Origin of the sequence: Halopenitus malekzadehii (assembly GCF_900108505.1) — an archaeon.
Classification (GTDB): Archaea; Halobacteriota; Halobacteria; order Halobacteriales; family Haloferacaceae; genus Halopenitus; species Halopenitus malekzadehii.
In genome coordinates, this window is record NZ_FNWU01000001.1 from 754547 (window position 1) to 869889 (window position 115343).

The window sequence follows — 115343 nt, forward strand, 5'->3', positions numbered from 1 at the left end:
CCACGCCGAGTGCCCACTCGCGTATCCACTGGAGGTCACGCTCGTCGGCGATCCGCAACAACACCAACATCACGAGCCCCCCCACGGCGACGGACCCGGCCTCCGGGGTGCCCGTCGTGACCTCGCCGGTCAGGAAGTAGGCGAAGGCCCCGAGCATCGCGGCGGAGCTGATGATCGGGATGAGCTTCTCCTTGCCGTTCCCCAACTTCTGTCGCGCCTTCTCCATATGCGGCGTTCCGAGCGCCGAAACGAGCAGCCAGCCGGTGCCGCCCAGCGTCATCGACCAGACCGCCGTGGCGTACGCGGTCTCGGTGATCCCCTCGTCACCCAGCCCGTAGCCGAACTGGCTGACGCCCAGCTCGGCCGCCGGAAGCTCGAACGCGACCGACCCGATGACCGACAGGCGCATCCAGGCGACGGGACCGCCGACGGTCGCGATCAGCGCCAACATCCCGACCAGGACGGCGACGGCGGGGCCGATCGCTGAGATGAATCCGGTCTTGAAGCCGGAACGAAGTTGGTCATCGGAGAGTCCCATCTCCTTCCCGTCGTTCCAGGCCCGCCGGAGGAAGATCGCCGCCTGCAGCAACACGACCGAAACGACGGGCAGCGTGGAGAGCCACAACCATCGACTGTTAGCGATATCCATATATGCTGGAACGACTGTTAAGATTTCATACCATACCATGGCTGGTACTGCCTCTCTCATTTCAATATATAAATCCATCGGTGGATGATTGAGACCCCATCGGTGGATGATCGAGGATCAATCGACGATCGTTCGAGACGTGACTCCACGCGAGGCCGTGGCGGGCGGCGTCGACTGGATGACCGGATCGCCGGAATGGCCGGATCGGCGCTCAGTCAACGTCCGATCCGCTCGAACCCCCGAAACCACAGCGTTCAAGGACGTTACCCGCCAAACCGTATTCACAGGTGTACGAGTCGCTTCGAGCCGTCCTGGGTGATCCGTTCGCGATCATGAACTCGATCGGCCTGATCGCGTTCGCCCTCGTCGGGGCCGCGAAGGCGATCCGCGAGGAGTTCGACCTGTTCGGGATCACCGTCGTCGGCCTCACCACGGCGTTCGTCGGCGGCGCGACAAGGGACGTGATCGTCGGCCGGATCCCGCTTGCGCTCAGTTCGATGGGTGAGATCTCGCTCGGGATGGTCGGGGTGAGCCTCGCGGTGGGGTTACACCTCGTGTTGGACTCCCCGGACGACCACCCGATCACCGTCGTCTCGGACGCGGTCGGGTTGGCGGCGTTCACGACCACCGGCGCCATCGTGGCGACCGAAACCGGAGTGTCGAGCTTCGGCGTCGTCGCCATCGCCACGATCAACGCGGTCGGCGGCGGCGCGTTCGCCGACATCCTGCTCGACCGATCGCCGTTCATCCTGGTGACCGACTTCTACGCCAGCTGTGCCGTCCTCGGTGGGACGACCTACTGGCTCCTCGCCGTCGCGCTCGGCGCCGGCAACGTCGCTGCCGCGCTGTGTGCAGTGGTCACCGTCGGAACCCGACTGTATGCCGTCCGGTTCGGGTGGCATCTCCCGACCGCTCAGTCGGTCAATACGGCGGTCGACGATCGGTTTCGCAAGGGCTCGGAGTGACCCACGCTGGCCCGATTGGGAACGTATAAACCACCTCGCGAACCATTGACGATCGGACGATACGGACGATGAGCGTGAGCCCCCACCGAACGGACGGGACTCGCGCGTTCACCTCACGTGGTCGCACCGTCCCTCCCGGAGACGGGTGGGTCGTCGCCGCGATGCCGCGTGATTCACCACCACAATGAGAACCACTGACGCACACATCGACACGGACGTAGCGGTCATCGGCGCCGGACCCGGCGGATACGTCGCCGCGATCCGCGCCGCACAGCACGGTCTCGACGTGACGCTGATCGAGAAGGACGCCTACGGCGGGGTGTGTCTCAACGCGGGCTGTATCCCCTCGAAGGCGTACATCCACGCGGCCAACCTCGCCCACGAGGCGACCCACGCGACCGATCTGGGTCTTCGGGGCGACGTCGAGGTCGATATGCCGACGCTGCAGGAGTGGACGGCCGGCGTCGTCTCCCGGATGAGCCGCTCCGTGGAGAAGCTCTGTAAGGCGAACGGCGTGACCCTCGTCGAGGGCACGGCGACGTTCGCCTCCGAATCCGAACTGGACGTCGACGGCGCGGACGCGGCGCCCGAGACGATCGCCTTCGAGCACGCGATCGTGGCGACGGGGAGCCGGCCGATCGAGGTTCCGAACTTCCCGTTCGCCGACGATGCGGTGTGGTCTTCACGCGACGCGCTGGGTGCGGAGACGGTTCCCGACCGACTCGTCGTCGTCGGCGCCGGCTACATCGGGATGGAGCTCTCGACGACCTTCGCCAAGCTCGGCGCCGACGTCACCGTGGTCGAGATGCTCGACGACATACTCCCGATCTACGACGACGACGTGAAACGCGTCGTCCGATCGCGGGCCGAGGAGCTGGGGATCGAGTTTTCGTTCGGCGAGGGCGCACGCGCTCTGCGCGAGACCGACGACGGGGACGGGGACGGAGACGGGGACGGGATCGAGATCGTCACCGAGACCGAGGACGGCGAGGAGTCGGTCTATGGGGCCGACCGCGTGCTGGTCGCGGTCGGTCGCGAGCCGGTCACGAACACGCTGGAGCTCGAGGCTATCGGCCTCGAGCCCGACGAGAACGGCGTCCTCGAGACGGACGCGGAGGGCCGGACCGACCTCGACCACGTCTTCGCGGTCGGCGATGTCGCCGGCGATCCGATGCTCGCCCACGCCGCCAGCCACGAGGGCATCGTCGCCGCCGAAACCATCGCCGGCGAACCCGCTGGCAACGCCGACGGGCAGGTCGTCCCGAACGCGGTGTTCACCGACCCCGAGATCGCCACGGTCGGACGCACGGAGGCCGAGGCCGCCGAGGAGGGATTCGACCCCGTCGTCGGCGAGATGCCGTTCCGGGCGTCCGGGCGCGCGATGACCGCCGACGCGACGGACGGCTTCGTCCGCATCGTCGCCGACGCCGACGGCCACGCCGTGCTCGGCGGACAGATCGTGGGGCCCGACGCCTCCGAACTGATCGCGGAGATCGGCCTCGCGGTCGAGACGGGTGCGACGCTCGAGGACGTCGCGACGACCGTTCACACCCACCCCACGCTGGCGGAGGCCGTGATGGAGGCCGCCGAGAACGCGATGGGGCAGGCGATTCACACGCTCAACCGGTAGGTCGGTTGGCTACTCGTCGGGTGCCCCGGTCGGAACGACGCGCTTGATCGTGTATCCCGCCGCCTCGATGTCCCCGATGATCCGGTCGATCGCCGCGGTGCCGGGCGTCGTCATCCTGATGACGAGGTCGGCCTTGCCGACGGGGAGCCCCTCCTCGGACCGGTCGTGGCGAACGCTTCGCACGTTGGTGTCGTGATCGCCGATGATCTCGGCAACCTCCCCGAGTACCCCCGGTCGGTCGTCGATCCTGACGGTGAGCGTGACGAACAGTCGTCGATCGACGAGCGCCCGCGTGAGGATGTCCTGGAGGGTCGCGACGTCGATGTTCCCGCCGCCCAACACGGGGACGACGGTCTCGCCGCGGCAGTCGATCGTCCCGCTGAGAAGCGGCGCCACGGCCGCCGCGGCGGCCCCCTCGACGAGCTGTTTCGTCCGCTCGAGCAGGAACAGCGTCGCCTGTGCGATCTCGGTGTCGGTGACCGTCACGACCTCGTCGACGCGCTCGGAGATGATGTCGAAGGTGAGATCCGAGACGCTCCCGGTCGCGATCCCGTCGGCGATCGTGTCTGGCGTCTCGTTCGCGACCGGATACCCCTTATCGAGGCTTTGAGGCACCGTCGCGGCCGACTCGGCCTGGACGCCGACGATCCGAACGGAGTCGTCGATGGCCGTCACCGCGGTCGCGATCCCGCCGATCAACCCCCCGCCGCCGATCGGGACGGTGAGGAGGCTCATCTCGGGCACCTGCTCGAGCAGCTCCAGGCCGATCGTTCCCTGCCCGGCGACGACGTCGGGATCGTCGTAGGCGTGCACGAACTCGGTGTCCGACTCCGTGGCCGCCGAGCGCGCCGCCGCCATCGCCTCGGCGAAGGTGTCGCCCTCGAGCCGGACCGTCGCGCCGTATCCCTCGGTCGCGTCGACTTTCGCCTGCGGTGCCGTCTCGGGCATCACGATGAGCGACTCGAGACCGAGCTCGGTCGCCGCGTACGCAACGCCTTGGGCGTGGTTGCCCGCGCTCGCCGCGACGACTCGATCGGCGTCGCCCCCGGCGATCCGGTGGATGGCGTTGAACGCGCCGCGTGGTTTGAACGATCCCGTCTTCTGGAGGTGCTCGGCCTTGAGCCGGACGTCCGCGCCGAGCCGGTCGCCGAGCGTCGTGCTCGTTTGCACCGGGGTCCGTCTGATGCCCGCTGCCTGGTCGATCCGCTCTTCGGCCGCCGTGATGTCCTCGATGGTGATGGTCATATGAATGGCTGTGTGACGTTGGGAGGTCCGTCGGTCGATGTGGTCGGTGTCCGTGATTTCGCGGATGCCGTCGGTGTGGCCGCTGTGACTGGTTGCCGATGTGACCGGTGTAGCCGATGCCGTCGTGACCGGTGTAGCCGATGCCGTCGTGACCGGTGTGGCCGATGGCGGGGGGACGTCGGTTACTCCGACAGCTGCTGCCAGCTCAGCGTCGGATCCCTCGCGGCCGTCGTCTGGTCGATCCGCTTTGCGGCCGTCGTTTGCGGGGCGTCCGCGATCGTGTCCGCGTCCTCGTCGCTGACCGCGTTGAACGCTGCAGCCAGCTGTTCCAGGGAGCGTTTGCTCTCGGCCTCGGTCGGCTCGGTCATCAGCGCCTCGTCGACGATCTCGGGCCACTTCGTCGTCGGGGGGTGGACCCCGTTGTCGAGCATCGCCTTGGCGAAGTCCGCGGCGTCCGTCTCGCCGGCGCTGGCCACGAACTCGTGGTGGAATGGCTCGAAGGGCACCTCCAGGTCGATCCGCTCGGCCAGGTAGTTCGCGTTCAACACCGCCTTCGCGCTGGTGTCGGTCAGGCCGTCGTCCCCGAGCCGGGAGATGTAGGCGTGCGCCTTGAGCAGGACGAGCCAGTTCCCCATCGACCCGTGCACCTTCCCGATCGATTCGTCGGGCTCGACGAGCGTGTACTCGTCGCCGTCCGTCCGAACCTGGGGTGTGGGCAGGAACTGCTCGAGCCCCTCCCGGACGCCGATCGGTCCGGCACCGGGACCCCCGCCGCCGTGGGGCGTCGCGAACGTCTTGTGGACGTTGAAGTGCATCACGTCGAAGCCCATGTCGCCGGGGCGGGCCCGTCCGAGGAGGGCGTTCAGGTTGGCGCCGTCGTAGTACAGCAGGCCGCCGGCGTCGTGAACGATGTCGGCGATCTCTTCGATGTCACGCTCGAACAGGCCGAGCGTGTTCGGGTTGGTCAACATCAACGCGGCGGTCGTCTCGCCGACCGCCTCCGTGAGGGCGTCGAGATCGACCCGACCGTCGTCGTCGGCCGGCAGCTCGACGATGTCGTAGCCCGCCATCGCGGCGCTGGCGAAGTTGGTTCCGTGGGCGCTTGCGGGCACGAGGATCTCCTCGCGCTCGTCGCCCTCGCCGTTGTGCTCGTGGTAGGCCTTCGCGATCAGGATCCCGGTCAGCTCGCCGGCCGCTCCCGCGGGCGGTTGCAGGGTGACGGCGTCCATCCCGCCGATCCGGGACAGGTAGTCCTGTAGCTCGTGGTAGACCTGCAGCGCACCCTGTGACAGCTCCGGGTCGCGATCGGGGTGGATCGCCGCCGCCGTCGATCCCGCGATGTCCTCGGTGAACTTCGGGTTGTACTTCATCGTACACGACCCGAGCGGATACGGTCCGTCGTCGATCCCGTAATTCATCTGCGAGAGCCGGGTGTAGTGACGCACCAGTTCCGGCTCCGACAGCGAGGGCAGTTCGATGCCGTCACGCGTCAGATCGTCCGGCAGATACGTGTCCTCCGGCTCGTGACGGGTGCTGTCCTTCTCGGACAGCAGCGGTTCGTGACCCTCGGAGGTCGTCTCGTCCCATTTCGTCTGTCGGTGTCGTTGCATCAGGCCATCACCTCCCGAACCTGCTCCAGGAAGTCGTCGACGTGCGCCTCGTTCGCCTCCGTGACACAGACCTGGATCGCGTCCTCGCCACGCTGATGGACCGCGAACCCTCGGTCGGCCAGCTCCGAGACGACTGCCTCGGCGTCGCCGTCGATCTCGGCGGTGAACTCCCGGAAGTGGTAGGCGTCGTTTGCCGGCGCCGACACACCCGGAACCTCGTCGAGTTCGGCGGCGAGCCGCGCGGGCAGGCGCGTACAGCGGTCCGCGAGGTCGGTGAGCCCCTCGGGACCGAGGTACGTCGCGTGGATCGCCGTCCGAAGCGCGACCCACGCCTGGTTGCTGCAGATGTTACTCGTCGCCCGTTCGCGGCGGATGTGCTGTTCGCGCGTCTGGAGCGTGAGCGTGTACGTCCGGTCTCCGTCGGCGTCCTCGCTTGCGCCCACGAGCCGCCCGGGCACCTGTCGGAGGAACTCCTCGCGGCAGGCGAACAGCCCGATGCCCATCCCGAAGGCGTTCGGCAGTCCCAGCACGCCGGCGTTTCCGACCACGACGTCGGCGCCGACCGTGGCCGGGTTTTCGAGCAGCGACAGCGCCAGGAGGTCCGAGCCGAGACAGAACAGCGTCTCCCGGTCCTCGAGGATCGACCCGACCGCCCCGAGGTGCTCCTCGATGACGCCGTCGGTGGTCGGGGTCTCGACGTACACCAGGAGGACGTCCTCGTCCAGAGCCGTCTCCAGCGCGTCGGGATCGACCATCCCGTTCTCGGTCGGGAACTCGCAGATCGACAGCCCGGCGCCGTCGGTGTAGTTCTCGAGGACCGCCCGTCGCTCCGCCCGCAGGTAGTCCGGCACGAGGATCGTCGATCCGTCCGCGGCTCGCACCCGGTCCGCCAGGGTGGCGGCCTCGCCGAGGGCGGTCGCGGCGTCGTACATCGAGCAGTTCGCGACGTCCATCCCCGTCAGCTCGGTCACGAGTGACTGGAACTCGAACAGCACCTGGAGGAATCCCTGTGAGATCTCCGGCTGATACTGCGTGTAGGACGTGATGAACTCCGAGCGCAGCGAGAGGGAGTCGACGACCGACGGCACGTAATGGGCGTAGTGGCCGCGACCGAGGAACTCGGTGACGTCGGCGTTCGCGTCCAACGTTCGTTCGAGGCGTCGTCGGACGCCCTGCTCGGACTCCCCCTCGATCCCGAATGACCCGTCGTAGCGGACTGGGTCCGGGATGTCGAACAGCTCCTCGACGTCGTCCACGTCGATGGCGGCCAGCATCTCCGCCACGTCGTCCGCGTCGTGCGGCGTGAACGGGCTCCCCGATTCGGCCTGCGCCAGGTCGTCTATCTGGGGAATCGGTTCACGCGTGGGGTGGGCTCGTTCCATCGTCATATCTGCTCCTCGTACTCCTCGGCCGTGAGGAGGTGGTCGACGTCGTCATCGGTGCGTATCTCGACGAGCCAGCCGTCGCCGTGTGGGTCCTCGTTGATGAGCTCCGGCTGGTCCGTGATCGCTTCGTTGACCGCCTCGATCGTTCCCGAGACCGGGAGGTAGATGTCCGAGACGGCCTTGATGCTCTCGACGACGGCGAACTGGTCGCCCCGGTCGAACGTCTCACCCTCCCGCGGCAGCTCCGCGAAGACGATATCGCCGAGTTCGTCCTGCGCGAAGTCGCTGATGCCGATCCGGAGGACGCCCTCCGCGTCGGTCTCGTGTACCCATTCGTGCGATTCTGCGTATCGCCGGTCGGTTGGTATCTCGTGGTCCATGGCGTTATTCGTCGGTTTCGTGGGTTGCGTCGTCGGATTCGTCGGCGTCGTCGGTTTCGTCGGCGTCGTCGGTTTCGTCGGTGTCGACAAGGGAGTCGAGGAACCGCTGGCCGACGATCGTCGCCGGCACCTGCCGCCCGCGTACGTCGACCGCGATCGATGTCCCGGTCGAGGCGTAGTCGGCGTCGACGTATCCGAGCCCGATCGGCTCCGAGAGCGTGGGACTCATCGTCCCGCTCGTGACGTGGCCGATCCGTTCGTCGTCGTGGTGGATCCCGTACCCGCTTCGTGGCACTCCGCGTCCGTTCAGGTGGATGCCCACGAGCAGTTCCTCGGGGCCCGTTTCCGCCTGGATCGAGAGCGCCTCCTTGCCGACGAAGTCGTTCTTCGAGTCGTCGACGACGAACCCGAGTTTCGCTTCGAGCGGCGTTCTGGGTTCTGTTTCCGGGTCGAAATCCTGTCCGGACAGCAGGAGGCCGGCTTCCAGCCGCAGCGTGTCCCGGGCGCCGAGGCCGCAGGGCTGGACGTCCTCAAACGTTCCCCAGAGTTCCCGCGATCGGTCGACGTCGACGAACACCTCGACGCCGTCCTCGCCGGTGTATCCCGTCCGTGCGACGAGACACTCGACGCCGTTGATCGTGGTTCGGACCGCGGAGAATCGGCCGACGTCCGCGATCGAGCCGGCCGCGTTCGCGTCGACGGTCTCGATCGCGTCGGGGCCCTGGATCGCGAACAAGCCCAGATCGTCGGTTACGTCCGTGACCGTGGCGTCCGCGTCGATCGACGCGGCGTGCGTCCTCCAGCGATCGGTCATCTGCGCTCCGTGGCCGGCGTTGGGGACGAACAGGTACGCGTCCTCGTCCGGGTCCCGATAGACGACCGTGTCGTCGATGATGTGGCCGTCCTCGTTCAGGATGCACGAGTACTGTGCGTCCCCGGGATCGAGGTCCCGCACGTCGTTGGTCGTGAGGCGATTCATGAGCGCCGTCGCGTCAGGACCGCGAACCTCGAGCTCGCTCATGTGGCTGACGTCGAAGATCCCGACGGACTCCCGAACCGCGGAGTGTTCCGTGCTGATCCCCGCGTATGAAACGGGCATCTCCCACCCTCCGAAGTCGGTGAACTCCGCCCCGGAGTCGCGGTGTACCTGATACAATGGTGGCGTACGTAGCGACACACGTATATCTGGCCAGTAGAGCGACAAAAACCTTTCTGTGCTTGCGACGAGGACGCTCGACGCCGTCGAAGGGATGCCGTCAGGAGTGATGCCGTCAGTGGTCATCCCGCCGCTGAGGTCGTCATCGGTGGGCCGTCATCGTCGACCGAGTACCTTTATCACTCTCCAACAGCTTTTCCCAATATGGGAAACCAATCGCGAAAGACGTCGAAGACGTCTCTGGAGGCCATCGAGGCGATCCGGGACCTCGAGGGCGCGACGCTGTCGGAGATCGCCGACCACACGGACGTGCCGGTGAGCACGCTGCACACGCATCTGCAGACCCTCCGTGAGATGGAGTACGTGATCCGCGACGACGGCACCTATCGGCTCGGGATGAAGCTCTTTCACCTGGGCGAGCGCGCGAGATGGCGCGATGAACGCTATCATATCGTGAAGGAACACGCGTGGAACCTCTCGAATCGGGTCGGCGAGGAGGTGAGCTTCGCGATCCGGGAGAACGACCGAATGGTCATCCTGCTGGACGAAACCACCGTCCCCTCGGAGGACGGCTTCCAGGTCGGTCGGTACTTCGACCTCCACAGTTCGGCATGTGGAAAAGCGACGCTGGCGAAGCTGTCCGAGTCCTGGGTCGACGACTACGTCGATCGACACGGGCTGCCGGCGTACACCGACACGACGATCACCGATCGCGAGGCCCTCCACGACGAGCTCGAGACGATCCGGAACCGTGGCTATGCGGTGAATGAGCAGGAGGAACTGGAGGGATTGCGGGCTGTGGCCCTCGCGATCGAGGAACCGGACGGCGGCGTCTTCGGAACGCTCGACATCTCCGGGCCGCCGTATCGCCTTCCGGAGGCAGACGTCGTCGCCGAACGACTCCGATCGGCAGTGACGGAGATCGAGGCCGCACTCGAGGAGTACACGCGGTCGTGACGGTCGATCGACTTCAGTTTTCCAGTCTGGGAAACTCGGTCGTCGCCGGTCGCGACGGACGGGGGTGGTGCGTTCGCCGTGACCCGATCGCGGCCGATCCGAGATACAACTGACAAATATATGTGTGTAATGGATCGTCAACTTTCCTCGCGGATCGTCGCTGCCCGTCACGGAGCGCCGACTTCCGCGACCGGGGACCGATCGATCGCGGACTGATCGACCGTGGATCGTTTCACGGAATCCGAACCGACACCGTCACCGCCGATCGGCAGTCATTTCGGCATATCGAAAGATAATATAAACTATGTTACTGGTGTTTATTTGTATATCTGAATAGTTTGGTTCGACGTCTCTCCGATCCACCACCGTCGATCGGCGTCGCCGACGTCGTGTCCGAAGACGCCCGTTTTGTGGGACGAACCGATGATCTCGGAGAGACGTTTACCGCTGCCCCTTGATGCTCGGAGCGTCCCCGACCGTGTTTGAGCTGAAACGGCACGATCGGTCGTATGGGTCGACTCGATCGGGCCGTTGTGAAATCACTACTCCATAAATATAAAATAATATATAAATATAATCAATGTATTAATTGTATTTGGTGTTTATTGACCGAGACGGCGTTCGACATCGAGATCTGCCGATGCAGTCTCGCCCGTCCGATGGCGACGACGATACAGGCCCGACGCGCTCCGGTTCCCGTCGTCGTGGTCCCGTTCGACCGATGTACCAGACGGCCTATATCGCCGGGTGGCGTTGTGTCATCCGTGTCGCGGATCGATCCGTACGGCGATGGCTCGCGTACCGTGGTCCGCCTGGCCTGGCTCACGGTCGCGGCGCTCGTCGTCGTCGCCACGGCTGCGTTCGTCGTCGACGTCGGGACGGCAGCGCCCGACCCGGTCGCATACGATCGAACCGCAGAACTCGGCGTCTCGGCCGAAACGGACGCCGTTATGGCCGGTGCGGTCGAGATACCCACCGCACAGGTGTTCTACTCGCAGTTCCAGTACGTCGTCGGCTATGCAGGGATCGAGACGATGGTCGCCGATATCGACGACCCCCGGACGGAGCGACAGCTCGGCTCCCCGATTGCCGCGTACGTCCGGACGTACGACGACGTGGAACCAACCGTCGACGGTCGTGGCCGCCTGACGACGGCTGGATCGCCGGCCTGGACCCCGGCGGCGGAGGCGGTCTACGTCGTCGGGAGCGACGCCCGGACCACCGCCGGGAAGACGGTCGTCCCGTTCGGGACCACGGATGCGGCCGAGTCGTTCGCGTCGGAGGAGAGCGGCACCGTCATCGCGTGGTCGTCGCTTCGTGAGCGCTCGTTCGACGTCGCGACGGCGGACACGGTTCGGGGGTTCGTTCCCGACCGATGGGCCCGTGCGAACGAGCGGATCGATCGGGCCACCGACCGAACGGACCGACCGGTGTCCGTCGTCGTTGAACCGGATATGGATTCGGCTCGGCAGCCGGATACAGCCCGGCAGGAGGATTCGGCCCGGCAGGAGGATTCGGCCCGGCAGGAGGATTCGGCCCGGCAGGAGGATTCGGCCCGACAGTCGGATCCGGTTCGACGAGCGGGCTCGATCCAGGCGGCGATCGACGCCGCGCCACCGAACACGACGGTTCGGGTCCCTGAGGGAACCTATGCGGAGCAGATCACCGTCTCGAAGTCGATCACCATTGCGGGCCAGGATGCCCGTCTTCGGGGGAACGGAACCGGATCGGTGATCACGGTCGAGTCGGCGAACGTTTCGATCACGGGGGTTCGGATCGCGGGCACCGGGAACCGAACGCGGAACGACGAGGCGATCAGCCAGCCGCCGGGAGACGACGGGGAGGAGCCCGATGACGCGAACACGGACTGGGACGAACACATCCGAACCGGCTACGGGTACGGTGACGCCGCCATTCTGGCGGCCGACTCGCCGGGTCTCGTGGTCGCACACACGACGATCGAAACGAACGCCAGCGGCATCCTGCTTCGGGAGGGATCCGACGCGGTCATCCGGAACGTCCGGGTGATCGGAACGGACGGCTGGCAGGACGGATTTATGGGAGTCACCGCGTTGAACTCCCGGATCACGGTCACCGGGAGCACGTTCTCGGGGGGACGGGACGGGATCTATATTCACCGAGGCGACGGATCAGTGGTCCGAAACAGCACGTTCCGGAACAATCGATACGGGATCCACCTGATGTACACGAGCGATACGCTGCTCGCCGACAACGTGATTCGCGACCAGGAGTTCGGCGGAATCACGGTGATGACGCGTCCCGAAGGGAACGCGATCGTCGGCAACGACATCCGTCGGACGCCGACCGCGATCCAGCCCTCCGGAATCCGGAGCTATATCGGCTACAACACGCTCGTCGACAATGAACTCGGGCTGTCGACGACTGCCCGCGAATCCGTCTACGAGTACAACGTGATCGCCGACAACGGGATGGGTGCGCGATCGACGACTGTCATCCCCTCGAGCGAGATCGCGCGAAACGACTTCGTCGGGAACGACCGACACGCCTCCGCGGGATCCGGGCCGTTGCGGATCTGGGCGGATGACGACCACGGGAACTATTGGCAAGGCGCGTACGAATCGCCGTTCGCCGTGGGCACGACGTCGGCGGATTCGGACGTCGCGGACGGTCCGAACGCTACAGACGGCCCGGACGGCTCGCCGCTCACGCGATCGGCGACGTTCGATCGACCCTATCGGCCGAGTTCACCGGTCGACGCCGCGCTCCACCGGGACCCGGCCGCTACGACGCTCGCGGAATCACCGGCGCTCCGCGCGCTCACCGCGTTCCGGGGATCGGTCCCCGGTGCTCGCACCGGAAGCGTGATCGACCCCGAACCGGCGCGGGCACCGTATTCGCCGGCACGGGTCGATCGGGCGACGACGTCCGGCGATCCTGTCCACGCGGACTGGTGGCAGGACCTGCTCAACGGCACGCGCGGTTCCCCCGATTCGGCCGACAGCACACTCCTGGAGACCGAAATGACCAACGACACGGCCGACAACGGCGGCACGGACAGCTCCGCCGACACGAACAGCCACGACACGAACAGCACCGCCGACACGGACGACATCGAGGACGGAACCGGCGCGGGTGCGACGCAATGACCGAGACACGGCCACTCATTCGGGTCGACGGTATCACGCGAACGTACGGCGGCGTCCCGGTACTTGCCGGCATTTCCGCTGACATCCATCCCGGCGTGACGGCCGTGGTGGGCCCGAACGGGTCCGGAAAATCGACTCTGTTGCGCCTCCTCGTCGGCGAGACCTCACCCATCGATGGAACGGTTCAGTACGAGGGACCGAACGCTCCAAAACGGATCGGCTATCTCCCGCAGCGGGCGTCCTTCCGGGAGTCGTTCACCGCTCGGGAAACGCTCGCGTTCTACGCGCGACTGCTCGGCAAGCGCCCGGACGGGCATCTCGAGCGTGTCGGCTTGTCCGATGCAGCCGATCGATCTATCGGGGATCTTTCGGGCGGAATGCGTCGATTGTTGGGCATCGCGCAGGCGACGATCGGCGATCCGCCCGTTCTCGTCCTGGATGAACCGACGAGCGGTCTGGACCCCACAATGCGTGATCGGATATTCCGGTTGGCGGAGGAGTACGCGACCGCCGGCACCGCGGTCGTCGTGAGCACCCACGACCTCGATCTGGTCGACCGCTATGCGGACCGCGTGCTCTGTCTGCGACACGGGTCGGTTGCGGCGTCGGGGTCGCTCTCGGATCTCTACGCCGCTCACGGCGTGGAGACCGCAACCGACCTCTACCGATCGATCGTTCACGACTCGAGCATCGAGACGGACCCATCCGAAGAGCCCACCGGGTCGGTCCACGTTACGGGGGTGTCGGACCGATGACCGCGTCACGGTCGCGCGTCTTCGGCGCCGTCCTCCGTCGCGAGCTCGCGACGGTCGTTCGAACCCCCGGTTACTGGCTCACGGTTTTTGGACTCCTCGTCGTGCTTGGCGGGGTTCTCGCCGTCGGTGGCGGCGGCGAAACGGGATTCATACCCACGATCGTCGACCTGCTGATGCCGACCGAGGTAGTCGTTCCGGTAGTTGCGGTCGTGCTCGGGTACCGCGCCTTGCTCGCCGACGTCGAGGAGCTGGCGATGATCCGGACGTATCCGGTCTCGATGGCTACGTACGTCTGTGGCGTCTTCGTCGCTCGCGTTGCCGCACTCGTGGGATCGATGGTCCCGTTCGCGCTGATCGGCGGGGTCGTCTGGCTTACCGCGAGTCCGGACACGACCATCTACGCCACCCACACCGGCGTCGATTCGCCGTTGCTTTTCGTCCGGTTTCTCGTCCTCGTCGTCCTGCTCGGGATCCCGTACCTGTCGATGTCGATGGTTGCCGGCGTGGTCGCGAGCAGCCGGCGAGGAGCGATCGCGCTCGCCGCGCTCCTTCTCGTCGGCGGCGTGCTGGGCGGCGACCTCGCCGTGGTCGGATCGCTGGGCGGTGGCGCCGGCAGCGGATCGCTTCCGGCCCGCGTCGCGATCCCGCCCAACGGCGCCTTCCGGGGGCTCGTCTTCGAACACGTCGTCGGGGTCGCACTGCCCCCCGATTCCGGATTCGTGTCGTCCCGGGCGGCGATCGGGATCCTCATCGGCTGGACGGTGGTGGGCGTCGGGAGCGCGGTCTGCACCCTGACGGTCGGCGGCGCAGTCGGCGATCGCCTCGAGCGGCTTCGAGTGCGGATCGAGTCCGTCCGTGATCGGTGAGTCAGGGCGGGCGATGGGGTCCGTGAGTCACAGGAGTTCGTCCACGCTTCGGAGGAAGCGGTCGACGAGCCGGTCGGACAGCGAGGGTGACACAGTATCGACGAGCTGCGCGGTTCGTGCCGGGCGCGTGAGCGAAACGGTCATCGGTGACGACGGCGATTTCTCGACGACGTCGTGTTCCGCAAGCGTCGAGAGGTGCCACGAGACGGTGCTCTCGGCGAGATCCAGGTCGGTCGCGAGCGTGCCCGGCCGTCGGTCCCCGTCCGCCGCGAGGCGAACGACGATGCCGCGTGCGGTCTCCCGACGGAGGAACGCGATCGTCCGTCGATCCCACGGATCGAACGACGGCGCGAAGTAGTGGGTCTTTCCGCCGACCGGCTCCTTGACGACCGTTCCCTCACGGGTGAGGCGACGGAGATGGTACTGGACCTGCCCGGTCGCGAGATCGAGGTCGCGACCGATCCGCCGGAAGTGGAGCCCGGGCGTGGCGTGGACGTGCCGACGGATCCGATCCCTGGTGTCGGACATTGCATACTGGTCGCGTCCCGATCGTGGTTAATCGTGTGCCGGTTTTCAGCGCGTGGGAACGGCGATCGGGACGTGGCTCCGCGTCACTGACCGGCCGTTCGATCCGGGCGAACACCGTTCGGCCGTTCGATCCGGGCGATCGCTCGTCGACCGGTGTCCTTCTTATCCCGGCGTCCGTACATCCGTCGTGATTCGGACAGTGCTGGGGCAGGTGACCTGGGGCGTTGACGCCGCGGTCCCGATCCTCGTGGTTATCCTGTTGGCGTCGGTGGGAACCGGCCTGCTCTTCGTGGTGAGCGTGGTCGCGTACCGCCGCCGTCGACGGCCACAGTACGGGCTGATCGCGGTCGCGATCGGGGCACTGTGGCTTCGGTCGGTGGTCGGCGCCGGAACCGTTCTCGGCGTCGTGCCGATGCCCGCACACCACTTCATCAGCCACTCCCTCGATCTGCTGACCGCCGGCACCGTGCTCTATGCGGTCTACATGTACGCACCGGGATCGGTCGCTGCGCCCGACGATCGGTGACGACCTCGCTTCGGTGGTCGGGATCGACGAGCGGTCCCTGCGGCGTGTCGATCCCAGCGGCGTGTCGTCCCGACCGCGTCCCCATCCAGTCTGGTGCGTTCGTCGAACGTGCCAGACCGACTATGGCCGGTGTGGGCGTGGGGATCACTATGCGACGACGAGCGCTGCTGTGTGGGATCGGGGGCGGAACGGCCATCGCGATGGCCGGGTGTCTCTCGGCCGTTCGCGACGAGACGCCCGCGAACGTGGTCCTCGATCCACAGTCGGACCAGCGAGCCGACAGCGCGGACCTGGCGTATCCTGCCTACGGCGAACCGCTTCCGGCCGTCGAACTCCCCGACCCACTGACCGACACCCGGATCGATACCGGCGATCTCGATCGAACCGCGGTCGTCACGGCGTTCTTCGCGACCTGTCCCGCCGAGTGTGGGGTCCTGCTCCGTCGACTGGCCGACGTGCAGACGATGGTCGACGACCGTGGACTGACGCCTTCGGTCGTGTTCCTGCCGATCACCTTCGACCCGGAGCGTGACGATGCCGACGCGCTTCGGGACCACGCCCGAATGGTCGATGCGGATCTGGACGCCGGCAACTGGCACTATCTCCGTCCCGAGTCGCCCGCTGCCGCCGAGCGCGTCGTCGAGGACCGGCTCGGGATCGGGTTCGAGCGGGACACGACGAGCGATCGCGTCTCGGGATACGACTTCACACACGCCGTCGTGACGCTGCTCGTGAACCCGGACGGGATCGTTGAACGGGCCTATCGCGGCGAGGCGATCGATCGCGATCGCGTCGCCGACGACGTCGAGGCGGTCGTGGTCGGCACCGAACGGAGCTAGTGGGCCATCCCGGTTCCCGAGAGGGGGTTCCAGAACGGGAACATCGGATGCGGAACGTGGATGCCGACGGCCATCAGTCCGTGCGCGAGAAGCACGTATCCGAGCACGACGAACACGACGCCGAGTATGCGGTGGAGCTGCCGACGTCGTCGAACGCCCAGTCCCTGAATCACCGTTCCGTACGCGAACACGGCCGGAATCGTTCCGACGCCCAGCGCGGCGAGCGCGATCCCGCCTGCAGTCGGTGACCCACTCGCGAACGCGTAGAGGTACGCCGGATAGAGGATCGGACACGGCAACAGCCCGTGGAGGCCGCCGAGGAGGACGATCCCCGGGCCTCCCGCGAGGCCATCGATCCGGCTCGTCAGGACGCTCGTGACACGGTGCACGCCGGGAAGGTGGATCCCCGCGGAGACGCGGCCCAGCACGTATGACACGCCGATCGCGATGACGAGGGCGCCGATGAGGATGCCGACGATCGCCCGAAGGAGCTGTGCCGCGGCGGTGATCGCGTCGAGGCCGAGAAACACCGTCCCGCCGAGTGCGCCCATCGCGGCGCCGATGAGCGTGTAACTCACGGTTCGCCCGAGGTTGAACAGCGCGTGCTGTCGAACTTCGTACACCGAGAGGTGGTCGCGGCGGGATGCCGGATCGGTCCGTGATCCACGCTCGGCTTGTGGACCGGTTCCCGTGACCGGTTCGCCGCCGTCGGGTTCCGGCGTCGCCGTCATTCGGGTGCCGTAGATTGTAACCAGCGGCCCGCACATTCCGATGCAGTGGGCGCCACCGAGGAGTCCGATCGTGAGAAACAGCGCGACGTCGACGCCGATGACTGCCGGGAGCGCCATCGTGCTATTCGCCCTCGCGGAGCCCCTGGACGAGCGCCCGATCGATGTCGTCAAACCCGATCGGTCGCCCGCCGTGGTCGTCGACGAACGCTGCGGCCTCGTCCGCCTCGGAGAAGGGGTGGAGGCCGGGACCCATCCCGCCCCGAACGTCGCTTTCGACGACGTAGGTGAGCGCCGTCGCATCGGCGAACGTCTCCGGTGCGGTCGGGGAGGGCATCGTCGGGCCGGCATCTCGGTCCTCGATCGTCCAGTCGACGGCCGAGAAATCGGTCACGTAGATGACGTCGGCCTCCCAGCCCCGGTCGAGTCGGTCGAAGTGGAACGGAAACAGGCTGAACACGAGCGTGTGAAACCAGAACGGGCCCTCCTCCCGGTCCGGCGGCGTGTGCTCCGCGTAGTAGATCTGCCCGTTCGCGCCGCCGTGGGGACCGATCTCCATCCCGTGATCGTCGTCGAACGTCCCTCCGGAGAGATCGACCGGTTCCGGATCCGGACCGCCCGACCCGGGAGCGAGCCGATCGAGACACCCGGCCGTCGATCCGATTCCACCGATCGTCGTGGCCGCCGTGAGAAACTGCCGTCGTTCCATCGAATCATCCTACACACCGTCGCTACAAGCCGATTCTGGTGCGATCGTCGAACGTCGCGGCACTCGTCCGACACCGTCGATCGATGGCCTCGCTTTCACCGCCCGTTCACAAACGATCGTGGTCGCATCTGCCGCCACACGATCGGGTTCGGATGCCGACGTCGATGACGTCGCGGTGAGCCAAACTTAAAAGACGTATTCGTCCTCGTGGCCCATCATTCCCTCTTCTTCGAAGCCCGGTCCCTCTTCCTCGTCCATCGGTCCGCTGGTCTTGTACGCCTTGATCCCCGTCGACAGGAGTTCCTCGATCGCCTCCTCCCGGTTGAGGAACTCGCCCTGCTCGACCATTTGAGCGATCTGCATCTCCTGATGTTCCGGGACCGTGATCTCGACTTTCGGCATTCTCTACCCCGTCGTAATTCGAGGGGATATATAAACCTACTGCCAAACTCTCGGGGATACGAAAAGACGATTCCGTTCGAGAGAACGTTTAATTGAGTATTCTGAAAGAATAGTTTAAAAACCACAATGTTTTCGACCCGACACCCATAGGTGGATCCGGCTCCGATCGACGGTATGGTCGAGGACGTTACGGATCTGTACCGCGAGTTCGGGGAGAACCGGCTCCCGCCTGGCCAACGGCAAACCGACCGGTTTCCGGTGCTTTCCAAGAGCGGGACTCCCGATTATAACCCTGCCGATTGGCGGTTCGAGGTGTACGGTGCCGTCGACGAGCAGCTCACCTACGATCTCGAGTCCTTCGCGGCGCTGCCGCACGTCCGCCAGCGCCAGGACTTCCACTGTGTGACCGGCTGGAGCCGGTTGGACTGCGAGTTCGCCGGCGTCCCGTTCGTCGAGATCGCCGACCGGGCTGGCGTCGACGCCGATGCCGAACACGTCCTGTTTCACGCGCTCGACGGGTACACGACCGACCTGCCGCTGTCGGCGTGTCGTCGCGAGGAGGTGCTGTTCGCCGACGGACTCGACGGTGAGGACCTTCCCGCGGATCACGGTGGACCGGTCCGGGTCGTCACGCCACACAAGTACGCGTATAAAGGTGCGAAGTGGGTGACGGGCGTCGAGTTCCGTACCGAACCGCAGCGCGGCTACTGGGAGAAGCGCGGGTATTCGGAGACGGCGAACCCCTGGAACGAGGAGCGGTATAGTTAGCGTAAAGGGTGTCGCTCACCGATCCCGTGTCAATGGACCCGTTCGCGCTGACCGATTCGTCGCGGCTCGTCAGCCGTGCCCGGCGGATCGACGATCCGTCGTTCCGCGCGGCCTTCGAGGCGATCGAGACGCCACGCGTCGTGTGGGGCGCGCCCGAGGAGTCGACGGTGATCGGCGGCGGCGCGGCCGCGACCCTGACGGCCAGCGGCCCCGATCGGTTCGCCACGATCCGTGATGGTGCCGACCGGCTGTTCGCGTCCGGCGACGTTCACGCCGGGACCGAGGCCGCCCGTCCGCGGCTGTTCGGCGGGTTCGCGTTCCACGAGGCGGCGACGGACGGGGAACCCTGGACGTCGTTTCCCGAGGCGTGGTTCGTCTTCCCCCGCGTCCAGGTCACCGCGGCCGACAACGGGACGTGGGTAACGGTCAACGCGGTGGGTCCCGACGTCACGGCGACCGACGTCGAACGCCGCCTCGACGAGGCGGTGACGACGTTTGACGCGCTCGGCGCAGCCGACCGGGAAGCCGACGATCACGGCACCGACGCGTCGGACGGAACTGCCGATCCGGATCGGAATCCGGACCGTCCCGGGATCGTCTCCCGCCACCGAACGACGACACGTGCGGAGTGGCGGACCGGCGTCGAAGCCGCCGTCGATCGCATTCGGCAGGGCGATCTCGAGAAGGTCGTTCTGGCACAGGCGCTTGCGGCTGAACTCCGGGATGATGCGCCACGATGCGCGATGATCGATCGACTGCGGCACCGGTATCCGAACTGTTACCCGTTCCTCATCGAGACCGATGCGGCCGGAACACCGGATGCGGCCGGAACGCCGGATGAGACCGGCACACCGGATGCGGCTGGCGCGGCCTTCGTCGGCGCGACCCCGGAACGGCTCGTCTCGATGCGCGGACGTACGGTCGAGACCGACGCGCTCGCGGGCACCACGGGACGAGGTGAGACGCCCGAGGAGGACGAGTGGCTCGCCTCGGAGCTGGCCGCCGACCGGAAGAACGGACACGAACACGACCTCGTCGTTGAGGCGATCCGCGACCAACTCGAGCCGTTTACCGCCTCGATCTCGACCGGCGATCGGCGCATCAAGCGGCTGGCGGAGGTCCAACACCTCCACACCCCGATCACGGCGGATCTCGCGGCGACCACCCACGTGTTGGAGCTCGTGGAGGCCCTCCATCCGACGCCGGCGGTCGGCGGGCTCCCGCCCGCGGCCGCGCTCGAGACGATCCGCGAGACGGAGCCGTTCGACCGCGGCTGGTACGCCGCCCCGGTCGGCTGGATCGACGCGGCGGGCAACGGAACCTTTACCGTCGGCATCCGGTCCGCCGTCTTTGAGCGGCGCCAGGCGACGCTGTTCGCCGGCGTCGGGATCGTTGCCGATTCGGACGCCGACGAGGAGTGGGACGAGATACAGCTCAAGTACCGGCCGATCCTGAACGAACTCGAGGACTGACGGAGCGGACCGAATCCGGACGCCGTTCGATCACTGATACATACGGAGCGGACGCGCCTCGGTGCTCTCCTCCTCGATGTCCTGCATCCGCATCGCGAGCTGCTCCTTCGCGCGCTGGATCTCGTCGGCCCGATCGACGAGCGTGTCCGTCGGGATGTCGACGTCCGTGATCGGTTCGATCCCGTGTGTGATAAGGGCCCGCGATGCCTCGGGATCCGGGAACTGCGGGTCGGACTCGACGACCAGTCCGACGGCCGTTCGATCGTTCTCCAACGCGTGGGACAGGAGGGCGCCCGTCGGCCCGGTGACGAGCCCCATCTCCGAGGGCGCGTCGATGCCGGCTCGATCGAGATGCGTACCGCCCTCGCCGGTCGCGATCCCGTACAGCGCCGGCGGGGCCGCCTCCTTCTCCGCCGGGCGACCGGAGAGGTATAGCGGGGTGACGGCCTCCTCCTCGAACCAGCCGGCGACGCAGTCGGCGAACTCGGTCGCCGCGGCCGGCGAGACCGGCACGTCGCTTTGCAGAACCAGCAGATCGCGTTCGGCGTCGGCGTAGATCCGCACCGGCGTCGACAGCCGCGAGTCGTCCTCGGGATAGGTCACGACCGGCGGGATCCCCTCACAGTGGACGTTCGCGTAGTGAATCATATCGAACGCCTCCACGATGTGGTCGGCGGCGATCTTCCCCACGAGCCCGACGCCCGGGAGCCCCTCGATCAGGAACGGCGCGTCGAGTTCGACGTCCTCGGCGAGTACGTTTATCCGAGCCATACGCGACGGTTCGGCGGCCAGCCACTTATAACGCCGCGCGGCCCGGAGGCGATGGGTGCCGTCGCCGATCCGTGACCGTCGTCGGTTCCTGACCGGCGGTCATCGATTCCGGACGCCGGATGGGCCGTCGGGATGGAGTCGAAATCGACAAACCGACCCGCCGCGAACCCGGCGTATGAATCCACTCGAGCGGTACCTCCCGCTCGTCGACGACGAGGACGCGTTCCTTGCGGCCTGCGACCGGCCGCTGCCGTCGGTCGTTCGCACGAATCCGATCGCGGCGGCGCCCGAGCGTGTGCGTCGGGCCTTCGACGAGGAGGGGATCGACTACGAACCGGTCGACTGGCACGACGGCCTCTTCCGGCTGCCGGCGGGAAGCCCCGGCACGAACTGGCCGTACGTCCACGGCTGGATCCACGGCCAGGAGGAGGTCTCGACGCTGCCCGGACTCGCCCTCGACGCGCAGCCGGGCGAACGCGTGCTCGATACGTGTGCGGCGCCGGGCAGCAAGACGACCCAGATCGCGGCCGATATGGACGACCGCGGCACCCTCGTCGCGAACGACAACAACCTCGGCCGGCTCTCGGCGCTGCGCCACAACGCCGAACGGCTCGGGGTGACGAACGTGGCCGTCACGAACCAGGACGCACGGAACCTCTCGCTGCGGCCGTTCCCGTTCGACGCGTTCGACCGGGCGCTCGTCGACGTTCCCTGCTCGTGTGAGGGGACCTGCCGGAAGAACCCGGACGTTCTCGACGAGTGGACGCTCGACCACGTCCACGCGATCGCCGGCGTGAGCAAGGGGATCCTGACCCGCGCCATCCAGACGACTCGACCGGGCGGCGTCGTCGTCTTCTCGACGTGCACCTTTGCACCCGAGGAGAACGAGGCCGTCCTCCAGCACGTCCTCGAGTCGGAGCCGTGCGAGCTGACGACCTTCGACCTCCCGCTCCGGACCGAGCCCGGGATCACCGAGTGGGACGGGGAGACGTTCAACGACGCGATGAAGCGGGCACACCGGATCTATCCCCACCACAACGACACGGGCGGGTTCTTCTGCGCGAAGCTTCGCGTGACGGCGGCACAGCAGGACGGGTCCGGAACCGACGGGGTGACCGCACGATGAGCGACGACGGATCGGACCCATCGAACGACGACGGATCGGACTCCCCAAGCAACGACGGCCAGCGCTTCGATCGACTCCCCGAGACCGCCGCGGACCGGGCCGTCCCGGGTCGGCCGACTCGTGAGGAGGTCCTCGCGTGGTGGGAGGACCGCTTCGGCATCGACCGGTCGGTCCTGGAGCCGTACACCTTCCTCGAGAAGGGCGCCGGAAAGGTCTGGATCTATCGCGGGGAGGCGACCGACCCGTGCCGGATCGAGGCGCTTGGAATGGCGTTCCTGCGGACGCGCCAGGAGCACTGGAAGCCGACGACGCGGGCCGTCTCCCGATTCGGCCGGCACGCGACCCGTAACGTGGTCGAGCTCGACCCCGCCGAGGCGGCCCGGTTCGTCGCCGGCGAGGACCAGCCGATCGACCGCTGGGACGGCGACTGGGGGTACCTGATCGCCGCCCACGAACTGTCCGGCGATCGGGAGCCGATCGGCGTCGGGCTCTATCTCCACGGCGAACTCCGATCGCGGGTCCCGAAGGGGAGCCGGACCGACGTCGGACGGCTGGACGGTGAGGAGTAGCGCGGGCGTCGATCGGGGCCGACACTACCGCCGCCACTGCCGCCACCATCGCCACTGCCACCGTCGCCACCGCCACTGCCGAGGCTGACGCCGACGGCCGAGTCCGGCGCTTTATGAGTGATGCCGACCGAGTGCCCGTATGACCGACGAGGGACGGCGGTTCAAGCGCGCGGCCGGGGTGAACGTCCTCGGGAACGCGATCAAGATCCTGGTCGAGGGTGCCGCCGGGATCGCGTTCGGGAGCGTCGCACTCGTGGCCGACGCCGCCCACTCGGTCGCCGATCTCGTCGCCAGCCTCGTGGTCTTTGTCTGGGGCGGCGCCGCCTACACCGACCCGGACGAGACGCATCCACACGGGCACCAGCGCATCGAGCCGCTGACGGCCCTCTTCGTCGGCGCCGTCATCGTCCTGCTCGGCGCGAACCTGCTCCGGGAGTCCGCGCTCGCGCTGATCGAGGGGCCGGAGGTCGTCTTCGATCCGCTGTTGCTCGGCGCGCTCGGGTTCGCGATGGCGGATATGTATCTGCTGTACTGGTACACGATGCGGGTGAACGCCGATCTGGGTTCGACTGCCCTCGACGCGCTCGCGGTCGACTGCCTCAACGACATCTACACGACGATCGCTGCCGCCGTCGGCGTCCTTGGGGTGTTGTTGGGCTATCCCATTCTTGATGCCGTCGCCGGCGGGTTGGTCAGCCTGCTCGTCGTCTACCAGGGCGTCGAGATCGCCCGCGAGAACGTGACCTACCTCGTCGGCGCCGCGCCCCCCGCCGAGAAGTACGACCGCGTCCGGACCACTCTGCGTGACCACCCCGACGTCGAGGGGATCCACGACCTGCGGGTCTTCTACGACGGCACCGACATCGAGGTCGAGGTCCACGTCGAGGTCGACGGTGAGATGACGCTCCGGCAGGCTCACGACCTCGAGACCGAACTCATGGACCGGCTCCGTGGACTTCCCGCGGTCGGCGACGCCCACGTTCACCTGGATCCCTCGGGCGTGGGCGAGTGGAAGGACGCCCTCGAGTGAGTCGACGGCTGTGACCGACTCACACCGGCTCGATCTGCAGTTTTCGAGGCGGAGCCTCCGGCCTCAAGGAGCGAGGGGTTCCGACGCTCAGTTGGAAGCGCGACGCGAGTAGGCCGGAGAGAAAGCCGACACGAGCTTTCGCAACTACTATCTTACACCATATCTTACTGCCAGTTAGTGCTGTGCGTCCACAAGCGGCGCGCAGTACGGGCCGCAGTAGCCCGGCCCTGAATGGTGGGTTTGTCGACCCCGAAGGGCGTCCGGTAGGCGGGGCGCACAAGACGCCCCGTCGCGCCAACCGAGGGCGAAAACCACATCAAAGCCCCACCCTCAACGAGCGAGGCCGCAAGGCCGAGCGAAGTAGGGTGGGGTCGGTTACTGAGTCGTCGTCGTTCGACGGGTCGTTCACGCGCTCGGAAACCGGATACGCGTGCAGTCCGTCGGGATCGATCGGGTCAAGCAGCGACGCCGCCGTTTCGGCGTCTCCGTGGAGATACCGCTCCTCCTCGTCCGGTTCGAGGATCACGGCCATCCGGTGATGAAGGTCGACGATGAGGTCGTTCGGCTCGGTCGTGACGATCGAGAACGTCTCCACCGGTTCCGGACCCGGTACGTCGGGGGAAACGTCGCTTCCGCCCCCGTCCCCGGCACCACCCGCGAACCGATCGAGCCCCGTCTGGGTCGGCCCGTCGGGCTCGGGTGGCGCCCAGCGTTCGTAGACGCCGGCCATCGCGAACGGACGATCGTCGTCGAACGCGACGCGATACGGACGCGTTCCGGACTCCGTCTCGACCCACTCGTAGAAGCCGTCCGCCGGGACCAGACATCGGCGTCGCTCGAACGCCTCCCGAAAGGCGGGTTTCTCCCGAACGGTCTCCGCACGCGCGTTGATCAGGTCCATCCGGTCGTCCGCCCAGGCGGGCGTCAATCCCCATTTTGACGGCCTCGCCTCGTCCGGGGAGCCGGCAGAGATCACTGGGAGATCCTGGCCGGGTGCGCAGTTGTACCGTGGCGTGAAGTCGGGGAACGCGGTGTCGAAACGCGCCTCGAGGTCCTCGCGCGGGGTCGACAACGAGTACCGGCCACACATATGTCCCGATAGAGCGGCCCCCGCAAAAACGCTCGCGGTCAGCGGTCGGACACCGACGCATCGCGAGAGGTTCAAGGGGGCGGAGCGCCCCGGTGGGGACGTGCGCATCGAGAACAGCTTCATCCCGGTTCGGGGCGTCGGCGAACGGACGGAGCGGCGCCTCTGGGAACACGGGATCACTCAGTGGGACGACTTCGACCGGTCCGTCGACGTGCCGGGGGTCGGATCGACGACCGCCGATCGGATCGACGCGTTCATCGACAGAGCCCGTGACCGGCTCCGGGCCGGTGACGCCGCGTTCTTCGACGACGCCTTCCCGAGCGATCAGCGCTGGCGCCTGTACGAGGATTTCCGGGCGGAGACGTGCTTTTTCGACATCGAGACGACCGGCCTCGACGAGCACTCGGACCGTGTGACGACGGTGAGCTTCCACCGCGACGGCGAGACGTCGACGCTCGTCGCCGGCGAGGACCTCACCGCGGAGGCGGTCCGTGACCGGCTGACCGACGCCGCCGTGATCGCCTCGTTCAACGGCGCGCGCTTCGACGTGCCGTTCCTCGAGACCGCCCTCGGGATCGAGATCGGTACCCCTCACCTCGATCTGCTGTATCCCTGTCGACGGCTGGGACTCTCGGGCGGGCTCAAGGCGATCGAGTCCGAGATCGACATCGAGCGTGACCGCCCGGACATCAGCGGACACGATGCGGTCCGGCTCTGGCGGGAGTACGAACGCGGCGACGAGGACGCCCTTGAGACGCTCGTCTCGTACAACCGGGAGGACGCGCGGAACCTCGAGACGCTGGCCGACGTCGTCTGTGACTCCCTCCACCGCGACGTCTTCGGCGACGTCGCCGGATCGACGGGCGTGGATCGCTGATCCGGTCATACCGGCCACTTCGACCGCGCTTGCCGATCCGACTCGCACCGACGTCCAACCACCTCGACCGAACCGAAACGTTCCTACGCCGCCGCCGAGACGCCATCGATATGTCGTCTCGTGCGGACGCTCGTCGTCCCGAACGCCGGTCCCGGAGTCGTGGCTTCGATCCGCGGACCTGGACGCGGTCGGACCGGCGTGTGCGAGCCGTCGTCGCGATCGTCGTCTGCTGTTCGTTGCTCGTTCGGATCGTCGCGCTGGGCGACCGCCCCTTCCACTGGGACGAGGCCCGGGTCGGGTACTGGACGCTTCGGTCGCTCGAGACCGGGCAGTACGAGTATCGGCCTGTCGCCGGCGGACCGGTCGTGTTCCACCTGGCTCGCCTCGCGCTCTCGGTCGCGCCGCCGAGCGACGCTCTCGCCCGGCTCCCGTTCGCGATCGCCGGCGGACTCCTTCCCGCGACGGCGCTCCTCTTTCGCGGCCGGCTGCGTGACGACGAGACGGTCGCCGCCGCAGTCGTGCTCGCGTTTGCGCCCCCGCTCGTCTACTACGGACGGTTCCTCCGCGGCGACGTGATCGCCGCGGGAGCGGCGTTCCTGGCGGTCGGCCTGTGTCTCCGGTGGCTGGATGCCGCGACCGGGCCCGAGTCCGACCCGCGTGATCGGGACCTGTACGGGGGCGTCGTCGCCTGGGCGGTGGCGCTCGGCGCGTCCGGGTTCGCCGTCGCGACGCTCGTCATCGCGATCGTCGCCGCCCTCGTCACGCTCGACCACCCGCGCGTTGCAGGGACTCCCACCCGCCTCGGCAAGTCGGTTCGGCGGGGCTGTCTCCGGGCGATCGGGCAGGCAACCCCGATCGCGCGCGCAGCGTTCGTCTTCCTCGGGACCTGGGGCGTGCTGTTCGCGCCGCGGGGACCGGGCGCCGCCGGCGGGGTGGGGGGGCTCGGTGCGGATCCGGTCGGGATGGCTGTGCGGACGTACGTGGATCCGGTCACGGCCTTCACCGGCGTTCGGGTCGAGGGGCGTGCCGGCACGCAGCTGCTCCCGTTCGTGACCGACGCGGCGTCGACCGTCGTCGCGACCGCGGCGCCGATCCTCGCCATCGCCGTTGCCGGGTTCCTCGCCGACCGGTACGGGCTGCTCCGGACTCGGTCGGGGGATTCCTCCGTGGGCGGACGGCCGTTCGTCCTGTTCGCGTCCGTGTGGGCCGGGGTCGGCCTGGTCGGGTACCCCGTCGTCGCCGAGGTCGTCGCGCCCTGGACGCTCGTGCACGCTCTGGTTCCGCTGGCCGTTCCGGCCGGGGTCGGGATCGCGGCCGTGTACCGATACGGACGGCGAGCTGCCGGGACGATCGCCGGGTTGGAGGCAGCGTCGGACGGTGCTCGCGAGCGCGTCGGCGACGCGGCGCGGGTGGCGGCGGCGGGGCTGGTCCTGTTCGCGATCGTCGTCCACGGGGGGATCGTCGTTCTCGATGGCGTCGCCACCGACCCGTCTCCCGAGTCGGAGTTGGCACAGTACGGCCAACCAGCCGATGACCTCGAGCCGCTCGTCGGGGAGATGGAGGCGGCGCTTTCGGCCGCCGATGGCGGGAACGCGCGCGTCGTCTGGGTCGGCGACCGGTTCCACCTCTCGGCGGAGACGGTCGCTGACCGTCCCCCGATCGCCGCGGAATCCGACCGCGAGGCGTGGGGCGAGCGGCTGCCGCTCCCGTGGTACCTCGAGCGGACCGGCGCCGACGTCGAGAGCGTGACCACACCCAGCGCCCTGGAGGGTGAACCGGCGGTCGTGATCGCCGATCCGGATCACGAGGGGTCGCTCGACGCGCTGCTCCCCGCACACGAGTCGCGAACCCTGCGGCTCGGACTCTGGAACCGGGAGGTCGTGGTGTTCATCGCGGCGTAGCTGGGCCGTGGTGGGCGGATCGATTCGGGGTGGACGGGGTCGTGACTGGCGGGATCGGGACGCCGGTCAGAACGCGTGGCGGGTCGGGACTCGATCGGTCAGCGAAAGCCCATCGCCTCGATCTGCTCCTGGTAGCGGTTGCGGATGGTGACCTCGGTCACCTGTGCCACCTGGGCGACCTCGCGTTGGGTCTTCTTCTCGTTGCACAAAAGCGAGGCCGCGTAGATCGCCGCCGCCGCGAAGCCGGTTGGGGACTTCCCGGAGAGCAGCCCCTGTTCGGCCGAGACGTCGATGATCTCCGTTGCCTTCGTCTGAACCTCCTCGCTGAGGTCGAGCGCGGAGGCGAACCGGGGAACGAACTGCTTTGGATCGACGGGCTTGAGCTCCAGCCCGAGCTCCTGTGAGATGTACCGATAGGTTCGGCCGATCTCCTTTTGCGGGACCCTGGAGACCTCGGCGACCTCGTCGAGCGACCGGGGGATCCCCTCCTGCCGACAGGCGGCGTACAGCGCCGAGGTGGCCACACCCTCGATCGACCGGCCCCGAATGAGGTCCTCGGCGAGCGCGCGCCGATAGATGACCGAGGCGACCTCCCGAACCGATCGAGGGACGCCCAGCGCGGAGGCCATCCGGTCGATCTCCGAGAGCGCGAACTGGAGGTTGCGCTCGCCCGCGTCCTTCGTCCGAATGCGCTCCTGCCACTTGCGCAGCCGGTGCATCTGGGAGCGCTTCTCCGAGGAGAGCGATCGTCCGTATGCGTCCTTGTCCTTCCAGTCGATCGTCGTCGTCAGCCCCTTGTCGTGCATCGTCTCGGTGATCGGCGCACCGACCCGGGACTTCGACTGCCGTTCGGAGTGGTTAAACGCCCGCCACTCCGGCCCGCGATCGAGCTGCTGTTCGTCGAGCACCAGCCCGCAGTCGTCACACACCAACTCGTGGTCCCCGTCCGCCACGACGTCCGCGGAACCACACTCCGGACAGGAGACCGTTTCGCCCGCCTCCTGGTCGGCCTCCCGTTCCTGCTCCCGCTGCCGGCTCGGACGTTCCATATAAGGTTTGTGGCTAGTGGCCTATTTAAAATTTGGTGTCAAAAATTAGATATATACGTCGAGTAGCGTCGAGGATCGTACAGCCCGACCGCGATTTTACTCGAGATCCTCGACGGCGGTCTCGGCGGCGATCCGTCCGTAGACGGCGGCGTTCGTCAGGCCAGTACCGCCGGGATAGTTGTTGTAGAACAGTCCGCCGGTCGCGTTGCCGGCGGCGTAGAGGCCGGGGATCGGATCGTCCCGCGTGTCGAGCACCTCGGCGTCCGGCGTGATGGCGACGCCGCCGAACCCGAACGTCATCCCGCCGGTGACGGGATAGCCGGTGAACGGCGGCTCATCGAGCGGGAGCGCCCAGTTGGATTTCGGAGGGTCGATGCCGGGCGCATCGTTGCCGTCGAGGACGTTCGGGTCGTACGCCTCGATCCCGTCGCCCTCGACTGTACAGGCCTCGTTGAACCGGTCGACAGTCTCGACGGCCGTCTCCGGGTCCTCGATGTCGAGGCGCCGGACGAGCGACTCGATCGAGTCGGCCGTGACCGCCCGTCCGGGGCCCATGTGCGCGACGTCGTCGACGGTCTTGGAGTCGACGATGATGAACGCCTCGTGATAGGGCTGTTCGAAGATCTCCCGGCCGAACTTCGCGTAGGTGTGTGCGCGAGCGTCCTCGCCCTCGTCGACGAACCGTTCGCCATCGTGGTTGAGGATGAGGCCGTACTGATAGCCGTCGATGCGGGTGATCCCGCCCTCGATGTCCGGGGATTGCACGTCGATGATCGCCATATGGGCATCACCCCACTCCCCCTCGGATTTGGCGCCGACGTCCATCGCGGCATCCAGCGCCTCGCCGGTGTTGTATCGGCTGCCGCGAACCTTCATATTCCCGTAGCCGGGTCCGTAATACCGGGTTCGGCGCTCCTTGCTCGAGCCGTAGTCGCCGGCCGCGAGGATCACGGCGTCGCCCGTAAAGAGCGTCCGGCGTCCCTCGTGGCGGGCTTCGACGCCCGAGACGTCCCCGTCGTCGTCGCGCCGAAGGGATCGAGCCTCGGCCTCGTAGAAGATCTCGACGCCGCGGTCCTCGACGATCTCGACCAGCTCGTCCACCATATCCTCGCCGTGGAGCCAGACCCGACCCGCGGTGTACCCCGGATGTGGCGCCTGGTACTCCCAGCTGACCCCGTGGTCGGTCAACCACTCGAACGTGTCCGGCGATTCGGAGACCAGCCGATCGACGAGGTCCTCGTCGGCCCGATAGTTCGTCACCTGCATGATGTCCGAGTAGAAGTCGGCCGTCGAGTAGTCCTCCACGTTGAACGTCGCGTCGCTGTCGATGTCCGCGGTCGGGATCCGGAACGACTCGGTAAAGCGGGTGTGGCCGCCGCGGTGTTCCTTCGGACTCTTCTCCAGGAGGCAGACGGATTGATCGAGTTCGGCCGCGCGAAGTCCCGCGGCGAGACCGGCGATGCCACAGCCGATGACGACGATGTCGAAGGAGTGTCGGTTCATTGGGTGTTGCGTATTGGATCCCGGTTGTATGGGTTGGTACTTAACGATTCTCACGGTGGATGTACCCGCCCCTCACAAAATTACTACTAAGCATTTACAAAGATATTTGTATAACCAGAGAATATGTGGTTGTATGAGCACCACCGAGTCCACGAACGTCGACGGCCCGATTTCGGGGTGTCGACCCGCCGACATCGATCCCGTCGTCGTCGACGGTGCCGACCTCGAAAGCACCGCTCCCGAATACCTGCGTGACCTCAAAGCCGAACTGTCGCAGCGGGGCTACCAGCCCGCGGCGCTGGCGGTGACGGCGTGTTTCGCCGAGGACTGCTCGCTTGCCACCCAGGAGGAGGCCGATCGGCTTCGCGGGTTCGTCCGCGCCGCCGCGTTCCTCGGTGCCGGCCGGATCGAGATCGCGGTCGACGACGTCGCCGAACCGGCGAAGGTTGATCCCGCGCTGTCGGCCCTGTCGGAACGAGCCGCTCGTGAGGGCGTGACCCTCCGGATCACCGGCGACGCCGAGATCGCCGGGTGATCGATGGCGTCGCGGCGTTCCCTGGCGACGAAGCTCGGCGTCGTCGCCGGGTTCGAGCAGCCGACCGCGTCCCTCGAACAGTACCCGACGCCTCCGGGACTGGCCGCCCACGTCGTCCACTTCGCCGACTTGCAGGGCGACGTTGAGGGACGAACGATACTCGATCTCGGGACCGGAACCGGTATGCTCGCGCTTGCGGCCGCGCTCCGCGGCCCCGCCCGCGTGGTCGGTCTCGAGGTCGACCCCGGCCCGCTCGGGACCGCCCGCGAGAACGAACGTCGCGTCGGCACGAACGCGCCGGTTCATTGGCTGCGTGCCGACGCGACCCGCCCGCCGATCCGAACCGCCGAGCCCACGACCGTCCTGATGAATCCCCCGTTCGGCGCACAGGACGGAAACCGCCACGCCGACCGCGGGTTCCTCGCGGCCGCCGGAACCCTCGCCGACGTCTCCTACTCGGTCCACAACGACGGCAGCGAGGCGTTCGTCCGCTCGTTCGCCGCCGACAACGGCGGCACGGTGACCCACGCGTTCGCGGCCGAGTTCGATCTGGAGAACCGGTTCGACCACCACACCGACGACTCGACGGCGATCGATACCGAGGTGTATCGGATCGAGTGGTCGGGTGACGGCTAGGAACTGGCGTCGACCGCACCGAGATCGACCTCCCGTGCTCGTTCCCGGCCCTCGTACCGCTCGGCCTCGAGGACCCGCACCCGTGTCCCGTTCGTCTCGGCGTATATCCGCCGATCCTCGCGAACGAGCCGGATCCCCGAAAGCCGTACCGACTCGTTCGCGGCCGGGAGCGGCGCGGTCGCGGCGCCGGTGCCGTTCGCGACCGTCACCTCGAAGACGCCCTGTCGGGCGGACACGGTGACGTTCCGTCCGTCGATCGTCGGCTCGGCCGTCGCCGAGTCCGAGACGTGGACGGTCCGCCGGTCGCCGTCGTGTTCGAGGTCAACCCGGTAGCTCACCCCCGCGCCGACCGCCCGCCAGCCGGTTCGGTGGGCGGTGACGGTTTCACGCCAGCCGATCCCGCCGAGGGTGACCTCGCGGGAGCCCCAGTAGGCGAGATTCCCACGGGAGACCGCCGTGATCCAGACGTCGCGCTCCGCGTTTTTGACGATCACTCCGGAGGTCGTGACGTTCGTCGCGCCCTCGAACGCCTCGACGTCGATCACGTTCACGAGCTGGTTCGGTACGTCCTCGGCGTAGGTCACCTCGTAGCCCTCGACCTCGACCGGGTCGCCGGGAAGGGATTCCTCCGCGGGAACGGTCACGAGGTTCGGAACGACCGAGGGTCCGACGAGGATCCCGAACGCCGCCACCACCAACACGACCCCGACGATCCGCGGCGTGGCGGACCGGAGGGCCTCACGCATCGTCTCCGGGTTCGGAACGGCGTACTCCGGGCGGAGGGGCCGATCGCTTCCGGCCACCGCGAGCGTCACGATCGCCGCGAGCAGCGCGACGAGCGCGACGCCGACCGCCCGATAGAGGACGTACCGCTCGTTCCCGAGGTACCAGTAGACGGCCCACAGCGACCGCGAGGACGCGAACAGGAGGACGCCGGCGAAGACGACGGCGGCGGAGGGTACGTCCGTCTCACAGCGGCGCAGCAGCACGATCCCGACCAGGACGCCGAGCAGGAACCCAACCGCGTGCCCCTGGATCGAGATGTTTGCCCACCAGGGACCGCCGTAGGAGGGGCTGGCGGCGGCCCGCGTGACGGGGCTCGTGAACGCCGAGTACAGCAGGTTCACGAGCGACGTCCCGGCGAGCGCGACGATAGACCCGAGCGGGTAGTGGACGATCGCGACCCCCCAGAGCGCGAAGACGACGCCGGAGAACCCGATGACGGGACCGACCGCGATCACGCTCGAGAGGACCGCGCCGCCGACGATCGCGGCCGGAACGACGAGGAACGCTCGCACGTAGGGGTTCGATCGCCACGAGGCGAAGGAACTGGCGCCGCGAGCGCGCGGATAGTGGCCGTAGGCGTACTCCGCGAGCGTCCCCGCGACGAGCGTCGCCAGGAGGTTCCCCGTGAGGTGGCCGAGGCTCGCGTGTGACAGCCCCGAGAGGAGCAGTCCGTCGAGCGAGAAGTACGACCAGGCACGAAACGGGATCACGACCGGCGAACTCGGGTCGTCGATCCCCCGCTGGACGAAGAGGTAGACGAGGAGGACGACGCCGACGGCGACGAGCGTCCCCCAGGGAACACCACGGAGCAGCCGGGATCGGACCCGTCGCCCCCACCGGCCACGCGGGCGGTCGATCGCCCACACGATCACGAACGAGAGGAGGAACGCGACCGGGATACTCAGGCGGTGGAACGGGACCCACTCCGGAAGCATACCCCGGATTCGATCGTGATCGGTAAAGAACCCGCGGGTCGGAGATCTCCACGACCTCGATCATTCGTGCTTCCGGTCTCGTCGGCGATCTCGGCCTATTCGACGACCTCGACTGCGCCGCGCATTCCGCTTGCCTGATGGGGGGTACAGATGTACCGATACGTTCCCGCCGTCTCGAAGACGTGGGTGAACGTCGATCCCGCTTCCCGATACAGATCGCTCTCGAACCGGCCATTCTCCTCCACGACGTTGTGTTGGCCTCCCTCGCCGGTCCAGTCCCAGACGACCTCGGTGCCGGCGCTCACCCGGACCGCCGCGGGTCCGAACGCGAGCCCCCCGGCGGCGCCGACGCCGACCGTCACGGTCGACTCGCCGGTGCGATCGACGACGCCGTCGTAGTTGTTCGCGCTCGCGATCCAGTCGTCGGTGCCGGAGGCGGACCCATCGTCGCCACCAGTCCCGTCCTCGCCACCGGTCCCGCTCTGGCCACCGGCTTCATCCGTACCGCCACCCACACAGCCGGATCCGAACACGAGCGCGGTCGATCCCACCGCTGCGAGTACGGCACGCCGAGAGGGTCGGTTGTGGTGTCGCGCCATACTCGCTCTCGGGGAGATCGATCCAAAACGGGATCGATCCGAACCGGTATCGATCCGGGGGGACGGCGGAACAGCACCGAGCACAACGCTCTTTGGAGCGGTCCGCGTAGCCACCGCTATGAGCGATTGGACGGACGCGATCGTCGGCGACAGAATGGCCGTCGATCAGGAGTTCAACGACCGCGTTATGAACTCCCAGTTCAGCAACCAGGAGTGGGGACTGATCATGACCGCAACCGAACTCGAGATCGAGAACCCAGAGGATCCCGACCGGGCGCGGATCGTCGCCGACACCTCCAAGCTCCCGGAGATGATGCCGGAGCTCGACTCGCTGCGCGAGCAGATGCCGGGCGCGGCCGGTGGTGGCGGCGGAAGCGGCGGTGGCGGCAGCGGCGGCTTCCTCGGGTCGGTTCGCAGTGCACTCGGTCTCGACGGCGACGACGGCGAGGCCGACGCGGAACGCCTTGAAGCGGCCGAAACGATGACTCAGGAGTACGCGGAGCGACTCCAGCAACGCCTCGAGGACAACGGGAAGTTCGAACGCGCCCGCACCGCCTACCTTGAGTAGGTCGCCGGACCCGTTCCAGACGGAGTCGGTGTCGAACGTCCGGTTATGAACCGGTAGGGGAACCATTACTATGGGATTTCGAGCCCGTTTCGTCGATTATGTCCCGTTCCTCACACGGTACGGCCGTCGTCGACGCGGAGCTCCCACGGACCGAACAGATCCGGCGTGCCGCCGATCGACTCGGGGGTGTCCTGCAGTCGCTGGATCTCGAGGAGGACGCACGGCTCGCCGACGAACTGATCACGGCGATCCGGGCGGTTGACCGGGCGTACGACCTCGAGATGACGGTTCGAGACGCTGACCGAAAAACGGTTCGAGACGCTGACCGAAAAACGGTTCGAGACCGCGATCGGGGAGCCGACGGATTTCGGTTTCCGTCGTCGCTCGCCGACGAGCGTCTCCCCCGCAATCGGTAGGGACGCCGCCTCAGTGACACCGTCACCGGCGTCGATCGGTGACGCTTTCACTCGGCGTCGCCGCTGTGGAACAGCGTCAGCTCTTCGGCCTCGTAGATGTTGATGAGTTCGTTGATGAGGTCGTCGTACTCTTCATCCTCGATGCGGAGTCCGTCGAGCCGTTCGATCGTCTCCTCGTCAATATGGATCTGTGGCATACTTCCCGGTTTGCCGGCCCGATTCATAAGTTATCGGGAGCGAAACGACGGCTGGGATCCAGTCCGCAGCATCACCAGCCGACGAGCCGACCGGCCAACGCGAAGGTACCGACCGCCATCGCGACGCCGACGACGAGCAGCCCGTAGTTCGCGACGGTGTTGTCCGCCCGCCAGAGTGACAGCGAGTAGGTCCGTCCCGAAAGCGGCCACAGGAGCGGGACGCCGGCCGGCGTCAACGCGTCGGCGAGCAGATGTGCGCCGACCGTTGCGATGCCGAGCACGAGGCCGAAGGCACCCAGCCCGACGGCCGCGGTCACGCCGAGTTCGCTCGCCGCCAGCGATCCCGCACCGCCGAAGACGCCGCCCACGGCCAGCGCGAACAGCAGGCTGTGTGTCGGCCCGCGGTGGGGAACGATCGGCAGTCGATGGTCGATGTCGGGCAGCATCGTGAACCACAGCATCACGGCGCCCGCGAGGACAGCGAGGGAGTCCGCACCGGCCGCGAACAGTCCCACGCCGAAGGGCGCATAGACCGCGATCGACGCCCCGAGATGACCGGTTCGATACACGGTCCGGCGTCCGCGTTCGGGACGTATGAACCGTTGGGTTTCGGACCGGTAGCAGTCGGTGCTCCACAAAACCTATTCGTACGACTGCGGTAGACTGGACCGAGAGATGTTCGACCGCCCATCACGTCGCCGGATCGCGAACGCCGTGGGGCGGTTCGTCCGTGCTCGGGCCGCCGTCGATCGGCGCGCGCTTGCCGCCGTTCGGATCGGGCTCGGGCTCGTGATCCTGATCGACCTCCTCCTCCGTAGCCGTCATCTGCGAGCTCTCTACACTGACTCCGGCGTGTTGACGACCGACGCGCTTGCGAGCGCGTACCCGTCGCTTGCCGGCGTCTCGATGCACGCCGTCGCGGAGTCGGTTGCAGGGCCCGCGGGCGTTGCCGCCCTGTTCGTGATCGCCGGCATCGTCGCGGTCGCGCTCGCCGTCGGGTACCACAGCCGGATCGCCGCGGCCGTCTCGCTCGCGTTCGTGCTCTCGTTGCAGGCGCGCAACCCCTTCGTGCTCAACTCCGGCGATCTGCTGTTGTGGCAGCTGTGTCTGTTCGCCACGCTGCTCCCGGTCGGCTCGCGGTGGTCGATCGACGCGGTGCGTGGGCCTCCGGTATCGGGTGACAGAGCGCACCCAGGGCGGGCCGACGTGCAGGTCGCGTCGGTCGCGACCGCGGCCCTCCTCGTCCACGTCGCCCTCGTCTACGTCACGAACGCGGTGTTCAAGCTCCGGGGCGACCGCTGGATCGCGGGCGACGGCGCCGCGATCGCGTTCAGTATGGACCAGTTCACGGTCCTGTTGGGGCCGTGGGTCGCGGGGTCGCCGACGCTGCTGTGGATCCTGAACTACGCGTGGCTCGGACTGCTCGTCGCATCGCCGCTGCTCGTGGTCGCACGGGGTCGGATCCGAACCGCGATCGCGGCCGGGATCGCCGGCGGCCACGCGGGGATGGTGCTCACGATGGCGATTTCGGTCTTTCCGCTGGTGTCCATCGTCTCACTGCTGCCGTTTCTCGGGTCCGGCGTCTGGGACCGGATCGAGGCGGCGACGGCGGGCATTCGGTATCGCCTCATAGCTGTCGTCGACGGTGACAGTAACGGTGACAGTATGGCGACCGTTGATCCCGGGATCGGACCGTGGCTCCACGCCGCCGTCCGGACGATCGCAGTCGCGTTGCTCGTCGGTACGCTCGTCTGGAACGCGGCCGCGCTCGGCTACGTGGAGGTGGGAGCGGACGACGCCGGGATCGACCCGACCGAGTACGGCTGGGAGATGTTCGCTCCGGACCCCTCCGGGACCGACCACTGGTTCGTGATCAACGCCGAGCTGGCGAGCGGCGAGCACGTCGACGGCCTCGGTCGCGGGTCGGTCACGAGCGAGCCGCCCCCCGACGTGGACGCGACCTACCCCTCCGCACGCTGGCGCAAGTACCTGATATCGATCACCGTCGCCGACGATCCGACGGTCTCGCGCTCGACCGCGGCGTACGTCTGCCGGACCGTCGCCGATCGGACCGGCGAGTCCGTCGAGTCCGTGGAGATAACCTATTACCAACGGATGGCGTGGCCGGAGCCGAGCGAGGAGGTCGGAACCAACCGGCTCGTGACGCACGACTGTCGGGCGTGAGGTTCGGTCCGATCGACGTCCGCCGGAAACGGGGGACAGCCGGGTCGGGCGACGACCGGTGGGCGACAACCAGCCGGGCGAAACGACTTAGTCGATGACGGGAGACTCCCCGGCAGTGAGCGAACGGTGGCTCCTCGCGTGGGGGACGGGCTACGCCGCGGTGGGTGCGGCGTCGCTGTTGCTCCCCCTCTACGCGATCGAACTCGGTGCGGGCGCGTTCCTCGTGGGAGCGATGGCCTCGACCGCCGCCTTCGCCGGCGTCCCGGGGGCGATCCTGTGGGGCCAGCTGGCGGCACGAACGCGGCGGCGACGACCCTTCGTGCTCGTCGCGCTCGCGTCGGTCGCGGGAGTGCTGGGTATCGTCCCGCTTTTGGGATCGCCGTGGTCGCTGCTCGTTGCGAACGCGGCCCTCTGGTTCGTCGTCTCGGCGGCTGCGCCCGTGCTCAACCTGATCGTCGTCGAGGGCGCCGACGCGGCCGAGTGGGACGTGCGGATCGGTCGACTCAACGCCGTTCAGGGATACGGGTGGGTAGCCGGACTCGTCCTCGGGACCGTCTGGACCGCGACCGTCAGCCGGCTGCTCCCCACGGTAGCGGCACAGGAACTCCTGTTCGTCGTGCTCGCCGCCGCGGGCGCGATGGCCACGCTCGCCGCGATCCGGTGGTACCCGGAGCGTCCCACGACGAGTCCCGAACGGTTCGATCGGATCTACCACCGGCTGAACCGCCCCGATTGGGGTGCTGGACGGTACCTCCGTGCGACGCCGTACGGAACCGCCCGGCTCTACTGGGGCATTCGCGAGTGGATCGCCGCCAGACGTCGCGGCCGTCGCCCCGGGGGGTCATTTGACCGGACGCTTCGGAAATATCTGGTCGCCGTCGGGCTGTTCTCGGTCGGATTCGCCGTCTTCTGGGGGCCGATGCCCGTCTATCTGACCGAAACGGGTTCCTCGACCGGGGCGGTCTTCGTGTTGTTCCTGCTCGCGAACGCCGGCAGCGCCGTCTGCTATTCGCCCGTTGGGCGGCTGGTGGGCAAACGCGGGCCATATACGCTACAGGCCGTGGCACTCGGCGGTCGCGCGCTGCTGTTTCCCGGGATTGCAGTCGTCGGGATCGCCGCGCCCACGGTCGCGACGTCCGCGAACGCGGTCGGATTCACCCTGATCGGCGTGACGTGGGCGTTGATCGCGGTGACGGCGACCGGGATCGTCACACGACTGGCCGCCGAGCCGGTCCGCGGCTATGCGCTCGGCGCCTACACGGCGATTGCGGGTATCGGAACCGGCCTCGGGAGCATCGTGGGCGGCGGCGTCGCCGAGGTGGCCGGGTATCCCGCGACGTTCGTCGGGGCCGGGGGCGTCGTGTTGGCGGCACTCGGCCTGTTCGTGTGGTCGGTCGGGTTTGACGGAGGGGGGTCGAGAGCGTCGAGCTGACGCGCCGTGGGACGCGAGCGGAACACACGCCGCGACGCGCACGGTCGTGCCGTTTAACCGCATCCCCGCCGTGTGGTCCCGTATGGAACTGCAGCGACTCGTTCGGGGACGGATCGACTGGCCCCAGATCGAACGAGTCGCGGTCGACCTCGCCGAGCGATACGGCCGCGAGACGGTGCACGTCCGGTTCCTCGACGCGGACAACTGGCTGTCGACCCCGATGGTCCTCGACGACGACCGCTTCGTGAAGGTGATCACGAAACAGAACACGCTGGTCCACGCCCTGTTCACGACCGGACGCAACCTCGGGGCGTTCTCCTCGGGGACGGAGGGGTTCTTCGAGCGGTTCGAGACGCCCTACGAGATGGCCCGCCACGAGCTCGAGGCGACCCGGAAGCTGCGCGAGCTCGGGATCAACGCCCCCGACCCCATCGAGGCGCTCGAGATCGACGGGCTCGGTGTGCTCGTCCTGGAGTATCTTCCGGAGTTTCGATCCCTCGACGAGCTCGACACCGATCGCGAGCGCGAACTCGCTCCCGCCCTCTTCGAGACGCTGCGAACGGTCCACGACGCGGGACTCGCCCACGGCGACCTCCGGGCGGAGAACGTGTTGATCCTCGACGGCGAGATCTACGTCATCGACGCGACGAACGTCGCCGACGACGCCAGGGACGACGCCCGCGCGTACGATCTCGCGAGCGCGATCGCCTCGCTGGAGCCGCTCATCGGTCCGCGGGAGACGATCGCGGCCGCGCTCACCGCCTACACGACTACGGAGCTGCTTGATGCCCGTCGATTCCTGGATTTCGTCGCATTGCGCCCCGATCACGACTTCGACGCAACCGGGCTGAAGGGGGAACTCGAGAAGCGTGCCACCCGGTCGCGGGAGGCCGAAAGGGGGAACGCTGTTGGCGGGGAGACCGAGAGCGGGGGCCCCGCCTCGATCGACGAGGAACGACCCCGGTCCTGAGACTCGACCGCGCTCGACTACTCCTTCGGGTCCACGATCTCGGCGTCGTCCGCTGCGGGATCGAACTCGGTGCCGTCGTTTTCCGCCGTGCCGTCCCCGCTCGCCTTCCCCGCTTCGTCGGGTGTGGAGAGCACCTCTGCGTCCTCGTCGCGATCCGAGCCGGCAGCGTCGTCTACGTCTCCATCCGCGTCTCCGTCCGCATCTCCGTCCGTCTCCGCAGTCGCTTCTGCCCTGGTCCCTCCCACACCGGTTCCTCCCGCCTCGGTCTCTCCCACACCGGCCTCTCCCGCCTCGGCAGCGATCGATCTGGCGGTGTCGGTTAACCCAGGTGTGGCAACCGGAGAGTCGACCGGGGTCCCTGAAGCCGGCTCGTTTTCGGCCGACGCGTCGACGTCCATCGGAGGTGCCGCGTCCTCGAGTGCCGCGTCGATCCGAGAGGCGTCGATCCCCGTTTCGGGATCGGTGGCGGGTGCTCCACCGGTGTCTCCGTCCTCGTCCGCGAAATCGTGTTCTTGGGACCCGAGGAAGGCGTCCTCGACGGCGGCAACCATCTCGTCGACGGCGTCCCCATCGAGACGGTCGGCGTACGCGTCACGGACGAGCCAGGGGATCCCGTACTCATATCTGCTCCCTGCCACGTGACGGACGAGCCCCGACCGCCGAAGCGGCCGATGTCGGGCGTAGGCGTGTTCGGTGTCGCCGCCGCCGCCGGCGGCGATGTGGGCGGTGACGGGATCGCTGGTCCCCTCACGGCGGTAGTGTCGCAGCATCTCCGTCGACATCTCCGTGAGCGCCTCGACCCGGTCTCGAAGGTTCTCGACCACGGCCTCACGGGTTCCCAGATCGATCGCCTCGTCGAACCGGAGCGCGCTCTCAGCGACGTCCGCAGCGGAGATCGGGTCGACCGCGTCGATCCCGAACGCACCGTCATCGGCGACGCCGTCAGTTGCCACACCGGCGGCGTCACCGGTCGCGTCGGCGGCGTCGAGCGCGTCGGCGAGGTCACCGGCGTCCGCGACCGCCTCCGGGTCCTCGATCCACTCGATCGAGTCCTCCGTGGTTTCGGTATCCTCGCCGTCGTATTCGTTCCCCGCCCTGCGTTCGTCGTCCGCCCCGCGTTCGTCGTTCGTCCCGCGTTCGTCGTCCACCTCATCGGTGTCCGACCCACGTTCGTCGTTCGCCTCGCGCTCGTCGTCTCCCTTGGATTCGTCAGCCGCGCCGCGCTCGTGGTCTTCGAGGGTCGACTGGCTCTCACCCGAGCCGCTGCGGTGGGGGGCCTCGGCTCGTCCGAGCAGCGCCTGCGAGAACCGGTCGGCCATCCGGGAGAGGTCCTTCGCCTCCTCGAGTTCCTGTTCGAGCTGGGTGATCCGCGCGCGCTTCTTCTCGAGTTCCTGGCGGAGGTCGGCCAGCTCGGACTCCCGCCGTTCCTGTTCGTCGGAGATGGTTTCGAGCTCGGAGACGAGGTCCCCGGAGACGGACTTCAACTCCGGCCGTTCGAAGTCCTCGAGGCCGGGGGTCGCGCCGGCGTCGAAGGTTTGCTTGCGGTGGAACTGGATGCGGCGGATCGACTCGTCCCAGTCGGTCATCAGGAACGCCTCGCCGTCACCCATGTCCTCGATCGCGTCGGCGTACTCGGACCCGAGGATCCGGCTCACGACGTTGGTGTCGTTGTCCCACGTCAGGCGGTGCCAGACGAGCCAGTCACACTGGGTGATGAAGTCCTTCTTGACGTCGGCCGGCCGCTGGCTGATGCCGACGATCCCCAGCCCGTGCTTGCGGCCGCGCTTGCCGACCTTGATCAGCATCTTGCCGGTCTCGTCCATTCCGCCGCCCTCCGGGATATACTCGTGACACTCCTCGATCACGAGCAGGAAGGGTCGTTTGAGCTTCTTCTCCTTCGCGAAGAGGTGTTTGACCACGTTGAGGATGAGTTCGGAGGCGACCGACTCCTCGAGATACCCCGAGACGTCGAGGATGATCGGCACGTTCTGGTCGAGCGCGAGCGTGGCGATCTTCTCCGCGTGCTCCGGCGAGACAACGATGTCGCACTCGTCGTCGGCTCCGACGTGGAGGATCTCGTACTCCTCCTTGAGCCCGTAGTACTCCCCGTCGCTGTCGATGATCAGTACCGGATAGTTGTCCGCAAGCAGGTTCTCGATCAACACCGAGGCGGTGTTCGACTTGCCGGACCCGCTTTTGCCCGTGATGAACGACCGCCCGGTCAGCACGTCGACGACGGGCAGTTCGACCGGGTCGCCCGGCTCCGACTCCGCATCCCCCCCGACCCCATCGCTCACGTCCGCGACGTGGATCGTCTCGGCGTTGTCCTCGCTCATACCCGTAACGACGCCGGCCGGTCCTCAAAGACCTTCGCCCGCGTCCGACGGACGTCTGACGACGATCGGCGTCGATCGGCTCACGTCGTTTCCGGCGGCGGGATCACTCGAACTCGGGGAGCGATGCCTGTCCCGTCCGCTGCCGGCGTCCACCGGTCCGATCGCCGTCACCGCGGTTTCGGCCGTCATCACGGCCATGATCGTCGGATCTCTCACCGCCGCGATCGCCGCTGGTTCCGTTCTCCGCCTGCGTGTTCTCGAACCCCGACAGGGTCGCCTGGTCGCTGTCGGCGAAGTCGAGCTTGGCGACGCGGACGCCGAGCTTGCGGGCCCGGTCGTCGGCGAACTCCGCGAGGAGGTCGAGTGCCACCGCCTCGACCAGGTCCGGGTCGTCGACGGGACCCGGGAGGCTCCGTGCGCGGGTATGCACCTCGTAGGGCGGCGTCACGACCTTCACGCCGATGGTTCGGTAGAGACACTCGCGCTCGCGGGCGCGCCGGGCCACGTCGGCCGCGAGCGCTTTCACGCGCTCGCGTTTCGTCTCCTCGTCGTCGGTCGGCGGGAGCGAGGACTCCCGCGAGAGGCTCTTCGGGAGCCCGGTCGGGGTTACCTCTCGGTCGTCCTCACCGCCGGCACGCTCGTGGAGTTCCCGGCCGCGCTCGCCCAGTTCGGCCTCGAGGGCCGCAGGATCGGCGCTCGCCAGGTCGCCCGCGGTCTCGATCCCCATCTCGGCGAGCGTGCGCGCCGTGACCGGGCCGACGCCGTGAACCGTCTCGGTCGGGAGCGGCGCGAGGAACTCCCGGACGCGGCCGGGCGGGACGACCACCAGCCCCTCCGGCTTGTCGTGGTCGCTGGCGATCTTCGCGGTGGACATGTTCGGCGCGACGCCGACGCTGGCGGTGACGCCCGCCTCGCGCTCGATCCGGTCGCGGACGTACCTGGCGTAGCCCTCCGCGAGCGTTCGACGCTCCGCGGGGCCCGCGGCGGCGCTTTCGGGGACGTCGCCGTCACCATCGTCGCCGCCGTTCGCGTCGTCGCCGGTGTTTGGGTCACCCTCGTCGACGCCGGACTGACCCGCGAGTCCCCAGGACGTGCGGTCGGTCACGTCCAGGTACGCCTCGTCGATGCTCACCTCGCGGACGACGTCCGCACAGTCGTGCAGGATCGCCTTCACGTCCGCCGCGACCGACGTGTAGAACTCCAGATCGACGGGGCGGTAGTGGGCGGTCCGATCGGGATCCGGCGCGTTCGGATCGTCGGGGTCGGCCTCGGCGCGGCGCGGAAGGCGATCGAGGGCTCGGGAGATCGGGTCTGCGCTGTTCACGCCGAACGCGCGCGCCTCGTAGCTCGCGGTGGCCACCGCGCCGATCGTCTCGCCGGGCTCGTACCCCATTCCGACGACGACGGGCTCTCCGCGGAGCGACGGGTCACGCAGGCGTTCACAGGACGCATAAAAGCAGTCCATATCCACGTGGAGGAGCACCCGATCGGCTCCCGTCGTGGGCTGCTGTGTACCCGGAAGCGTGTCCCCATCCATCGATCGACCGCTTAGTCGGCGAGCGACTTAAACGCCGGCCGTGAACCGCCTCGGGGTCACGTGGTTCGAGACGCGAAGCGTCTCGTCATCACGGAAATCTGAGATTTCCGTCCGACCCCGGGGCATTCGCCTCGACCGCCTGTAAAGCGAACTGATGGCGCTGTGAGGATCGGTTTTGTCGATCGAGCCGGATTCGATACGAGCGCACATTTTGATTTCATATAGTAAATATAGAATATTTTATTTAAATGGGAAATATGGATTCAAGATCCATCGGGTTCGGAGTATGAAAACACAGTAAACGCGATCTGTAGGGATAATAGTCCGATATCAAAGAACAGTATATCTGTGTATTTTTATAATAATATAAATATATGTTGTATATTAAATATAAATATGCCGGGGGTCGAACGGCGGTGGTGGCAGATGTGATAGCTATTAGAGAACGAAGTCGATATCGAATATCGTGACAGATATATGCGTGTAATAGAAGTCACTGACTCACCCGATAATTCCCATCAATTCCCGGGGATCTCGACTGGGTCCCGTCAAGTCGGCTGATTCAGGCAGTCTCGATCCCGTCTGACTCCGCTATGACCGATCAGGTAGTTCTCTAATAGAGAATCTATAGTGCTATCATCCCGGCGTCGAGAACACAAACTATATATTGTATGACTCAAAGATGGTGACGTATGGCATCATCAGTCAAACGGCTGGACGCCGACGCGGAGGTACCGGATCAGGCGTTCGAGGACCATATCATTGATATGGACTTCCACGTCAATCCGGTCGAGGACGAGCTGTTGGCCTACGTGGAGGACGACCGCGCCCTCGACAAGCTGACGACCGAGTTCGGCGCGACGCCGGTCGTCGGCAAGTGGGACGCCGCCTACGGCATCAAGGAGGGACAGGAGGGGCTGTTCACCCAGGGGCGCGCGAAGTACGCCGCCGACGTGCGGGAAGCGTGCAAGAACATCGCGGTCGACGACCCGATCGTCAATCCGGGCATCAACAACCTCAACCTCCAGCACCACCCGGTGTTGAAGAACGCCGTCGCCCAGGCGGCCAACGACTACATGCTCGACAACTTCGTCGACGAGGGCGTCTCCACCTCGATGATGGTTCCAAAGTGGGATCCCGACTACGCCGTCGAGGAGATCGAGCGCGTCGCCGCCGAGGACGGGATCGTCGCGGCCTACTCCTGGTTCGACCCGAAGGTCCCGTGGGGCAACGAGCAGTTCGACCCCGTCTTCGAGGCGCTGGTCGAACACGACCTGCCGCTGTTGCTGCACGGGTCGCTGGCCTATTGGCCACAGCACTCCTACATCGGCGACGACATGTTGACCTGGACGGAGGTGCTCGGGTTCGACTGGCCGCTCCACACCATGGTCAACATCGTGAACATGATTATGCGGGGCGTCTTCGACAAGTATCCCGAACTCGACGTCGTCTTCCAGGAGGGCGGCCACTGGTGGGTTCCGTTCCTTCGCTACCGGATGGACGAGTTCTACGAGATGCACCCCGACGACGTCAAGATCACGCCCCGGAAGATGGACTCCGGCGAGGAGTACCTCCAGCGCGCGCCCAGCGAGTACCTGCGTGACAACATCTACGTCTGCACGCAGCCGTTCGCGCTCCCGCGCAACGCGGGCCACGCCAGCGACCTGCTGAAGCTGTCGATGGCGGAGGACATGTTCATCTACTCGAGCGACTGGCCCCACCAGACGCTGGACCCGCCGACGTGGTTCTACACGTCGAACGCCTTCGACGACGACACGCGAGAGGCCGTGCTGCACGAAAACGCCGAGGAGATCCTGCGGGGGTACTGAGACGAATGAATTCCGATTCACCGTCCGACATCACGTGCGATCACGGTCCCTGTACCGGGGCTGCAAGCGACGTCGAGGCTGCAAGCGACGTCGAGACTGAGACTGAAACGGCCGCCGACGGCGGGACGACCATCACCGATCCCGACGACGAAGCATTCGACCGCGAGGCGTTCACCAAGGTCGCGACCGTCGACGAGATCCCCGCCGGCGAGGGCGAGGGGTACACCGTGAAGGGCATCGAGATCGCGGTGTTCAACCTCGACGGCGACTTCTACGCGATCAGCAACCGGTGTGCTCATCAGCGCGCACCGCTGCACAAAGCCGGCGATCGAAAGATCAATGCCGAGGATACTTGGACCGAAAAGCGCGGCGGCGTCAACGTCGAGGACTGTACGGTCTCGTGCCCCTGGCACCTCTGGGAGTGGGACCTCGAAACGGGCGTCCACGAGGCCTCCGGCAAGCGAATCGGCAGCTTCGACTGCGTCGTCGACGGCGAGGACGTCCTCGTCCGGATCTGATACTGGCGGGCGAAAATCCTCGTGGATATCCGTCCTCGTGGACGGACGGGGTGACAATACCTGGGAAAATACGTATTCCGCGTTTTGAAATTTCTGCTCGAGTGTTCGTTCGTCGCTGCTCGTCCGTCGTCGGGAGATGGCCCGCTCGACCCGATGGCCACAAACGGCGGAGAAACGGTCATTGATCCCGAAACACGGCATACCGATCGATCGTCGGACGTTCTGGTGGGAGCGGTGGCTGGGTCCGTGATTCGGAACGGACAATTTGACAGAACTACATCACGATTCGGTATGTATAGATATATTGTCACTCTACCGGCGTTACTTCAGCCGCTCCTGGAGGAACGAGGGATGCGCCGCCGTGACGCCGTCGATCGCCAGCAGCTTCTCGGAGATGACGTCGCCGAGCTCGTCGCCGTCGCCGGCGCGAACCTCGGCCATCAGCATGTGGTCACCCGAGGAGGTGTACAGCGCCTCGACCTCCGGAAGGTCCTTGATCGCTCGGGTTGCCTCCACGTATCGGCCGCTATCGACGTCCATTCCGACCAGGGCGATGCTCTGTCCCGAGAGCTTCTTGGGATCGACGTCGGCCGAGTAGCCCACGATGACGCCCTCCTCCTCCAGTTGTCGAATGTACTTGCGAACCGTCGGCTTCGACACGTCGGCGCGGTCCGCGATCTCCGCGTAGGAGGCCTGCGCGTCCTCCTCCAACACGGAGAGGATGCGTTCCTCCGTCGACACGGTACTCATACGCGTTTCTTTCGCGTCACTGGAAAAATACCTTGCGAACCAACAAAGAGTCTTTTCGCCCCCGGTGTCGATTCCGGTGCCGTCGATCGGTCCGAGTCGTGTCTCGAAACGTGGCCGGCGGGGCTCGTGCTGCTCGACTAGGCGTGTTTGTCGAGGAAGTGGTCGTAGGACCGTTCCCACTCGTAGTCGTCGTCCCAGTACCGTTCCGCGAGCGGCTCATCGGGCATCTCGCCGATCGCCTGCTTCTCCTGCTGGTAGGAGGGTCGCTCCTCGTCGACGTAGAACCGGCCGGTGAGGACCTCGCCCTTGTAGAGCGCCTCCTCGGTCGTTCGCATCATCTCGGCTGCCTCGACGCGGTCGGTGACGTCGAACTCGTAGTCGTCGGAGTCGTTGACGTCGATGTAGGGCACGTACTGGCGTGCGTCCTTGTTCCACGTGGGACACTGGGTCAGGAAGTCCACGTGCGCGAAGCCGTCGTGTTCCATCGCCTCGATCAGGATCTCCTTGGCCTGGTTGGGGTTCACGGCGGCCGTCCGCGCCACGTAGGAGGCGCCCGCGTTGAGCGACAGCGAGAGCGGCTTCACCGGCTCCTTGGCGCTGCCGTGGGGCTGCGTCTTCGATTTGTGGCCCTTCGGGCTCGTCGGGGAGGTCTGGCCCTTCGTCAGCCCGAAGATCTCGTTGTTGAACACGATGTAGGTCATGTCGTGGTTCTCACGGGCTGTGTGAGTGAAGTGGTTCCCGCCGATCCCGTAGCCGTCGCCGTCGCCGCCGGCGGCGATGACCTCGAGGCCGGGATTCGCGAGTTTCGCCGCCCGCGCGACCGGCAGCGATCGCCCGTGGAGCGTGTGGAACCCGTAGGAGTCGAGGTAGCTGTTCAGCTTGCCCGAACAGCCGATCCCGGTGCACAAAAGCGTCTCCTCGGGGGTGCGGCCGACCTCCGGCAACGCCTGTTTGAGCGCCTTCAGGACGCCGAAGTCGCCACAGCCCGGACACCACGTCGGTTGGGGCTCGACGCCCGGCGTGTACTCGTCGCGGTCGATCTCCCGTTCCTCGCCGATGGCTGAGAATGCGCTCATATCTAATCACCCGCCGCAGGTACGAAGGTGGTCGTGGAACTGTCCAGGTCGTCCCCCTCGACGACGACCGACTCGAACCCGTCGACGATCTCGGCGGGCTCGAAGGGGTTGCCGTTGTACTTCAACAGGCTCGAGAGCTTCTCGCCGTGGCGACCGAGGTTCTTCTGGATGAGCCCGCGGAACTGTCCGGAGGCGGTCATCTCGACGACGAGCGCCGCGTCGACGCTCTCGATGAACGCCTCGACCTCCGCGGTCGGGAACGGCAGCATGTCCGAGACGCCGAGCGCCTTCACGGAGTGGCCGTTCGCGTTCAACACGTCGACCGCCTCCGCGACGGTTCCCTGCTGGCTCCCGAAGGTGAGAATACCGTACTCGGCCTCCTCGGGACCCATATACGTCTGGGTGTCGGCGGTGTCGAGGTGCTCCCGGATCACCTCGAGCTTCTCGAGGCGCCGGTCGATCTGTGCGGTCCGGTTGTCGGGGTCCTCATTGATGTGGCCGCTCGGGCCGTGCTCGTTGCCCGTCGCGAGGTACCGGCCGCCCTTCTGGCCGGGGATCGACCGCGGCGAGACGCCGTCGTCGGCCTCGTGCTGGAACCGGTGGAACTTCCCGTCAGGGGTGTGCGGCTGTTCGGTCAGCTGGGCCTCCGAGAGCGTCTTCCCGAGGTCCGCGTTGGGCTCGCGGTCGAAGTGGCTCTTCGGGACGTTCAGCATCTCGCCGCCGAGCTTCTGGTCGTACAGCAGGATCGCCGGGATCTGGTACTCGTAGGCAATCTCGAACGCGAGCCGGCTCTGCTCGTAGGCCTCCTCGACGGTGCCCGGCGCCAACACGACGCGCTGGGAGTCGCCCTGGGAGGTGTACAGGACGTGTTCGAGGTCGGACTGTTCGGGTTTCGTCGGCATCCCGGTCGAGGGTCCGGCGCGCATCGCCTCGATGAGCACGACCGGGGTTTCGGTCATTTCGGCCAGTCCGAGCGGCTCGGACATCAACGCGAAGCCGCCGCCGGAGGATCCGGACATCGCCTTCACGCCGGCGTGTGAGGCACCGACCGCCATCGCGGCAGCGGCGATCTCGTCTTCGACCTGCTCGGAGATCCCCCCCAGCTCGGGCAGGTTCTTGGTCATGATCGTGAACACCTCGGTCCACGGCGTCATCGGGTAGCCGGCGATGAACCGGCAGCCCTCGTCGATCGCCCCGTAGGAGATGGCGTCCGACCCGGACAGCAACACCTGCTGTTCATCGTGCTCTCCGGAGGGCACGGTGACGTCGTGGGCGTCGGCGTCGTAGTTCTCGAGAACCGACTCGTAGGCGGTTTCGAGGATCTCGAGGTTCGGTTCGAAGATCTTCTCCGGCATCGCATCGCGCATCAGGTCCTCGACGTGCTCGCGGTTCATCCCGATGAGCGCGCACGTCGCGCCGACGCCGGCGGTGTTGCGCATGACCTCGCGGCCCTGCTCGCGGGCGAGCCCGCGAAGGTCGAGCGGATAGACGTGCCAGTCGTTCTCCTCGACGCGCTCGTCGAAGTCCGGGATGTCACTCGGGTCGAGCAACCCCTCGTCGTAGACGATGACGCCGCCCTCCCGAAGTTCGTCCAGGTTCTCGGAGAGCGGCTTGACCTCCTCGTTGCCGTAGACGGCGTTCTCCTGAGGGTTCCGGGCGAAGGAATCGCCAAGCGCCAACAGGAAGTTGTAGCCGTCGCCGCGCGAGCGGACGGGCTCCGCCGACGCGCGGATCTCGGTGTAGGTGTGGCCGCCGCGGATCCGGGACGGGTAATGTCGATGCGTGAACACGTGTAGCCCCGATCGCATCAGGGCCTTTGCGAAGTTCTGGCTCGTCGAGGCGATCCCGTCGCCGGATCCCCCGGAGATGCGCCAGATGAGTTCGTTGTCAGTCATAGTTTGTCGGCCCGCTGTGGGCGCGTGGTCGAACGTTGTGAGGGGCACCTATTATGGCTTGCTATGGATTCACAATGAACGATCCTTGCAGATCCTTAGTTTATAAGTAATGATGATGATCGATAGCCGGGCGGAATCGAGATATCGTGGTCGATCACCGGCGCCGACGGACACCGCTTGTGGACCGCCCCAGTCGCGACGGACACCGCTTGTGGATCACCCGATCGATATGTCCTCGAACCGGCGACGGATTTACCCGTCTGGATGACCTTTTAATAGGTATGCAAAAGACGGAACTCATCCACCTCCACGACCTGCTCGGGACGGTCTCGACGGACCTGTACGAGGAGGGGACGCTGGCGACTGACGACCTATCTGCGTACCGTGATCTCGGGACGTCGCCGATGTCGATCCGGGGATCACGAGCCGACCACGAGGCGGCCGTCATCGAACTGGCCGACGCGCTGGCCGGCGCGATCGAATCGGACCGCGGCGATGCATCGACGTCGGAGCCCCACGAGGACGCCGAATCACCGGTCACTGCGTGAACTACCCCACCCTACCGCTCGGGCTGACGCCCTCGCGCTTGAGGGTGGGGCTTCCTGTTTCAACGACGCGCTTTGCAGATACGGGTGTATCCGCAGGGAGCGTAGTCTCCACAGGCGTTGACGAGAGCGCAGCTCTCGTCCGCACATCAGAATCGCAACGCGATTCTGAGGACGTTGATTCGGAGCGTCCCCCTCCTAACCGCTTCTTGATGCCGCGAGAAAGAATGTTCCGCGCCGCATTCGCGTCTCTATCCGTCTCGAAACCGCACGCCGGGCACGAGTGTTCGCGTACCCACAGCGGCTTATCCGTCGAGACGCCGCATGCCGCACACTCTTTCGTCGTGCCACGCGGATTCACGGCGACAAAGTGCGTTCCTTCGCGTTCGCACTTGTACTCAAGCATCCGCAGGAACCTCCCCCACGCCGCACCCGCCCGGTTCCGCGAGTTGCCCGGGAGTTCGACAAGTCCCTTCGCGTCCAAGTCCTCGACGGCCACGAGGTCGTATTCGCGGGCGTAGTAGTTCGAGAGTTTGTGCAAGAAGTCTCGCCGCTTGCGCTTCAGGTCGGCGTGACGTTCGGCCACGACGCGGCGCTGTTTCTTCCAATTCGAGGAACCGTGTTCCTTCCGCGAGAGGTCGCGTTGGGCGCGTTCCAACCGCTCGCGTTCGTCGGACAGGTCGAGGGATTCGACGGCGGTTCCGTCGGTGTCGTGGGCGTACTTGAGAATCCCTACGTCGATACCGACGCACTTCTCGGGATTCTCGGGTTTCTCCGGCGGGTCGTCGGGAGTCTCGACCCCGAGGATGGCGTACCACTTCCCGGTGGGTTCCTGCTTGACCGTGACGGTCTTGATTTCGGCGTCATCGGGAAGGTCACGGTGGAAAGTGAGCGGGATTTCCCCGAGTTTCGAGAGACACAATCGTGTCCGACCACTCGTGTTCTTGAGCTCGAAGCCGGATTGACTGTAGGTGAAACTTCGGTACTCGCCCGGTGCCTTCCACTTGAGGGTGCCGACGCGGTAGCCGTTTTCTTTGTGACCGCGAAGTGTGGAGAGGCTGTCGTACAACCGCTGAACGACTTTCTGAAGCACCTTCGAGTGAACGCTCTTCAGGTCGTCCCACCACTTCTTGAGGCTCGGCAAGAGTTTCTGTTCGCTGTATGCCGAGGTCTGGTCGGTTCGGTTGAGACGGTGGAGGAAGTGGTTGTAGACTTGTCTACAGGTATCGACAGTCCACGCTAATCGCTCTTCGAGCGCGTCGGACGGTCGGAGTCGATACCTGTAGTTGTAGTTCATCTACGAGCGTTCTTCGATGAGTTCGTCAAGTTTCTCTTGGACGAACGACGAGAGGTTGAGGTGGTTGTCCTCGACCCACTCGGCTTGGTCGTCGCGGATAGAGATGTTCTTGCGCGTTGCCATATGACACAATACACAAACTACACAAATAAGGGTTGCGATTGCGTGGGCCTGTGGGCCGAGCGTTGGACGTGTTTGAGAACTGTGCGGCGCTGTATCCCCTCCCAACTCACTCGCTTCGATCGTTCGTTGAGGAAGGGGCCTTATCGCCTTAAATCAGTAATCCTCGTCCATCAACCGGGGGTTCTGGACGCGGTGGAAGTCCTCTAACACGAACGCGGTCTGTTCCCGATCGAGACCGTACGCGTGGAACGCGGCCGCGTCGAGTTCGGCCTGCACCTCCCGCCGCTCGTCCATCTCCGTCGCCGGCTCGATACCGCCAAGCCGATCGCGCATCTCCTCGAAGTCCTCCCCGTAACAGTTGAGTCGGTCGGCCCGAGTCGAGATGTAGTCAAACCACTCGTCGCCTTCGGTGAGACGGGGGACCTGTGACTCGGTGAATTTGTGCATATCGGTCACCGGTGCTCGTCGATCCATCGGCACCACGCGTGAAAGTTTTCGGCGCCACACTGGTCGGCGATCGAGTGGAGCGTACCGATCCTGACTTCGTCGTGCTGCGGAACGTCGATGAGTCGTATCTCGCCAGTATCCGGATTTTCGTACCGCAGTCGGATGTGGCTCCCTTCCCGGGAGACCGGTATGTATCCGAAGTCGATTAGCACGCCGACGATCTCATGTCCGGAAAATGTCGTCCGGACCATCCATCACCGCATAAAGTCGGGGAGTTCCTTCGGCTCGTCGGGGACCTCGTCGGGATCGATTCCCAACTCCTCTTCGAGAAACGCATCGGGATCGTCGATCGGCTCGCCGCCCCCCTCGTGAAGTTCCAAAACCTCCGACAGGTAGCGGAGCGCCTCGCCGCGGGTGTCACCTCCGCGGGCCAGTCCCGTCTCCAGGTCCCTTGCGGTGATCGAGCCGTCGTCCTCGTGAATGAATTCGACGCCCTCACCATCGGGAGCGTCGCGTGTCGCGCTCGCCATATTTTCCCTTCGAGAACCGAACGAATAAGCGTTCTGTCGAGCGGCAAGACCCGATCGGAACCCTCGGGTTTCACTTATGATCTCTCGACCGCCAAAACTCGCGTGAACCGGCTCGGGATCAAGCCCCCGAGGCACTCGGCCTGTTCCGCCTGTAGACCATTCCGGCGAGACTACTCCCACGGCGGCTCCCCGGCGTCTTCGATCTCGTCGGGGTCCACGCCGATCTCCTCGAAGAATGCCTCCTCGTCGTCGATCGGTTCCCCGCCGCCGGTATGGAGGGTCAGCGCGTCAGCGAGTCGCGACAGCGCGACCGGCTTCGACTCGCCGGACGCAGCGACCCCTGATTCGGCGTCGCGTGCCGTCACGAGGTCGTCCTCGTAGGTGAACTCCACCCCGTCGGCACGGTCGTTCTTCGACGTGGTCGCCATTACCTGTATGGAGGCGCAGAACGGATAAAAAGTGTTCTGGCGAGTACTGGCCCGTCTTCGTGATCTGAGAGTCACTCGTCGCGATAGCAGTCCTCAGCATCCAGCTCGCCCTCGAGGTGCGCTCGCCCGCGATCGGAGATATCGTAGGAAGGTACGAACTCTCACTTCGATCGACGTTCAGGAACCGTGATCGACGAGAACTCCGAGCCTCTCGCTCGTGTACCCGCTTCTTACCCCGGTCTTTCGAGCGATGCTCCCTGCGGTTAACTCGAGGGATTTGGGTGGCCCCAACGACTGGAGGATGGACTGGTCTGCCGCCTTCATTCAGTCGATCGTTCTGTACAGTCGGTTTCGAGCGCGTGGAACACCCGTACGGCGTCTATGAGGACGACGTCGCCGAGGGCGTCGAGCGGTCCCGTTCCGTCTCGCGAGCCGGCCCGCCCATCGACGCCTAGATCTCCTCGAAGCCGTCGAAGGTGTCCCGGATCGCCCAGAACGTCGACTGGGAGACGATGACGTCGCCGCGTCGAACCGCGGCCTGGAGGAGGCGGTTCGTCCGGCGGGGATCGAGCCCCTTGGCGGCCACGAGCTCGGCGAGCTCGGCGGCCGTACAGCCGGGATGATCCAGAACGAGCCCGACGACCACCTCGACGTCGTCCGATTCGGTGGCGGGCATACACGGGGAGAACCGCCCGTACCGGGTAGTTATGCGTTCGCTACGCGCGTTCCCGGGGGCTGCAACCGATCGGAACGGCCCGTTCGGTCGCGGACCGACGGGGGTGGCACCGACGGGGTGGCGTGATTCCGCGAAGAATCGGCGACGCCGATCGTGGGACGAATCGGGTGGTGGTGTGGGGGATCGACGTTCGGATCGGCGCCACCGGTCGGATCGCTCCGACACCGGCGGTTCGTCGGGTGGACATAAATATACTCACTGCCTACCGGGGGTCACCGTCCACGCGTTCCAGCGAAGTTCCTCCACCCGGCACGGGCACCGGGTCGTCAGCGACCGTCCGAACGCGTCCTGCGGCTAGCCGGCGCGGTAGGTTTCGGCCCACCGATCAGCAGCGCGATCGGAGAGCCACAGTCCCAGCCCGCCGAGGCCGACGGCGGCGAAAAGCGTTCCACCGATCACCGGTGCCGAAAGCGTTCGCGGTGCGACGACGAACCCGACGAGCAGGAGCGGGATCAACGGCAGGGCGACGCCGAGGAAGAAGGCGAGAAAGCGGGCCGTATCGAAGAGGAACTCGTTGGGCGAGAACCCGGCGATGGAGACGGTGAGCCCGTAGAAGTAGAGTGCACAGCCCGCGAGCACGGCCGCCCCGAGCAGCGCGTCGACGGGGGTCGTGGGAAAGACCACGAGCGCGGCGAGGTAGGTGACGCCGGCGGCGGGCACGCCGATGAGGAGGAAGGCGAGGCGCTTCGCGCGGAAGACGTCGGCGACCGAGATGGGTAACAGGAGATACTCGTCGACGCCGTCGAACTGCGTGAGCCAGTTGTACGTGGTGAACGCGCTCAACGCGAGGACGGCGCCGAAGAAGACGCCGGTCGCGGGCCGAAGACCGACGATCGACTCCACGAGGTCGACAAGGGCCGCCACGAGTGCGAACAGGAGCCCGACGGAGACGAACGGCTTGGCGAAGCCGCCGGTTGACCGGCCGAGATCGAGCAGTGTCTTGGTGAGCAGCCCCGCCGTCTCCGCGGGGAGGCGACGCTCCAGGGCGCGGAAGCGGTTCGAGCGCGTGCGGGCGGGGCGTCGCATAGCCGGGTCGTACACACGGAACGCGGCCGCACCGCCGACCAGGACGGTGGCGGCGACGCTGATCGCCGCGAGCGGGCCGTCATCGACGACGACGAGCGCGTCCCAGGCCGGTGTGAGCGATCCCAACGAGGCGAGACCGACGATGCTGGCCCCCAGCAGACCGGCGACCGCCCATCGAGGGGCGCCGCGCGTTCGAGCCGCAATGGCCGCGACCGACAGGGTCAGCCCCGCGGCAAAGACCAGCGACAGCGAGACCCACACCCACGGGACGGCGGTCAGCGGGATCACGCTGATGGCAACGAGTGGCGAGAAGCCGAGCGCGATCGGCAACACGAACAGGACCAGGTAGTAACACACGTCGGACAGGACGAACAGACCGATCAGCGTCCGACGTGAGACGGGAAGCGTCCGAAAGACGGACGACAACAGCGTCACGTCGCCGAGGACGCGCTCTACCATCTCGGCCCCGACGAGGACGGCGGTGCCCGTGTACAGGCCGAACCCGAAGACGAGGACGTGAACGGCGGTATACAGCGTCGAGACGTCGGTTCGTCCGTAGTACGCGCCGGCGATGCCGCCGGCCGAGAGCACCGCGACGAGGAGGGGAAACGGCGCGAAGCGCGTGCCGCCGAACAGCCGCGCGTGGAGCCGCCATTCCTGCCGCAACAGCTCGCGGAACACGGTGCGCGTGGCGCGGGTCATCGTCCCCTCACGCCCCTCCCGGCGGCGACGAGGCCGAATCGGAATCGGACGTCGCCGTCTGGCCGGCCGAATCCGCCGGATCGGCCGTCTCGACCGTCTCGAGAAAGACGTCGAGGAGGGAGTCCTCGGCGAAGGCCTCGGCGGCACGCTCGGCGACGATCCGGCCGTCGGACACGATTCCCACCCGCGTGCAGATGTCCTGGGCGACCTCGACGTTGTGCGTCGACACGAACACGGCGTTGTCGGCCGCGGCGTACTCGCGGAGGGCACGCTTGACCCGCTCTTGAACGATCGGGTCGAGATTCGCCAGCGGCTCGTCGATGAAGACCGCCGCGGGCTCGTGCAGGAACGCCTGGGTCACCATCACCTTCTGTTGCTGGCCGCGTGAAAGATCCGCACAGAGCGTGTCGAGCGTTCCGGCGTAGCCGAGGCGATCGGCCCACGTCGCGACACGATCGCGAACCGTCATCTCGTCGAGATCGCGAACGCGGCCGACGAAGTCGAAGTACTCCCGCGGGGTGAGAAAGCTCGGGGGCGAAAGCTGTTCCGGGAGGATCCCGACGCGCTCTCGGGTCGCGACCGGCTCCATGGACGGATCGGTTCCGAGCACCTCGAGGTGCCCCGCATCGGGACGAAGCTGCCCCGTGAGTATCTCCATCGTGGTCGTCTTGCCCGCGCCGTTCGGGCCGAGAAAGCCGTACAGCTCGCCGCGGTCGACGGCGACGGAGAGCCCGTCGAGTGCCCGGACCTCGCCGTAGGTCTTCCGGAGGTTTTTCGCGGAGATCGCGGTCATCGGGCAGTGGTTTCGACAGACGGTACAAAGCCGTACCGGAGGATCCGGGAACCGTCGGTGTGGGGTCCACGACCGGGCGCAGCGACACCACCCGTTCCAGTGGTTCGGCCCGGTCGACGTGCCGCACTCGGCTCCGTCTCACACACGTTTCGATCGGGCTTCCCTGACGCCGGCCCCGTCGCGGACCATATCCTCACAGTCGGGACAGACGCGGACGGCGTCGAGTTCCGGCGGGGCGAACACCCGGACGTAGCGTTCCGTCACGAACGAGCCGCAGTTCCGACATTCCGGCATCGATCGGGAGTTGGGAGTCGTCCCAGGTAGTGCTTTTGGCCGAGGCCATTGTCACCGATTCACATTCAGGGGTCGGAGGACCCCGATCGAGACCGCGTCGGGGAACCGTCGGACGCTCCGGGATCGGCTGACGACGATCCGGTCGACGGCGATCCGGCCAACGGCGATCCAGTCACCCGTCGGGATTAAGGCGACGGCGAGCGTATCGGACGTATGAGCGAGACCACGGCGACGGCGACGGTCGGAGGCGGCTGCTTTTGGTGTACCGAGGCGGCGTTTCTGGAGGTATCCGGCGTCGAATCGGTGACGTCGGGCTATGCGGGCGGCGAGACCGCGGACCCGACCTACCGGGAGGTTTGCACGGGCGAGACGGGCCACGCGGAGGTGGTTCAGGTGGAGTACGACCCGGACGTCCTCGAGTACGCCGACCTGCTCGAGGTGTTCTTCACCGTTCACGATCCAACACAGCTGAACCGGCAGGGTCCCGACGTGGGCTCACAGTACCGATCGATCATCCTGACACACGACGCGGACCAGCGGCAGCAGGCCGAGGCGTACGTCGAGGCGCTTGCCGTCGAGGGCGGGTATGACGACCCGATCGTCACCGAGATCGAACCGCTGGAGACGTTCTGGCGGGCCGAGGAGAAACATCAGAACTACTTCGAGAAGAACCCCGAGGACGCCTACTGCCGGATGCACGCCCAGCCGAAGGTGGAGACAGTCCGAGAACGGTTCCGCGAGGAACAGACCGCGTAGCGATCGCCGCGGTGGCCGTGCGGGATGGCCGCCGTTCGGCGCCGGATCCTACTTGCCGAGCCGGATCGTCGGTTCCGCGTCCTCGCTCGTGGTGATGATGCCGTCGAAGAGCTGTTTGAGGGTGTTCATCGTCTGGTCGTCGTGGGCGCTCGAGTCGATACAGAAGAGCCCGAACCCGCCGACGCTCTGGACGCGGCCGGTGAAGACGTGGAGGAACCGGAAGACGGTCTGTAGCTCCGCATACATCAACAGCGTCGACAGCGAGTGGACCATGATGCGGTTGCGCTCGATCCCGCGGTCGGTGTAGAACTCCTCGAGGAACTCCGAGAGCTTGATCCCGATCCCGGTCATGTCGACCGGCGAGGAGGTGTACTTGATCCGGTCGTCGTCGCGGGCGTCACCGACGCCCTGCTGGCGGGTGACACAGTCGACGACCGCCACCGGCTTGTCCGCATAGTCGATCCGGGTGCCGAACTCCTCGAGCACGCGGTCACCGTTGTCCTTCGTCGTGACGATGATGGCGGACTCCCCGCTCTCAGTTCCATCGGCCAGAATGTCGAGCGCGAGGCTTCGCTTGCCGGTCAGGGCCGGTCCGCTGAGCAGAAGGTTCGTGCCCGGCTCGACCGCCGTCTCGAGATGGGGGCGGAGGTCATACATCTGTGGTCCTCATCGGTCCCGCGCCGACCAGCGACGGCCGATCGGTTCCGCGACCGTCCTGCCGGGAATCATTGGGTGTCACAACGATATACGGTGCGGATATTATTCTTTTTGATTACCGCACGAGGTGGGGAAAGACCCCGATCACCCGAGGGGAACCGCCCGCCCGGCGATGAAGGCGATCACGGCCAGAAACATCCCGGCTTTCACTCGTCGCTGTGCGCTTGCGGGATCGCTGAACGACTGCACGGCAGCGACGAGCATCACCGCGTCCGCCGGAACGATGAGGACGAGATAGGCGCGTCCGAAGGTCCCCCAGAGGAACGGGCCGGCGCTCGCGACGATCGCGACGACGAGCAACGCGAGTCCGATCCACAGCGACCGTCGTTCGCCGATCGCGATCGGGAGAGTGGTGAGTCCCTCCTCCCGGTCGCCGGCGACGTCCTCGACGTCCTTGATTATCTCCCGTGTAACCGTCGCGATGGCCGCGAGCACGAACAGGGCGCCCGCCTCGAGGGGAGACCCGACCGCGGCGCCGCCGAAGAGGAACGTGGATCCCGTCAGGAATCCGACGACGACGTTGCCGACGCCGGGCAGTCCCTTGAACAGCTCGGTGTAGGCGACGAGCAGCACCAGGTTGAAGACGGCCAACGCAATCGCCGCCGGCGGGAGCAGGAGCGCCGTCACCACGGCGCCCGCGAACAGCCCGAGGCTGACCAGCAGCGCCCCCCGTGCGGTGATCGCCCCCCGGGGAATCGGTCGATCGGGACGATTCACCCGGTCGATCTCGCGGTCGAAGTAGTCGTTCACCGCGTTGCCGGCTCCGGTCGCACACACCGTCGCGACGACGGCCGCAAGCACGACGACCCGGTCGGCGCCCAGGATCGCGCCGCCGGCAACGTACGCGCCGGTCCCGGTCAACACGCCGGCGGCGATCGCGTTCAGCGGCCGCGTGAGTTCGATCGCTCCCCGAGCCTGCCGACGCATCGACATACTCCGCCTCTCCCGCGAGTGCTCAAAAAGCGTGGCGGTTCGCCCGGACGGCACGCCGTGACAATCCCGTCCCGAATCGCGAGACTTAAACCGGGCAACCCGTAATCGAGAAGCGAGGGCGCTTAGCTCAGTTTGGACAGAGTGCTTGGCTTCGGACCAAGTTGTCGGGGGTTCAAATCCTCCAGCGCCCATGGTTCTGCCACGAGCTGAACGGCGAGTGGCGAGACGGATTCGACGGATCCATATGGATTCCCCTTCAACGTTCGAGAACCGCCGTCGATTCCCGGGACGATCGTCTCGTCAGGGTCACGATCCACCCCGATCACCGGGGTGGGCTGACCGGATCCACCCATCGGCCGTTCCGCTTACCCGGTGGAGGAGGTACACCTTCGACACCGAAGCGAGTTTTTGATGGTCGTTACCGGGTTCTCCGCGGAGAATACCCGGTCACACGACGAGCACCGTCTGTCGTCGGTGATTCCGATACCGCTTCCGTATCCGACGGTGACCGTCCGGGTCACTCCGTCGTGGGTCAATTCGACGTCGAGCTCCCCCCGTTCGTATTCCACCTCCGTTATCGTGAGCGGGTTCACCCGGACATCCAGTGCATGTCGATCACGAATCTCCCCCTGTTTGTGTGGGAATCCGTGGTCTCGCCGTTCGCGTAGATCACGTAATTCGGAAGTGACCCTCTCGGTTTCCGTGTTGACCTCCTTTCGCTCCTGTAGCGCCTCTACGTGGCTCTTTTGATCACCGTCGTTGATCGTCTCACTCAGTTCATCGACCTTCGACGACAGCTTCGAGCGTTCCGTTTCCAGCTCCCGGATACGCTGTTGTTGCAATCGGCGGTACTCTTCGAGTTCTGCGTCCGCAGCGCTGGATGCCTTCCTGTGGACGTCGTCGATCTCGGTCTGAACCGTCTCCAGTAGCTGATCCCGGGCCGTATCAAGCAGTGAGCGTGCCTCGGATTCCGTTAGTGACGATCGAGACGTCCTCTCCGTCGTCTCCGTCGTCACCGACGTGGTTCGGAGGAATGCCGCTTCCAGCGCCGGGAGACGGTTCTCCGAGCGGCGATCGATGGCACAGGCTCGAAGGAACTCACGTTGATACTCGCTAACGGTCTCGACACTCACCGTGAAGAGCACGACGACCGCCGATCGATCGTAATACGGCGTGAATCGGGCGCGTCTCACTTCGACGTCGTTTCCGTGCAGCCACTGTGGAACCGCCACTTCGGCTTGATCGGTTGCCATCGACAGTTTTCCGGTGGGACAACGTTCACTCGCATCTCCGAGTAGCCGTTGAAAGAACTCACTCTCCGGATGAAGGGACGCTCCAGCGGCATCGGCTTCGAGGTCGTTCCCACAGCGCACGGAGAGGCTCCCGGCTGGCAATTCCGTGTCCGCGTCGTCGGGGATCGTGACCTCCCACCGCGTCTCCCGTTTCTCGACGGCACCACCGAGCGACTCGATGTAGCGTTCAGTAACTGCCTCGACTGCGGACTGTGTCACCGCGAGTGCCGCATCAGTCATCGCTTGCTCCCAGATCGAAGCCTTCGAAAACGCCGCTGTTGAACTCCTCCAGCTTGTCAGCGAGTTCGCGTTGCTCCTGTAGATCGACGGCCATCGCGTCGAAGTCGTTCTCGAGATCGACGTCGGAATCAGCGTTCACGAGCCGCTCGAAGATGTGGTCTTCGAAGCTCGTTCCCGATTCCTCCAAGCGACTCAGGATCGAGCTCAGTTCTCCAACGCTCTGCTGGAACAGATCGATCTTGTGGTACAACCGTTCCAGTACGTACTCTTCGATCGTGTCCTTCAACGCCATGTTGAAGACGAAGACGTCTCGTTTCTGCCCGATTCGATGTATCCGACCGATGCGCTGTTCGACGCGCATCGGGTTCCAGGGCAAGTCCAGATTGACCAACATATTACAAAACTGCAAATTCCGGCCTTCGCTCATCGCGTCGGTTGAAACGAGGATTCCCCCCTCGGCTTCGAAGTCTTCGACGATCTGCTCCTTCTCGCTGCTCGAGTGCCCGCCGTGGAACGCGTGTACCGTGTAGCCCTCCGCAGCGAGTCTATCGAGAATCTGCCGTTGAGTTGCTCGGAACTGCGTGAAGACGATGACCCTCCCCATCTCGACGGTGTCGCGGGCCTCTTCGACGATGTCCAAGAGTCGCTCCTGTTTGGTCACCGTCTCGATCTCGTCGATCAGATCCAGGATGGTCTCCAGGTCGTCCGCGTGGGTGAGCGCCGACCGTTCGTCGAGTCGTTTCTCGATCGTCTCCTTGAGTGCGACCGGGCTACTGACGACCTCCTTCTGGAGGAGCATCAACACGAGCTTCTGACCCTGGTCCTGGCTGTAGGCTCCCTTGACGTAGTCCGAAACCGCTTGGTAGAGTTCGCGTTCCTTCGGTGTCGGATCGAACGTCCGTGTGTCGATCGTCCGCTCCGTGAAGTCGATGTCCGTGTCTTCCCGTCGGTTCCGGATCATCACCTCGTTCAACCGATCCTGGAGCTCGTCTCGGTTGACGAGCGTCTCCTGGTCGCCGTTCACGAAGTACTGGTGGAAGACGTCGCGTGTACCGAACAGTCCGGGCCGGAGCAGCGAGACGACGTTGTACAGGTCCGTCAGCTCGTTCTGTATCGGCGTCGCCGTCAGGAAGAACGCGTAGTTGTAGGAGAGCCGGTCGATCAGGTCATAGCGGTCCGTCGCTTCGTTCTTGACGTAGTGTGCCTCGTCGAGTACCAGAACGTCCCAATCGCGGTCGAGAACCGTCCGGCGGTGTCGCTCGCTCTTTGCAGTGTCGATGCTCGCAATGATGTAGTCGTGGGCGTCGAAGTCCTCGAATCCGTCGTCGTAGTTGCAGACGAACTCGAGTCCGAACTTCTCTCGGAGTTCAGCCTGCCACTGTTTGGCCAACTGTGCGGGAGTGAGGATGAGGACGGATTCGTCCGTTTCACGGAAGTGCATCTCCTTGAGGATCATTCCGACCTCTATGGTCTTCCCGAGCCCGACCTCGTCTGCGAGGAGGGCCTTCCCGTCCATCTCGAAGAGGGCGCGATAGGCTGCATCCACCTGATGTTCAAGTAACTTGACGGCGTTTTCGTCCAGTTCTTTCAGTGACCGAAGCTCGGAATCCGGTTGGCCAGCCTGGAGACGGACAGCCTGGATACTCTGTAAATGGTCTCCCTCGGTGTCGTTCTCAGACAGCGAATCGAGAAGATCGTCAGCAGATTCGTGTGTGACCTCGACATCCACGAGGTCGTATCCGCTCATACGTTCGTAGAAACAGGTGTGCGTGAAATACGTTTTGTGACCGACAATCGTGGATCGGTACGCAGTACTGTTGTTGCGCCTCGGGCTGAGTTCAACGGGACCATAGTGTTTATTGGGTGCCACTGAGGTGTGTTTAAGTATCAAGATGGCACAGTCAGGATCCTTATCGAACACCCTCGAAGACACGGTGACCCTCAGCCGCGAGCTTCGGGAGGAGGGGCAGATCGACGGGCAGGTAAAACTCTACAACGTCGACGACGACGACGAATTCGAATCTGACGCGGAACTCTTCTTCGAGCGGACGCTGATGACGCAGGGCCTTCGAGAGGCCCTCTCGATCCTCCGTGATTCGTTAACTGGCGACGATCCACGCGGGACGCACATCCTCTACGGGCCGTACGGCAGCGGGAAGTCCCACCAGATGGTGGCGCTGTACCACTGTTTCGACGATCCTGCGGCGGCAGGGACGTGGGCGAGTGATTCGGTCGAAGGGTTTGACGCCGCACTTCCGGAGTCGGCGACGCCGATCACGGTTGCGATGCAGAACGAACAGTACGAGTACCTCTGGGAGCCGTTCTTCGAGGCGCTCGATCACGATCCAGGAACGTTCGAGTCGGGTGGCTATCCCGATATGCAGACGATTCAGGAGGCCGTCGGCGAAGACACGGTCGCATTTTTCGTAGACGAGCTGGAGGACTGGTTCGACACGCTACAGGGCGACCGCAAGAGCGCGAACAAGGCGTTCCTCCAGTCGCTGCTCGAATCGACGGCGCTCTCTGATCTCGAACTCTACACTATCGTCTCGGTACTCCGTGAAGGGTCCGAGGTTCACGACATTCTGAATCGGGAACAGGCGGTCGAGGTCAACATGAACAACCAGGTGGACAAGCGCGAGGTCCTGCGCCACCGCCTGATCGACTCCGTCGACGAGGGCGCGGCCCGCGAGATCGTCAACGGGTACTTCGACGCATACGACCAAGCCGATGGGCACGTCGATCTCCCCGACGACTTGCTGTCGGAGATGCACGACCTCTATCCGTTCCATCCTGTGCTTCTGGATGCGCTTGAGACGCGCTACTACGCCGACGAGGGCAACCAGAACACCCGCGGGATGATCTACCTCTTCTCGAAGGTTCTCCTGCAGATGCAGGATCAGACGGACCTGATCACACACGGCGACATCGACGCCATCGAGTTCGAGGACGAACTGGCGAAGATCAACTACGAACGACTGAACGCCGCCACCGGAGACATCACAAGCCGTATCGACGTCGACGACGTGCCTCACGGTCGTCGCATCCTGAACACGATTCTCCTGTACTCGCTGAAGCCGAGCGAGGGCGAGGGTGCGGAGGTCTCGGAGATCGTGATGGGTGCCTACCAGACGGGTGATCTCGTCTCCGACGTCGTCCTCAACCTCGAACGGTTGCACGGCGTCGCGTGGCACCTCCACAAACTGAACGGAAAGTACGCCATCCGGGACCGACAGAACCCCAACGCGCTCATCCGGAACGCAGCCGTGGACGTGTCGGAGACGTCGGCGAAGGCCGAGATCGCGGACTTCATTACGGATATCTTCGGCTCGAACGCGTACCCGGTCGGGTTCCGGACGAACGACATGCGAGACATCCCGGACGATCGCGACGTCAAAGTCGTCGTAAAGGACAGCCAGTGGAGCCAGGAGGAAGTGAAGAAAGTCATCACCAACGATGGCCGCGGACGCGAGTGGCGCAACACGCTCGTGTTCGTCCAACCTTCGGGCGACAAGGCCATCGAGTCCGGCACACGGTACATCGACAAGGCACGATACATCGAGGGTGCGCGGCAGGTACTCGCGGACGAGTCACTCGATGACGAGATCCGCACGTCGATTCAGCGTATGAAGGAGCAGGAGGAGACCGAACTCCGCGAGGAGCTGCAGCTCCTGTACGGGGAAGTGCTCGACGGTGACGACCTCCTCAACGAGTTCGATCTCGCGGCGCCGATGGATCTCGACGTCTTCGTCCACGACGAGGCGGAACTCGACGCCTCGAACATTGCGGACTCCGCGGCGGCGGACCCGTTTGACCTCCGGTCGCACGTCTGGGAGATCGCCGCGGACCTGCTGGATCGACGCGGGGAGATCTCGGTCGAGGACGTCTACGAACAGTTCCTCCGTGACCCGGAGCTCCCGATTCCCGGCAGCGCGAACGACGTGTTGAACGCGACCGTGGAGGCGCTCGACGGGAAGCCGGTGCTGGCGCGTGATTCGGACGGGTTCAGTGAGGACCTCTCCGGGAGTTCACTCGACACCGTGCTCGTTCGGCGGGACGACGTCGACGTGTGGGGCGTCGACGACGTCGAACGGGAGCTGCGCCAGCGGTTCGGGAGCGGGACGACCGCACTCGACATCGGCAACTTCGAGCTGGAGCTCGTCGCGGACGGCGAGATCTGGGTCGACGGCGACACCCACGACGTCGTGATGCGAGCCATCGGCCGTCTCAACCGCGAGGACCAGTACGTCATCGTGAAGGGGAATGAGATCCTCGACAAGCCGCAGCCCGATGCGACGCTCCGTGACGTCGGCGGGGCGGCGGTCGTCGGCGCGTCCGCGCTCGTGGACCGCATCGAGGCGCACATCGACGACGACGGGTACGCGACCCTCGAGACGATCATCGGGGCGGTCCGGTCGGACGAAGCGGTGTTCCTGCCGCCGGACGAGACCGAATCGGTTGCTCGTGAGGCGGTCAACGAGTTCCTCGTCGACGACTACGTGCTGGAGGCCGGCGGTCGGTATCTCGGATCGCTCGGCGATCGCGAGCCGACCACCGTCAAGATCGTCCCGACGGTATCCGACCGAATCGGTGACCAGATTCTGGCGTACATCGAGGACTTGGAGCCGGGTGACCAGTTCACGGTCAACAAGGTCACCGACCGCTTCGACGACAGCGTCACCGAGTACATGGTGCGGACGTTCCTGCTGGAGAACATCGGGAAGGACGAGGAACCGGAGTACGTGGTCAACACGACCGGGTCGGACAAGGCCACCGACTGGGTGCCCGGCTACCCGTTCCGGAAGGCCGACACGGAGGCAGACACGTGGCGCTTCGAGTACAACGGCGACGACGTCGCCGCGATGCGGAGCAAGTGGCGGAACAACCACCAGACGGGGAGCGTCGAGTACGGCGACGTCACGTTTATGCTGCCCGACAGGGAGGGCGTTCCCAGCGCGCTGCAGGGAACCGTCGACGTCGAGCGCACCCAGGTCAGCGTGACGCTGCGGTCCGAACAGGACTACACGAAGGTGCAGGACCTCTTCGAGCGAATGCCGGACGAGGCGTCGAGTCTGAAGATCGAGATCAGCTTCCAGAAGTAACGGTCACCAATACCGGAGATCGTCGACCGGTTTCTGAATCATCTCGAACACCTCCCTTGCACGGAAGACGCGGTTCCGGCTCTGTCCGGTGACCTCTTGGAGGACCCCATCATCTTCGAGTCGTCTCACAGCAACGTTTGCGGTTCTGTATGATATTTCGATGAGATCTCCGATAGAGTTCACCGAGTTTCCAGCCATCTCCCCTGTCTCGAATCGTTAAATACCTATATTTCACCCATATCTGGGGTGCATAATGAACCCAATCCGGATATCGGTTCAATATGGGCTCGCCAAGACGGTGCATAGTATATCCAACCATCTGTGAAATCGGATCCGAAACACCATTCACCGAGTCTCTGCGCCAGGTTCTGTGGAGAAACGTGCTCTAATCACCGCTACAATAAGACCGTCTCACAGAAAGTATAGTGAAGTGGATCGCGGAACGCTACACGAAGTGGGAGGAGTTCGAGCCCCTGGCTGCCGAGTATGAGGTCAAACTATGAACCGTGAGCCGACGTTCCTACCGGGGCGGCGATCTGGCTCGTGAATCGCCCGGATCACGTGTACTTACTCGTCGTCTTCGTTCTCGTCGTCGCCAGTCACCTTCGCAACCGCTTTGGAGATGATCTCGGACCCCTTCCCGCTTTTTTGGCCCTTCTCTTTCGCCTTTTCTCGACTCTCAGCGCTCATACGATCGTGTACACAGTTCTCACTTAAATAGCTGCGGCACAGACGGCCGCAATGATACCGAGGACGAGGGAGACTTGCGTGGCGGTCAACCACTTCGAGTTACGCCGCACGTCGTCGTAGTTCTCGGCGATCATTCCCGCCATCGTCTTCAGAAGATCCACTTCCCACGGTGGATCTGAAAAATCGTCCCTAGCCAGTTCTTCGATGTATTCTCCTCCCGGTCCAACGTAGAGATTCGATTCGTTGTACGTGATGATTCCACAAATCGTGGACACCAATAGGAACAGAAATGCGACTTGAAGGGTAGCAGTGTTGAACAGATCCGGTGCGAACTGGAGGCCAGTAATCAACAGTCCCAGAAGAACAGCGTTCAGCCGGACAGTCCGCATCGCCTTGTCATCGATGTCGGTCATGGTGGCGTTCTGCGCGTCCATCACTGCCCGTGCCTCGGTGTAGGCTATTTCTCGGCGCTTATCCGTCCAGTCGCCATCCATATCGAGACCCGTCTCGTGTCGTTACTAAACGGTTACTCCCCGACGCTCGTTTCTTTGTCCGGCGAGCCGACGAGAACGCACACTTATGAAGCTCCTGTGTTATCCCTTGCACATACCGAACTATGGCTGAACAATCCGGGTCCTCGACGTCGCGCCACGATCGGACCGAACTCCCGATCGAACGCGGATTTCCGATCGAGCGCGTGAACGAGATCGCCGAGAAGGAGGGGCGGGCAAAGATGTACTACCGACCCATCTACACGATGCACAAGTGGTGGGCGCGACGCCTGGGCTGTGTCTTCCGGGCGGTCTCGCTGTACACGCTGCTCGACGATCCGGAGGCGGTCTCCGTCTACGAACCGGGTCACGAGGGGAGCACGCTCGCGTCCTATGGCGACGACGCCGACGGCGAGTCCGACCTCGACGTCGCCTCGCTGCTCGAACGCGTGGATATGTCCGACCCGGAGAGCCTCTGGGAACTCTACCCCAAGGACGTTCGTGTCGAGGACAAGAAGATCCTCGATCCGTTCATGGGCGGCGGCACGTCGCTCGTCGAGGCGTCGCGCTTCGGTGCTGAGGTCGTCGGCAACGACCTGAACCCGGTCGCGTGGTTCGTCACGAAGAAAGAACTCGAAGCAGGACAGACGGACGTCGAAGAGCTTGAGGAAGCCTTTGAGCAGGTGAAGGAGGACGTCGCCGACGAGATCACGCAGTACTACAAGACGCCTTGTCCGAATGGTGATCACGAAGCGGACGTGATGTACAACTTCTGGGTGAAGGAGTTGGACTGCGTCTCCTGTGGGCACACGGTTCCGCTGTTCAAGGACTACCGTGTCGCTGCTGGGCGCTACGAGAACGACGACAAGTACAATGTCCTCTGTCCGGGCTGTGGGTCAGTGACACTGGTGGACGACTGGCAGTCGGAAAGTGTCTGTAACGACTGTGGACATGGGTTCATTCCTAAGGAAGGGAACGTCTCACGCGGTGGTAAGTATAATTGTCCAGATTGTGGCCAAAAGTACGCGATTACAGATGCGATTCAGGAACAGGACGGATACGATCTCCGTCTCTACGCTCTTGAGTACTATTGTGAGGTTTGCGATGAGGCAAACGAAGACAGGAGCATCCAGAAGGGGTATAAAAAGGCGGAAGCCGTCGATATAGGACTATTCGAAGATGCTCAACAGGAGTGGAAAGATAGCCCCGAACTTCGAGACTTTGTGCCCGATGAGGAAATCCCACCCGGTCATATGACTTCTGAACGAAATCCCGTTTTCGACCATGGGTTTGAAAAATGGGTTGACTTCTTCAATGATAGGCAACTTCTAGTCTTGTCGAAACTATTGCGAAGTATATCTCAGGTAGAGGACCGCAACGTCCGTGAGTATCTACTACTTGCGTTCAGTGACTCTCTAAATTTCAATAATTCACATACAGGGTATCAAGCGGCGATGAACAAAATCCAGCACCTGTTTAAAACCAATTCCTTCGACCCCCCACAAACCCCCTGTGAAAGTAATCTCTGGGGAACAAAATATGGGATGGGGAGTTTCACTAAGACATTTGAACTTGTCAAAAGGGGGGTCAATTATGCCCATGCACCTACGGAACGGTACGTTGATAATGGAGAAAGTAAAGAAACCGAGCCATTCTCACAGCCGATAGGTGGCGACTTTACTGTCAATCAGGGAGATATGCGGCAGATCAAGGCCACTGATGAGTATGATGCAGTGATCACAGATCCACCATACTACGATAATATCATGTATTCCGAGGTGGCTGATTTCTACTATGTATGGCAGAAAATTCTACTTGAGGGGAGTTACGATGGATTTAGTGAAGAGAAGACCCCTCGCGCGGAGTCAATCGTTACAAATCCCTATCTAGAAAAGACTGCTGAGGATTTCGAATCTGAATTGCAGCAATCATTTTCAGTTATCCATCGTGCTCTCAAAAATGAGGGCACACTCGCTTTTACTTATCACCACAGCGACTCCGAATCCTGGGGTGAACTTCTCGAATCGCTCTGTGACGTTGGATTCGAAGTCACAGCCACCTATCCAATTACCGCTGACCTCCACAAGTTCATCTCCGGTGAAGCAGTCTCTTTCGACATCGTCGTCGTCGCCCGCCCCATCGATGACACCGAACCCGCTTCGTGGAAGTCACTCCGCCGCGACATCTACCGCACGGCCCGGCGCACTCGCCAGCAACTCGAAGAAAACCGCGACCTCTCCCGCGGCGACATCGGCGTGATGGAGATGGGCGCGTGTTTCCGCGAGTACTCCAAGCATCACGGGAAGGTGCAACGCGACGGCGAGATCATGAGCGCGAAGGATGTCGTCCAGGAGATTTACGGCATCATCCAAGAGGCCAGCGACATCGGCGTCGAGGACGTGTTCATCGATCTCCTCGACACGTCGAACGTCTCCTACGACGACGTCAACAAGCTCTGCCGCGGGACGAACGCCACACCGGAGGACCTCAAGGGCACGCGCCTGTACAACCAGGACGACGGCTTCGAACTCGGCACCTGGGACAACGAGAAGCGCCAGGCGTACATCCAGGAGCGCGTCAACGGCGACGGCGGCGACCACCTCTCGAACCTCGACAAGCTCCAGTTCCTCCGCTACCGCTACGAGAAGGGGCAGGCGGTCCAGAACTACGTTGAGAAGTGGGACGTCGATGACGACCTGCGCGAACTCGCCGGTCGGCTCGCCGACGTGACCGGCGACGACACGTACACGCGGGTGCTCGGAGACCGGGATATCACGAGCTACTGACAACGGTTGTAGCTCAGTATCTCCGATTCGGGTACGACCGAAGGTTTTTGAGCCGGGACGAAGTACACGGTACTGTAGAGAGCTTGAGTATGAGTAAGGAACTAGCCGACCGATTCGAACGCGATCTGTCCGCATCCGATGAGACAGCGGAGCGTGCACGTCGGGCACGCAGCCGCGGTGCAGCTCTCGACGTAGACTGGGAGCGAGCGTTCGAGGTCTACTATGCTCAAGCGAACCTGGATCCCAAGAAGTTCATCCGCTTTCCCGATAGGGAAATCGATTTTCCGGATCCAGTCGTAACTGGTCGAGACTTCGGTGACGCTTCGTCGGACGATGACGAGCGGTACGAATCGGCCACACCTCGATAGCTCGCTTTTCGATGGAGGCTACGCTGGACGTTCTGGATACACAACTACTGGTCTATATGGCCAACGAGGCCGAGCCGTGGGCCGTTGATCTTCACGAAGAAATTCTTCAGGGTGAACGTATCGTGTTTCTCCCTCGGTACGTCGCAACTGAATTCTATCAAGTGATGGAACGAAACCGAGGGGAGGAGGGCGCTGACATCGCTTGGGAGCATCTGACCACGTTAAGCGAGACTCCTGCTGCGGTTGTTCCCCATCCGAATCGGTTCCGGGTGGACGTACACGCAATTCGGAACCACGCGACGACGAGGACACTCGCAGCTGTCTGTGATATGGAACCGAAAGACGCGCCGATTCTCGCCACAGCGTACCGCCTCACAGAATTCATTGAGGCATATGATCCACCGAACCACTCGCAGGAGGCGATCCCGAACGATCCCGAGGAGTTCCGACTGAAGCGACTTCTCAACGAAGTTGGTGTCGATACTATCACCGCACGTATCTTGACCAACGAAACCAATTTCATTGGTGTCGATCCAGATTCAGTCGGACTTGATACTGTAGCAGTAAAACAGATTCCCGAGTAGCGACCCTCAGTTATTGACTGAAGAACTCAATGAACTGCCGAAGATCGTCTCCTCCCGAAATGTCCGCTGAGGAGGCCCGGCGGTATCTCATCCGATTCCTCAGGCGGCAGGACCTCAGAGACCACGAGGAGATCTACGAGGAACTCGCCCACGAGTGATTCAGATAGACGGTACCGCCGACGTCACGTTCGACAAATTCCGTTTTTACCAATTCCCTCCCGTGAACCGACAGGTGTGCCTACGGAAAGTCAGAGTACGTTTATGATCGCAGCACCGGCCGTGATAAGCAGACCGACGACGATTGCGGGTAGGGCGAGGGTCTGAACCACGTCCGAAATCCAGCTGATGTCGCCGCCGTTACCGCCGATCCAGACGGCAGCGACGATTGCAAGGCCGACCACGATGATGAACGGGAGTGCAATCAGTTCCTCGGGCTCTGCCGACATACGATTACAAACGTCAGTTCACGTTGAATACTTTCTCCCCCAGTTCGTGCGTCTGACAGCACAGTTACTTAATGAGCCGAGGAGAAACGTACTTCAACGAATGGCAGGACCAGGCCAAATTCCCGGACGATACAACATCATCGTCGAAGGGGAGTATAACGTGTTCGACCACCAGATGCCGGTCGAGGAGTTCATCAAGCGTCTCAAGGACGATGACGTACCAGACAAGGTGAGCGTCGTCGGACTGGGTGACGCGTTCGAGGACGGTGACGTAGCAGACGAACTCGCTCGTGCAATGGATCGACGAGCGAATGACCTGGAGTATCAAAGCCCGACCGTTCAGTTCGTCGTCGAAGGGTCGTTCCACCGAAGCGGGAAGACCTACGACCTCCGCTATAACGATGCGCTGCACTCTCTGCAGCAGGTATTCGGCCCACAACTCGAACGAAAAGAAGAGGGAGACTGGCTCGTCGCTCCGTTCTAACGAGCTAGAGCAGTTTCAGCGGGCCTTCTTTCTCCACTTCATCGGATCCGTTCTGGAGGAAGTAGAGGTCGATCCACTCCTGCCCGTGCTCGCGACAGAACACCGGTACGCACGTCGTCGTATGCTCGTAGCGCTGTTCACAGCGCGTCTCGATCTGTTCTCGCGTCCAGTCACCGTCCTGCTCTAGGTCGTACCGATTGCGAACTTCCCACGAGTGTTCGTCGGCAGCGGCCTTGAGAACACGAAGCGAGAAATCTCGAGTATCTTTGAACGTAAACGGACCGCTCATCGATGTCGCTTCGCTCAGGGCAGTCTCTTCGACACCGTCGAGACACAGGCGATTCTCTGCGACAGCCCTGAAGGCTTCGAGTTCAGCAGATTTCTCGACGAAGACGTCGTGTAGGTAGTTGTGGACGACGTCGCCGTATCCATCCAGAGTGAACGACTGCTCGGGTGAGACGATCTGCAGTTCGGCTCCGGTCTGGGCGACTCGACGACGCTTCGGTTCGAGTAGCGGGCACAGGAATGCGAGCCGGTCAGCGTGGAGAAGGTAGGCGTAGCTGAACAACCGAGATCGGGACGGAGACTCCTTCACCGGGTCGTGGCCTTCTGCGTAGTATTTCGAGTCCAGTACAGCTAGAGTCTCGTCGCCCTCCTGTAGCGCGTGATCCGGTTCGTGGTAGATCTGGCCTTCACCCTCGAACGGATTCACGGAGGGTGACCGGACGGGCGTCACGTCGTCGAGGCCGCCGAGGTGGTCGTAAGACTTGATATACGAGAGTTCGCGCTCGATGACGACCTGTGAGTACTGCTCGAACAGCGACTCCATATTCAAGACGTAGTCTACGACCAGTTCCCGCGGGCCGTCTCTGAGTTGCTGTCCGAGTGACGACGACATCACCGCCTTGGCGACATCGAACGCCTTCTGGTAGTACCGGCGCTGCTTCGGGAGGTCGCTAAGCGAGAGGCGTCGATACGCGTCCATCCGGTCTAACCCGCTGCTAACACCCATACTCTCCAGGCGCTCCACCTCTCGGTGAACCTCTGAGAAGATTCGGTCGTATGCAGGGTGGTCATTCTCGTGAGAGTTCTGTCGGAAGAGCCGAAGCAGCGTCTTCCCCGCGTAGTGGAGCAGCGAGTTCGCGGCGTTGTCGTACTCGGTCTCGTTGCGGATCCAGTGTGGCTCCAGTGTCCCGCGAGCGTGGTTCAAAAGTGTCTGTTCGACGTCGATCTCGCCCCGTCCATCCAGACTGTCGAGCCGACGGATGACCAAGTCGCGGATGTACCCCTGCCGGTGGATCGTCTCTAACCCATCGAGGTAGTTGATCGCCAGCACCACGAAGACGTCGTCAAGGTGAATGTCGTCGGAGAGGAAGTCCTGCAGCGGGATCCCGTGGTATTCGATTGAACGGTTCTGGTCGTAGACCGCCAGCAACATATCGAAGATGTGCTCCCAGTCGATCTTCGGATCGACCTGGACCTTCGACGACGGCGTAAGGCTCACGACGCCGATGATGTCCGTCGCCTCGACGTGGAGTATTTCGTTTTCGTCGCCGTCTACGGTGACCGTGACGACTTCGTACTCCTGATCGCCGTCGAGTGCCGCCTGACTCTTTGTGAAGACGCCGGGACTCTGCTGTGTGAACGACGCGCGACGAAGCTGGTCCCCGATGGACGACGGACAGCCCTCTATCCGGATCTCTCCGCGCTCAGGGACGTTGAAGGTGTCTTGCCCGTACTCGTAAACTTCGTCAACGGTGCTCATTACTCGTAGGAGCCCATCTGGCGACGTTCCTGTTCGAGTTCCCGTTCGGCGAGCTCAGCTGCTGGGGCGAGATCGAACGCCTCGCACTCCCCGTTCATTGCGCGGTAGTGTTGTGCGATGCGCTCGATCTGTGGGAATGCGGCGGCGTTCAGGAGTCGCGGGACGATGTACGTCCGGAAGGCTTGTCCGACCGCGTCCGCCTGGTCGTACTCGTACTCGCCACCCTCCCGACAGCCGACCCCGAGGAAGACGGCGACGTCGCGGTAATGCATCGGACCGAAGCGCATGATCGACCCCTGCGACGTCGATTCGTGGCCGTGGTTAATCCCCTGGTAGTCCCGCTCGAACAGGCGGAGGATCTCGCTTTCGCTGAGGTCCGTGTGGTCGGTGACGTGTGTGGTGATCCAGTCTTTGAACAGCCGTCGGCGCTTGTCCTCCTCGTACTCGTCGAGCTCGATCATCGCGAAGCGACGGGTGATCGCGTTGTCGAGTTCGTTCACCGTCCGATCGGACATGTTCATCGTACAGATGATGTTCACCCGTTCGTCGAGTTCGATCGTCTCCCCCTCGTCGGTCTCGAAGATGGTTTGGTGTGGGTTCTCGATGGCGGTGTAGAGTGGGCCGAAGATCTTCGAGATGTCCGCCCGCGTGATCTCGTCGAGGATGACGCCGTACTCGACATCGAACCGACGAGCACGCTGAACGGCTTCGGACACGCAGCCGAGTTTCGTCCGGTAGCTCAGCGAGTCACCGGTGTAGTCCGGACTGATCCCGCCGATGATGTCCGATGGCGTCCACGAAGGTGTCGCGGTATTGAGCGTGTATCCGATTCCGGTCTCACGTGCGAGCTGCTTGGCGAAGGTCGTCTTCCCGGTTCCGGTCGGTCCGTACAGGACGACCGGCTTCCCGGCTTCGAGCGCGACTTTCGCGTTCCGCTCGACGTCGTTCGGGACGAGTATCTCTTCGGGGGTTTCGTCGCCGCGGAGACTTACGATACGCTTGAGGCCGTCTGACGCCAGTGGGGATTCGAGTACCGCACGTCGAACCCGTCCCAGACCACGCTCGCCGTCGTGAATCACATCGAGTTTCTCGTCTTCGATCAGAAACTCCAGTACGTCTTCGTTCTCTGCGCTTCGGATCGCTTCGACGACGTCGTCGGGTACACGGCGGAGAATCCCGACTTCACCTTTCGCGTTCGCTACCGTGTAGCCATCGTCCGACGAGTCACTCATTATCGGATACAGGTGGTGGGGAGTATATAAAATCCCACTCACGATCGGGATTTGTGCCCGATAGAGACAACTCTTTTTATTAACTGTGATAATATATCTCTATGGGATTGATCGCTGAATTCATCGTCGACACACCAATATTGCGTCAAGTGATGGCTGAAGTTCCTGATATGAAAATTCAGAATCCAGTCATCTATCCAGAAACGAACGGCGAATATAAATCAATGATCTGGGCATGGGGGGATGATTTTCAGTGTTTTGAAGAGGTTATGGACGAAAACCAATTCATCTGTGAGTATTCTACGCTCACCCAGGTCGGCAAGCGGCGTCTCTATTTAGTGACACTAGGAAACGGGGCGGAAGATCATCTTGCGTATCAGGTGGTATGGGATAACGACATTCTCACCTTTCATATGACTGGCACCAAGAAGGGCTTCGAAATGCGGGCGCTGTTCCCAAACAAGGATTCGCTGTCGGATTTTAGGAAAGACTGTCTCGCACGAGATATACCATTCCGGCTGTGCGCACTCTATCAAGAAGATAAATTCTCTGATAAAAATAAGAAGAATTCACAACCGCTGACAGGCAAACAACGGGAAACTCTGCTTATAGCCCTCGAACAAGGATATTTTGACGTGCCTAGGGATACGACTCTGAAGGGCCTTGCAGATCAACTCGGTATCTCAACACAGGCGGTATCCACACGCCTCAGACGAGCACAGCAACGACTCATCCGTGCGTCGTTTGAACGGGATACGTCTGCCAACCGTGTCTGATACCAACTTTGCGATCAATATCCCTGATGGATCTGTGCTTTTCAACCGATCGACCATTTAAAATATTGAGCCTGTAAACGAGGTCACTCTTCTATGTTCTCCCAATTCGTGTACCTATGCCTGACAAGAAGGCATCCCATAGGCAGTATCGGTTGACTCGGCGGCGACAGTTAGGACTACTCGGAACCGCACTCGGGGCATCAGTTGCCGGTTGCGGATCAACAAGTACACCGGCGGAACAGCCGACACGGAATAGTCCGACTGACACCGAGAATCCATCTGAAACGCCCAATACAAACGAACACGGAAACCAAGTCACAGTAACAAGTGGGACAAACATTGCGGTCACTGGTTCGCCTGACGGCGAGACGCTCATCCTCGACCACGCCGGAATCCTATTTCGACTTCCGGGCGATGGTGGGGAAGCCGAACGGATCACCGATCTTGAACTGGAGCCAGCGTATCCTGCCTACGGTCCAGACGGCGAGAGAGTTGCGTTCCAAGGGTATGCAGACGGTGTCTACGACATCTATACGATGGCACCGGACGGATCCAATATAGAACAACTAACCGATAACCCACATTGGGACGCACGGGAACCTGCGTGGTCAGCAGACGGGAGTACCATCGCATTTGCGTCGGATCAAGGAATGGGTTATGATATTTGGTTACTTGACGTTGCCACTGGTGAGGTTAGTCAACTGACCGACACGGACGCTGAAAATTATCTGCCGACGTGGTCACCTGATGGTTCGGAGATCGCATACATTACGGAGACCGGTAACACGATCAAAGCGGTCTCGATCGAGGAGAACACGTCAAGAACGCTCTACACTGCCGGGGAGGGAGAGAGATTCCGCGCGCTATCGTGGGGGCCGAATGGCGATCTGGCCTACGTCCAAGTCGCCGGGAGTGAGGCGGACCTACTGGTGGACGGGGAACAGGTTACTGCCAATGAAGACGTGTTTCCGTTACCCCCCCACTGGCAGTCAGCAAACGAATTACTGTATACGGCGGATGGGAAGATTAAGACCAGAGACGTCACCGCAGAGTCCGGCGACGCCACGGACATCCCCTTCACAACAACGTTCGATCTACCGACACTCGATTACGAGCGTAAGTCCTACGAGTTCGATCAACGGAACGAGCAAGCGGTCACGGGTATCCAGACACCTGCTTTAAGCCCCGACGGAGACCGAGTCGCGTTCATTGCGTTGAACGATCTCTGGACGATGGAGATCGGAGAGCAACCGACTCGTGTTACCGAAGACCAATATTATCAGACAGCTCCGGCTTGGCATCCTGATGGACGATTCCTTGCGTATTCATCCGACAAAGCAGGGACGGAGGATGTTTACGCATATGACACGGAAACGGACTCTCATCACAGGATAACCTCGCTGAAAGATGAAGCAGCTATCAAGGCAACGTGGGCGCCGGACGGTTCAGAACTCGCGTTTCAGAATCAGAACGGTGCCACGTTCACGATCGGTGTGAATGTTGACAACGATACCGTTGAAGCCGACGGAGAGCCACGTACTGTCTTGGGAGCCCAGTTCGCTCCGGGTGCACCCACTTGGTCGGCAAACGGGCAAACGCTCGCGATGACGGTAAACGTTCCATTCACCGAACGTTTCACACCAAGCGGTCGACTCTTCGGAACAAACCAAATCCTGACTGTCGACGTTGACTCTGGTGAGACCGACATTCATCCACCAGGTGAAGAGTTCGCGTCAGTTGCGACGAGAAATAACGATGGGCCGGTGTGGTCGCCGGATGGACAGTATATGGCGTTCGTCGTTGAGAGTACGCTTCGGGTGATGCCAGTGGACGAAAACGGCGATCCAACTGGTCAAACGAGGGAGATCACGAACGAGGTGACAGATGGTCCATCTTGGAGCGGTGACTCGGAGTGGTTACTGTACTTGAACAACGGACAGTTAAAGAAAGTCCGTTATGACGGCACTGAAACACAGGATATACCTCTCCAACTTACGTATCAGCGCCAGCACCCAGATGGTCGAACGGTCGTCTATGTCGGGGGAATGTGGGATGGAAAGGATGCGGAGTTGAAAGAAGACGTTACCATCGAGATCGCCGGTAACCGGATCGAACGTGTTGAAACGGATACCGAACCACCGAACGGTCAGTACGTCGACGCATCCGAACTCACCGTTATTCCCGGATTATGGGACGGTCACAACCACCAAACCTACAGCGAGGAACTGTTCGGCGCCCGTCAGGGGCTCGTTAATCTTGCATATGGTGTGACGACAACCGTTGACCGGGCAGCATTCGCCTACCACGCGGTCCACGATCGCGAAGCGAACGCCGCCAACGAACGAATCGCGCCGCGGTACTTCATGACCGGTGAATTGCTCGACGGATCGCGGACGATGTTCCCGACCAACCGAATGGTACGAAGTTCCGATCAGCTTGAGCTGGAACTGTCGCGAGCCAGAGAGCTCGAGTACGATTCGTTAAAGACCTACGAAAGACTGAACGCCACGCTGACGGACGATGTGGTAGAGTTTGCCCACGACGAACTCGGTGTCCCGGCCGGATCGCATTACGTTGTCCCGGGACTTCAACTTGGGCAGAACGGGACGACACATATGGATGAGTTCAGTCGGTTTGGGTTCTCACGTGCGGAGTCCGCGACGAACCAGTCGTATGAAGATTATGTTCAGTTCCACACCACAGGAGATCGACGCTGGACCATCACCACGTTCTTCGATAACAGTTTCATCCTCAGCGAGGATCTCGAGGATGATCCGCGGCTTGAATTGTTCCCACCTTGGCGCCGTCAAGGACTGCTAGCAGCCACCGCGAACAATGAAGAATATCCAGACGATCCCGATTGCACTTCAGGTCTCTGCCGGAACGTGGGTGGAGCCAAGCGGATCATCGATAATGGAGGGTTAGTCGTCGCAGGAACTGACGTGCCGCTGACCTACAATGGTGTGGAATTACACGCGAACCTCCGACCGATGGTAGAGTATGGGCTCTCCGAGCACGAGGCGCTATTGACGGCTACCCGGTTCGCAGCCGAGCATCAAGGCGTTGATGATGATCTTGGTACCATTGAGGCAGGAAAACTAGCCGATATGGTCTTTGTTGACGGCGATCCGTTGGAGGATATCAGTACGGCGATGAACGTACAAATGACGATGACCGACGGGGACCTGTACACGATTGACGATCTACTTGACCTCTTTGTATCGAATGATTCGTAGGTGAATGTACCCTAGCGGCCGGTCGGAGCGTCCCGGCGGTCGCAACAGTTTTTTGAGCCCTTGTCCGTCAGCCTAGTATGGTCGTCGTCGAGGAAGTTACCAAACTGAGCCAGCGCCGCGCCCAAACCTCGTCGAGGCGTTTCCGGGCGATTCGCTGTCGTCGGTTCGGGCGGCCTCGACGGCCGCCCCGGCAAGCGTCTTCGACGGCTCCACGGAGCACACGGAGGTCGGTGGGTTCGATGCTACGATCGCCGACGGGCTCTCGCAGTACGAGTACGAAGGGGACGCCGCCAGCGGGTACTCATATAGCAAATACACAACCAATCAGTTCCCGACAGTCCAAACACTCGTCTATTCGATCCGGTAGCCGCTAACGCGGTCCCGTGCGATGGACATCGATCCGAGACCGACGAGACACGCGAACACGACCGAGATGACCGTTCCAAGAAGCCGATCAGGAACTGGTCGACGCCGGTGAACGAGGATATCGTATGGCTACCGATGCCTGAATGGGCGATCACGGTTGGAAGGGCAACGACGACGATCACGATCGAATAGCCGACGAATCCCAAGACACTCGGCACGATAGCCTCCCTGCTTCGATAAACGTTAAAATCCCCGCGGAGACGCCACTGGAACGCCGTGCCGATCCAGTCGACGGCCAACAGAGCTTGGACGTGTCACATACCACGGATCCCGACGGCGTCGAGGGTGATTTCGGCCGGTTCCGCGACGGCAAGCACGGGAACCGAGGTCGAGATGCGCATCGATGGATCGAAACGCGTCGTGAGGAACCCTCCATCCCGGAGTACCACTCAACCTTTTTGGGAGCCACGCGAGCAGTACCACCGTGGCAGTCACACGGTCCCGATCCATCGACGCACTCTACGACGCGGTCGCCGACTACGATCTCGTGTTGACGACCGATTCCCCGCTCAGCCTTGCGTTGAACCGCCGCCTCGATCGGCCACGTCTCGGCCGCTTTGCGGCGACGCCGCGGATGCTGGCCTCGGGGGAACTCAACCCGCAGGACGACCGCTCGTTGTTCTTGCGACTGGTCAACGAGACGGATATACGCTACAAACACGCCGCCCATCTCCTCGAGAACGTCCTCGGTTGTTGGGAAGAAACCGGAGACCTGCGCGCGATTCTCGACTACGATCGGTTCGATGCCGAAGAGACGCGCCAAGCTATTTCGGTGGTCGAGTCCGCCGAGAGTTCCCATCGAGACCTCGCCGAGTATCGCATCGAGGATGGAACGTCGGTCGCGGTCATCGGCGAGAAGCAGTTCACGGCGCTCGACAAGTCGGTGCTCCCGGACGACTACGACGCGATCGATCCGTTTGCTGACGACGAATTCGACTTGCCTGAGTTCCACGTCTTCGACGGCCCGACCGCGATCGTCGACGCCGTCGTCGAAAACGTCTCGCCCGAGACCGCCGACGACGTCGCGATCATCATGGACGGCGGCGGGGAGTACCCCGCCCTCGTCGAATCCGCGTTCGAGGCGGCTGGCATCCCCTTCTACGGCGGGCCGGGATTCACCGACGACGAGACCATCCGCACGTACCTCAGGTTACTGCGCACGGCGCACAGCGATTCGCGGGCACGCGTCAGCGACGTTCGACCGATCCTCACCCATCTCGGTCGTCCGCCATCCGTCGTTGACGACGAGACGTTCCTCCACGAACTCGACCATGAGGATCTCCGTCCACTGCAAGAGTTCTGCCGAACCATCGGCGACTACACGTTTGGCGAGACGGTGGCCACGTTCGAAGACTGGAGCGGGAAGTCGCTGGACGCGTTCCACGAGGAACTGCGGGCACTCGGACTCCACGATGATCGGGTGACGAGCGACTCGATTGATGACCTCGAGTTCTACCTTCAGTCGTTCGACGTGCCCGTCGACCACGACGACTCGGGCGTACTGCTGGCCGATGCCACCGCCGCGGCCTACGTCGACCGCCCGGTCGTGTTCTCCCTCGGGATGGACGTGGACTGGACGCATCGGATTCTCGACCGCCCGTGGATCGACGCCGACGCGACGGACGAGCAGTACCTTCGACAGTTCCAAATTCTCCTCCAGAACGGTCGCGATCAGTACTATCTGGTACAGGAGACGAGTGCCGGCCAGCCCGTCACCCCGTGTCTCTACTTCCACGACCTCCTCGACGACGACTTCGAGACGATCGCAGACCTGCCACACATCTCCCACACTCGTCTCAGTGGTGACGGCGACGCCGGCTTCGAGAAGGAGGACATCGATGTCGCGCCAAGCGAGATCGATGTGGTCAGCCAGTCAAGCCTGAACACGTTCATCAACTGCCCGCGGGACTACTACTTCGACAGGATCGTCGACAACCCCGACCGTGAGTACTTCCAGAAGGGGAATCTCTTCCACGACTACGCCGAATTCTACGTCAATCACCCCGACGTGATCGAGGGTGCCGACCGCTCGGCGCTGGTCGACCTGATGCTGGCGGAGATGCGACCATATGTCCCCGATGTCGAACTGGAACCGCTGGAGACCGAGTTCGAAATCGGCCTCGACACGATCGAGCAGTTCGTCGCCGCTGATCCACCTACTGACCGGGAGTACAGCCACTACGAACGACAGGAGGGGGACAACTTCTTCGCCGACCACTTCGGGAAGTCGATCGATTCGCCCATCACCGAGCGCTGGTTCGAGAATCCAGACCTCGGCGGCAAGGGGAAAGTCGACCTGATACACGCGCCGGACACGCTTCTCGACTACAAGAGCGGCGGCCGCACGTCGGCGTCCACGGTCGTCTCAGGGTCGGACATCGAGGCGATCAGCGACGAGCCCGACTTCCAAGCGCTGCTCTATCTCGCCCACCATCGGCAGGAGCACCCGGATGAGCGCCTCGAGTTCGTCTTCTTCCACGTTCTGGAGCTGGTCGACGACGTCGTCGCCGGGGAGCCTGATCTCGAGGACGCCCTCGTCCGGGTCACCTACCACCCGATGTCGTTCGGGACGTATGTCGGCAGTCGTGAGGCGTTCGATGCGCTCTGTGACGGCGTTGCCGAGAGCAACGACCGGCGAAAGACGCTGGAACGGTTGGGGTACGACGCATACAAATCCTTCTTCAAGCGACACGACTTCCCGGAGACCGACGATACCGACGAGTTGCTCGCCACCGAGTTCGCGGCCCGCTTCACCGAGTACGCGAAAGCGGAGGTCGGTGATTACGTCTACGTCGAAGACGGCACTGAGACCGCGCTCAAGAAGCTCGTGCGGATTCGCGGTCGCAACTACTTCGAGGACGAGGTCGACGCGTTCGAGGCGTTCCTCGACGCACAGATCGATCGAATCAACCAGTATCGTGCGTCGCAGTTCCCCGTCGAGGAACCGAATGTCGATCGAGTCACCCACCGCGACCTGATCCGAACCGATGACCGAGGACGACTCCACAACGATGACTGAGTACGAGCCGAACGACCGACAGCAGGAGCTGATCGACGCGACGAGCGGTATCCACGTCGTCGACGCCGGTGCCGGAACCGGCAAGACCTTCACCATCACTCGCCGCTACGCGAACCTCCTCGAACGGGGAGACGTCGAACCAGAGGACATCCTCCTGATCACGTTCACAAACAACGCGGCGGGCGAGATGAAGGAACGCGTCGTGGCCAATTGCGACTACTCGATGTCTGCGCTACGGGATGCACCCATCAACACGTTCCATGGGTACTGCCACGACCTGCTCATCCGCCATGGGTTCGACGCGCCGACGCGTCTCGGCATCGACGACCGGATCACGTCGTCGACGCAGCTCCTCGAGAACGAAGTCATCGAGGAAGACCGCTTCCGCGAGTTCCTCGACCAGTTCATCGAGGCACACCCCGAGTATCACGACTCCTTCAGGACGCTCAACGACGCGACATCGCTCCTCGATCTGATCAAGGAGCTCGCCGCCAAGGGCGTCTTCCCGACCAACGAGGGCTGGTTTCGAGATGGGGAGTCCTTCCTTGATGGCGACTACGAGGAGTTCAAGACGCTCTTCGATGAGGCCAACGAGCCGAACGAGGGCGCGAACGGCGCGACTCAGTCGGACTTGCGCGACGGTCTGAGCGGATTCGAGCGCGATCGTTGCTACGAGCCAGACGCACCCAGTGAGGGCAAACTTCGGGACGGCTATCCGCAAATCGACGACGCGTGGGCCAGCCGAGCGTTTGACGAAGACCGTGACGACCTGAAGGCGTTCGTCCACGACATCTACCTCGAGTACATCGCGTTCGCGCTCCAGCGAAACTACCTGAACTTCAGTTTCCTGCTGATGTTCACCTTCGCGATGCTCTGCGAGGATCACTCGCTTCGAGAGTCGGTTCAGTTCGACCACGTGCTCGTCGACGAGTTTCAGGACACGAGCGAGATCCAGTTCAAGCTCGCGCTGTTGCTCGCCGGCACGGACAACCTCTGTGTCGTCGGCGACTGGAAGCAGAGCATCTACGGGTTCCAGTACGCCTCGGTCGACAACATCCGTCGCTTCGAGGAACGCCTCCGGACCTACAAGCGGGAGCTCAACGGCGACCACACGCGGGTCGAGTTCCCCGTCGACGATGTGAACGAGATCGCGCTGGTCGAGAACTACCGATCGACGCAATCGATCCTCGACTTCTCCGAACACAGCCTCACGCTCCCGGCGACGGGAAGCGAGGGGGTCGACCCGGAGATACGGGACGACATCACGTCGCTCGCAGCGACAACGGAGCACGACCACAGCACCATTGAGGCGTTCACGGGCGAGGACGAGCAGGCGGCGATCCTGACGCGGATACAGGAGATCGTCGGCAATCGCGAGTACGCCGTCGAGGATGATGGAGACGAGGCGGACGACGGCGACCTGCGAGCGCCGACATACGACGACGTTGCGGTGTTGACGCGGACGCGTGACTTCGGGCGCGAGTTACAGGCCTGTGCCGCGGACTACGGGATTCCCGTGGCGTACGAAGGCGGCGTCGAGCTGTTCGGAACCGAGCAGTCGATTCTCCTGCTCGCGTGGCTGCGCATCCTCGAACACGAGGACTCCAAGCGCGGCTGGGCAGTCGTCCTCGAGGAGGCTGGCTACACGCTCGACGAGGTGAAGCACGTCCTCGATACCGGCGCGTATCCCACGAGTATGGTCGCGTTCCGCGACCGACTCGCGGCGGCGGAGACCATCGGCGGAATCGCGCGTCGGGTGTTCGATCGATACGGATTCGACGATGCGTACGCGGACGGGCTCGTCTCGCTGGTACAGGGCACCTTCGACAGCACCCACCACAACCGCGGCGATATCGTGCGATTCCTCGAACGGAGTCTCGACGCCGACGCTACCCACGAGGTGGCGGACAACCCCGGCGGCGACTCGGTGACGGTGCAGACCATTCACGCCGCCAAGGGCCTCGAACACCCCATCGTCATCATGGCGAACATGAACCAGCACCGGTTCCCGCCGGCCGGTGGTGGCGCGGATCGGATTCGCTACGAGGAGCCGGTCGGTCTCCGACAGAGCAAGCGCTACACCGATGCGCACGGTCGGCCCCATCTCTACGATAGCTGGCGGTATCGGATCCTCTCGAGATGTCTGGGCCGAGAGTACGACGAGGAACGCAGACTGCTGTACGTCGCCATCACGCGTGCGGAGAGCCACGTGCTGTTCTCCGCTGGAGAGTCGCCGAGCCCGCTCTTCGAGAACCTCCCGCTCGAGCCGTCGGTGGTCGAGCCGGACGTCAAGGACGTCGCTGTGGGCGGAACGGAGCGGACCCAATTCCGGATTTCGGTACCGGTTCCGGAGATGCCGTCCGGCCAGTCCCCCCACTCGCTGATGGACGATCGCGTATTCAGCGACGTGGAGGACGGGAAGGGGATGGAGTTCGGCACACGCGTCCACGATTTCGCCGAACGATACGCGATGGGAGAGGCCGTCGAGCCAACCACTCCCGACGAGCGGAACGTACAGACGTTCCTCGATTCGCTGCCCGGCGAGTTCCGCGTCGAGGAGCACGTCTCCCTCCCGGTGTCGGTTGATGGGCAGCAGGTAACGATCGCCGGGATCGTCGATCTGCTTCACGTGACCGACGACCGCGTCGCGATCGTGGACTACAAAACCGACCGTGGCCGCCACGCGGAGGCCGAGTACCGGAAGCAGGTGAGCGTCTACTATCACGTCGTCCAGCACGCGTACCCCGACCGCGGAGTCACGACGACCATCTACTACACCGCCGACGGCGACCGCGTCGCGATCGACCCGCTGTCGATCGCGGACCTCGAAGGACTCGTCGACGTCGGCGAAACGGACGACGACCGTGGTGACGATCCGCGGATCCGGTAACTGCGAGGGCGTCGAGGCCACGAGGCCATCTCGAAGCGTTTCGCGAGGAGTTCGTCGCGATGGCATTCGGTTTTCGCCGCCGAAACCTCCACGGACGAACCGGAGGCTCCGTTTCGATCGTGTGACGCCTCGTATCGGTCGAACGAACGAGTTCGGGGAGAGACCCACCAGCGGTGCCCCCGTATCGTCACGTATGTCGTTCGACACTGGGACGCGATCTGTGCCGTCGTCGATGTCGACGCTCCCGGAGATGGAGCGGCGGGGTGTACACTATCTCCTCGCCGTCGCCGTTCTCTCGGACGCCGACGACGAGGAACGGGTGCCGACCGGCGAGATCCGGTCCGTCCTGGACGTGGCCCCCGCGACCGTGACCGAAATGGTCTCGAAACTCGACGATCGGGGACTGGTTGACCACGAGAAGTACCACGGGGTGACCCTCACCCGCCACGGGGACGCGATCGCGTCGGACCTCGCCGCCCGGGTCTGCGTCGTATCGACCTACTTCGAGTCGGAGTTCGCGGCGGAGCTGGACCACCGGGCCGCGATCGACATCGCGTTCACGCTTCCGGCCGACGGAATCTCCACGATCCGGGAGGTGACGGATTCGCCCTGTCTCGACCTGTGCCCGGAGGCGGACGGAACGGCCGAGAACCGAGCGGATCGTTGATCCGTGATGAGGATGCGGGATCGGGATCGTCAGCCGTCGCCGCTCGGCCGCCGGTTTCGAACCCGATCGTCGCCGTTCGGTCCGTCAATGTCGAACCCGATCGTTTGGCCTTGTTGAAACCCACAGCAATTGATAGTTCCACACCACCAATCGTTCAGTACAGGAGGTGGTCGCATCAGTCCGTGTTATTCGGGTCAAAAGCGTAGTAGACGACAGCCATTGTTATTCCCATTACTACCGGTCCAAAACTGCCATCATCAGACAGTAGGAGCCCCACAACAAATACGCCCACGGCAGAGACGAATCCAACGAGAAGAGCGTAGGAAACACGAGAGAGGTCACGAACTCGATCATCAAGCTGCTCGTACAGACCTCGTAGAGGGTCCATACGAACGATTATCGAAGACGGACGAATGTGTGTTTCCTTTAGAACATCTGCGTGTCATAGAACGATTAGCATACGTGTGTTGCTCCCCCGAGAATCGCCCAGTACAGGCGAACGCTGTATCACATCTGGCTGTCATCTACTCCCTGATGGTGTCGGCAGATGAACCTCGATTGTTGTCCCTCGATCGAATTCTGTGACTTCGATTGTCCCATCTAACGTCGTGATGATCCAATAACACAGCCACAGTCCAAGCCCCTGTCCGTGGACGAGTGGTGTCTCTTCGCCTGTCTCTAAGACACCCCGTTCTGCATTCGGAAGTCCCGGTCCGTCATCGCGTATTTGACAGATCACCTGTAGATCGGACACATATACATCAATTTCGATAAATGCAGGACTCCCCCCATGCTTCGCGGCGTTGTCCACAAGTTCAAATAACGCCACTTCGACGCGTGGAAGCGTCTCCGCGATCGCTTTGTCCGGCGCGTCAACAGTTATTGAGACATCCGAATACCGTGTTTCACACTCAGTGACGATACGATCGACCAGCGGTATGATGTCCGTCGGTTCCAACTCGGGCGAAATATCGCGGTTTTCTTCTATTTGCTGTGCGGATTCTGTCAGGTCAAGCAACCGCGTCGCAGCTGCCCTGATAACTGTCGCTTTGGTAGCCTGCTCTCCGTCCATGTCTTCGGCAAGCATATCGGCCCAACCTCGGATCACAGTCATCTCGTTTCGTACGTTGTGCCGGAGCACTCGGTTGATCACGCTGATGAGTCCTTCGCGCTGACGACGTTCCGTTGCATCACGGATCAGTAGCTGTATCCCGACGATGTCGTCCTCTGAGCGTTCCGACTCGGGTACGCCCCCGTCGTAGACTGGGACACCGCGAATATCCGTGTAGACGATGTCACCCGATTTCGTTTGTAGTGGCAGATCTCGAGCTTCGGCCGGCTCCCCGCTCAGTATCTGTGAGCGACTTTTCAACGCCCGCTCGCTGGTCTGTGCGTCCGGATGGGTGATCGTTATCGGTTGACCGATCAGTTCCGCCGGCGAATAGCCCAACAGGTCCCGGACGCTTTCAGAGGCATACGTGAACATTCCGTCGGTATCGAAGCGAAAGACGGAATCAAAATTGGCGTCGATGACGGCTCGGTATATCTCTCGCTGTTCGTTCAACCGTTCTTCGCGCTGTGTGAGTTCTCGTTCGTATCGTCGTCGTTCGATGGCTTGCCCACCGAGTCGCGCGACCAGTTCGACGAAGAACCGTTCTGCGTCAACGAAGGGATCGTCGCGTGGCTCCGTATCGGCAAAGCACGCCGTCCCATACACCTCACCATCGACGATGACTTTTGCGCCGATGTACGCGCCTAAATCAAACGTCTCAATAGCGGTGTCGGAGATCTCTGGGGACGCATAAGCGTCTTCGATGGCGAGTTGGCTATCGATTTCAATGGTTCGACGACAGTACGCTTCGTTGAGCGGACAGCTCTCGCCGGGCTGGATCAACGGGTGATCTCCAGTCGCGTGAAGGATTTTCTGCGTACCGTCAATAATACGCGTAAAAAAGCCCACAGAGAGGTCGAGAAATTCAGTACCCGTAGAGAGTGCCTGCGTAATTTGAGTCTCAAATTCGGTGTTCGGATCGGCAAATATCTCGTAGATTTGGTCTCGATACGCAACGGACTCCATATCGGAACGTCCTCAGTCAACTCGTATGAAAGTTGTGTGGCCCATTGACCTCCTCCTCCGCGTAAACGCGGAGGAATCCCACCACGGGATTTCAGGCCGAGCGAAGCGGCCTGTTGGTTTCAAGACGCATACGTTCCATGCGTCACTTGCTGGTTTTCAGCATCGTCCCCAGAAATCTTTGATTTCTGGTGTGCGAACGAATCTCGAAGCGATTCGTTAACGGCTTGGCTGTCTTGTGGCCCGGTCAAAGAGGCCCCATCCGTAGCCGAGTCATCGTCACCGGTCTTTTGCCGGGAAGTCCGGTCGCTTCGGCGGTGAGTCTCTCCACTACGGTAGCGGTCTGCAATGTTTATTCATATTATTAAATATAAGTTATTATTATATTTTCCATCTTCCGCTCGATGGTTATTAGTATTACTTTAGTATTTTATATACTAGAATGTCAATTTATCCAAAATATTTGGAATATAGGGGTCATTTAATCAATAATTCACGCAATAGAGTGTGGGGCATACAGTAAATATAGTATAAATGATAGTATACAACCAAATACATAAATATTTACTGACATACTCCTGCGGGTCGTCCCCGTCGGCGTCGACGACCACGAGATGGGCCGAGCGCTGCCTCCATCACGGCCACGATCCGGGGCGCTCGCGCTCGTCTCGTCACCACGACCAACGATACTGAACGTCGCGACCAATGATGCCGAACTCCCGAGTACGGCCTCACCCCGTGTTCTTCATCCCGGCGGCGATTCCCTTAACGGTCAACCGGAGCGTGCGCTCCTCGATGTCGGTCCGATCGTCCTGGTCAAGGAGATGGACCTGCAGGACGTGCAGCGGATCGACGTAGGGGTTTCGGAGCTCGAGGCTTTCGCCGAGCCACTCACGGGTGTAGAGGGTCTCACGCCGGCCGATCTCGGTGATCAGTTCGGTCGCTCGATCGTACTCGGTGGTGAGACGCGGGAGGAACCGATCGCGGAGATCCGCGTCGGCCATCTCCGCGTATCGGGTGGCGATCTCGGGATCGGTCCGGGCCAGCGCGAGGGCGGCGTTATCGAGCGTCGTCCGGAAGAACGGCCACTCGTCGTACATCTCCTGGAGCGTCTCGACGGACCCGCCGTCCTCGAGGTACGCATCGATCCCGGTCGCGAGCGCGTACCACCCCGGCAGGATACACCGCGATTGGGTCCACGAAAACACCCACGGGATCGCCCGGAGGTCCTCGACGGTGCGCTCGCCGCTTCTGGAGGCCGGCCGTGACCCCAGATCGAGGTCCTCGATCACCGTGATCGGCGTCGCCTGCTCGAAGTAGCGGACGAATCCCTCACTCTCGAGCAGGTCGCGGTACTCCGCTCTGGCGGCGTCGGCCATCGTCTCCATCGCGTCGATCCACTCCTCGCGAACCGGCTCGGTGGGCCGTTCGATCGCCTGTTTGCGTGCCCGAAGCTGTGCGTTCAGCATCTGTTCGATGTTGCGCTCGGCGATCCGGGGGTTGGCGTACTTTTCGGCGATCGCCTCCCCCTGCTCGGTGAACTTGACCTGTCCCGTCACGGTCGCGTTCGGCAGGGCCAAAAGCGCCTCGTTCATCGGTCCGCCGCCGCGGGAGATCGACCCGCCCCGGCCGTGAAAGAGCCGCATCGTCACGTCGTGGTCGGCACAGATGTCTCCGAGTCGGCGCTGATTGCGGTACAGCGACCAGTTCGCGGCCAAAAACCCGTTCTCCTTGTTCGAATCCGAGTACCCCAACATAATCTCCTGGGTCCGCCCGCGGGCGTCGAGCGCCTGCGCGTAGGCCTCGTTCTCGAACAGCGTGCCCATAATGCGACGGGCACCAGAGAGGGCGGATTCGGTCTCAAGCAGCGGCACGACGTCGAGGCCCGAGTGGTCCGGCAGCGAGATGACGCCGGCTTGGTCGGCCAGGAAGAGCACCTCGAGCACGTGGCTCGGTTCCTCGGTCATCGAGATGCAGTACGTGTCGATCGCCTGGGTGCCGTACTCGTCCTGCCAGTCGGCGAGCCTGTCGAAGCGCGTGAACACCCGGGCTGCCGCCGCCGAGAGGGACTCGGTCCGGCCGAGATCGAGAACGGGATCGTCCTGGAGGATGGCGTCCGTCAGGAACTCGACGCGTTCCGTCTCCGAGCGATCGCGATAGTCGATCCCGTTTGACTCCAGCGCTTCCGCGATCGCGTCGGTGTGTTTCCGTCGATGATCCCGCAGATCCAGACTCGCCAGCGAGAACCCGAACGTCTCGATCCGCCGACGAAGCGGCTCGATGTGCGTCTCCACGATGCTGTCGGCACCGGCGGTTCGGAGACTCTCCGCGATGGTCTCCACGTCGGCCAGGAACTCCTCGGCGTCCGCGTAGCCCCCCGGTCGAACGTCGTCGACGCGGCGGAGCCGCTCGTGCATCAGCTTCAGCTTCTGCCGGTAGGGTTCATTGGGGTAGCGCTCGGCGGCGGTCCGGGCGCTGTCCGGGAGCCGGTCGCGATCCGCCTCGAGCGACGAACGGAACGTCTCACCCACGTCTATCCGGCTCCCGTCCTGGCTCAACACGCCCGCGAGACGTTCGAGCTGCTCCCGGTACCGGTCGAGGACCACCGACCGCTGTCGCCGTAAGGTGGCGTCGGTCACGGATGGGGTCACGTACGGGTTCCCATCGCGGTCGCTTCCCGCCCACGATCGGAACTCGAAGAGTTTCGGCACGTCGATCTCCTCGGGGAACTCGGCCTCGATGGCGTCGTCAAGCGCGTCGTAGACGTCGCCGACGACGTCGAAGAGCGTGTTCTCGAGGTACCACTGGACGTTGCGCGCCTCGTCTTCGGGCTCCGGCTGTCGGTTGCGGACCTGCGGCGTCTGCCAGAGGCTCGTCACCTCGGCCTCGATCTCCCGCCAGACCCGGTCCCGCTCGTCGTCGGTGAGGGTTCGTTCGTCGAGGGTTTCCAGGGCGGTCGCGATCGTTCGAAGCTTCGACTTCACGGTCTTGCGACGTGCCTCCGTCGGGTGGGCCGTGAAGGTCGGCTCGATGAGGACGTCGTCGAGGATATCGCGGCCGAGCTCCTCGTCGGCCGCTGCCAGTTCGGCGACCGCGGCTTCGATGCCGTCCTCGACGGGACCCTCCTGTGCGGCCGTTCGGACGGTTCGGATCCGTTCGCGCTCCTCCGCGAGGTTGATCAGCTCGAAGTACGTCGTGAACGCGCGTGCGACGACGCGCTGATCGTCCGTCGAGAGCCCGGTGAGGTCGTCGACGAGCGGGGTACGCGACTCCAGATCGCCGTTGCGGTAGTCGATCGCCGCGCGGCGACACGACTCGACCGTGTCGAACGTCTCGGCGGACGTCTGATCCTCGAGGATGTCCCCCAACAGCGTGCCGAGTTCACGAACGTCTCGGCTAACGCTCCTGTTATGGAGTCCCATATCATAGATGATCCCGAGTATACGTTATAAATCCTTTGTCCATCGGGACGTCGTGGATCCGCCGACTGCCCAATTCAGTTTGTTTCTCACGAACGATGGGCCGACCTCGGTCACGATCGGGCGGCTCACGCGGTCGAGACACGACATAGCTTACAAGATTATGTGTGTAACGAGACGTGGACGAGCGTGACGTCCCGTTCGACGGAGAACCGTCCGCCGATCGGCCCACGCCACCGACGTTCGGCGATGAATTGTGTTTGTATCTCCCAAACTGTTGGCAGCGGTGGTCTCGTGCCCCGGAACGCGTCGATCGAACCACGGCAGCCGAACACGGCAGCGATCGTCGTCCCTCCCGCTGGCCGGCGGGGCGAGAGACGGGAAGGTATAAGGATGACTCGACCGTCCCGTCACGTATGCTGGATGAAGACGCATACGGACTCGGATTCGGGACGTACAGCCTCACGGACGAGGACGGGATCGACGCGCTCGTGACGGCGATCGAGGCGGGCTATCGGCACCTCGATACGGCCCGCCTCTACGGGAACGAGGAGGAGGTCGGCGAAGCCATCGATCGGGCCGACGTCGATCGGGACGAACTGTTCGTCGCCACCAAGATCGCCCACTTCGAGGAGCCGGAGCCGACGCCGACGTACGTTCGTGAGGGGGTTGCCGAGAGCTGTGACCGGTTGGGGATCGATACGATCGACCTCCTGTATCACCACTGGCCCGGCGGCTCGGAGGACATCGAGGCCGTCCTGCCGGTCCTCGACGATCTCCGGGCGTCGGGGCCCGTCGAGCGCCTCGGCGTCAGCAACTACACGCCCGCCGACCTGGAGCTCGCCGACGACCTTCTCGACGCCCCGCCGTACGCGGTTCAAGCCGAGATGCACCCGTTCTTGCCACAGGAGGAGCTTCGTGGTGCCGTTCGGGACCGCGACGCGTACTTCGTGGCCTACTCGCCGATCGCCCAGGGCGAGGTGTTCGACTCGCCCGTGATCGCCGAGATCGCGGAGAAGCACGGCGTGAACGAGGCGATCGTGACGCTGGCCTGGCATCGCTCGAAGGACGTCGTCCCGATTCCACGTTCGAAGACGCCCGCCCACATCCGGAGCAACCGCGACGCACTCACGCTCGAACTCGACGCGGAAGACGTCGAGCGGATCGACGCCATCGATCGACGACTCCGCTGTGAGGACCCCGACTGGATGGAGTGGTCGTAACGAACGTGGCCGGAACGGCCGTCCCGACGCGTCGGATCGGGTCCCGGTACCTATTTGCACATCGGGGCGGATCGGGTCCATATGTGGCTTCCACGCCCATCCGAGGGACTGCTCGGTAACGGCGCCGTGAACGAGCTGACGGGGGCAGCGACCACGACCCAGGGTCCGCCACGGAGGCGGTCACGATGACGCTGCAGGCCGGTTTCATCGGATACGGTTTCATGGGGAAGGCCCACGCGAACGCGCTCGCACGCCTGCCGATGTTCTTCCCCGACGTGCCCGCGGTCGAACGGCACATGCTCTGTGGGCGCAACGAGGAACGCGTCAAGGCGGCCGCGGACCGATTCGGGTTCACACACACCACCGACGACTGGGAAACGCTGGTCGAGTCGGTGGACGTGTTGTACAACCTCGGACCGAACGGCCTCCACGCCGACCCGTCGATCGCCGCCCTTGAGCGGGACGTCCACGTTCTGTGTGAGAAGCCGCTGGCGTCGACCCTCGAGAACGCGGAGCGAATGGTCGAGGCCGCACGCGACAGCGACGCGGTCGCCGCCTGCGCGTTCAACTATCGGTACGTGCCGGCGCTCCGTCTCGCGAAGGATCTCATCGATCGGGGCGCGCTCGGCGACGTCCGACACGTCCGCGGGAGCTACCTCGGCGACTGGCAGGCCGACGCCGACCACCCCTGGACGTGGCGAAACGACGCCGACCTGGCTGGGTACGGACAGGTCGCCGACGTCGGATCGCACACGATCGACCTGGTCCGGTGGCTCGTTGGCGGGATCGACGACGTCAGCGGTCGTCTCGCCACACAGGTTGCGGAACGACCCGCACCGGACGGTGACGGATCCCGGCCGGTAACGACCGACGACGCCTACGTCGCGACCGTTTCGTTCGAATCTGGCGCGATCGGCGTCCTGGAGGGGTCAAGCGTCGCCACGGGGCACAAGGCGTCGAACACCATTGAGGTCATCGGGTCCGACGGCGCGATCCGGTTCGACCTCGAGCGACTCAACGAGCTCGAGGTCCACGATGCCGACGGCCGCGGCTACGAGCGGATCCTCGTCACCGACGAGGACGATCCCTACGGTGACCGGTGGTGGCCGGCCGGCCATACGATCGGCTGGGAACACACGGTGGTTCACGAGAACTACGAGTTCTGCCGGGCGATCGCCGGCGATGGTGGCGACGTGGTTCCCTTTTCGGAGGCGTTCGAGGTCCTGCGGATCGTCGATGCGCTCGTGGAGAGCGACGCGCACGGCGAACGCCGCTCACTCCACGTCGACGATTGATGACGTCTCGGCGGGTGAGAGCGTCTCGGCGTCTGCAGTCGTGAGCTGACGATCGACTCGTCCTCGACGACCGACTCCGCCCCCGATGACCGACGATCAGACCTCGATCAGCACTTTCCCGTCGACGCGGTCGGCCGCTTGCCGAACCGCGTCGTCGGCGTCCGCGAGGTCGAACGTCGAGGTGATGATCGATCGGTTATCCAGCCGTCCGGCAGCCATCAGCCGGATCACCCGCGGGTAGACCTGGTGGCCGGTATGTCCCTCCGAGCCGTAGAGCTGTGCGCCGTTCCCCTGGTACTTCCGCAGGGCGAGATCGGGGTCGGCGCCGGCGTTGCTGATGTGGACGACGGCGGCGTCCTCCGCCAGCGTGTCCTCGATGACCGGGTAGGTCTGGGTCACGGCGCCGGCGGTCTCAACGTGGACGTCCGCGCCCTCGCCGTCGGTGATCGAGGTGACCGTCTCGACCGGGTCGCACTCGATCGGGTTATAGACGTGTTCGTAGCCGAGATCCCGGGCGATCTCTCGGCGCTCGGGCGAGGGTTCGAAGGCGATCACCGCGCCGGCGCCGGCGGCCCGGGAGACGTTCATTCCGGTGAGTCCGATCGGTCCCGCCCCGTGGTAGACGTGGTGGTCCCCGGGTATGATCCCGTCCGCCCGGACGAACAGGCCGTGATAGGTGATCGTGCTCGGTTCGATCGTCGCCGCGGCTCGCAACGCCTCGTCCTCCGTCTCGTAGGTCTCCCGTAACGCCGAGACGTCCCAACAGAGCTTCTCGGGGACGGCGACGTACTCGGCGAACGCGCCGGGTATCGTGAACCCGATCTGTTCGAAGTTCACACAGTGGCCGTGAAAGCCCTGCCGGCAGGTGTTACACCGGCCGCAGTAGTCGGTGACCTCGGCGGTGACCAGATCCCCCGGCTCGAACAGCCGCGCGTCGTCGCCCGTCTCGACGATCTCGCCGGCGAACTCGTGACCGGTCACGTTCGGAAGCCCGAGATACGCCGAGTAATGAACGTAGCCGTCCTCGTCCGTCTCGATCATCGAGACGTCGCTGCCGCAGACCCCGGCATACCGAACTCGAACGAGCACCTCGTCGTCGTCGGGCGTCGGTCGCTCCCGGTCGACCACCCGCAATTCGGGGTCACGCCACACCTGTGAGGCGTTCATCGCGGTCCGTGACTCGCGCTCGTCGTCCGACACGTCGTAGTCCGGCCGTGGGTCCCACTCGGCGTCCACTATAAGGGATCGCATACCACGGGGTTCATCACAACCAATCATAAGAATACCGAATCCGGATCGCGGTCGATCCCGGGACGGCCGGGCTCCGGCGAGCGCGTCGCCCACGACGGTCGATCGGCGACCGGCTCGTCGCTCTCAGTCGTCCGCCTCGAGGTCCGCCAGGTCCCACTCGCCGGTGATGATCGCGCCGGAGTCGGGGTTGTCCGGTTCGACGACGGCCTCGACGAACGCGGGACCGTCGTGATCGATCGCGGCCTCGAGCGTCTCGGCGAGGTTCTCGGGTTTGACGACTCGCTCGACGAACCCGACGCTGAACGCCTCGGCCATCGCCACGAAGTCGACGTCGTCCTCCGTATCGAACTCCGTGTTGAGGACGCGGTCCCAGCCGTACTTGTCGACCTGGAGATTCCGGATCGACTTCCAGCCGTTGTTGTTGACGACCAACCAGGTGACGTCGATGTCGTGTTCGACCGCACAGGCGACCTCCTGGTTGCACATCAGGAAGCTCCCGTCGCCCTCGATGTTCACGACCGGGCGGTCGGGCTCGGCGAGCTTCGCGCCGATGGCGGCGGAGACGCCGAATCCCATCGTCGAGAACCCGCCACAGGAGATGTTCGTCCGGGGATCGTACACCGGGAACTCGGGGTTCGTGACCTCCTGTGGCTGCCCCGCGCTCGAGACGATCAGTCCCTCACGCGGTAGCACGTCGCGGAGCCCCGCGAGCACGCGGGAGATGCTCATCGGGACCTCGTCGGTGTGGCGCTCCTCAACCCGGTCCTGCCAGTCGTTCCACAGGCGCTGGATCTCCTCGTAGTACTCGTTGTCCTCGGTCGTCACCGGCTCGAGCCGCTCGGAGACGGCCTCGTACAGCTGATCGGTGACGACCTTGGCGTCGCCGAGTATCCCGACATCCACGGGATAGTTCTTGCCGATCTCCGTGTTGTCGATGTCGACGTGGATCAGCTTGCTCGGCGGGATCTCGAAGCTGACCCCCTGCTCGAAGGAGGACGTGTGGAGGTCCGAGAATCGGCAGCCGATCGCGAGGACCACGTCGGCGTTGCTCGCGAGTTCGTTGCCGGCGGTGGAGCCGATCCATCCTGCATAGCCGACGAAGAGGTCGTGGTCCTCCGGGATGATCCCCTTCGCCTGAAAGGTCGGGATGACGGGCGCCTGCAGGTGTTCGGCCAGCGCCTGGACCTCGTCCCAGGCCTCGCCGAGCATACAGCCGCCGCCGGGGACGATCACCGGTCGATCCGCCTCGGCGAGTAGGTCCGCCGCCTCCGCGATCGATCCGGGATCGCCGCCCGGCCGACTGTGCGTGCGTGTCTCCGCCGGATCGGGAATCTCGACGTCGGCCGCGGCACCCTGGACGTCCATCGGCACGTCGACGTGGACCGGACCGGGCCGTCCCGTCACCGCGATCTGGAACGCGCGCCGCAGGATTCGGGGCAACCGTTCGACGTCGTCCGCGACGAAGCTCCGCTTGGTGACGGGCTCCATCACGCTCGGGAAGTCCCCCGGTTTCTGTCGGTCCAGCTCCTGGAGGATACCCTCGCCGTACTCGTGGGTCTGTGGCGCACCGGTGAAGATCACCATCGGGATCGAGTCGACGTAGGCCGTCGCCGCGCCGGTCACCGTGTTGGTCGCGCCGGGACCGATCGAGGTGAACACGGCGAGGGGCTCGCCGGACGCGCGAGCGTACCCGTCCGCGAGGTGGGTCGCACCCTGTTCGTGTCGCGGCTGTATCACCTCGACGTCGGACTCGTTGAACGCATCGAGTAGGTTCGTGCTGCCGTGGCCCGGAATGCCGACGAGATATTCGACGCCCTCTTTTTCGAGATACTCGGCGATGATCTCGCCACCAGTACGCATAGGCATACCTGATCGATCAGGACGGTGTATTATAAACATTCGCCCTCGCCGGTTCGGCACCGATGCAGCATCGTGATGGGTTCTCGGCTTGAACCCCGACCCACGGAACCGATACACTCTTGCTTATAACCGATCACACGTTCGGATATGGCCGTTCATAGCGACTGGGGGGACTGGCTGCCGCAGGCGATCGCGGACAGCGACCCCGAGGGCGTCGCCGTCTGGTACCTCGGCTGTAACGGGTTCGTCCTCCGGGATGGGGAGGGAACGACGATCTTCATCGATCCGTATCTCGGAACCGGCGATCCGCCGCGAACGATCCGGATGATCCCGGTTCCGTTCGATCCGACCGACGTCGAGCACGCGGACGCGATCCTCGCGACCCACGAACACGTCGACCACGTTCACGGTCCCTCGCAAGCACCGATCCTGGAGAGGACCGACGCCACGTTCTACGGCCCCGACGACGCCGTCGCCGTGGCTCGTGAGGAGGAGGCGTGGCCGGAGACGTACGACGTCGCGGCGGAGCAGTTGGTGTCCGTTGTGGAGGGCGACGCCATCGAGATCGACGCGTTCACCGTCCACGTCGAGCCCGCGACCGACCCCGACGCCAGCCACCCGGTCACCTACGTCATCGACCACCCGGCCGGAACGATGTTCCACGGCGGCGATTCGAAACCGGATCCCGAATTCGCCGACATCGGATCACGGTACGACATCGATCTCGGGGTGTTGGCCGTCGGAACCGTCGGGATGATTCCGGATCGTGAGACTCGAGTTCCGTCCGTCACGAAATGGTACAACGACGAGAACCAATGTCTGGAGGCTGCACGAGACCTACAGCTCGATCGACTGTTACCGAGCCACTGGGACATGTGGAAGCGGCTGACCGCGGATCCGGCTTCCCTGCACCAGCACGCACGCGGCTTCGAGTACCCACGTCGCCTCGAGATCGTCGAGATCGGCGACCGTATCCGTTTATAAACGATCCGCCGTCAAATCGTGATCCGACGGTTCGCGTCGCGGTCGATCACAGCGACGGAATGACCTCGTCGTGCATCACGTCGAACAGCCGTTCGGGCTCCGGGCTGGTGTTGCCGACGGCGATCCGGTCGAATCCCATCTCGGCGTACTCCTCGAGTTGCGCCGCGATCGCCGACGGATCATCGGCGATCAGGAACTTCTCCTCGATCTCCTCGCGGGTCGCCTGCTCGCCTTCCGCCTCGATCTCCTTCGGGTTCGCCATCGCCCGGTCGAAGACGTTCTGCGTGGTCGCCCACCACGGTCGCGTCGCCTCGAGGGCGCGTTCGTACTCGGGATGGTACGAGGCGGTCACGAGCAGCGTCGTCTCGATCGCGTCCGGGTCGTTCCCCTCCTCCTCGGCGTATCGTCGGATCGCCGGGTAGAGCCGGTCGGTGTACTCCTCGCCCTTCTTGACCGTAATGAAACCGTCGGCGTATCGTGCCGCCAGTCGGGCGGTGCTCGGGCCGTTCGCCGCGATGTGCAGCTCCGGCGACCTGTCAGCGGTCGTGTACAGCTTCGCCTCGTCGAGGTCGAACCGATCGCCGTCGTAGCTGACGAATCCCTCCTCGTCGATCCGGTCGCGGACCGCGTCGCTGACCCACTCCTCGTCGCCCCACAGCGCGCGAATGATCTGGATCGCCTCCTCGAGGCGGTCACGGCGTTCCGGATACTCGGGCCAGTCGAACCCAAGCGGCGTCTCGTTCATCGCCTCCCCGGTCGAGAGGCCAAGGAGCACCGGATCGTCGTGAAGCTGCTGCAGCGTCGCGAACGCCTGGGCGATCATTCCCGGGTGATAATGGCCCGTCGCCGGCGTGACGCACGTGCCGATCGGGCCGTCGAGCCGTTCCGTGGCGGCGCCGAGCCAGGACCACGCGAATCCGGACTCCGCATCCGTATGGAACCACGGGTGGAAGTGGTCCGACGTCCAGACGGTCTCATAGCCGCTGTCGATGGCGTGCTCGCCGTAGTCCAACAGCGTCGTCGGGTCGTACTGCTCCTGATGTGCCATATAGTCGATGCGAACCATCGTCGTCCGCCGGTAGGAACGGCCCTGCATTAGGTGTTGTGCTCGATCGGCCGCCGAGTCGGCCGATCGTCACTGCCCAATACGGGAGCGAATCAGCGTCGAACCGCCTGCTATCGTGGCGGTCACGATCGTGTCTTTCGATGCTCCTCGACGACGTCCCAGTCCAGTTCGATCCCGAGTCCCGGGCCATCCGGAACCGTGATCCGGCCGTTCTGGATCAGCTGCTCGTCCCGCGCGAGGAGGTCGTCCCACCAGGAGACCTCCCGGGCGTGGTACTCAAGGGCGACGAAGTTCGGAACCGTCGCGCCCACGTGTGCAGTCGCGACCGTGGCAACCGGGCTGCCGATGTTGTGGGGGACGAGCGCCTGGTAGTAGGCTTCGGCCATCTCGGCGATCTTTTTCGTCTCCGCGATGCCGCCGGTTTTGGGCACGTCCGGCGCGAGGAAGTCCACGGCCTGGTCCTCGATCAGATCCCGGAAGCCGTGTCGGCCGTATCGGTTTTCCCCGGTCAGCAGGGTCTGGTCCGTCGACCGCTGCAGCTCCCGCATCGCGTCGGTGTTCTCCGGCGGGAGTGGGTCTTCGACCCACGCGAGGTCGTATGGCTCGATCGCCTGACAGAGCCGTTTGGCGGTTTCGGGACTGAAGTTCCAGTGAAGGTCGACTGCAACCTCGGCGTCGTCGCCGACTTCCTCGGTGACGGCCTCGACGATCGATCGTTTGTGCTCGATCTCCGGTGGGTCGAAGTGGCGGGAGAGCGTGTCGATGTCCCGGCCGGACGGGACATCCAGATCGAATTTGACTGCGTCGAACCCGTCATCGACCGCCATCCGGGCGGCCTGGGCGTACGCCTCGGGCTCGTAGGTCGCTTCCTCCTGTCCCTCCTCGGCGGAGGCGACCATCGCCTCCCCAGCGTGACAGTCCGCATAGACGCGGACCTCCTCGCGGGTTTTCCCACCGAGGAGCTGGTAGACCGGCTGATCGAGGATCTTTCCGGCCGCGTCCCACAGGGCGATCTCGACGCCGCTTATCGCGATCGTCCCAACCCCCCATTGTGAACCCCGGCCGGAGAGGCTCCCACGCATCAGGTTGTAGAGCCGCTCGACGTCGAGCGGATTCTCCCCAACGAGTACGGGCCGCAGGTAGTCCGTCACGATCTCGTGGACGCCTGGCGACGGATACGCTTCCCCGATCCCGGTCACGCCCTGGTCGGTTTCGAGCGTGACGATCGTCCACGGGAAGTTCCCGTCGATGACGATCGTGTCGATGTCGGTTATCTCGGGCGTGGGCCCGTCTCGATCCGGCGTCTCATCGAAGTCGGTCCACATCGTCGCTGCAAGTGTGGATGCAAAGTCCTCGTACATGGTGTGTGAATCTGATGTCGCTGTCGTCGACTCCCACGTCGGTCGATCCGGACGATTCCTCCCACGTCCGGAGGGTCGATTCCGTGATGGGCGGCCGTGCGACCAGCCATCGATCGCATCGGATCACGCGTCGCGTCGACGGCGGACACGGGCGCGTTCGAGGCGGGTCGCATTATCAGGTCGATTGCGGAGATGGCTGTTATAACTTCCGGTGACAAGCCCGGATCGAGACGATCCGGATCCCGTCTGCGTCTCCGTTTGGAGCACACAAACAATTTAGTATGTGCGGGTACGTGCTGCAGGTATGACGCCGAAAACGAACCCCAGAACGATCCAGGCAGTCGGGATCACCCTCGAAGTCATCGACTATCTTCACGAACACGATCGGGCACGTGTTACCGAGATCGCGGACGCGCTCGACCGATCGAAGGGAACGATACACTGCCATCTCGCGACGTTGCTCGAGAAGGAACACGTCGTGAAGGACGGCGACGACTACCAGCTCAGTCTCCGGTATCTCGAACTCGGTGAACGGGTGAAGGACCGGTTGGGGATCTACGACGTGGTGACCGACGAGCTGTCGGACCTCGCCGAACAGTCCAACGAGTTGGTCCAGTTTGCAACCGAGGAACACGGTAAGGGGGTCTATCTGTACAAGAAGGGCGGCGAGCGAGCCGTTCAGACGGCCTCCTCGATCGGCAAACGTGAATACCTCCACTGCACCTCGCTGGGGAAGTCGATCCTGGCCCACTACCCGCGCGAGCGTGTCGAAGCGATCATCGATCGACACGGCCTGCCCGGATACACGCCGAACACGACCACGAGCAGCACGGAACTCTTCGAGGAGCTCGAGACGATCCGGGATCGCGGGTACGCCTTCGACGACGAGGAGAAGATAGAGGGGTTACGGTGTGTCGCTGCGCCCGTGAAGGCCGGCGAGGACGAAGTTCTGGGTGCCGTCAGCATTTCGGGCCCCTCGAGCCGGATGACGGGTGATCGATACCGAGAGGAGTTACCGGACATGGTCTCCCGATCCGCGAACGTGATCGAGATCAACGCCAAGTTCTCCTGATCGGTGAGGCTGCTCCGGTTGCAGTTCCCCTACTGTTCGTCGTATGCAAACGTCGATCTGTTGTTTGGGCGGCCGTTCCATCCGTAATCGGTAACGCGACCAAAACTGGCCGTTGAAGGGATTATAACCGCGGTTTGATCGTATCGGTCGGTCGAGACGACGTCGCTCCCCACCCACCGAAGGTGAAACGGCGGTCGGGATCATATCGAACCCACCATTGGACTTACAGTAGTATGTTTGTTAGTGCTATTGGGCCAGAGCCGTACGCTGGTGGAGATCCGTCCCGTCTCCCGCCACCATCAGTTTGCATCTCCCAAACGTTCGTATGATGCGTGAAATCACGACAGACGACGGTGACGACGACATACGGTGACGGAGTGGGCGCACGGCCCCGGCCGATGCGCGCTGTGAAGTCGCCATCCGCCGCACAGCCGATCCCACGGCGCAGCCAGGCAGTCGGACGGGACGAGCCGGCTGACCAAAAGCTATTTCTCACGGACCGTACTTCGCCGTACCATGGGAACTGGGTACACCACCGTTATGTATGACGCCGAGGACGTCGAGACCGCGCTCACCGACATCCTGGCCTGTCGATACGACGGCGTCGAGATCGGGGTCGAGAAGATCCGTTCGATCGGGTTCGACACGCTTTCCGCGTGGCTCACGAAGTACGACCTCGATCTCTACCTGGCGATGAGCGAGTGGATCGAAAGCGAGGACGCGGTCGATCGGATGGTTGAGGAGATGCCCGCTATCGCCGGTCTCGACGCCGAATTCGTCGGACTACTGCCGCCACAGCGGGGACGGTACGAGACCGAGACCGTCGAGAACTGGCTGGGGCGGCTCGCCGACGCGGCCCTCGATGCCGGCGTCCAACCCCTCGTTCACCACCACGGCGCGACGGCCGTCGAGCAGCCCGAGGAGATTCGCCACTATCTCGACGCGGTCGACGGGCTCGAACTCGTCTTCGATACGGCCCACTACTACCCGTACGGTGAGAACTTCCCCGACGGCGACGTCACCGACGGGATCGAACGGTTCGCCGACGACATCGCCTACGTCCACCTCAAGGACGTCGAACCGGTCAAGGATTTCGCGGCAAACCGGGACGCGCTCACCGCGGGCGACTTCCACCTCGACAACGTCATCAACTACTTCCGATCGTTTACCGATCTCGGCGACGGCATTCTCGATCTCGAGGGCGCCTACGGGGCGTTCCAGAAGGTCGGGTACGAGGGCCACTTCACGATCGAGATCGAGAACCAAACAGATCGGCCGCTCCTGCACGCCAAGGAGAACTACGACTACTGGTCGTCGGTGACTGACGCATAGACCGCCGATCGCCGGCCTTCCTGCCGTCCTCCCTCAGGGGGTCACCCTATCTGCATCAACGACGCGCCGAGGACGACGCTGACGATCCCGCTCAGAATGCGCGGCGACCGTGGCACCTGTCTCACGAGCACGTACGAGATCACGACGACGACGAGCGGTGCGACGTTCGAGAGCGGGATGACCGTGATCACCGTCCCGAGCTGAAGCGCCGAAAACCACGCGAGCCAATTTCCCGCGACGAAGACGCCCGCAAGCGTGAACGCGGCGAGCGCGAGCGGATCGCGGACCTGAACCCCGGATCGCGCCGCTCCCGAAACGCCGAAGAGCGCCAGAAACGCCACCAACGCGGCGGTCTGTCCCACGGCGGTGCCGAACAGCGGATCGTCGATCCGGTTCAGCCCGATCGCGACCAGCACGAACGAGACGCCGAGAAGCACCATCGCGACGACCGGGAACAGGAGGTCACGCACGTTCACTCGCGAGAACTCCTCGATGAGGAGGTCCTCCGAGGCAGCCTCGTCCGTTCGGGCCCCCTGTAGCACGATGCCGCCGATGACGATACAGCTCAGCCCGATCCCGGTGGCCGGTGTGAACGATTCGCCGAGTAGCGGAACCGCAAGCAGCGCGGCAACAGCGGGGTTCGCCCCCACGACCGCGGCGGCGACGCGGGCACCGACGCGGCCGATCCCGCGGAAGTAGAGCACGCGGAACGCCGCCGGGTTCAACAGTCCCGCGACCACGAACGGCGCCATCCCCCGGATGGAGACGCCCGCAAGCTCGACGCCGCGAACGGCCAGGAGGATCCAGAACACGACGACGCTAACGACAATCGTGACCACGGTCGCGGCCAGCGCCGGCGATTCACGGCCGGTGTACTCCCCGTTCTCCAGTCCGTACTCGACCGACAGGGTCTGAAGGGCCGAACACACCGACGCCAGCAACGCCAGGGCCGCGCTCAGCTCGATGAACATCCGTGGGACGACGTCGTGGCCGGTCGTCGGGGTACGGGCGTCCACGGACGGCGGAATCGAACCGACTGACGGGGGCAGGGTTCCGATGTCAACATAATTCTTCCTGTGGCGTCGGGTGACATAGTGGTGTCGGTGCCGGGCTCGATCGGGGGAACACTCTTTGAGACGCGTCGTGAACGACGACCGAGGAGAATGACGGGAGCTTCATCCACACCGATAGTCGGCGTGACGGCCGGGAGCGCGTTCGATCTCGACATCGAGCGGGAGGTGTTCGACGATATGGACGTCCGGTTTCATCCGGTCGACGTCGAGACGACCGACGATCTGATCGCGGAGCTTGCGGACGCCGACGCCGTGATCGACCGGCTGCTGTCCGCCCCCTACACCGCGGCGGTGATCGATGCCCTGGAGAACTGCCGGATCATCGCCCGGTGTGGGATCGGCGTCGACGCCATCGATATCGACCGGGCCGCGGCGGCCGGAACCTACGTCGTCAACGTCCCCTCGTACTGTCAAGACGAGGTGTCCGAACACACGATGCTGCTGTTGCTTGCGCTGGAACGAAACCTCACGGACTACGACGCCGCCCTGAAGGACGGTGTCTGGGCCAGAGACGTGACGGCCGCCGAAGTCCATCGGTTGCGGGGGCGTACGCTCGGCCTCATCGGGTTCGGAACGATCGCGCGGCTCGTAGCCGAGAAAGCACGCGCGTTCGGACTGGACGTGATGGCCGCCGATCCGTACGTTGATGCGGAGACGATGGCCGAGGCGGACGTGGAGAAGGTCCCCTTCGAGACGGTTCTGGAAACCGCCGACGCCGTCTCGCTGCACGCACCCCTCATCGAGGACACACGGGGGATGATGGACGCCGACGCGTTCGCCCGAATGAAGGAATCAGCGGTCCTGATCAACGTCGCCCGCGGAGGACTCGTCGTCACCGAGGACCTCGTGGATGCGCTTCGAACCGGTCAGATAGCCGGCGCGGGCCTGGACGTGTTCGACGTCGAGCCGTCGGGACAGGGAGGGGCCGACCCGCCCTTCGAGAGCCCGCTCCGCGAGTTCGACACCGTCGTTCTCACGCCCCACGTCGCGTGGTTCTCACGGGAAGCGAACGACGAGCGACGACGAACCGCGGCACGGGACGTTCGACGCGTCCTCGAGGGGAGACCGCCGACGAACGCCGTGAACGATCCCGAGGGAGCGAACGGAACCTCCGCTGTTGACGCCGCTGACGACGCTGATACCGCTGACGACGCTGACGACGCTTGACGCCGCTGCCGACGGGGCCGACGCGACTGAGAGCGGGTAAACCGCGTGGCGTCGCACCGTTACGACCCGACCACCTTTATGCCCGGTCCACGATGGATCGCTATGGAGCGACACCGACTCGGAACGACCGATCATCGGGTGACCGAGATCGGGCTCGGTACGTGGGAGATCGGCGGCGACTGGGGCGACGTGAGTGAGGAGACGGGACGGACCGCCATCCGAACCGCGCTCAAGGGGGGCGTCGACTTCCTGGATACGGCGGACGTCTACGGGGACGGCCGGTCCGAACGGATCATCGGCGAGACCCTTTCGGATCACCCCGCCGGCGAGGAGGTGACCGTGGCCACAAAGGTCGGTCGCCGTCTCGATCCGCACACCGCGGACGGGTACACGCACGAGAATCTCGAACGGTTCGTCGAGCGATCGCGAACGAACCTGGGCGTCGAGTCACTCGATCTGGTCCAGCTCCACTGTCCGCCCACGTCGGTGTACTACCGGCCCGAGACGTTCGCGGTCCTGGAGTCGCTGCGGGAGGACGGGCTGATCGATGCCTACGGCGTCAGCGTCGAGCGCGTCGAGGAGGGGCTCAAGGCGATCGAATACGGCGGCGTGGAGACCGTCCAGGTCGTCTTCAACCCGTTCCGCCAGCGTCCCGCGGAGCTGTTCTTTCGCGAGGCGGCCCGTCGAAACGTCGGCGTCATCGTCCGCGTCCCACTGGCGTCGGGACTACTGACTGGGACGATGTCCGCCGACGCGTCCTTCCCGGAAAACGACCACCGCAACTTCAACCGCGAGGGTGACGCCTTCGACGTCGGCGAGACGTTCGCGGGCGTTCCCCTCTCGGTCGGCGTGGAGGCGGCCGAACGACTTCGGCCGGCGGTGCCGGAGGACGCCACGCTCGCACAGTTCGCGTTACGATGGATCCTGTCGTTTGATGCCGTCACGACGGTCATACCTGGATCGACATCCCCCGAGCACATCCGTGACAACGTTGCTGCCGCCGATCTGCCGGCACCATCCGGTGAGGACCACGCGCTCGTCGATGCCGTCTACGAATCAGTCATTCGTGACCACGTTCACCATCGGTGGTAACGCCAACGGGCTCGGAACTGCGCGGCCGCCGATCGGAGGCACCGACGACCAAAACGATATATAGGTGCGAACAGATGGATCCGGTATGACGAACGAGATCGACGATGTGCTACTCGCCGTAGGGCCGAACGACCGTGACCACGTCACGACGATCCTCGATGCGGCGCTCGGCGTCGTGGTTCCGACGGGGGCATCGGTTACCCTGCTCCACGTGTTCCCCCGCAGCGAGTACGAATCCCTGCTCGAGAAGATCGAGTCCGGAACCGGGACCCTCGATCCCGACGAACTCGCGGCACGACACGAGGGCATCAACACGCCGGTCGCACGCCTTGAGGATGCGGGAATCGACTACGATATCCGGGGCGTGATCGGCGATCCGGACGTCGAAATCGTCCGAATGGCGGATGACCTCGACGTTGACCGGATCTTCATCGGCGGATCAAGCCGGTCGCCGACGGGGAAGGCGGTCTTCGGCGATCACGCACAACAGGTCCTGCTTAACGCGTCCTGTCCGGTAACGTACGTTCAGCGGGAGTGAGGCACGAGAGCCGAAGATAGATTTCGAGGCTCAACGATGAGCGTCGACCGAACCCTGATAACTGCAATGGCGATGTTCTCCGCACGTATCCGAGCGAAAATGAGCGACGACGTCGTCGATATCAGGCGACGCCGAACGTTTCGATCTGCTTTTCGACCGCGCCGACGTTGCTTGCATCGACGAACGTTGGGCCAGTCGGTGTATGCGTCGGCGTGAGGATTCCGGATCCAACCTGCGTAGTGAGGTAGTGAGCTGCTAGGTACGCCTGCAGCGCCGGCTGCTGGATAACTGCTGCCAGGTTGTACCCCTCGTTGATGGCCTCAGCCTGGCTCTGGGAGATGTCACAGCCCGCGTGGAACACCTCGCCCTCAAGCCCCTCGTTGGTGATGTAGTCGATCGCCGGGTTGCCGGCGGTCGGGCCGAGGGTGAAGACCAGACTCGTGTCGGGGTTGCTGGACCGGAAGCTGGCAAGCCTGCTGATCACGCCGGACGGATCGCCACCAGGGACCTCGATCCAGTCGTGGGGGACGCCTTGGTCGTTCAGCACTTGCTCGATACCGTCCTGTCGCATAGACAGCGCCGAGTGACCGGGATCGTGGTTGAGGATGACGGCACGGCTCGGCTGGGAGCCGAGCTCCTCCTCGATCAGCGGCAGCGTGTTGCTGGCCAGCGTCGATCCCACTGCCGCCTCGTTCTGGCCCACGTAGCCGTGGTAGGGCATGCTCTGCTCCCCGCTTTCGAGGAAGCTCTGCTCGGTGACGTTCGTGACGATGACGTACACGCCCTCCTCGGCGGCGCGCTGGAGTGCCTCCTGGAACAGATCCGGATCGGGGAGGGTCACTGCGATCGCGTCGGCACCGGAGTCGATCGCCGTCTCGACGTTACTGACCTGCTGGGTGAAGTTCGACGATGAGTCGGGACCCTGGTAGGCCGCGTCGACGCCGAGTTGATCGACGGCCATCTCCCAGCCCTCACTCTGTGCCGACCAGAACGGGTCCTGACCCGGCGCCCCGTGTGGGATATACCGGATCGAGATGTCCTGATTTTCCACTTGGTTGGTCGTGCCTGTACCGCCGCCGTTACCGTTGCCACCGCCGTTACCGTTGCCACCGCCGTTACCGTTACCGCTACAGCCGGCGATACCGGCCGCGCCGATCGTTCCGGTCGCTGCCAGCATATGGCGTCGGCTCACCGTTTCGAACTCGACAGTGTTGTCGGTTGACTTTCGGGTCATTCGCGTATGTGCCATATTGATACTATTACATAAATATAACGGTTATTGGTACCAGATGTCACGTTAGCGGCGTCGCTCGAAACGAACGCTCCGTGTGTCGGTCCCATCTTGCCGAGCGTGGCGAGTGGATACGGCCGCATCGAAACGGTTGATTCTACTCCGAATCCGTCGGGCCCGCCGCGGTCTCGGATGGATACACGTAGTCCGGACCCGGATCGTATTCCCCGCCGGCCAGCGTCTCGAAGTAGACGCCGTTCATCCGGTCCCTCGTATCGAAGTAGAGGTAGTGTGTGTCGTGCCACGTGCCGCTCTGAACGACGGGGATCCCGGCGTTCTCGAACGACTCGACGACGTCATAAACGTCATCGAAGGCGAAACACGCGAGATGATGAATCCCTTCGCCCCGTTCGTCGAGGAAATCTCGGTGCACGCTGTTCCCCTCGATCGGTTCGATGATCTCGATCTCGAGATCGCCGAGGTATGCGTACCCGATCTCGAAGGCCGCCTCCGTCGGCTCGCCGTAGTAGGTGGCCTCCTCCTGTTCGGGCGGGCCGACGTAGTAGACGTCCCACGGTTCGATGCCGAGGATCCGGCGATACCGTTCCATCGCGTCCTCGAGGTCCTCGACGACGAGCGCGACCTGGCTGATCTCGGGAACGTCGATCCCGACGTCCGGAACGTCCATACGCACCGACGGTCGTAGTCGTATATAAATTCACACGGTATGAAAACGGATACCTCGTGAACTGTAGCCTCACTGGATGGATAGCGATGTGTTATTGATCGTCGCAAGCCGAGATCAAACACGAAACACGAGGATTCGAAGGGCGTCAGAATTACGACGACGCCGACGCGACTACTCGGCCTCTTGCCCGGCGACCAGCTTCATTCGGTCGATCAGCTCCTTGGGTCCCTCGATGTCATCCTTGGTGAATTCGTCGATCGTCGCACCGGAATCCAGGAGATGGAACCGATCAGCGACCTCGTAGGCGTTGAAGATGTTGTGGGAGATGTATATCGTCCCGATTCCCTGCTCTTTCGTCCGCTCGACCGTCTCGAGCACCTTTTCGGACTCCTTTACCGAGAGGTTTCGAAGCGGTTCATCGAGGATCAACAGATCCGCATCGAAGTGGAGTGCCCGGCCGATCTTGATACTCTGTGACTCACCGCCGGAAAGGTTCTCCGCCGGAAGGTTCGGATCGTTCAGCGATCCCAATCCGATGTCGTCAAGCACCTCCTTGGTTTCCTCGTACATCAGATCGGAATCGAGGTTCCCGAACCGATCGGTCGGCTCCTTGCCGAGGAACAGGTTCCGCGCGACCGTCAGGGACGGGATCAACTCCATATCCTGATAGACCACGCTGATCCCCTGTTCGAGGGCCTCGTCCGGATTCTTAAACGTGACCTGTTCGCCCTTCCAGTGAATCTCGCCCGCATCTGGTTGGTGGTAGCCGACGATGTTCTTGATCAGGGTACTCTTGCCGGCGCCGTTGTCGCCGACGAGCGCGAGTACCTCACCCTCGTTCACGTCCAGGGAGACGCCCTTGAGCGCCTGGATCGACCCGAAGCTCTTTTCGATTCCTTTCAGTCGCAATAGGTTGTTGGTATCACTCATAGTGAATCACCGCTTCTCCTGTCGAAGCGTGTTGATGTGGCGGTTGAAGACCACTGCAGCCACGAGGACGACGCCGACGAAGAACTGGTACCACGCCGAGTTCGCGCCGGCCGCGATCAGGCCCGCACCGAACGTTCCGAAGGTCAACGCGCCGAAGAACCCGGCGTTCGGGCTTCCTCGGCCGCCGAACAGCGCACAGCCGCCGAGGACGGCGGCGGCGATCGCCATCAAGGGCAGTTCCGTCTGGAGGATCGGTCGTGCGGTGCCGAACCGGGCGACGTGCATCAGGGAGGCGAAGGCGGCCGACATCCCGGTCAGCGTGAACGCGACGAGTCGCGTCCTGGTGACCCGAATACCGCGGGCCCGTGCTGCGTCCCGATCGCTACCGACTGCGTACAGATGGTTTCCGTAGGCCGTCCGATGCACCAGGTACAACGCGCCAAAGAGGATGAGGAACATCCAGAGCACCAACGCCTCGAAGTTGGCGCCGAACTCGTAGCTGAAGATCTGCAACAACGAGACGTCAGTGTTCAAACTCGCACTCCCGCTGAATATCAACAACAGGGCACCCCGGATGGAGAACCAGCCGCCGAGCGTGATGATGAACGAGTGAATGCCGGTAAAGGTCACGAGTGCGCCGTTCATCAATCCGACTGCGCCGCCCAACGCGAGGGTTGCAAGGATGGCGACGATCGGCGGGATCCCCTGGTTGACGATGGTGATGAAGAACATCGCCGACATCGCGTAGTTGGCACCGACGGTCATATCGAAGTCGCCGCCGATCATCAACACTGCAACCATGATGGCTACCGGGCCCATAAGCGCCGTTTCCCGGAAGATGTTCCCCCAAATGTTCGGTCGAGACATCACACCAGGGTTCAACACGAAGAACAGTGCGGTGACGCCGAGCCACGTCAGAACTGCTACCAGAACCGGATGTTTGATGATGGCGTTAAGTATCGGACCGGTTACTCTATCGAGTCCTGTGGACCTCGTTTCCACACTCATAATTGTGACACTCATTCCTACAATATATAAATTTTTCCATTACCAAGAGGTTTGTTGACGAGCGACGCACCCTATCGTGTGGCTGATCGTCCCGTTCGGTGACCGATCGCGTCGTTACGCAGTGACGAGGTCTTGGATCGTCTCCAGAGCCACATCGTCATCGTCGGCAGCGATGTACTCGAATCCGACGTACTCCTCATACCCCGACTCATCGATCGCCGTCAGAATGTTTGGATAGTGAAGCTCTCCAGTTCCAGGTTCGTGACGTCCCGGTACATCCGCAATATGGATGTGACCGATCGCATCAACGTTGTTCGTGATCGTGTCGATGATATTTCCTTCGGAGATCTGCTGATGGTAGATATCGAAGTTGATTCGTACGGCAGGGCTGTCGACCTCGGCGACGATGTCGAAGGCGGGTGCTGATCGTTCAAGGTAGTACCCACTGTGATCGACAGCACGATTCAGTGGCTCGACGATCAGCGTCACCCCTGCTTCGGCTGCCACCGGTGCGACTTCACGCAAGCACGCGATCACGCTTTCACGCGCCTCCGCACGCGTGTACTCGTTCGGTTTGGGACCGACGAGGACGATGAGGTTTGGACAGTCGAATCGGTCTGCGACGGCGATCGACTCAGTGATATCGTCGACAACGTCCCGACGCTTCGCTGGATCGGTCAGGGGGCGTTCGAGCGCTTCGGGGCGTCGGGGCTCAGTGTTTGCGGCCATCCCTGCGACGGAGAGGTCGTGTGTCTCCAAGCGATCGGCGATCGCGTCGAGATCTTTGTCCGGCCACGTCCAGAACTCGATCGTTTCGAACCCGTGTGCAGCCACACGGTCGAGACGATCGACGAACGGCCGATCGTCGTAGATCATCTCGACGCAGATGGACGGCCGAACCATCAGTAGCTCACCTGCACTTCGGATTTGATGATCGATCGGGATGTTCGCTGTATGGGTTGGAGAGGTGTACCCTGCATATCGGGAATGGGTTGGGAATTCAGTATCATCTGCGGTGCTCTCGGGAGTATTATGGTTTCACGAGGATTTTCACGTGGGACGTTTCGGGATCGAGTAGCGCCTCAAATCCGTCCTCGACGATATCGTCGAGTTCGATCTGACCAGTAACGAATGGGTCGGTGTCGATATCACCAGCTGCCAACGATTGAATGATCGCATCAAATTCAGTGCGGAATGACTGTGGCGGGAACCCATAGCAGTTCGTCCCGATGACGGTCCGCTCGGTTGTAACGACGTCGTTGAGATCGGTGGTGATCGGATCATCACTGACACTGCCGACGGTGATCGTTCCACCGCGTTTGGTGCTTTGAACGGCCGTGTTGAATGCGGGACCGATCCCGGCAAACTCGAAGGCAACATCCACGCCACCTGACGTCGCCGATGTGATTACGTCGACAGCATCCTCATCGATCGGATCGATCGCGACATCGGCACCGAGCTCGCGTGCAACCGCTCGTCGAGCGTCGTTTGGTTCCGACACGAAGATGCGCTTGGCGCCAGCGTCGACCGCGGCCCGAACGACGGTGAGTCCGATCGGTCCGCAGCCGACGACGCAGGCGGTGTCGCCGACCTGCAACCCCGACTGTCGGACCGCATGTAGACCGACGGCAAGTGGTTCGACGAGTGAGCCGTCTTCGAGCGAGACCGAATCCGGAAGTGTATGAACGTGGTCTACGGGAGCCACAACGTTCTCCGCGAACCCACCGGATCCGGTGTGGAAACCGATCGCGACGGAGTCGGGACACAGGTTGTAGTCACCATCCTCACAGTACCGACACTCACCGCAGGGGATGTTCGGCTCGACCGTGACGCGGTCACCAACAGCGACCCCTGACACCGCCGATCCCACCTCGCTGACGACGCCACTCAACTCGTGGCCCATCGTCATTGGAAGCTGTGCGCCCGTTCGGGGATGCGGTTCCTCTGGAGTGAAGTGCGGCCCTGCTCGATACTCGTGAAGGTCTGATCCACAGATGCCACAAACCTCGATATCGATGCGGACATCCGAGTCACCCAGTGGGCTTTGGTCAACGTCCTCAACGTGAACCTCTTCGGTACCGTGGAAACGTGCTGCTTTCATGAGTCGTGTAGTCTCCGGATTCGCCGACCGCGAATCATTTGAGTCAATACACCGGGACATTAAATCAGTTTCTCCCAGGTTGGGACACCACATACTGGGAACGTTCGGATCGCGACAGGGACATCACGTTTCGAGCGATACCCACCAATATGGCTTCGATAGTGCCCCGAATTAGGGACAAGTATTTATATCTATTCTCCCAATCGGACTCACACGAGACGATTACGCACCCCGGACTGCATTGACGGCGATCGACTCGATCGACTGCGTCAGGGGATGATGCCCTACCAACAATGACTGGCCTCAAACAACGTTTCCAAACCGAACCGAACCTCGCCGGTGCGTGGCTGTCGATCGGCCATCCCACCGTCGCGGAAGTGACAGCAACGCACGGTTTCGATTTCGTGCTCATCGATACCGAACACACGCCGTTAACCTTGGAGACGGTCGAGAACATGTCCCGTGCTGTCGACGCCGCGGACGGCGACACGGAAACGCTCGTCCGTGTCCCGTCCGATGACCCCGTCCGGATCAAACGCGTCCTGGATATCGGCGTCGCCGGTATTATGGTTCCACGCGTGGAAACCGCGGCGGCGGCCCGCGACGTGATCGACGCGGTCCGGTACCCACCGGAGGGTATGCGTGGTGTCGCATCCGGCCGCGCGGCGACGTACGGCGATGATTTTCAGCAGTACGTCGAGACGGCTGATGAGGAGATTACGACCGTCGTCCAGATCGAGACGCCAACTGGCCTCGAGAACGTCCGTGAGATCGCGGCCGTCGAGGGGATCGACGCCGTCTTCGTCGGCCCCGCCGATCTCTCGGCGAACCTCGGGATCTTCGCGGAGTGGGAAAACGATCGCCTCGACGCCGCGATCGATCAGGTCGTCACCGCTGGGGCGGCTGCGGATATCCCGGTCGGCACACTCGTCGTGAATCCGGACGATATCGAGATGCGCGTCCAGCAGGACTTCGACTTCCTCATCGTCGGTAAGGACACGAGCCACCTATCGGCAGCCAACGATCGCATCCGGTCCCGCTATGAGGATGCGGTCACCCGCCACACGGCCCCCACGTCACACGAAGACTGAGTGTCTCTCCCGGGTTTCGGTGCCTCGGCTTCCGTGTACTTACGCGTCGGCGTGATCGAACAGCGACGCGATCACCGCGACATCGGTTGCCGCATCAGCGATCGGGGTCGGGACCGGCGCCTCACCACGCACGCACTGCATAAACTGTCGGAGTTCCCGCTTGAAGCTCTCCTCACGCGTCGGTGTGTATGTCCGATCGACGGTTTCGGTCGTTCCGTCACGGATCGACAGGGTTGCCGCGTTGTACTTGATGAACGGATGGTCGAACTCGAGTCGGAGCATCCGGTCGGGTGCATCCACCCGGAAGAACTGCTCGTGCCAGTGGCGATCTGAATCGCCCGTCTGCAGGACGCATCGCTCTCCGCCCTCGAACGTGAGGTGAGCGGTCCCGAAGTAGCCGTCACGGACGAAGTCGACGTGGTCGATGGACGTGACGTCGCCGAACAACCCCCGAAGCGCGTTCACGTCGTGGCAGACGTGTTCGAGCTGGAAGTCGTAGGCCGCGGCGAGGTTCTCGTCGTCAGTCCCGATGGCTTGCTTGCATTGCTCGCGTCGGCGTTCCGTGCTTCGTTCGATGAACGCCTCCGAGAGCTCCGGCTGAACGAGGTCGTACACGTCCGGCAGCGATCGGGAGAAGTCCGCATCGACCGCGTACGCGGTGATGCTGTCGACCTGATCGACGTCGGCCAACTCGCGTGCAAGCCGTTCGTAGGCCAGCTCGAACCGGCGGTTGTACGCGACCATCGCCGTGGCGTCGCTGTCGGCCGCCACCGTGGCCAGCCGGTCGGCATCCGACGGCGTGACCGCTAGCGGCTTCTCCACGAGAGTGTTCACCCCGGCCGTTAGCGCCCGTTCCACGATGTCGGCGTGGGTCTGCATCGGCGTCGTGACGATGACCGCATCGAGCTCGTCTCCGACGTCGTCGATCAACCCCTCCGGCTCGGCGTACCGCCGGTCGTCTGGCACGTTGTACCGATCGCCGAGCGTCGCCGTCACGTTCTCGGCGGGGTCACAGATCGCCGCGAGTTCCGCGTCGGGGATCTCGACGACGTTCGGGATATGCATAATCTGTGCAATGGTTCCGCAGCCAATGATTCCGAATCGCATATCGCTGGGTTCGACAAGTGACGACTAAAAGGTTCCTCTCCGGATCCCGTCGGTCGGTTTTGCTGTCTCGTGCCGTATTCAGCCGCTGTGTCGCGGCATATTCCGGCGTGTTCACGTTGCGGGTAGGGCTGTCGATTCACCGACCAGCGTTTGACACTCACAAACAAAAGTCGATGATCAGCACCGTCATCGACCTCACGAGATCGAATGGCAGGTCACTCAGACGCGGTGGCGGGAGCGGCAACCGAGGATATCGCGCCAGGTCAGCCGATGCGACACCAGTCGCCTGAAAACGCACGACTGATCGGAACGAAACGCTGGGATAGGCATCGGACACGGGTGATGGAACACGTCGACGGGGAGCGTCTGCCCCGTGCTGGAACCAACCATCCCAGCCCCGCTGATGCGGCACCGTCGATCCGTCCCGCCATCGACAGCCCCGCGATCGTCGCAGAAACCGTGTGGCGGTTCGTTCGTAACACTCAAACACACGAGTAACGAGGTCCAAACAGTGACCGTGAGCCGACGACTCAGAAAAACGGCGGTCGTTGCTGATGAGGGCGACGGGTAACTATTCGGTACTTGGCGATCGTAACGACGTCGATCGGGACGTTTCCGGATGATAATTACACTAGTATTGTTGTTATCCTGTGTTCCACAGCGACGATGAGACAGGTGTTTGAGAGAAACGAACGAGCTGGCGAATGAGCCGTCTCTCAAAGATTCAACATTGATGATTCGGGCAG

At 63.7% G+C, this 115343-nt stretch carries 99 protein-coding genes, 1 tRNA gene and 5 pseudogenes (1 of these 105 cut by a window edge); 46 read left to right on the forward strand and 59 right to left on the reverse strand.

Going from position 1 to position 115343, the window contains the following annotated elements; translation table 11 throughout:
• Positions 1 to 649: the 5' portion of a DUF5058 family protein gene (locus BLW38_RS03760; protein ID WP_092814442.1), read on the reverse strand. Its footprint begins 62 nt before the window's first position; only the first 649 of its 711 coding nucleotides appear in the window; the start codon lies at positions 647 to 649; its stop codon lies off the left edge, out of view.
• Between the two features lie 332 nt (positions 650 to 981).
• Here BLW38_RS03760 and BLW38_RS03765 point away from each other — a divergent pair, with 332 nt between their 5' ends.
• Together BLW38_RS03765 and lpdA are read left to right on the forward strand one after the other, a co-directional pair.
• Positions 982 to 1614 carry a trimeric intracellular cation channel family protein gene (locus tag BLW38_RS03765; protein WP_092815627.1) on the forward strand — a complete coding sequence of 211 codons (633 nt, stop codon included), beginning with the start codon at positions 982 to 984 and terminating at the stop codon, positions 1612 to 1614.
• A 184-nt stretch (positions 1615 to 1798) separates the two neighbouring features.
• A complete protein-coding gene (lpdA, locus tag BLW38_RS03770; RefSeq protein WP_092814445.1) occupies positions 1799 to 3244 on the forward strand; it encodes a dihydrolipoyl dehydrogenase in 1446 nt (481 codons plus the stop codon).
• A 9-nt stretch (positions 3245 to 3253) separates the two neighbouring features.
• Here the strand turns inward: lpdA and ilvA are convergent, their stop codons facing one another.
• From ilvA to gcvT, 5 genes and pseudogenes are all read right to left on the reverse strand, one after another.
• Positions 3254 to 4489, reverse strand: a complete 1236-nt coding sequence (gene ilvA / locus BLW38_RS03775) for a threonine ammonia-lyase (RefSeq protein WP_092814448.1) — start codon at positions 4487 to 4489, stop codon at positions 3254 to 3256.
• A gap of 182 nt (positions 4490 to 4671) precedes the next feature.
• On the reverse strand, positions 4672 to 6099 hold the full coding sequence (gcvPB, locus tag BLW38_RS03780; protein ID WP_092814451.1) for an aminomethyl-transferring glycine dehydrogenase subunit GcvPB: 1428 nt from the start codon (positions 6097 to 6099) through the stop codon (positions 4672 to 4674).
• A complete protein-coding gene (gene gcvPA, locus BLW38_RS03785) occupies positions 6099 to 7481 on the reverse strand; it encodes an aminomethyl-transferring glycine dehydrogenase subunit GcvPA (protein WP_092815630.1) in 1383 nt (460 codons plus the stop codon). The genes gcvPB and gcvPA overlap by 1 nt, the downstream gene beginning before the upstream one ends.
• Positions 7482 to 7483: 2 nt before the next feature.
• Entirely contained in the window at positions 7484 to 7864 is a 381-nt protein-coding gene (gene gcvH / locus BLW38_RS03790; RefSeq protein WP_092814454.1) for a glycine cleavage system protein GcvH, read from the reverse strand.
• A 94-nt stretch (positions 7865 to 7958) separates the two neighbouring features.
• Positions 7959 to 9041: pseudogene (gene gcvT, locus BLW38_RS03795) on the reverse strand (glycine cleavage system aminomethyltransferase GcvT); the annotation flags it as partial.
• A gap of 183 nt (positions 9042 to 9224) precedes the next feature.
• Between gcvT and BLW38_RS03800 the strand changes: the two are divergent.
• The 4 genes from BLW38_RS03800 to BLW38_RS03815 all read left to right on the forward strand — a co-directional run bounded on the left by BLW38_RS03800 (position 9225) and on the right by BLW38_RS03815 (position 14726).
• Positions 9225 to 9977 (forward strand): IclR family transcriptional regulator, encoded by a 753-nt coding sequence (locus BLW38_RS03800; RefSeq protein WP_092814461.1) that lies wholly within the window; start codon positions 9225 to 9227, stop codon positions 9975 to 9977.
• A gap of 764 nt (positions 9978 to 10741) precedes the next feature.
• Positions 10742 to 13105: a NosD domain-containing protein gene (locus BLW38_RS03805; RefSeq protein WP_245710041.1), complete on the forward strand. Its 2364-nt coding sequence runs from the start codon at positions 10742 to 10744 to the stop codon at positions 13103 to 13105.
• Positions 13102 to 13860 carry an ABC transporter ATP-binding protein gene (locus BLW38_RS03810; RefSeq protein WP_092814464.1) on the forward strand — a complete coding sequence of 253 codons (759 nt, stop codon included), beginning with the start codon at positions 13102 to 13104 and terminating at the stop codon, positions 13858 to 13860. The genes BLW38_RS03805 and BLW38_RS03810 overlap by 4 nt, the downstream gene beginning before the upstream one ends.
• On the forward strand, positions 13857 to 14726 hold the full coding sequence (locus tag BLW38_RS03815) for a copper ABC transporter permease (RefSeq protein ID WP_092814467.1): 870 nt from the start codon (positions 13857 to 13859) through the stop codon (positions 14724 to 14726). The genes BLW38_RS03810 and BLW38_RS03815 overlap by 4 nt, the downstream gene beginning before the upstream one ends.
• Positions 14727 to 14753: 27 nt before the next feature.
• Here the strand turns inward: BLW38_RS03815 and BLW38_RS03820 are convergent, their stop codons facing one another.
• Positions 14754 to 15254: a winged helix-turn-helix transcriptional regulator gene (locus tag BLW38_RS03820; RefSeq protein WP_092814471.1), complete on the reverse strand. Its 501-nt coding sequence runs from the start codon at positions 15252 to 15254 to the stop codon at positions 14754 to 14756.
• A gap of 202 nt (positions 15255 to 15456) precedes the next feature.
• Between BLW38_RS03820 and BLW38_RS03825 the strand changes: the two genes are divergently transcribed.
• The gene (locus BLW38_RS03825; RefSeq protein WP_394327072.1) at positions 15457 to 15780 is read left to right on the forward strand and encodes a DUF7471 family protein; all 324 of its coding nucleotides are present in this window, start codon (positions 15457 to 15459) and stop codon (positions 15778 to 15780) included.
• A gap of 149 nt (positions 15781 to 15929) precedes the next feature.
• Positions 15930 to 16619: an SCO family protein gene (locus BLW38_RS03830; protein WP_092815640.1), complete on the forward strand. Its 690-nt coding sequence runs from the start codon at positions 15930 to 15932 to the stop codon at positions 16617 to 16619.
• Here BLW38_RS03830 and BLW38_RS03835 read toward each other — a convergent pair.
• From BLW38_RS03835 to BLW38_RS03845, 3 genes are all read right to left on the reverse strand, one after another.
• Positions 16616 to 17467, reverse strand: coding sequence for a sulfite exporter TauE/SafE family protein (locus BLW38_RS03835; protein WP_092814474.1), 852 nt, complete (start codon positions 17465 to 17467; stop codon positions 16616 to 16618). The two genes, BLW38_RS03830 and BLW38_RS03835, sit on opposite strands and share 4 nt — an antisense overlap.
• Before the next feature lie 4 nt (positions 17468 to 17471).
• Positions 17472 to 18056: a nitrous oxide reductase accessory protein NosL gene (locus tag BLW38_RS03840; RefSeq protein WP_092814477.1), complete on the reverse strand. Its 585-nt coding sequence runs from the start codon at positions 18054 to 18056 to the stop codon at positions 17472 to 17474.
• Positions 18057 to 18242: 186 nt separating this feature from the next.
• Positions 18243 to 18458: a DUF7120 family protein gene (locus BLW38_RS03845; RefSeq protein WP_092814481.1), complete on the reverse strand. Its 216-nt coding sequence runs from the start codon at positions 18456 to 18458 to the stop codon at positions 18243 to 18245.
• A gap of 174 nt (positions 18459 to 18632) precedes the next feature.
• Here BLW38_RS03845 and BLW38_RS03850 point away from each other — a divergent pair, with 174 nt between their 5' ends.
• Positions 18633 to 19226 (forward strand): sulfite oxidase-like oxidoreductase, encoded by a 594-nt coding sequence (locus BLW38_RS03850; RefSeq protein ID WP_092814484.1) that lies wholly within the window; start codon positions 18633 to 18635, stop codon positions 19224 to 19226.
• Between the two features lie 32 nt (positions 19227 to 19258).
• The gene (locus BLW38_RS03855) at positions 19259 to 20698 is read left to right on the forward strand and encodes an isochorismate synthase (RefSeq protein WP_092814487.1); all 1440 of its coding nucleotides are present in this window, start codon (positions 19259 to 19261) and stop codon (positions 20696 to 20698) included.
• A 30-nt stretch (positions 20699 to 20728) separates the two neighbouring features.
• On the opposite strand, the gene BLW38_RS03860 is transcribed toward BLW38_RS03855, so the two are convergent.
• Positions 20729 to 21469 carry a proteasome assembly chaperone family protein gene (locus BLW38_RS03860; RefSeq protein WP_092814490.1) on the reverse strand — a complete coding sequence of 247 codons (741 nt, stop codon included), beginning with the start codon at positions 21467 to 21469 and terminating at the stop codon, positions 20729 to 20731.
• Between the two features lie 175 nt (positions 21470 to 21644).
• On the opposite strand from BLW38_RS03860, the gene BLW38_RS03865 reads away from it, so the two are divergent.
• The 3 genes from BLW38_RS03865 (at position 21645) to BLW38_RS03875 (ending at position 24194) form a co-directional block, all read left to right on the forward strand.
• On the forward strand, positions 21645 to 22595 hold the full coding sequence (locus tag BLW38_RS03865) for an RsmB/NOP family class I SAM-dependent RNA methyltransferase (protein WP_092814493.1): 951 nt from the start codon (positions 21645 to 21647) through the stop codon (positions 22593 to 22595).
• On the forward strand, positions 22592 to 23164 hold the full coding sequence (locus tag BLW38_RS03870; RefSeq protein WP_092814496.1) for a DUF7122 family protein: 573 nt from the start codon (positions 22592 to 22594) through the stop codon (positions 23162 to 23164). The genes BLW38_RS03865 and BLW38_RS03870 overlap by 4 nt, the downstream gene beginning before the upstream one ends.
• Positions 23165 to 23303: 139 nt before the next feature.
• Positions 23304 to 24194 carry a cation diffusion facilitator family transporter gene (locus tag BLW38_RS03875; protein WP_092814499.1) on the forward strand — a complete coding sequence of 297 codons (891 nt, stop codon included), beginning with the start codon at positions 23304 to 23306 and terminating at the stop codon, positions 24192 to 24194.
• Between the two features lie 316 nt (positions 24195 to 24510).
• Here the strand turns inward: BLW38_RS03875 and BLW38_RS03880 are convergent, their stop codons facing one another.
• Positions 24511 to 25284 (reverse strand): SOS response-associated peptidase, encoded by a 774-nt coding sequence (locus BLW38_RS03880; RefSeq protein ID WP_092814503.1) that lies wholly within the window; start codon positions 25282 to 25284, stop codon positions 24511 to 24513.
• Between the two features lie 100 nt (positions 25285 to 25384).
• On the opposite strand from BLW38_RS03880, the gene BLW38_RS03885 reads away from it, so the two are divergent.
• Positions 25385 to 26161 carry a ribonuclease H-like domain-containing protein gene (locus BLW38_RS03885; protein WP_092814506.1) on the forward strand — a complete coding sequence of 259 codons (777 nt, stop codon included), beginning with the start codon at positions 25385 to 25387 and terminating at the stop codon, positions 26159 to 26161.
• 110 nt (positions 26162 to 26271) lie between these two features.
• Entirely contained in the window at positions 26272 to 28062 is a 1791-nt protein-coding gene (locus BLW38_RS03890; RefSeq protein WP_143040791.1) for a flippase activity-associated protein Agl23, read from the forward strand.
• A gap of 98 nt (positions 28063 to 28160) precedes the next feature.
• On the opposite strand, the gene BLW38_RS03895 is transcribed toward BLW38_RS03890, so the two are convergent.
• Both BLW38_RS03895 and tcuA read right to left on the reverse strand, forming a co-directional pair.
• Positions 28161 to 29111 carry a transcription initiation factor IIB gene (locus BLW38_RS03895; RefSeq protein ID WP_092814512.1) on the reverse strand — a complete coding sequence of 317 codons (951 nt, stop codon included), beginning with the start codon at positions 29109 to 29111 and terminating at the stop codon, positions 28161 to 28163.
• 96 nt (positions 29112 to 29207) lie between these two features.
• Entirely contained in the window at positions 29208 to 30614 is a 1407-nt protein-coding gene (gene tcuA / locus BLW38_RS03900) for an FAD-dependent tricarballylate dehydrogenase TcuA (protein WP_092814515.1), read from the reverse strand.
• Between the two features lie 133 nt (positions 30615 to 30747).
• Between tcuA and BLW38_RS03905 the strand changes: the two genes are divergently transcribed.
• Positions 30748 to 31149 (forward strand): hypothetical protein, encoded by a 402-nt coding sequence (locus BLW38_RS03905; RefSeq protein ID WP_092814518.1) that lies wholly within the window; start codon positions 30748 to 30750, stop codon positions 31147 to 31149.
• Positions 31150 to 31152: 3 nt separating this feature from the next.
• Complete coding sequence (locus BLW38_RS03910) at positions 31153 to 31785, forward strand: METTL5 family protein (protein WP_092814521.1); 633 nt, start codon at positions 31153 to 31155, stop codon at positions 31783 to 31785.
• On the opposite strand, the gene BLW38_RS03915 is transcribed toward BLW38_RS03910, so the two are convergent.
• Both BLW38_RS03915 and BLW38_RS03920 read right to left on the reverse strand, forming a co-directional pair.
• Complete coding sequence (locus BLW38_RS03915; RefSeq protein ID WP_092814524.1) at positions 31782 to 33506, reverse strand: rhomboid family intramembrane serine protease; 1725 nt, start codon at positions 33504 to 33506, stop codon at positions 31782 to 31784. The two genes, BLW38_RS03910 and BLW38_RS03915, sit on opposite strands and share 4 nt — an antisense overlap.
• Positions 33507 to 33601: 95 nt before the next feature.
• Positions 33602 to 34105: a halocyanin domain-containing protein gene (locus BLW38_RS03920; RefSeq protein ID WP_092814527.1), complete on the reverse strand. Its 504-nt coding sequence runs from the start codon at positions 34103 to 34105 to the stop codon at positions 33602 to 33604.
• A 118-nt stretch (positions 34106 to 34223) separates the two neighbouring features.
• Here BLW38_RS03920 and BLW38_RS03925 point away from each other — a divergent pair, with 118 nt between their 5' ends.
• Both BLW38_RS03925 and BLW38_RS03930 read left to right on the forward strand, forming a co-directional pair.
• Positions 34224 to 34673 (forward strand): DUF5799 family protein, encoded by a 450-nt coding sequence (locus BLW38_RS03925; RefSeq protein ID WP_092814531.1) that lies wholly within the window; start codon positions 34224 to 34226, stop codon positions 34671 to 34673.
• A gap of 98 nt (positions 34674 to 34771) precedes the next feature.
• The gene (locus tag BLW38_RS03930) at positions 34772 to 35089 is read left to right on the forward strand and encodes a hypothetical protein (RefSeq protein ID WP_092814534.1); all 318 of its coding nucleotides are present in this window, start codon (positions 34772 to 34774) and stop codon (positions 35087 to 35089) included.
• Positions 35090 to 35136: 47 nt separating this feature from the next.
• Here BLW38_RS03930 and BLW38_RS16135 read toward each other — a convergent pair whose 3' ends face one another.
• Together BLW38_RS16135 and BLW38_RS03935 are read right to left on the reverse strand one after the other, a co-directional pair.
• Positions 35137 to 35286, reverse strand: coding sequence for a DUF7557 family protein (locus BLW38_RS16135; RefSeq protein WP_177167411.1), 150 nt, complete (start codon positions 35284 to 35286; stop codon positions 35137 to 35139).
• A gap of 71 nt (positions 35287 to 35357) precedes the next feature.
• Entirely contained in the window at positions 35358 to 35855 is a 498-nt protein-coding gene (locus BLW38_RS03935) for a metal-dependent hydrolase (protein ID WP_092814537.1), read from the reverse strand.
• A 106-nt stretch (positions 35856 to 35961) separates the two neighbouring features.
• On the opposite strand from BLW38_RS03935, the gene BLW38_RS03940 reads away from it, so the two are divergent.
• The 3 genes and pseudogenes from BLW38_RS03940 to BLW38_RS03950 all read left to right on the forward strand — a co-directional run.
• Positions 35962 to 37470 carry an HTTM domain-containing protein gene (locus tag BLW38_RS03940; protein WP_092814540.1) on the forward strand — a complete coding sequence of 503 codons (1509 nt, stop codon included), beginning with the start codon at positions 35962 to 35964 and terminating at the stop codon, positions 37468 to 37470.
• 115 nt (positions 37471 to 37585) lie between these two features.
• A complete protein-coding gene (locus tag BLW38_RS03945) occupies positions 37586 to 38902 on the forward strand; it encodes an MFS transporter (RefSeq protein ID WP_245710043.1) in 1317 nt (438 codons plus the stop codon).
• 82 nt (positions 38903 to 38984) lie between these two features.
• Positions 38985 to 39776, forward strand: a pseudogene (locus BLW38_RS03950) (phosphotransferase); the annotation flags it as partial.
• Positions 39777 to 39889: 113 nt separating this feature from the next.
• Here BLW38_RS03950 and BLW38_RS03955 read toward each other — a convergent pair.
• Together BLW38_RS03955 and BLW38_RS03960 are read right to left on the reverse strand one after the other, a co-directional pair.
• Positions 39890 to 42208: an ATP-binding protein gene (locus tag BLW38_RS03955; RefSeq protein WP_092814549.1), complete on the reverse strand. Its 2319-nt coding sequence runs from the start codon at positions 42206 to 42208 to the stop codon at positions 39890 to 39892.
• A gap of 103 nt (positions 42209 to 42311) precedes the next feature.
• Positions 42312 to 43745: a DNA polymerase Y family protein gene (locus BLW38_RS03960; protein ID WP_092814552.1), complete on the reverse strand. Its 1434-nt coding sequence runs from the start codon at positions 43743 to 43745 to the stop codon at positions 42312 to 42314.
• Positions 43746 to 44437: 692 nt separating this feature from the next.
• Here BLW38_RS03960 and BLW38_RS03965 point away from each other — a divergent pair.
• Entirely contained in the window at positions 44438 to 45574 is a 1137-nt protein-coding gene (locus tag BLW38_RS03965; protein ID WP_092814555.1) for an amidohydrolase family protein, read from the forward strand.
• Positions 45575 to 45579: 5 nt separating this feature from the next.
• Positions 45580 to 46092: a Rieske (2Fe-2S) protein gene (locus tag BLW38_RS03970; protein WP_092814558.1), complete on the forward strand. Its 513-nt coding sequence runs from the start codon at positions 45580 to 45582 to the stop codon at positions 46090 to 46092.
• A gap of 321 nt (positions 46093 to 46413) precedes the next feature.
• Here BLW38_RS03970 and lrpA1 read toward each other — a convergent pair whose 3' ends face one another.
• The 3 genes from lrpA1 to BLW38_RS03985 form a co-directional block, all read right to left on the reverse strand.
• Complete coding sequence (gene lrpA1 / locus BLW38_RS03975) at positions 46414 to 46842, reverse strand: HTH-type transcriptional regulator LrpA1 (protein ID WP_092814561.1); 429 nt, start codon at positions 46840 to 46842, stop codon at positions 46414 to 46416.
• A gap of 137 nt (positions 46843 to 46979) precedes the next feature.
• Positions 46980 to 47918: a thiamine pyrophosphate-dependent enzyme gene (locus BLW38_RS03980; protein WP_092814564.1), complete on the reverse strand. Its 939-nt coding sequence runs from the start codon at positions 47916 to 47918 to the stop codon at positions 46980 to 46982.
• A gap of 2 nt (positions 47919 to 47920) precedes the next feature.
• Positions 47921 to 49813, reverse strand: a complete 1893-nt coding sequence (locus BLW38_RS03985) for a 2-oxoacid:acceptor oxidoreductase subunit alpha (RefSeq protein ID WP_092814567.1) — start codon at positions 49811 to 49813, stop codon at positions 47921 to 47923.
• A gap of 281 nt (positions 49814 to 50094) precedes the next feature.
• Here BLW38_RS03985 and BLW38_RS03990 point away from each other — a divergent pair, with 281 nt between their 5' ends.
• Complete coding sequence (locus tag BLW38_RS03990; protein WP_092814571.1) at positions 50095 to 50361, forward strand: UPF0058 family protein; 267 nt, start codon at positions 50095 to 50097, stop codon at positions 50359 to 50361.
• A 1-nt stretch (position 50362) separates the two neighbouring features.
• Here the strand turns inward: BLW38_RS03990 and BLW38_RS03995 are convergent, their stop codons facing one another.
• The 10 genes and pseudogenes from BLW38_RS03995 to BLW38_RS16140 form a co-directional block, all read right to left on the reverse strand.
• The gene (locus BLW38_RS03995; protein ID WP_092814574.1) at positions 50363 to 51655 is read right to left on the reverse strand and encodes an RNA-guided endonuclease InsQ/TnpB family protein; all 1293 of its coding nucleotides are present in this window, start codon (positions 51653 to 51655) and stop codon (positions 50363 to 50365) included.
• Positions 51656 to 51778, reverse strand: coding sequence for a hypothetical protein (locus BLW38_RS16650; RefSeq protein WP_004971932.1), 123 nt, complete (start codon positions 51776 to 51778; stop codon positions 51656 to 51658).
• Positions 51779 to 51931: 153 nt separating this feature from the next.
• Positions 51932 to 52222, reverse strand: a pseudogene (locus BLW38_RS04000) (hypothetical protein); the annotation flags it as partial.
• A gap of 8 nt (positions 52223 to 52230) precedes the next feature.
• Positions 52231 to 52476, reverse strand: coding sequence for a type II toxin-antitoxin system HicA family toxin (locus BLW38_RS04005; protein ID WP_092814577.1), 246 nt, complete (start codon positions 52474 to 52476; stop codon positions 52231 to 52233).
• Between the two features lie 3 nt (positions 52477 to 52479).
• Entirely contained in the window at positions 52480 to 52755 is a 276-nt protein-coding gene (locus tag BLW38_RS04010; protein WP_092814580.1) for a type II toxin-antitoxin system HicB family antitoxin, read from the reverse strand.
• Between the two features lie 170 nt (positions 52756 to 52925).
• Positions 52926 to 53183, reverse strand: a complete 258-nt coding sequence (locus tag BLW38_RS04015; RefSeq protein WP_092814583.1) for a type II toxin-antitoxin system HicB family antitoxin — start codon at positions 53181 to 53183, stop codon at positions 52926 to 52928.
• 451 nt (positions 53184 to 53634) lie between these two features.
• Positions 53635 to 53859 (reverse strand): hypothetical protein, encoded by a 225-nt coding sequence (locus BLW38_RS04020; RefSeq protein WP_092814587.1) that lies wholly within the window; start codon positions 53857 to 53859, stop codon positions 53635 to 53637.
• Between the two features lie 354 nt (positions 53860 to 54213).
• A complete protein-coding gene (locus BLW38_RS04025; protein WP_092814590.1) occupies positions 54214 to 55647 on the reverse strand; it encodes a hypothetical protein in 1434 nt (477 codons plus the stop codon).
• Positions 55648 to 55654: 7 nt separating this feature from the next.
• Positions 55655 to 56440 (reverse strand): ABC transporter ATP-binding protein, encoded by a 786-nt coding sequence (locus BLW38_RS04030; protein WP_092814593.1) that lies wholly within the window; start codon positions 56438 to 56440, stop codon positions 55655 to 55657.
• 138 nt (positions 56441 to 56578) lie between these two features.
• Positions 56579 to 56734 carry a DUF7563 family protein gene (locus BLW38_RS16140; RefSeq protein ID WP_177167412.1) on the reverse strand — a complete coding sequence of 52 codons (156 nt, stop codon included), beginning with the start codon at positions 56732 to 56734 and terminating at the stop codon, positions 56579 to 56581.
• A gap of 213 nt (positions 56735 to 56947) precedes the next feature.
• Here BLW38_RS16140 and msrA point away from each other — a divergent pair, with 213 nt between their 5' ends.
• Entirely contained in the window at positions 56948 to 57490 is a 543-nt protein-coding gene (gene msrA, locus BLW38_RS04035; protein ID WP_092814597.1) for a peptide-methionine (S)-S-oxide reductase MsrA, read from the forward strand.
• Positions 57491 to 57538: 48 nt separating this feature from the next.
• On the opposite strand, the gene BLW38_RS04040 is transcribed toward msrA, so the two are convergent.
• Positions 57539 to 58147, reverse strand: a complete 609-nt coding sequence (locus BLW38_RS04040; protein ID WP_092814600.1) for an RAD55 family ATPase — start codon at positions 58145 to 58147, stop codon at positions 57539 to 57541.
• Between the two features lie 144 nt (positions 58148 to 58291).
• Complete coding sequence (locus BLW38_RS04045; RefSeq protein ID WP_092814604.1) at positions 58292 to 59140, reverse strand: geranylgeranylglycerol-phosphate geranylgeranyltransferase; 849 nt, start codon at positions 59138 to 59140, stop codon at positions 58292 to 58294.
• 116 nt (positions 59141 to 59256) lie between these two features.
• On the opposite strand from BLW38_RS04045, the gene BLW38_RS04050 reads away from it, so the two are divergent.
• Positions 59257 to 59331, forward strand: a tRNA-Arg gene (locus BLW38_RS04050).
• Positions 59332 to 59505: 174 nt separating this feature from the next.
• Here the strand turns inward: BLW38_RS04050 and BLW38_RS04055 are convergent.
• Together BLW38_RS04055 and BLW38_RS04060 are read right to left on the reverse strand one after the other, a co-directional pair.
• A complete protein-coding gene (locus tag BLW38_RS04055) occupies positions 59506 to 60672 on the reverse strand; it encodes a hypothetical protein (RefSeq protein ID WP_092814607.1) in 1167 nt (388 codons plus the stop codon).
• Positions 60665 to 62419 (reverse strand): DEAD/DEAH box helicase, encoded by a 1755-nt coding sequence (locus tag BLW38_RS04060; protein WP_092814610.1) that lies wholly within the window; start codon positions 62417 to 62419, stop codon positions 60665 to 60667. The genes BLW38_RS04055 and BLW38_RS04060 overlap by 8 nt, the downstream gene beginning before the upstream one ends.
• Positions 62420 to 62564: 145 nt before the next feature.
• Between BLW38_RS04060 and BLW38_RS04065 the strand changes: the two genes are divergently transcribed.
• On the forward strand, positions 62565 to 65774 hold the full coding sequence (locus BLW38_RS04065; protein WP_092814613.1) for a DUF499 domain-containing protein: 3210 nt from the start codon (positions 62565 to 62567) through the stop codon (positions 65772 to 65774).
• A gap of 3 nt (positions 65775 to 65777) precedes the next feature.
• Here the strand turns inward: BLW38_RS04065 and BLW38_RS04070 are convergent, their stop codons facing one another.
• From BLW38_RS04070 to BLW38_RS04075, 3 genes are all read right to left on the reverse strand, one after another.
• Complete coding sequence (locus BLW38_RS04070) at positions 65778 to 65972, reverse strand: hypothetical protein (protein ID WP_177167413.1); 195 nt, start codon at positions 65970 to 65972, stop codon at positions 65778 to 65780.
• Between the two features lie 369 nt (positions 65973 to 66341).
• Complete coding sequence (locus tag BLW38_RS16655; RefSeq protein ID WP_281241160.1) at positions 66342 to 66464, reverse strand: hypothetical protein; 123 nt, start codon at positions 66462 to 66464, stop codon at positions 66342 to 66344.
• Between the two features lie 23 nt (positions 66465 to 66487).
• Complete coding sequence (locus tag BLW38_RS04075) at positions 66488 to 66958, reverse strand: hypothetical protein (RefSeq protein WP_092814616.1); 471 nt, start codon at positions 66956 to 66958, stop codon at positions 66488 to 66490.
• A 122-nt stretch (positions 66959 to 67080) separates the two neighbouring features.
• On the opposite strand from BLW38_RS04075, the gene BLW38_RS04080 reads away from it, so the two are divergent.
• Together BLW38_RS04080 and BLW38_RS04085 are read left to right on the forward strand one after the other, a co-directional pair.
• On the forward strand, positions 67081 to 69741 hold the full coding sequence (locus BLW38_RS04080) for a DUF1156 domain-containing protein (protein ID WP_092814620.1): 2661 nt from the start codon (positions 67081 to 67083) through the stop codon (positions 69739 to 69741).
• Positions 69742 to 70120: 379 nt separating this feature from the next.
• Positions 70121 to 70693 carry a hypothetical protein gene (locus BLW38_RS04085; protein WP_092814623.1) on the forward strand — a complete coding sequence of 191 codons (573 nt, stop codon included), beginning with the start codon at positions 70121 to 70123 and terminating at the stop codon, positions 70691 to 70693.
• A 248-nt stretch (positions 70694 to 70941) separates the two neighbouring features.
• Here the strand turns inward: BLW38_RS04085 and BLW38_RS04090 are convergent, their stop codons facing one another.
• Complete coding sequence (locus tag BLW38_RS04090) at positions 70942 to 71139, reverse strand: hypothetical protein (RefSeq protein ID WP_092814626.1); 198 nt, start codon at positions 71137 to 71139, stop codon at positions 70942 to 70944.
• A gap of 100 nt (positions 71140 to 71239) precedes the next feature.
• On the opposite strand from BLW38_RS04090, the gene BLW38_RS04095 reads away from it, so the two are divergent.
• The gene (locus BLW38_RS04095) at positions 71240 to 71623 is read left to right on the forward strand and encodes a hypothetical protein (RefSeq protein ID WP_092814629.1); all 384 of its coding nucleotides are present in this window, start codon (positions 71240 to 71242) and stop codon (positions 71621 to 71623) included.
• 4 nt (positions 71624 to 71627) lie between these two features.
• Here BLW38_RS04095 and BLW38_RS04100 read toward each other — a convergent pair whose 3' ends face one another.
• Complete coding sequence (locus BLW38_RS04100) at positions 71628 to 73388, reverse strand: 5-methylcytosine restriction system specificity protein McrC (protein WP_092814632.1); 1761 nt, start codon at positions 73386 to 73388, stop codon at positions 71628 to 71630.
• Entirely contained in the window at positions 73388 to 74620 is a 1233-nt protein-coding gene (locus BLW38_RS04105; protein ID WP_092814636.1) for an AAA family ATPase, read from the reverse strand. The genes BLW38_RS04100 and BLW38_RS04105 overlap by 1 nt, the downstream gene beginning before the upstream one ends.
• Positions 74621 to 74721: 101 nt before the next feature.
• Between BLW38_RS04105 and BLW38_RS04110 the strand changes: the two genes are divergently transcribed.
• The 6 genes and pseudogenes from BLW38_RS04110 (at position 74722) to BLW38_RS04135 (ending at position 85634) form a co-directional block, all read left to right on the forward strand.
• Positions 74722 to 75396 carry a helix-turn-helix domain-containing protein gene (locus BLW38_RS04110; RefSeq protein ID WP_092814640.1) on the forward strand — a complete coding sequence of 225 codons (675 nt, stop codon included), beginning with the start codon at positions 74722 to 74724 and terminating at the stop codon, positions 75394 to 75396.
• A gap of 116 nt (positions 75397 to 75512) precedes the next feature.
• Complete coding sequence (locus BLW38_RS04115; protein WP_092814643.1) at positions 75513 to 78632, forward strand: amidohydrolase family protein; 3120 nt, start codon at positions 75513 to 75515, stop codon at positions 78630 to 78632.
• Positions 78633 to 78709: 77 nt separating this feature from the next.
• Positions 78710 to 78936, forward strand: a pseudogene (locus BLW38_RS16790) (hypothetical protein); the annotation flags it as partial.
• Positions 78937 to 79482: 546 nt separating this feature from the next.
• Positions 79483 to 82077: a PD-(D/E)XK nuclease family protein gene (locus BLW38_RS04125; protein WP_092814647.1), complete on the forward strand. Its 2595-nt coding sequence runs from the start codon at positions 79483 to 79485 to the stop codon at positions 82075 to 82077.
• Entirely contained in the window at positions 82070 to 84967 is a 2898-nt protein-coding gene (locus tag BLW38_RS04130; RefSeq protein ID WP_092815643.1) for a UvrD-helicase domain-containing protein, read from the forward strand. Before BLW38_RS04125 ends, BLW38_RS04130 begins: the two co-directional genes overlap by 8 nt.
• Before the next feature lie 193 nt (positions 84968 to 85160).
• Positions 85161 to 85634, forward strand: a complete 474-nt coding sequence (locus BLW38_RS04135; RefSeq protein ID WP_092814650.1) for a metal-dependent transcriptional regulator — start codon at positions 85161 to 85163, stop codon at positions 85632 to 85634.
• Positions 85635 to 85809: 175 nt separating this feature from the next.
• Here BLW38_RS04135 and BLW38_RS04140 read toward each other — a convergent pair whose 3' ends face one another.
• From BLW38_RS04140 to ppc, 4 genes and pseudogenes are all read right to left on the reverse strand, one after another.
• Positions 85810 to 86022, reverse strand: coding sequence for a hypothetical protein (locus tag BLW38_RS04140; protein ID WP_092814654.1), 213 nt, complete (start codon positions 86020 to 86022; stop codon positions 85810 to 85812).
• A gap of 132 nt (positions 86023 to 86154) precedes the next feature.
• Entirely contained in the window at positions 86155 to 87711 is a 1557-nt protein-coding gene (locus BLW38_RS04145; protein ID WP_092814657.1) for an ATP-binding protein, read from the reverse strand.
• Between the two features lie 119 nt (positions 87712 to 87830).
• Positions 87831 to 88064 (reverse strand): annotated as a pseudogene (locus BLW38_RS16730) (RNA-guided endonuclease TnpB family protein); the annotation flags it as partial.
• 375 nt (positions 88065 to 88439) lie between these two features.
• Positions 88440 to 91130: a phosphoenolpyruvate carboxylase gene (ppc, locus tag BLW38_RS04155; RefSeq protein ID WP_092814660.1), complete on the reverse strand. Its 2691-nt coding sequence runs from the start codon at positions 91128 to 91130 to the stop codon at positions 88440 to 88442.
• Between the two features lie 413 nt (positions 91131 to 91543).
• Between ppc and BLW38_RS04160 the strand changes: the two genes are divergently transcribed.
• Together BLW38_RS04160 and BLW38_RS04165 are read left to right on the forward strand one after the other, a co-directional pair.
• Complete coding sequence (locus BLW38_RS04160; RefSeq protein WP_092814663.1) at positions 91544 to 92350, forward strand: aldo/keto reductase; 807 nt, start codon at positions 91544 to 91546, stop codon at positions 92348 to 92350.
• A gap of 185 nt (positions 92351 to 92535) precedes the next feature.
• The gene (locus BLW38_RS04165) at positions 92536 to 93645 is read left to right on the forward strand and encodes a Gfo/Idh/MocA family protein (RefSeq protein ID WP_092814666.1); all 1110 of its coding nucleotides are present in this window, start codon (positions 92536 to 92538) and stop codon (positions 93643 to 93645) included.
• Between the two features lie 96 nt (positions 93646 to 93741).
• Here BLW38_RS04165 and iolM read toward each other — a convergent pair whose 3' ends face one another.
• Both iolM and BLW38_RS04175 read right to left on the reverse strand, forming a co-directional pair.
• The gene (gene iolM, locus BLW38_RS04170) at positions 93742 to 94896 is read right to left on the reverse strand and encodes a scyllo-inosose 3-dehydrogenase (protein WP_092814669.1); all 1155 of its coding nucleotides are present in this window, start codon (positions 94894 to 94896) and stop codon (positions 93742 to 93744) included.
• Between the two features lie 123 nt (positions 94897 to 95019).
• A complete protein-coding gene (locus BLW38_RS04175) occupies positions 95020 to 96762 on the reverse strand; it encodes a thiamine pyrophosphate-binding protein (protein ID WP_092814673.1) in 1743 nt (580 codons plus the stop codon).
• 141 nt (positions 96763 to 96903) lie between these two features.
• Here BLW38_RS04175 and BLW38_RS04180 point away from each other — a divergent pair, with 141 nt between their 5' ends.
• Positions 96904 to 97740, forward strand: a complete 837-nt coding sequence (locus BLW38_RS04180) for an MBL fold metallo-hydrolase (RefSeq protein ID WP_092814676.1) — start codon at positions 96904 to 96906, stop codon at positions 97738 to 97740.
• A 46-nt stretch (positions 97741 to 97786) separates the two neighbouring features.
• On the opposite strand, the gene BLW38_RS04185 is transcribed toward BLW38_RS04180, so the two are convergent.
• Both BLW38_RS04185 and BLW38_RS04190 read right to left on the reverse strand, forming a co-directional pair.
• Positions 97787 to 98836, reverse strand: coding sequence for an LLM class flavin-dependent oxidoreductase (locus tag BLW38_RS04185; protein WP_245710044.1), 1050 nt, complete (start codon positions 98834 to 98836; stop codon positions 97787 to 97789).
• A gap of 92 nt (positions 98837 to 98928) precedes the next feature.
• Positions 98929 to 100167: a mandelate racemase/muconate lactonizing enzyme family protein gene (locus BLW38_RS04190; RefSeq protein WP_092814680.1), complete on the reverse strand. Its 1239-nt coding sequence runs from the start codon at positions 100165 to 100167 to the stop codon at positions 98929 to 98931.
• Between the two features lie 304 nt (positions 100168 to 100471).
• Between BLW38_RS04190 and BLW38_RS04195 the strand changes: the two genes are divergently transcribed.
• Positions 100472 to 101239, forward strand: a complete 768-nt coding sequence (locus BLW38_RS04195) for an IclR family transcriptional regulator (RefSeq protein ID WP_092814683.1) — start codon at positions 100472 to 100474, stop codon at positions 101237 to 101239.
• Positions 101240 to 101755: 516 nt separating this feature from the next.
• Positions 101756 to 102571 (forward strand): sugar phosphate isomerase/epimerase family protein, encoded by an 816-nt coding sequence (locus tag BLW38_RS04200; protein ID WP_092814686.1) that lies wholly within the window; start codon positions 101756 to 101758, stop codon positions 102569 to 102571.
• Positions 102572 to 102612: 41 nt separating this feature from the next.
• Here the strand turns inward: BLW38_RS04200 and BLW38_RS04205 are convergent, their stop codons facing one another.
• Positions 102613 to 103587 (reverse strand): EamA family transporter, encoded by a 975-nt coding sequence (locus BLW38_RS04205; RefSeq protein ID WP_092814689.1) that lies wholly within the window; start codon positions 103585 to 103587, stop codon positions 102613 to 102615.
• A 147-nt stretch (positions 103588 to 103734) separates the two neighbouring features.
• Between BLW38_RS04205 and BLW38_RS04210 the strand changes: the two genes are divergently transcribed.
• The 3 genes from BLW38_RS04210 to BLW38_RS04220 all read left to right on the forward strand — a co-directional run bounded on the left by BLW38_RS04210 (position 103735) and on the right by BLW38_RS04220 (position 106441).
• Positions 103735 to 104811, forward strand: a complete 1077-nt coding sequence (locus BLW38_RS04210) for a C-terminal binding protein (RefSeq protein WP_092814692.1) — start codon at positions 103735 to 103737, stop codon at positions 104809 to 104811.
• Positions 104812 to 104913: 102 nt separating this feature from the next.
• Positions 104914 to 105903, forward strand: coding sequence for an aldo/keto reductase (locus tag BLW38_RS04215; protein WP_092814695.1), 990 nt, complete (start codon positions 104914 to 104916; stop codon positions 105901 to 105903).
• A gap of 85 nt (positions 105904 to 105988) precedes the next feature.
• The gene (locus BLW38_RS04220) at positions 105989 to 106441 is read left to right on the forward strand and encodes a universal stress protein (protein WP_092814698.1); all 453 of its coding nucleotides are present in this window, start codon (positions 105989 to 105991) and stop codon (positions 106439 to 106441) included.
• Between the two features lie 121 nt (positions 106442 to 106562).
• On the opposite strand, the gene BLW38_RS04225 is transcribed toward BLW38_RS04220, so the two are convergent.
• From BLW38_RS04225 to BLW38_RS04250, 6 genes are all read right to left on the reverse strand, one after another.
• Positions 106563 to 107675, reverse strand: a complete 1113-nt coding sequence (locus tag BLW38_RS04225) for a substrate-binding domain-containing protein (protein WP_177167414.1) — start codon at positions 107673 to 107675, stop codon at positions 106563 to 106565.
• 154 nt (positions 107676 to 107829) lie between these two features.
• Entirely contained in the window at positions 107830 to 108360 is a 531-nt protein-coding gene (locus tag BLW38_RS04230; protein ID WP_092814703.1) for a VOC family protein, read from the reverse strand.
• Positions 108361 to 108531: 171 nt separating this feature from the next.
• On the reverse strand, positions 108532 to 109290 hold the full coding sequence (locus BLW38_RS04235; RefSeq protein ID WP_092814706.1) for an ATP-binding cassette domain-containing protein: 759 nt from the start codon (positions 109288 to 109290) through the stop codon (positions 108532 to 108534).
• Between the two features lie 6 nt (positions 109291 to 109296).
• Positions 109297 to 110298, reverse strand: a complete 1002-nt coding sequence (locus tag BLW38_RS04240; protein WP_177167415.1) for an ABC transporter permease — start codon at positions 110296 to 110298, stop codon at positions 109297 to 109299.
• A 114-nt stretch (positions 110299 to 110412) separates the two neighbouring features.
• Positions 110413 to 111201, reverse strand: a complete 789-nt coding sequence (locus BLW38_RS04245) for a hydroxypyruvate isomerase family protein (RefSeq protein WP_177167416.1) — start codon at positions 111199 to 111201, stop codon at positions 110413 to 110415.
• A 127-nt stretch (positions 111202 to 111328) separates the two neighbouring features.
• The gene (locus tag BLW38_RS04250; protein ID WP_321166948.1) at positions 111329 to 112459 is read right to left on the reverse strand and encodes a 2,3-butanediol dehydrogenase; all 1131 of its coding nucleotides are present in this window, start codon (positions 112457 to 112459) and stop codon (positions 111329 to 111331) included.
• A gap of 233 nt (positions 112460 to 112692) precedes the next feature.
• Between BLW38_RS04250 and BLW38_RS04255 the strand changes: the two genes are divergently transcribed.
• Entirely contained in the window at positions 112693 to 113490 is a 798-nt protein-coding gene (locus tag BLW38_RS04255; protein WP_092814715.1) for an HpcH/HpaI aldolase family protein, read from the forward strand.
• A gap of 39 nt (positions 113491 to 113529) precedes the next feature.
• Here BLW38_RS04255 and BLW38_RS04260 read toward each other — a convergent pair whose 3' ends face one another.
• Entirely contained in the window at positions 113530 to 114597 is a 1068-nt protein-coding gene (locus BLW38_RS04260; protein WP_092814718.1) for a Gfo/Idh/MocA family protein, read from the reverse strand.
• Positions 114598 to 115343 lie beyond the last annotated feature (746 nt).

Bases quoted from the DNA above. Each gene is read 5' to 3' on its own strand.
- BLW38_RS04245 (WP_177167416.1), bottom strand. From the start codon at position 111,201: ATGGTTCGGCCGTCCATCTGCGTCGAGATGATCTACGACGATCGGCCG.
- BLW38_RS16655 (WP_281241160.1), bottom strand. From the start codon at position 66,464: ATGAGCGCTGAGAGTCGAGAAAAGGCGAAAGAGAAGGGCCAAAAAAGC.
- BLW38_RS03800 (WP_092814461.1), top strand. From the start codon at position 9,225: ATGGGAAACCAATCGCGAAAGACGTCGAAGACGTCTCTGGAGGCCATC.
- BLW38_RS04005 (WP_092814577.1), bottom strand. From the start codon at position 52,476: ATGGTCCGGACGACATTTTCCGGACATGAGATCGTCGGCGTGCTAATC.
- BLW38_RS04195 (WP_092814683.1), top strand. From the start codon at position 100,472: ATGACGCCGAAAACGAACCCCAGAACGATCCAGGCAGTCGGGATCACC.
- BLW38_RS04220 (WP_092814698.1), top strand. From the start codon at position 105,989: ATGACGAACGAGATCGACGATGTGCTACTCGCCGTAGGGCCGAACGAC.
- BLW38_RS04160 (WP_092814663.1), top strand. From the start codon at position 91,544: ATGCTGGATGAAGACGCATACGGACTCGGATTCGGGACGTACAGCCTC.
- BLW38_RS04010 (WP_092814580.1), bottom strand. From the start codon at position 52,755: ATGGCGAGCGCGACACGCGACGCTCCCGATGGTGAGGGCGTCGAATTC.
- BLW38_RS03965 (WP_092814555.1), top strand. From the start codon at position 44,438: ATGGCATCATCAGTCAAACGGCTGGACGCCGACGCGGAGGTACCGGAT.
- BLW38_RS03820 (WP_092814471.1), bottom strand. From the start codon at position 15,254: ATGTCCGACACCAGGGATCGGATCCGTCGGCACGTCCACGCCACGCCC.
- BLW38_RS04210 (WP_092814692.1), top strand. From the start codon at position 103,735: ATGACGGGAGCTTCATCCACACCGATAGTCGGCGTGACGGCCGGGAGC.
- BLW38_RS03990 (WP_092814571.1), top strand. From the start codon at position 50,095: ATGCAAAAGACGGAACTCATCCACCTCCACGACCTGCTCGGGACGGTC.
- BLW38_RS04070 (WP_177167413.1), bottom strand. From the start codon at position 65,972: ATGGCTGGAAACTCGGTGAACTCTATCGGAGATCTCATCGAAATATCA.
- iolM (WP_092814669.1), bottom strand. From the start codon at position 94,896: ATGCGATCCCTTATAGTGGACGCCGAGTGGGACCCACGGCCGGACTAC.
- BLW38_RS04215 (WP_092814695.1), top strand. From the start codon at position 104,914: ATGGAGCGACACCGACTCGGAACGACCGATCATCGGGTGACCGAGATC.
- BLW38_RS03980 (WP_092814564.1), bottom strand. From the start codon at position 47,918: ATGAGCGCATTCTCAGCCATCGGCGAGGAACGGGAGATCGACCGCGAC.
- BLW38_RS03765 (WP_092815627.1), top strand. From the start codon at position 982: ATGAACTCGATCGGCCTGATCGCGTTCGCCCTCGTCGGGGCCGCGAAG.
- BLW38_RS04045 (WP_092814604.1), bottom strand. From the start codon at position 59,140: ATGTCGATGCGTCGGCAGGCTCGGGGAGCGATCGAACTCACGCGGCCG.
- BLW38_RS04040 (WP_092814600.1), bottom strand. From the start codon at position 58,147: ATGTATGACCTCCGCCCCCATCTCGAGACGGCGGTCGAGCCGGGCACG.
- BLW38_RS04140 (WP_092814654.1), bottom strand. From the start codon at position 86,022: ATGGACCCTCTACGAGGTCTGTACGAGCAGCTTGATGATCGAGTTCGT.
- BLW38_RS04080 (WP_092814620.1), top strand. From the start codon at position 67,081: ATGGCTGAACAATCCGGGTCCTCGACGTCGCGCCACGATCGGACCGAA.
- BLW38_RS04025 (WP_092814590.1), bottom strand. From the start codon at position 55,647: ATGACCCGCGCCACGCGCACCGTGTTCCGCGAGCTGTTGCGGCAGGAA.
- BLW38_RS04175 (WP_092814673.1), bottom strand. From the start codon at position 96,762: ATGCCTATGCGTACTGGTGGCGAGATCATCGCCGAGTATCTCGAAAAA.
- BLW38_RS04095 (WP_092814629.1), top strand. From the start codon at position 71,240: ATGGCAGGACCAGGCCAAATTCCCGGACGATACAACATCATCGTCGAA.
- BLW38_RS04180 (WP_092814676.1), top strand. From the start codon at position 96,904: ATGGCCGTTCATAGCGACTGGGGGGACTGGCTGCCGCAGGCGATCGCG.
- BLW38_RS03970 (WP_092814558.1), top strand. From the start codon at position 45,580: ATGAATTCCGATTCACCGTCCGACATCACGTGCGATCACGGTCCCTGT.
- BLW38_RS03895 (WP_092814512.1), bottom strand. From the start codon at position 29,111: ATGGAACGTCCGAGCCGGCAGCGGGAGCAGGAACGGGAGGCCGACCAG.
- BLW38_RS03815 (WP_092814467.1), top strand. From the start codon at position 13,857: ATGACCGCGTCACGGTCGCGCGTCTTCGGCGCCGTCCTCCGTCGCGAG.
- BLW38_RS03985 (WP_092814567.1), bottom strand. From the start codon at position 49,813: ATGACTGACAACGAACTCATCTGGCGCATCTCCGGGGGATCCGGCGAC.
- BLW38_RS04030 (WP_092814593.1), bottom strand. From the start codon at position 56,440: ATGACCGCGATCTCCGCGAAAAACCTCCGGAAGACCTACGGCGAGGTC.
- BLW38_RS04060 (WP_092814610.1), bottom strand. From the start codon at position 62,419: ATGAGCGGATACGACCTCGTGGATGTCGAGGTCACACACGAATCTGCT.
- BLW38_RS04020 (WP_092814587.1), bottom strand. From the start codon at position 53,859: ATGCCCGCCACCGAATCGGACGACGTCGAGGTGGTCGTCGGGCTCGTT.
- BLW38_RS16140 (WP_177167412.1), bottom strand. From the start codon at position 56,734: ATGCCGGAATGTCGGAACTGCGGCTCGTTCGTGACGGAACGCTACGTC.
- BLW38_RS03890 (WP_143040791.1), top strand. From the start codon at position 26,272: ATGTCGTCTCGTGCGGACGCTCGTCGTCCCGAACGCCGGTCCCGGAGT.
- BLW38_RS03845 (WP_092814481.1), bottom strand. From the start codon at position 18,458: ATGCCGAAAGTCGAGATCACGGTCCCGGAACATCAGGAGATGCAGATC.
- BLW38_RS04260 (WP_092814718.1), bottom strand. From the start codon at position 114,597: ATGCGATTCGGAATCATTGGCTGCGGAACCATTGCACAGATTATGCAT.
- BLW38_RS04090 (WP_092814626.1), bottom strand. From the start codon at position 71,139: ATGTCGGCAGAGCCCGAGGAACTGATTGCACTCCCGTTCATCATCGTG.
- BLW38_RS04165 (WP_092814666.1), top strand. From the start codon at position 92,536: ATGACGCTGCAGGCCGGTTTCATCGGATACGGTTTCATGGGGAAGGCC.
- BLW38_RS04015 (WP_092814583.1), bottom strand. From the start codon at position 53,183: ATGGCGACCACGTCGAAGAACGACCGTGCCGACGGGGTGGAGTTCACC.
- BLW38_RS04190 (WP_092814680.1), bottom strand. From the start codon at position 100,167: ATGTACGAGGACTTTGCATCCACACTTGCAGCGACGATGTGGACCGAC.
- lrpA1 (WP_092814561.1), bottom strand. From the start codon at position 46,842: ATGAGTACCGTGTCGACGGAGGAACGCATCCTCTCCGTGTTGGAGGAG.
- BLW38_RS04230 (WP_092814703.1), bottom strand. From the start codon at position 108,360: ATGGACGTTCCGGACGTCGGGATCGACGTTCCCGAGATCAGCCAGGTC.
- BLW38_RS04255 (WP_092814715.1), top strand. From the start codon at position 112,693: ATGACTGGCCTCAAACAACGTTTCCAAACCGAACCGAACCTCGCCGGT.
- BLW38_RS04075 (WP_092814616.1), bottom strand. From the start codon at position 66,958: ATGGATGGCGACTGGACGGATAAGCGCCGAGAAATAGCCTACACCGAG.
- BLW38_RS03960 (WP_092814552.1), bottom strand. From the start codon at position 43,745: ATGGATGGGGACACGCTTCCGGGTACACAGCAGCCCACGACGGGAGCC.
- lpdA (WP_092814445.1), top strand. From the start codon at position 1,799: ATGAGAACCACTGACGCACACATCGACACGGACGTAGCGGTCATCGGC.
- BLW38_RS04235 (WP_092814706.1), bottom strand. From the start codon at position 109,290: ATGAGTGATACCAACAACCTATTGCGACTGAAAGGAATCGAAAAGAGC.
- BLW38_RS16135 (WP_177167411.1), bottom strand. From the start codon at position 35,286: ATGCCACAGATCCATATTGACGAGGAGACGATCGAACGGCTCGACGGA.
- ilvA (WP_092814448.1), bottom strand. From the start codon at position 4,489: ATGACCATCACCATCGAGGACATCACGGCGGCCGAAGAGCGGATCGAC.
- BLW38_RS16650 (WP_004971932.1), bottom strand. From the start codon at position 51,778: ATGGCAACGCGCAAGAACATCTCTATCCGCGACGACCAAGCCGAGTGG.
- msrA (WP_092814597.1), top strand. From the start codon at position 56,948: ATGAGCGAGACCACGGCGACGGCGACGGTCGGAGGCGGCTGCTTTTGG.
- BLW38_RS04240 (WP_177167415.1), bottom strand. From the start codon at position 110,298: ATGAGTGTGGAAACGAGGTCCACAGGACTCGATAGAGTAACCGGTCCG.
- BLW38_RS03905 (WP_092814518.1), top strand. From the start codon at position 30,748: ATGAGCACCACCGAGTCCACGAACGTCGACGGCCCGATTTCGGGGTGT.
- BLW38_RS04225 (WP_177167414.1), bottom strand. From the start codon at position 107,675: ATGACCCGAAAGTCAACCGACAACACTGTCGAGTTCGAAACGGTGAGC.
- BLW38_RS03880 (WP_092814503.1), bottom strand. From the start codon at position 25,284: ATGTGTGGCCGGTACTCGTTGTCGACCCCGCGCGAGGACCTCGAGGCG.
- BLW38_RS04085 (WP_092814623.1), top strand. From the start codon at position 70,121: ATGGAGGCTACGCTGGACGTTCTGGATACACAACTACTGGTCTATATG.
- BLW38_RS03910 (WP_092814521.1), top strand. From the start codon at position 31,153: ATGGCGTCGCGGCGTTCCCTGGCGACGAAGCTCGGCGTCGTCGCCGGG.
- BLW38_RS04105 (WP_092814636.1), bottom strand. From the start codon at position 74,620: ATGAGTGACTCGTCGGACGATGGCTACACGGTAGCGAACGCGAAAGGT.
- BLW38_RS04065 (WP_092814613.1), top strand. From the start codon at position 62,565: ATGGCACAGTCAGGATCCTTATCGAACACCCTCGAAGACACGGTGACC.
- tcuA (WP_092814515.1), bottom strand. From the start codon at position 30,614: ATGAACCGACACTCCTTCGACATCGTCGTCATCGGCTGTGGCATCGCC.
- BLW38_RS03920 (WP_092814527.1), bottom strand. From the start codon at position 34,105: ATGGCGCGACACCACAACCGACCCTCTCGGCGTGCCGTACTCGCAGCG.
- BLW38_RS03940 (WP_092814540.1), top strand. From the start codon at position 35,962: ATGTTCGACCGCCCATCACGTCGCCGGATCGCGAACGCCGTGGGGCGG.
- BLW38_RS03915 (WP_092814524.1), bottom strand. From the start codon at position 33,506: ATGCTTCCGGAGTGGGTCCCGTTCCACCGCCTGAGTATCCCGGTCGCG.
- BLW38_RS04135 (WP_092814650.1), top strand. From the start codon at position 85,161: ATGTCGTTCGACACTGGGACGCGATCTGTGCCGTCGTCGATGTCGACG.
- BLW38_RS03875 (WP_092814499.1), top strand. From the start codon at position 23,304: ATGACCGACGAGGGACGGCGGTTCAAGCGCGCGGCCGGGGTGAACGTC.
- BLW38_RS04115 (WP_092814643.1), top strand. From the start codon at position 75,513: ATGCCTGACAAGAAGGCATCCCATAGGCAGTATCGGTTGACTCGGCGG.
- BLW38_RS04250 (WP_321166948.1), bottom strand. From the start codon at position 112,459: ATGTCCCGGTGTATTGACTCAAATGATTCGCGGTCGGCGAATCCGGAG.
- BLW38_RS03835 (WP_092814474.1), bottom strand. From the start codon at position 17,467: ATGGCGCTCCCGGCAGTCATCGGCGTCGACGTCGCGCTGTTTCTCACG.
- BLW38_RS03865 (WP_092814493.1), top strand. From the start codon at position 21,645: ATGAATCCACTCGAGCGGTACCTCCCGCTCGTCGACGACGAGGACGCG.
- BLW38_RS04110 (WP_092814640.1), top strand. From the start codon at position 74,722: ATGGGATTGATCGCTGAATTCATCGTCGACACACCAATATTGCGTCAA.
- BLW38_RS04100 (WP_092814632.1), bottom strand. From the start codon at position 73,388: ATGAGCACCGTTGACGAAGTTTACGAGTACGGGCAAGACACCTTCAAC.
- BLW38_RS03995 (WP_092814574.1), bottom strand. From the start codon at position 51,655: ATGAACTACAACTACAGGTATCGACTCCGACCGTCCGACGCGCTCGAA.
- gcvH (WP_092814454.1), bottom strand. From the start codon at position 7,864: ATGGACCACGAGATACCAACCGACCGGCGATACGCAGAATCGCACGAA.
- BLW38_RS04185 (WP_245710044.1), bottom strand. From the start codon at position 98,836: ATGCAGGGCCGTTCCTACCGGCGGACGACGATGGTTCGCATCGACTAT.
- BLW38_RS04145 (WP_092814657.1), bottom strand. From the start codon at position 87,711: ATGGAGTCCGTTGCGTATCGAGACCAAATCTACGAGATATTTGCCGAT.
- BLW38_RS03860 (WP_092814490.1), bottom strand. From the start codon at position 21,469: ATGGCTCGGATAAACGTACTCGCCGAGGACGTCGAACTCGACGCGCCG.
- gcvPB (WP_092814451.1), bottom strand. From the start codon at position 6,099: ATGCAACGACACCGACAGACGAAATGGGACGAGACGACCTCCGAGGGT.
- BLW38_RS03850 (WP_092814484.1), top strand. From the start codon at position 18,633: ATGGTCGAGGACGTTACGGATCTGTACCGCGAGTTCGGGGAGAACCGG.
- BLW38_RS04055 (WP_092814607.1), bottom strand. From the start codon at position 60,672: ATGACTGATGCGGCACTCGCGGTGACACAGTCCGCAGTCGAGGCAGTT.
- gcvPA (WP_092815630.1), bottom strand. From the start codon at position 7,481: ATGGAACGAGCCCACCCCACGCGTGAACCGATTCCCCAGATAGACGAC.
- BLW38_RS04130 (WP_092815643.1), top strand. From the start codon at position 82,070: ATGACTGAGTACGAGCCGAACGACCGACAGCAGGAGCTGATCGACGCG.
- BLW38_RS03955 (WP_092814549.1), bottom strand. From the start codon at position 42,208: ATGAGCGAGGACAACGCCGAGACGATCCACGTCGCGGACGTGAGCGAT.
- BLW38_RS03855 (WP_092814487.1), top strand. From the start codon at position 19,259: ATGGACCCGTTCGCGCTGACCGATTCGTCGCGGCTCGTCAGCCGTGCC.
- BLW38_RS03810 (WP_092814464.1), top strand. From the start codon at position 13,102: ATGACCGAGACACGGCCACTCATTCGGGTCGACGGTATCACGCGAACG.
- ppc (WP_092814660.1), bottom strand. From the start codon at position 91,130: ATGGGACTCCATAACAGGAGCGTTAGCCGAGACGTTCGTGAACTCGGC.
- BLW38_RS03870 (WP_092814496.1), top strand. From the start codon at position 22,592: ATGAGCGACGACGGATCGGACCCATCGAACGACGACGGATCGGACTCC.
- BLW38_RS03830 (WP_092815640.1), top strand. From the start codon at position 15,930: ATGCGACGACGAGCGCTGCTGTGTGGGATCGGGGGCGGAACGGCCATC.
- BLW38_RS04200 (WP_092814686.1), top strand. From the start codon at position 101,756: ATGGGAACTGGGTACACCACCGTTATGTATGACGCCGAGGACGTCGAG.
- BLW38_RS03925 (WP_092814531.1), top strand. From the start codon at position 34,224: ATGAGCGATTGGACGGACGCGATCGTCGGCGACAGAATGGCCGTCGAT.
- BLW38_RS03930 (WP_092814534.1), top strand. From the start codon at position 34,772: ATGTCCCGTTCCTCACACGGTACGGCCGTCGTCGACGCGGAGCTCCCA.
- BLW38_RS03840 (WP_092814477.1), bottom strand. From the start codon at position 18,056: ATGGAACGACGGCAGTTTCTCACGGCGGCCACGACGATCGGTGGAATC.